Source organism: Pseudomonas sp. REB1044, from assembly GCF_038813925.1.
Classification (GTDB): domain Bacteria; phylum Pseudomonadota; class Gammaproteobacteria; order Pseudomonadales; family Pseudomonadaceae; genus Aquipseudomonas; species Aquipseudomonas boreofloridensis.
Genome location: NZ_CP046139.1, coordinates 4466832 through 4582174, shown reverse-complemented (window position 1 = coordinate 4582174; position 115343 = coordinate 4466832). Strand labels below are relative to the sequence as shown.

Sequence of the window (115343 nt, the reverse complement as noted above, 5' to 3'; positions counted from 1 at the left end):
CTGTGCGGCGAAGCCGGTCGAGCCCATGCGCAGAAAGCCCATCAGGCCGACCATGAAGGTGAACAGCGTGGCGCCGACGGCGACCGCGCCCAACTGGTGGGCGTGGGGCAGGTGGCCGACGACCGTGCTGTCGACCAGCGCCACCAGTGGCACCGAAACGTTCGACAGGATCATCGGCGCGGCCAGGGCCCAGACCTTGCGGTGGGTCAGGCGGTGCTGCCAGTCGGTGGACAACTGCGACATGGGGATTCCCGGATCTGTGGTCATGCTGTCCACTTGAAGAATGCTGGGTCCGCTTCGCGGCCCTTTCGCGGCACAAGGCCGCTCCCACAAAGTCCGCGCAAACCCTGAAACAGGGGCTGTACGGACCCTGTAGGAGCGGTCTTGCGCCGCGATGGGCTGCGCAGCAGCCCCAATGCCAGCAATACGGATCTTACGTGAACCGCATTACGGATCTGTGGGGCCTTGGCGGCGCCTGGGTGTATGGCCGGCGCATTGTAGCGGCCCGGCAACCCAATCGTGCGACCGCGGTCTCACTTGCCACTTGTCGAGAGGTCAACGCCTCGACGTTGCGCTATAGTTGCTGCCCTCATCACCCCGCTGCCGAAGAGTTCCCTTTCCATGTTCAACAAAGGATTGTTGCTGGCGTGCGCGCTGGCCTTGCTCAGTGCCTGTGATTCCTCTTCCAAGGACACCCCGGTGCCAGCCGAGAAGCCGGCAGCGACCGCTCCGGCCGAACCCCGCGCGGCCAAGCGTGAGGACCCGGCAGTGCTGGCCAAGCGCTACGCTGATCGCGAGCTGGAGGTGCTGGATGTTTCCGAAGTCCAGGTCGACGGCGCCAGCGCCTTGTCGATCAGCTTCTCGGTGCCGTTGGATGCCAACCAGGACTTCGCCGCCAAGGTGCACCTGGTCGACACCGTCAAGGGCAAGCTCGACGGCGCGTGGGAACTCTCGGACAACCAGATGGAGCTGCGCCTGCGCCACTTGGACCCGCAACGCAAGCTGGTGCTGACGGTGGATAAAGGCCTGCTGGCGGTCAACGGCAAGGCCCTGGCCAGCGAGTCGGTCAGCCGCTTGGAAACCCGCGACATGCAGCCCACCGTCGGCTTCGCCAGCCGCGGCTCGCTGTTGCCCACGCGCCTGGCCGAAGGCCTGCCGGTGATCGCGCTGAACGTCGACAAGGTCGATGTCGAGTTCTTCCGCGTCAAGCCCGAGCAACTCTCCAGCTTCCTCGCCAACTGGGGCCGCAACAGCAGCCTGTATGCCTACCAGTCCAAGGAAACCCTGCAGATGGCCGAGTTGGTCTACAGCGGCCGCTTCGACCTCAATCCCGCGCGTAACACCCGCGAAACCGTGCTGCTGCCCATCGCCGGCATCAAGCCGCTGCAAGAGCCGGGCGTGTACCTGGCGGTGATGCGTGCCTCGGGCACCTACGACTATTCGCAGCCCGCCACGCTGTTCACCCTCAGCGACATCGGCCTCTCCGCGCACCGCTACCGTGATCGCCTGGACGTCTTCACCCAGGCGCTGGAAGGGGGCAAGGCGCTGGGCGACGTAACGCTGGAGTTGCACGACGAGAAAGGCAAGCTGCTGGCCCAGGCCAAGACCGACGGCAAGGGCCACGCGCAGTTGCCGATCACCGCCAAGGCCGACACCCTGATCGCCACCCAGGGCGTGCACACCACGTTGCTGCGCCTGACCACCGCCGCGCTGGACCTGGCCGAGTTCGACATCACCGGCCCACAGGCCAACCCCCTGCAATTCTTCATCTTCGGCCCGCGCGACCTTTATCGTCCGGGTGAAACCGTGCTGCTCAATGGCCTGCTGCGCGATCAGGACGGCAAGCCGGTCAAGGCCCAGCCGATCACGGTCGAAGTGCGCCGTCCCGACGAACAGGTCAGCCGCAAGTTCGTCTGGGAGGCCGACTCGAGCGGTCTTTTCCAGTACCAACTGCAGTTGGCGACCGAGGCGCCGACCGGCCGCTGGCAACTGTTGCTGGACCTTGGCGGCGGACGCCAGCAGGTCTATGAGTTCCTCGTCGAGGACTTCCTCCCCGAGCGCCTGGCGCTGGAGCTCAAGGGCAGCAAGACACCGCTGAGCCCCGAAGAGACCGCCCGCATCCAGGTCAACGGCCGCTACCTCTACGGCGCGCCGGCTGCCGGCAACCGCCTCAGCGGCCAGGCCTACCTGCGCCCGCTGCGCGAGGCCGTGCCGGCGCTGCCCGGCTATCAGTTCGGTTCGGTGACCGAAGACGAGCTGACCCAGGACCTGGAGCTGGACGAAGTCACCCTCGATCAGGCCGGCAAGGCCACGCTGAACATCGAAAGCCGCTGGGCCGAGGCCCGTTCGCCGCTGCAATTGACCGTACAGGCCAGCTTGCAGGAGTCCGGTGGTCGCCCGATCACCCGCCGTCTGGAGCAGCCGATCTGGCCGGCCGAGCGCCTGCCGGGCCTGCGCGGTCTGTTCGACGGCGAGGAAACCGACAGTGACGCCCCGGTGCAGTTCGAAGTGCTGGTCGCCGACCGCGACGGCAAGAAACTGGCCGCCGACGACCTCAAGGTGCGGCTGATCCGCGAGCGCCGCGACTATTACTGGAACTACTCCCAGGACGACGGCTGGAGCTACAACTACAACGAGAAATTCCTCACCCAGAGCGAGGAAACCGTCAGCGTCAAGGCCGGTTCCACCGCCAAGCTGACCTTCCCGGTCGAGTGGGGCCCGTACCGCGTCGAAGTCGAAGACCCGCAGACCGGCCTGGTATCCAGCGAGCGCTTCTGGGCCGGCTACCGCGCCCAGGACAACGCCGAAGGCGGCGCGGTACGTCCCGACCAGGTCAAGCTGGCGCTGGACAAGCCGTCCTACGCCGACGGCGCCACGGCCAAGATCACCGTCACGCCGCCGGCCGCGGGCAGCGGCTACCTGATGATCGAATCCAGCGACGGACCACTGTGGTGGCAGGAAATCGACGTGCCGGCCGAGGGCAAGACCTTCGAGGTCGAGCTGGACAAAAAGTGGGCACGCCACGACCTGTACGTCAGCGCCCTGGTCATCCGCCCTGGCGAGCGCAAGGCCAACGCCACGCCCAAGCGCGCCGTCGGCGTGCTGCACCTGCCGCTTGACCGCGCCGAGCGCAAGCTGGCGGTCAGCTTGCAGGCGCCGCAGAAGATGCGTCCCAAGCAGCCGCTGAGCGTGAAGATAAAAGCCGTCAACGCCGATGGCAGCGTGCCCAAGCAGGTGCATGTGCTGCTCTCTGCGGTGGACGTGGGCATTCTCAACATCACCGACTTCAAGACCCCCGACCCCTTCGCCAGCCTGTTCGGCCGCAAGGCCTACGGCGCTGACCAACTGGACATCTATGGCCAGTTGATCGAAGCCGGTCAGGGCCGTCTGGCCAGCCTGGCGTTCGGCGGTGACGCCGCCATGGCCAAGGGCGGCAAGCGCCCGAATACCACGGTCACCATCGTCGCCCAACAGAGCCTGCCGGTGACCCTGGACGACAAAGGCGAAGGTCTGGCCACGGTCGACATCCCCGACTTCAACGGCGAGCTGCGCCTGATGGCGCAGGCCTGGACCGACGAGCACTTCGGCATGGCCGAGGGCAAGACGGTGGTGGCCGCGCCGCTGATCGCCGAGCTGTCGGCGCCGCGCTTCCTGGCCGGCGGCGACCAGACTCGCCTGGCGCTGGACCTGGCCAACCTGTCCGGACGTGCCCAGCAGCTCGACGTGCAGGTCAGCACCGACGGCCAGCTCGACCTCACCGGCCCCGCGCAACAGAGCCTGAGCCTTGCCGAAGGCCAGCGCACCACGCTGATGATCCCGGTGCAGGCCCGTGGCGGTCTGGGCCAGGGCAAGGTGCAGGTGCGCGTCAACGGTCTGCAGTTGCCGGGCGAAAACGCCCAAGGCTTCGAGCGCGAATGGACCCTGGGTGTGCGTCCGGCCTATCCGGCGATGCTCAAGCACTACCGCGTGGCCTTGAAGGACCAGCCCTGGACCCTGCCGGACAACGACCTGGCCCAGTTCGAGTCGTCGGGCCTGGAGGCGACCCTGGCGCTGTCCAGCCGTCCGCCGCTGAACCTTGCCGAGCAGATCCGTGCCCTCGAAGCCTATCCCTATGGCTGCCTAGAGCAGACCACCAGCGGTTTGTACCCCTCGCTCTACGCCGATGCCGACAGCCTCAAGCGCCTGGGCATCAAGGGTGAGCCGGCCGATGTGCGCAAGCGCAAGATCGAGATGGGCATCGAGCACCTGCTCGGCATGCAGCGCTATAACGGCAGCTTCGGTCTATGGAGTTCGGACAGCGAGGAGGAGTACTGGCTGACGGCGTACGTCACCGACTTCCTCTTGCGCGCCCGCGAGCAGGGCTACGGCGTACCCGCCGAGGCGTTGAAGAAGGCCAATGAGCGTCTGCTGCGTTACTTGCAGGAACGCAACCTAATCGAAGTCGATTACAGCCAGAACGCCGAGCACACCCGCTTCGCCGTGCAGGCCTATGCCGGTCTGGTCCTGGCGCGCAGCCAGCAGGCACCCTTGGGTGCGCTGCGCAGCCTGTTCGAGCGCCGCAGCGATGCCCGCTCCGGTCTGCCACTGGTGCAACTGGCGGTGGCGCTGGACAAGATGGGCGACAAACCGCGTGCCCAGCAAGCCTTGCAGGCGGGCCTGGCCATCGGTCGCGGCAAGGGCTGGCTGGCCGACTACGGCAGCGCCGTACGCGACCAGGCGTTGATCCTCGCCTTGTTGCAAGAGAACAACCTGGCGACCGATCAGGTCGACCAGCGCCTGTTCGCGCTGTCCGACGAACTGGCCGCCAACCGCTGGTTGTCGACCCAGGAGCGCAACGCGCTGTTCCTCGCCGGTCGCGGGCTATTGGGCAAGCCGGAAGGCAAGTGGCAAGCGCGCCTGGACAGCGCCGGAGAAGTGCGCGAGTTCGACAACGCCGACTCGGGCATGCTGCTCGACGGCCCGCTGCTGGCCTCGCCGCTGACCGTGCAGAACCAGAGCAGCGACACGCTGTACCAGCAACTGACGCTGTCCGGTTACCCGCGTCAAGCGCCTGCACCCAGCAGCAACGGTCTGCAGATCCGCCGCGAGTACCTGGGTATGAACGGCCAGAATGTCGACCTGCGTAACCTGCGCAGTGGCGACCTGGTGCTGGTGCACCTGGCGCTCAAGGCCCAGGAGTCGGTGCCGGATGCGCTGGTGGTGGACCTGCTGCCGGCGGGCCTGGAGCTGGAAAACCAGAACCTGGCGCAGAGCGCCGCCAGCCTGGACAACGCCAGCAGCGCGGTGAAGGAATGGCGCGAGTCGATGCAGAACGCCAGCGTGGTGCACCAGGAGTACCGCGACGACCGCTATGTCGCGGCGCTCAAGCTCGACGGCTACGGCACCACTCACCTGCTGTATCTGGCGCGGGCGGTGACGCCGGGCAGCTACCGCATCCCGCCACCCCAGGTGGAGTCGATGTACCGGCCTAACCTGCAGGCGGTGGGTGAGAGCCAGGGCGAGCTGGTGGTGCGCGGTCGTTGAGACCTGCGCAGTATCGTCAGGCCGCGCTGTAGGCGCTGTGGTTCATCCGCGAACATCGGCATTGCCGATGCCCTCGCGGATGAATGGCATGCCCTCTCAATGAATGATCCAGCTCAACACCCACAGCCCCAGCACCAGCCAAATGATGCCCATCACGATCGACGCCCGCAGGAATGCACGGATCGCCGAATACAGCAGCATCAGCCCGACCACCAGGGCCAGGATGCTGACCAGCGAAGTGTCCATCCCCAAGGTGCGCGAGAGACCGTCGATGAAATTGCCGCCGGCATTGGCCAGCAGGTTGAACAGGCCACTCATGAGATCGACGATGAATTTGATCACCGCGCCCAGCGCCTGGCCCAGCCACTCGAAAAACCCTTCTACATGCATAGCTGCTTCCTGATGATCGTTCCCAGCCTTTGGCCATCGCCCGAGCGCGTCGGTTCCCGATGCCAGGCGCACGCATAGTGCGCGGACACACTCGCGCGGGCAAGGTGCTGCGCGCGATGCTGATCGCCAGCCTGCTGATGGCCGCCCTGCTGTGGCTGGCCGACCGTCTGTGGCCGCTGCCCATGCCGGGCGACGACCTGGCGCGGGTGGTGCTCGCTGAGGACGGCACGCCGCTGTGGCGCTTCGCCGACAGCGACGGTGTGTGGCGTTACCCGGTCAGCCCCGAGGAGGTCTCGCCGCTTTACCTGGAGGCGCTACTGACCTATGAGGACCGCTGGTTCTACGACCATCCGGGGGTCAATCCGCTGGCCCTGGCCCGCGCCGCCTGGCTGAACCTGCGCGGCGGGCGCGTGGTGTCCGGGGGTAGCACCCTGTCGATGCAGGTGGCTCGCCTGCTCGATCCGCACGACCGCACGTTGCCCGGCAAGCTGCGCCAGCTCTGGCGTACGGCGCAGTTGGAGTGGCACCTGTCCAAGCGCGAGATCCTGCAGATCTATCTGGATCGAGCGCCGTTCGGTGGCACCTTGCAAGGCGTCGCTGCCGCCAGTTGGGCCTACCTGGGCAAGTCGCCCAAGCACCTGACCCCCGCCGAAGCCGCGCTCTTGGCGGTGCTGCCGCAAGCGCCCAGCCGCCTGCGTCCGGACCGCCATCCCGCGCGTGCCCAGCAAGCCCGCGACAAAGTGCTGCAACGCCTGGCCGACTATCAGGTGTGGCCTGCGCAGCGCATCGCCGAGGCCCGTGAGGAACCGCTGCTGCTGGCGCCGCGTCAGGAACCGGCCCTGGCGCCGTTGCTGGCGCGGCGGCTGAACACGCCAGACAGCCCGCCGCTGATCCGCACCACCCTCGACGCCACCTTGCAACGCCGCCTCGAAGACCTGCTGCTGGGCTGGCGCGCGCGTCTGCCCGAGCGCACCTCGGCGGCGATACTGGTGGTCGAGGCGCAGACCATGGCGGTGCGCGCCTACCTCGGCTCCATCGACCTGAGCGACGAGCGGCGCTTCGGTCACGTCGACATGGTCCACGCCTTGCGCTCGCCCGGCTCCACCCTCAAGCCCTTCCTCTATGGCCTGGCCATGGACGACGGCCTGATCCACTCCGAGTCGCTGTTGCAAGACGTGCCGCGACGCTACGGCGACTATCGACCCGGCAACTTCTCCATGGGCTTCAGCGGGCCGGTGTCGGCCAGCTCGGCGCTGGCGCTGTCGCTCAACCTGCCGGCCGTGCAGTTGCTCGAGGCCTACGGGCCCAAGCGCTTCGCCGCGAAGCTGCGTATTGGCGGCGTGCCGTTGGTGCTGCCGCCCTTGGCCGAGCCGAACCTGTCGCTGATTCTCGGCGGTGCGGGCAGTCGCCTGGAGGACTTGGTCGGTGGCTACGCCGCGCTGGCCCGGCAGGGCCGCAGTGCACGGATCCGCCTGCAACCGCAGGACCCGCTGTTGGAACGGCCGCTGCTGTCGCCAGGCGCGGCCTGGATCGTGCGGCGCATCCTCAGCGGTCAGGCGCGCCCAGACCGCGATCCGCATGCCGAACTGGTGCAGCGCCCGCAACTGGCCTGGAAGACTGGCACCAGCTATGGCTTTCGCGACGCCTGGTCGATTGGCGTCGGCCCGCGCTACCTGATCGGTGTGTGGATCGGCCGTCCCGATGGCACGCCGGTGCCGGGCCAGTTCGGCCTGGCGTCGGCGGCGCCGTTGATGCTGCAGGTGCACGACCTGCTGAGCAACCGCGACCGCCAGCGCGGTATCGCGATGCCGGTGGAGAACGTGCCCGCCAGTGTCGGGGTGGCCGCGATCTGCTGGCCGCTGGGGCAGCCGATGAAGCGCCAGGATCCGCAGTGCCGCCGCCAGCGCTTCGCCTGGACCCTCGACGGCACCACGCCGCCGACCTTGCAGGCGGCCGACCAGCCGTTGGGCCTGGGCCTGCGCGAAACGGTCTGGGTCAATGAGCGCGGCCTGCGCGTCGATGCCCGTTGTACAGGCGCGCAGGCGCAGGACATCGCCCTGTGGCCGGCGCCGCTGGAGCCTTGGTTGCCACGTGTGGAGCGGCGCAGCGCGCGACTGCCGGCGATCGACCCCAACTGCCCGCCGCAAGTACCGCCCAGCGCGCCGCCGTTGTCGATCGTCGGCGTACGCGGCGGCGATCACTTGCGCCGACCGTTGACCAGCCACGAGCCCTTGCAGGTGCAAGTGTCGGCCTTGGGTGGAGCAGGGCGGCGCTGGTGGTTCCTCAATGGCACGCCGCTGGGCGAGACCGAGGGTCAGGACAGCCTGGCCCTGCACCTGGAGCAGCGCGGGCGCATGGAGCTCAGTGCCCTGGACGAGAGCGGCGAGACGGCGCGGGTGGAGTTTCAGGTGGGCGAGTGAGGCCGTGCCTGGCGCCGCTCAGCGCCTGAGCGCCTGTACCGAGACCTTGGGGAACAGGTTGTCCAGCGTTTCCAGCAAGCGGGCATAGTAGATCGGCTTGCGGAACAGGTCGAGCACTTGCAGGCGCAGCAGGTCGCTGACGTCGTTGAGGTCGGCATGCCCGGACATGACGATCACCGGCAGGTGCTGGCGCGCGGTGTGATCGCGCAGACGCTGGATCAAGGCGATGCCGCTTTCTTCGGGCATGCGCAGGTCAGTGATGACCAGGCCCACGTCGGGGTAGCGGGTGAGCTGCTGCAACGCGACTTTCACCGAGGTTGCGGTGTGACAGGTGAAACCCTCGTTTTCCAGCAGCTCAGCCAGCTCCAGCAAGGCGTCTTCCTCGTCGTCCACCAAGAGAATCTGCTGGCGTGAGGAAGCGTTCGGCATGATGGACTCCTGGTTGCCGTAGAGAAGGTCGCAAGGTGTCGATCACGCTCACAGGGCTCCTGAGATGGAGGTGAACAGGGCTGTGATCTTGGTCGAGATGGTCGGTACGAACGGCACCAGCACCACCGCGACCATCGCGGCGATCAGCGCATATTCGATACCCGACGCACCGTCCTCGCGGCGGATGAAGTTTTTCAAGTGTAGAAGGGTCTGCGGCAATTGCATGGCATCGCTCCCTGCGCCCACGGCGCTGCTGTCAGGACGTGGCGGAATAACGTCCATTTGCCATCACAGGATTGCCAAGCTGACGCAGCCTGCAAATGTAAGAAGGTATTAGCACTAAAGTTTGAATCCCATTCGGGTGGGCTAACTGCCTGTTTTGCAAGCAGATGAATGTGAGTCGAAAAAAATCCGACCGCCGCTCATGGCGATTGATGAGCGCTGCGCTACCGTGCAATAGCGAAATAGTTCCTTTTTGCTAGCACGGGTCAACTCGCACGGAGGCGGATATGAGCAGTCGCACGACCCTGTTCCTTGCTCTGGCGTTTTTGCTCGCAGCCTTGCTGGCCGGATACTGGGGCCTGATGCTCAGTCGTCCCGCCGAGCTGCCCGATCCGGTCGAAATCACACCCTCAGCGCCAGCCGCTGAAATCGTCTCGGCGCTGTCCGCTTCAGCCCCCGAACCCACCGGATCGCCGATCGTGGTGCTGCGCAGAGCACTGCCTGCCAATACCCCCCTGAGCGAAGACGACGTGCTGCTCGAGCACCTCCAAGTGGTGCCCGCCGGTGCCTTCGAACGTTTCGACCAGGTGCTCGGGCGCAGCAGCGACCGGCCCCTGGCCGCTGGCAGTTGGTTGGCCGAGTCGAGCTTTCAGCGCGGTGGACCCTTGGCGCGGATGATCCGCAGCCACGAACGTGCCGTGACCCTCGGCGTGGACGAGGTGGTGGGCGCGGCTGGGCAACTGGACCCGGGCGACTACGTGGACGTGCTGTTGTACCTGCGTGAGGAAAACCGCAACCCGCAAGCGTCGGCGCAGGTGGTGTTGTCGGCACTGCGCGTGCTCAGCGTCAACGAGCAGGTGGGCCTGGCCAACGACGGTCAGCCCGCGCAGAGCGCCGAGCAGCAACAGGCCCGACGGGAACAGCAAGCGCCACGTGCGGCCAGCACGCGCACCGTGACCCTGGCCGTGCCCGAGGCCCAGGCCAGCCGACTGATGCTTGCCGCCCAGGTCGGCACGTTGCGTCTGGCCGTGCGCAGCGCCGACGAGCAGCGCCTGGCGCACTACTGGGCCGATGTCGCGCCAGCGCCCCCGCACCGTCCGCCGAGCCCCTGCGTTTCGACCAGTTGTCCCGTACCCCCGCGCCGGCCACGACAGCGCGCGCCGTGGCCCAGGGCATGCAGATCATTCGCGGGGCGAAGACCGCCCACGCCAACCAGACGCCATGACCAGGCAGGATGCAGCGATGCGATGTTCCGAACGCAGTCTCAAACAGGCCGGCACTGTGCTGCTGTTGCTGGCGGCATTGTCACCACCGGCCCAGGCCGCGCTGTCGGGCTGCGAGGCGGTCAACCGGTTACCGACGGTGATCGAGATCGCACAGGGCCAGCAGCAGGAGCTGCGTCTGCCGCTGGTCATCGGCCGGGTCGCGGTGGGCGAGCCGACGGTGGCCGATGTGCAGGCCAGCGGCGAGCGTGCGGTGCTGCTGACCGGCGTCGGCGCGGGCAACACCACCCTGATGCTCTGGACCGCGTGCGCGGCCGCACCGCACCGGGCGATGCTGTTCGTCAAAGGACGCGCCAGCAGCGACATGGACCCGGCCAGTGTGCTGCCGTCCCAGGATGCCCAGTTGCCGAGCCAGGTGCAGGCCGACATTCGGTTCGTCGAGGTGCGCCGCAACAAGTACCAGGAAGCTGGCGCGCGGCTGTTCCTGAATGGGTCCAGCAAGAGCCTGTTCGGCTCGCCCGGCACCGCGCCTGCCGGCACGGCGGTGACGCCTGGCGCGGTGCCCATCGCCCGCCCGGCGATCCCGCTCGACGATGGCGTGTTCAACATCGTCTGGGGCAGCAGCAAGATCCTCGCGGCGATCAACGCCCTGGAAAACAGCGGCTTCGCCTATACCCTGGCGCGCCCCAGCCTGACCGTGCTCAGCGGCATGACCGCCAGCTTCCTGGCCGGTGGCGAGATTCCGGTGCCGGTGCCCAGTGCCGGCAGCGACAACATATCGATCGAATACAAGGAGTTCGGCGTGCGCCTGTCGCTGACGCCGACCGTGGTCAGCCGCGAGCGCATTCTGCTCAAGGTCGCCCCCGAGGTCAGTGACCTGGACTACTCCCGCCCGGTGGTCATCGCCGGCACCCAGGTGCCAGCGCTCAGCGTGCGCCGCACCGACACCAGCATCTCACTGGCCGATGGCGAGAGCTTCATCATCAGCGGCCTGGTGAGCAACAGCACGCGCTCTTCGGTGGACAAGTTGCCGGGCCTGGGCAACTTGCCGATTCTCGGCGCGCTGTTCCGCCAGTCCAGCGTGCAACGCGACGACACCGAACTGCTGATGATCGTCACGCCGCACCTGGTCCAGCCGTTGGCCGCCAACGCACGCCTGCCAGCGTTGCCCGGTGAGACGCTGCGCCGCTACGACCCCAGTTGGGGCCATTTGTTTTTCCAGGAAAAAGGCGACTTTCAAGGACAAGGGGGGTTATCCCGATGAACGACAGCCTCAATCCCACCTACCTGGCCATCACCCGCAACGAAGACGACCTGCACTGGCTGCAGGATGCCCTGGCGCCCCAGGGTCAGGTGATCGGCGCCAGCGCCGGGAGCCTCGACGAGTTGCTGGCGCTGGTCGATGTCACGTTCAGCAACCTGGTGTTCATCGGCCTGGACCGCGAGCAGTTGGTCGCCCAGTGCGCCTTGATCGAAGGCGTGCTGGAAGCCAAGCCGATGCTGGCGATCGTGGTCCTGGGCGATGGCATGGACAATCAGTTGGTGCTGCACGCGATGCGCGCCGGGGCACGCGACTTCGTCGCCTATGGCTCGCGGGCCAGCGAAGTCGCCGGGCTGGTGCGTCGGCTCGGCAAACGCCTGCCGACGGTCACCAACAGCCCGGCCCTGGGCGGCCTGACCGTGCTCTACGGCGCCCAGCGCGGCGCCGACGGTGCGCTGCTGACCAGCCACCTGGCGCGGGTGGTGCAGGACAGCGGCCAGCAGACCCTGCTGCTCGACCTCGGCCTGCCACGCGGTGACAGCCTGGCCTTGCTCGGCCTGGAGGCCTCGTTCCATTTCGGCGATGCGTTGCGCCACCTGCGCCGGCTCGACAGCACCCTGATCGACAGTGCCTTCACCCGCGACAAAGGCGGCCTGCGCCTGCTCGATCATGCCGAGCACGACGAGCCCCTGGCGCAGACCAGCGCCGCCGAGCTGTACATGCTGCTCAGTGCGTTGCGCCAGCACTTCCAGCACATCGTCGTCAACCTCACCGGGCAGGCCGACAGCGAGGCACTGCGCACCTTGGTCAGTCACTGCGACAAGCTGATCGTCTACACCGACCAGAACATCCTCGACTGCCGTCGCAACCTGGACGTGCTCGACGCCTGGCGCGAGCGCGGCATCAAGCTGGAGCACGCCAGCCTGCTGGTCGATCGCTACCTGCGCAACGTCGCGCCCGACGCCGATGCACTGGCCCGACGCTACGCCCTGCCGCTGCTCAAGGTCATGCCCGACAGCCCCGAGGTGCGCCTGAACGTGAAGAATCAGGGCCTGAGCCTGTTCGAGCTGGCCCCACGGGAAAGCTTGACCCAAGCGCTGCGCGGCCTCGGCGAGCGCCTGGCGCGGCGCTCGGAAACCCTCGCGCCGCCGAGCCTGCTCTGGCTGCGCCGGCTGTGGGGCAGCCGATGAACGGCGACCAGCCCTTTGGCGGTCAACGCCAGGCCGGCGCCGATCCACACGCGCTCAAGCGCGCGCTGCACCGCTTCGTCATCGACGCCATCGAGGACAGCGGCCGCAACCTGCTCGAAGGCGCACGTCCCGCGCTGACCCCTTTTGTGCTCGAACAGGTGGCCGATTACGTCGGCCGTCTGCGCCTGGCGCTGTCGCGCTACGAGATGGAGCGCCTGGCCGAGGAACTGGTGGACGAACTGACCGGCTTCGGTCCCCTGGAGGTGCTGCTGCGCGACCCCAGCGTCACCGAGATTCTGGTCAACGGGCCGCACCGGGTGTTCGTCGAGCGGGCGGGACTGTTGCAGGAAACCGACCTGCGCTTCATCGACGCGCACCATGTCGAGCGGGTCATGCAGCGCATCCTGGCGCCGCTGGGCCGGCGTCTGGACGAGTCCTCGCCGATGGTCGATGCGCGCCTGCCCGATGGCAGCCGGGTCAACGCGATCATCCCGCCCGTGGCCTTGGACGGCCCGTGCCTGTCGATCCGCAAATTCCGCCAGGACATGCTCAAGAGCGCCGACCTGCTGGCCACCCGCGCCATCGACCAGGCCATCTTCGATTTCTTCGAGCGCGCCGTGGCGCGGCGCTGCAACATTCTGGTCAGTGGCGGCACCGGCACCGGCAAGACCACCTTGCTGAACATCCTCAGCCAGATGATCGCGCCGCGCGAGCGCCTGGTGACCATCGAAGACGTGGCCGAGCTGCAGTTGAATCATGGCCACGTGGTGCGTCTGGAAACCCGTCCGCCGAATGCCGAAGGCCATGGCGAGATCAAGCCCAGTGAACTGATCCGCAACGCCCTGCGCATGCGCCCGGACCGCATCATCCTCGGCGAGATTCGCGGCGCCGAGGTGCTCGATGTGCTCACGGCGATGAATACCGGGCATGACGGTTCGATGAGCACGGTGCACGCCAACAATGCCCAGGATGCGTTGTTGCGCCTGGAGACGCTGGTGGGGCTGAGTGGTCGGCAGATCGCCGAAAAGACCTTGCGCCAGATGATCTGCGCGGCCCTGGACGTGGTCATCCAACTGACCCGCCTGCCCGATGGACGACGCTGCGTCAGCGAGGTGCTGGAAGTGGTCGGGGTACGTGAAGACGTGTACGTGACCAACACCTTGTTTCGCCTGGACCGACGTGGCACCGACAGCTTCCTGCGCGAGGCCCTCAATCCGGCGGGCAGCAAGTTGCGCCAGGACGGCGCGCTGTGATCGGCCCGCTGCTGCTGACCCTGGCCCCGGCGTTGCTCGGCGCCGCCGTGCTGTTGCTGCGCCAGGTGCGCTACAAACGTGGCGAAGAACGCGCCCTGCTTCGCCTGGGACGCGCCTGGCAAGCGCAGAGCGGCACAACGCGGCGCGACTGGCTCGAGCCGATGCTGCAGCGCGCCGGGCTCGGCGCTGCCGAATGGCCCCTGCGGCGAGTCCTGCTGCTGTGGCTGGGATTGGTCCTGCTGGCCGCGCTGATGATCGGCTGGCAGGTCGCGCTGCTGCTGTTGCTGGGGCTGCCCCTGGCCGGTTATCTGTACCTGTGCTGGCGCGCGCGTCGGCGCATGCGTCAGCTCATCGAGCAACTACCCGGCCTGCTCGATGCCAGCGTCCGCAGCCTGAAGGCCGGGCGAACCCTCAGCGATGCAGTGCTCGGCGGCATCGAGGGCACCCGTGAACCGCTGCACTCGACCCTGAGCAAAGTCCGGCGCAGCGTGCAACTGGGTGTGCCGCTGGACGATGCGCTGAGCGAGCTGGCCGAGCTGTACGACCAGGACGAGTTGCGGCTGTTCGCCCTGGGCCTGCGCATCAACCAGCGCCATGGCGGCAACGCCAGCGAGCTGATGGAGAACCTGATCCGCATGATCCGCGAGCGTGAGCAGGGTATCCGCCAGCTCAAGGCGATGACCGGCGAAACCCGCGTCACGGCGTGGGTGCTCGGTGCCCTGCCGCTGTTCATGGTCGGCTATTTCCTGATGGTCAACCCGGCTTACTTGATGCAGCTCTGGCAGGACGCCAGCGGGCAAATGATGTTGTTGCTGGCGTTCGCCTTGCAGACGCTGGGTTGTGTGGTGCTGTGGCGCATGATGAGGAGCCTGTGACATGGCCTGGCTGATCTGCGCGTTGTGCCTGCTGATCGCCGCCGCGCTGCTGGGCCTGCAGGCCAGCCGTCAATTGCGGGCGCGCCATCGGGTAGGCCGCCGCCTGCAGGGGCGACTGGGGCGCGAGCAGCGCCTGGGCGATCTGCTTCACGCCCTGGGCAGCAGTGGCCTTGGTCAGCGCCTGCAACGCCTGGATGGCGAAAGCCAAGGGTTGCTCGACCGCATCGGCTGGCGCCGCAGTCGCCAGCGTGCACTGTTCGCGGCCGCGCAGTTGGGCCTGCCGTTGCTGGCACTGGGGCTGGCCTTGCTACTGCAGCACGCGCTGCTGGGTGAGCAGACCCCGCACTGGCCGGTGCTGCCGCTGTGTGCATTGGTGCTGGGCTATCTGCTGCCCAAGCGGGTGCTGGCGTGGGCCGCTGCACGGCGGCAGCGCCGCATCGCCGAGGAGGTCAGCCAGATGATTGCGCTGCTGCGCATCCTCTTCGAGACCGGCTTGGCCGTGGAGCAGGCGCTGCGTGTGCTCAGCGTAGAGGGACGCGGCCTGCTTCCGGAACTCAGCGAGGAACTGCGGCAGTTGTTGCAACGGGTGGATTCCGGCATGGCGCTGGGCGCGGAACTGGACAAAAGCGCGCGACTGCTGGCGGTGGACGAGTTCAGCGATACCTGTGTGATTCTCCAGCAACTTCTGGTGCAGGGCAGTGGCGCGATGAAGTCGTTGCAGGCGCTCAAGACCTTGCTCGACGACAGGCACCTGACGGGCTTGCAGGAGCGGGTGTCGAAGATGTCGGCAAAAATGTCGGCGGTGATGATGCTGTTCCTGTTCCCGGCCTTGCTGATCGTGCTGGCCGGGCCGGGTTTTTCCGCGTTGGCGCGGGCTTTGGGAAGCTAGCTTTGTTTGAAAAGTCTTGAGACGAAGGTCAGGCAAGGCGAAAACCGCCGAGGAACGGTCGGAGTCGCGCTCGACTTTACGAGTTGTAAATGAGCATTCCGACCGGGCTGGCGATCCAGGCGGTTTTCAACGCAGCATCACCGAGTATCAAGGCTTTTCAGACGAAGCTTAGGGAGAGGCGATGAAAGCGATGCTGGTGTGGAGTTGCCTGGTGCTGCTGGGCGGGTGCGCGGCGCAACCGTCGCCAGGACTGGGCACGTTGTTCGGCGCTGGCGCATGCGCCAAACCTGACGCTGACCAGCAACTGGCGCTGAACTTGGCCGACGAGATGCTCAACGAAGGACGGCCCCACGCCGGCCTGGCGCACCTGGAGCAGTTGCCCGAGCGCCTCGATCCGGTTCGCCTGCGCAGGGCGCAGGTCTCGCGGCTGCTCGGGCGCAGCGAGGCCGAGCCCTTGTACCGCAGTCTGCTCGGCGGCTGTCTGGCCGCCCAGGGCGAGCACGGCCTGGGGCAGTTGGCGGCGGCCCGTGGCGATGACCTGCTGGCCTTGCAGCATTTGCAGCGCGCCGTGCGCCTGGCGCCGACCGATGAGCGGGTGCGCAACGACCTGGGCGTGGTGCTGATGAACCTGGGACGCTTCGAGCCGGCGCGCTTCGAACTGCTCACCGCCCTCGAACTGCAAGACGACCAGCGCCTGCCGGCGATCAACCTGGTGACGCTGGCGCTGGTGCAGGACGACTGGCAGCAAGCCAGCGACCTGGTGAGTCGTCTGCGCCTGGGGCCGGAGCAGTTTGCCGAGGCCCAGGCCAGGGCACGGCAGGTCAAGTCGAGCGGGCGCGGTTCGCTTGCCGCGGCCAAGACCGCGGCTGACGTGGTCAACTGAGCGGTCGAGGAGGCGGGATGATCAGATACCTTGTGCTGCTCATCGGCAGTGTCGGTCTGGGCGTGGCGCTGGCACAGGAACGGCCGCCAGCACCTGCCACCGAGACCGCCGCCGAAGCCTGGCTGCGCGTCCAGGCCAGTGGTACGCAGGCTTCACCGCGCGGCCAGGCGCAGACCGCGCAGGAGCGCGAGCGCGCCCTGCAGCGTTGGTTGGACAGCTACAAGCACCCCATTCCTCAGTACCTGCGCCGGCCCAGTGCGAAGACGGCGGACAACTGATGACGCCGGCTAATGGGCGGTGAAGCGCTGGTGCAACGGTGAGGCACTGGGCGCCAGGGCCAGCGCCAGTTGCGTACGGTTGTGCAGCCGGGTCAGACGCAGCACCTGCGACACGTAGAGTTTCACCGTGTTTTCGGTGATCCCCAGCTCGCAGGCGATCTGGTAATTGGTCTTGCCCTGGCTGACCAACAGGGCCACCTCCAACTGGCGCGGTGACAGCTTCTCGAACAGCGGCGGCAACTCGCCCGGCGCGTCCTCGACATCGTCGGCACGCCGGTGGGCACCCTGGCCACGGGCCTTTTCCAGATCCTGGTACAGCGTGTCGATGGACTCGGCGAGTTCTTGCAGGCGCTGGTTGAGATTGCCCAACTGCTGGACGTTGCTGCGCCGCTCCAGCAAGGCCTGTTCCCCGCGTCGCAGGCCCTCGAGCAATTCGGCCATGTCCATGGGTTTCTGGTAGTAGTCGGAGAAGCCCTCGCGCAGGGCGCGGATCACATCCTGCTTGTCGGCGTGGCCGGTCAGCATGATCGCTTCGAATGTCCGCTGCTCGCCTGCAATGAGTTTGAGTGCTCGGACCAGCTCCACACCGTCCTGATCGGGCATGTGCAGGTCACACACCACGAGGCCAATGGCTTCATCGGCCGCGTAGCGCTCAAGGGCTTGGGCGGTGGAGTTCGCTGGCACGCATCCATAGCCTGCGCTCTCGAAGTACTCGCACAACTCCTCGACGATCATCGGTTGATCGTCGACCACCAACACTTTCACTTCACTTGCGCCTTTGTTCACGTTCAACTCCCTGTTGGTACGGATACCGCTCCGTGGCCATACCGGCCGACAACACGCGTGATGCCTTGCAGACACGCCAATTTTCGCGCCGCAGGAGTTTGGACCGCACGGTCATTTATTGGATCCATACAGATGTCAGGAGAAAGCCCGCCAGCACATAGGGCGCGAAGGGTTGCTTGTCACCCATTTGTTCGGCCAGGTGCTGCAGGCGCTTTTTCACCTTGGGATTGGCCAGCGTCCACAACCGGCGACGGCAGATCAACCACACCAGGACGCTGACCCCAGCGCCGATGAAGGTGCCGAGCACGTACTGCTGGCTGGTGGCCAGGGCCAGGGCACCGAGCAACTTGACGTCGGCGGCACCGAAGCGGCCGAGCCAGTAGCCGGGCAAGGTCAGCAGCATCACGATCGCCAACGCCCAGCCGGCATCGCTGGCTTCTGCGCCGATCCAGCTCTGCCCGGTCACGAACAGCCACACCAGTGCACACGCGGCCACACCCAGGGTCAGGCTGTTGGAGATCTGTCGTTGGCGAACATCTTGTTCGGTGCACAAGGCAAGCCACATCAGAAGAACAATGCTGTGCATTTGGCAAATGGCCATCCATCTTCGTTGAACGGGTTCTATGCTGTCATTCAGGAATCATAGTCAGGGTAGACGCGATCATGCAGGCAAGCCCGGCACGACGGCAAAAAGGCGCGGCAGCCATCGAATTTGTCGCAGTCTTCCTGCTGTTCTTCGCAGTGTTCTACGGCTTGGTCAGCTATGCGCTGCCGATGCTGATGCTGCAGTCGTTTCATCACGCCAGCAGTGAGGCGGTGCGTCGCTGCGTGGCCTTGGACCCGGCCAGCAGCAGCCATGCGGCCGACGTGCAGACCCTGGCGCGCCAGGTGGTGGCCCGGCAGTTGAGCTGGATGCCCGCAGCGCTGGATTTCCAGCCGGCCAGCGATGTGCGGGTGACCTTGAGTGCCGACAAGGTGCTGACCGTGGTCATCGACTACCCGAAGCGCAAACTGACCCGCGTGCTGCCCTTGCTGGTGCTGCCGATGATCGGCGAGGTGCCGCGCTTGCCCCAGCGTCTGCACGCCGAAGCGAGCGTGCAACTGTGAGCGGCGCTTTCGAACGTTGGCTGGGCGGCGGCCAGCCGCTGGCGGGCGCGAGCGTACCGGCGGTCGGCCTGCAATTCTGGCTGGACGAGCAGGGTGGCGTGCAGCACCTGGGCGGCCCGTTGCGCGCACAGTTGTCGCCTGTGGCGCAACGCGCGGTTCGGGTGCAGGACGCGCTGTTGCCGCACAGCGCAGTGGTGCTCGAGGGCGCGCCTCAGGACTGGCAAGGCCAGCCATTGGATCTGGATTTCCCGACCGTGCAGGGGGCGCCGTTGCGCACCCGTGGTTGGCTGCAACGCCAGGGCGCAGGCTGGTTGCTGCAGCTGTTCGATATCGGTGATCTGCTGGGTGCGCAGCAGCATCAGGCCGTGCGCGATGACGTCCAGCGGCTGGCCGTCAAGATCGGCCGTGCTGTACGCGAATGCACGGGCGAGCGTCTGCTGCCGGTGATTGCCCAGCAGTTGCAGCGCCTGGCCGAGCACTGGCAGGCCCGCGCGGTGCAGGTGTGGTGCCATGAGCAGGGCGATTGGCACAGCCACGCCGCGAGCGATCACCACTGGCCCTGGGCAGCGCAAGCGCAGGTGCGGCCTTGGCTGCATGTCTTGGCGCAACAGGGCGATCTCGATGACCGCGCGCTGGCTGAACTTCAGATGCTGTGTGGCGGCCTGCCGCTGCGAGTGCTGCCTTACCGAGAAGGCGGACAGGTCCAGGCCTGCCTGCTGTGCGTGGCGGCCGAGGCGCCGTTCGCCCAGGCGGCCAGCGAGGCGCTGGTGCAGGCACTGCTCGACCCGTTCCTGGCGCGCTGGCGCCAGCAGCAAATGCAGCGCAGCACCGACCATTTGCACGACTTGCAGCGTCAACTCGGGGCCGGTGGCTGGCGCTGGTCGCCGGACGGACTGCTAGAGCTGGAAGCGGCCTTGGCCGAACGTCTTGGCCTGCCATGCGCCGTCAGCATCGAGCACTGGCTGGAGCAACTGCATCCGGCGGACCGCGAAGCGGCGCGGCTGGCGTTGCAGCAGGTGCGCGAGGGGCAGGCGCTGAGCCTGGACCTGCGCTTGTCCCAGGCCGACGCCCAGGGCGATACCCGCTGGCTGCACTGGGTCGGCGCGCTGCATGGCGGCCAAGTGCGCGGCGTAGTGCTCGACATCAGCGCGCTGAAGGCCCAGGAGCAGCAAGCCGGTGCTGCTCGCGCGCGCCTGGAAAACCTCATCGCCAGTTCGCCCGCCGTGATCTACGTGCAACGCTACGACGAAGGTGCGCTGCACAGCGCGTTCTTCAGCGCCAGCCTGGAGCCGCTGCTTGGCTGGCGCAGCGACGGCGAGCAGGTACGCCAGCCGGGGCTGGCGGTGCATCCGCACGACCGAGAGCAGTGGCTGGAGCGCACCCGTACGCTGCTGCGCGAAGGGCAGGTGCGCTGCCGCTATCGCCTGCGCGATCAGCTTGGCGGCTATCACTGGATCCTGGACGAGGCGCGCCTGCTGCGCGACGACCTCGGGCAGCCACTGGAAGTGGTGGGCTTGTGGCTGGACGTCAGCGACGCCACCGAGGCCGCCGAGCGCGTGCGCCAGAGCGAGGAGCGCTACCGGGTGCTGGTCGATGACTCGCCGGCGATGATCTGCCGCTACCGGCCCGATCTGCAGGTGCTGTTCGGCAACCGGCCGTTGGCCGACTACCTGGAGTGCGCGCCGGACCAGCTCGCTGGGATGAACCTGGGCCGGTGGTTGTCCGACGGCGATCGCGAGGCGTTCGTGCAGCGCTTGGCCAGCCTGACCCCGGAGCAGCCGCTGAGCAGCGCTGAAATCTGCCTGCAACTGCCTGGGCGCGAGCAGGCCTGGTGGGTGTGGGCCGACCGAGGACTGTTCGATGCGCAGGGTCGCTTGCTCGAGGTGCAGGCGGTCGGACGCGACAACACCCAGGTGCGGCGCAGTCAGCGGCAGTTGTTGCAAGGCGCCAAGATGGCCACGCTGGGCGAGCTGGCTACCGGGCTGGTGCACGAGATCAACCAACCGTTGAACGTGATACGCATGGCCGTGACCAACAGCCTCAAGCGCCTGCACAGCGGCATGGTGGATGTGCCCTACCTGAGCGAAAAACTGCAGCGTATCGAGACCCAGGTCGAGCGTACGGTGCGGCTGGTGGAGCACATGCGCGTGTATGGCCGGCGCTCCGAGCTGGAGCGCCAGGCGTTCGTCGCCTGGCGGGCGGTGGACGGGGCCTTGGCGCTGCTGGGCGAAGGGTTGCGCGGCAAGGGCGTGAAGGTGCAGGTCGAGCCGCCCGCGTCGGCGTTGCAGGTGCTGGGGCACCCGGATCAGTTGGAACAGGTGCTGATCAACCTGATGGTCAATGCCCGCGATGCGTTGCTCGAACGTCGAACGCCGGCACCGTGCATTCGGCTTGCGCAGCAGCGGGTGGACGGGTGTGTGTGCCTGCTGGTCGAGGACAACGCCGGCGGCATCGACCCGCGTCTGTTGGGGCGGATCTTCGAGCCGTTCTTCACCACCAAGCCGGCGGGGGTCGGCACCGGCCTGGGGCTGTCGGTGAGCCACGGCATCATCGAAGCCATGGGCGGCACGCTGGAGGTCGCAAATGCCGAGCACGGGGCGTGCTTTCGCGTGGTGTTGCCCCTCTACAGCACCAGTTGAGCGCGGCCGCTGGAGCAACTGAGGTTGGCACCCACTTCGGCGCCCACCAGATCGACGCCGAGCACTTTGAGCAGCGCATTGACCAGTGGGTCGAGCAATGGGCCGAGCAGGCCTCTGATCAAGGGTTCGACAATGGCCTTGACGCCGCCGAGCACGCTGGCCGCCCCGGCCAGCAGCTCGCCAAGGCCGCTGTTGCCGGTGGGCTTATAGGCCTGCAGTTGGATGCCCTGCAGGGTGTCGGCCAGGCTGCTCACCACGCGGTCGTTGGCGTTTTGCAGCATCAGGTAGGCCGGCGGCTGACCGATGTTCGGCGGCAGGCTGTCCGGCGCCTGGAACACCAGCGTGCGCGCCTGCGCGCCGCTGCCGAGCACGGTGCTGTCGACCCGCAGGCCGATACCGCCACCGACGAAGGGCACCCGCGGCTCGCACTCACCCAAAGGCAGCAGCAGCAGCCGTGTACAGCGCTTGCTGCCGATGTCGATCAGCGCCAGTGCCTTGATCGCAGTGGTGCCTTGGCTGAAGAACGCATCGGCTGAGGCGAATTGGCCGACCGCGATTTTCACGGCCGAGGTCTGGCTGCGGGTGGACAGGCGCTTGGGAAAACAGCTGAAGGCGTTCACGGCAGTGGGCGCGAAGCGGGTGCTGGCCTCGGCGACCTCCAGGCCGATGTCCAGGTGCAGCGTGCCGGGCACCAGTTTGATGTCGCTGACGGTGCAGGGAATGCCAATCAGGCACAGCACCGATTGCACGGTGCTGACCAGGTTGAGGCTGAGCAGATTGTTGACCACGTTGGTCAGCGGCGCGGCCAGGTCGAGCACGGCGTTGACCAGGCCGAACACGCCGTCGAGCACGGGCAGGTTGAGCGAGATCATCGCCCTGACCTGGGCCGTGTGCACCTGCAAGGTGTCGCGGCGAGGATCGCCGACCGCCGAGATCTGCTGCGGCTCGATCACGTTCAGGCGGACCCGGCCGTTGACCAGGCCCAGCACGTCGAGTGGCAGGTCGACGTTCACCGCCCGTTCGCGCGCCGCCAGTTGGATCACCCCTTGCACCAGTTGCAGCAGTTGCACGTTGGCGTCCAGCCCGGCCTGGGTCGTGCCGTTCTGGATGTCGAGGATATCGCCCAGGCGCAGCAAGGTGCTGTCGCCGCTGGCCAGGGCGACCTTGCCCAGGTTGCTGGCCACCTCCAGCGCGGCGCCGCCGCGTTGCAGCACCTTGACGGCGGCCTGCAACAGTTGCGTGGCGCTGGCGTTGGCATTGAGCAACTGCTGGTAGTCGCCGACCTTCACGCCCAGGTCCAGCGCCAGTTGGTCGAGGTAGCCGAGCAGCTTGATGTCGGTGTTGGCCAGGCCCCGCCAGCCGGCAAGCTCTAGTTGTGTGCCGCCACCCAGGGCGCCCAGCAGGCCGTTGAGCAGTGCCGACTGCCGGGAGTCGACCGTGGCCAGGGTGGTGCGCAGGCTGAGCATGGCCTGGGGCGGGGAGGGCGCCGCCGCCACGGCCTGGGCGCGCAGGGTGGTAGTCGGCGGCAGGCGATTGCCCTGCAGCAGCGCGTGCACGCCTCCTGCGACGCTGCTGGCGACGGTGCGCGACACCTCCACGCGGATGGCGTCGTGGCGGTTGTCGTCACGGGTGAAGCGGCGCAGGTGGTCGTCAGCGCTCAGGACGTAGCCGCAGGTGGCCTGTAACGGGCCATCGGGCGCATGGCCGTTGCGGCTGGCGGCCTTGCGCGCGATGGCGCTGGCCGAGGGACCGCTGCCGGTGCACACGGCGAACTGCCCGGCGGCTTCGAGCGCCGCCATATCGGCGATGCGCTGCAACTTGCGTTGCTCCAGGTAGAGACGACCGCTGTCGACGACCAGCAACAGCATCAGCAGGGCCAGACCCAGGGTGATGACGGCCATCAGGCCGATCGCGCCGCGTTGGCGCGCAGCGGAAGTGGACAGCACGGGCACTCCTTTGCAGGCGGCGCGCCTTGCTTGGCGTGTGCGGTCCAGTGAGTGTAGTCAGGGTGATGGCGTCTTGCCGTATGAGCAGGCGAGCGGCGAGCCGGTTGGCCTTGGGGCGCGCGTGCGCCCTCGGGCCTGGAACCCCGACGCCGGGTCAGCGCGGTGGGTAGTTGCCCATGACTTGCGCCACGGTTTTCTGGATCGCCGCGTTGCGTTCCTGCGGGCTGGGCGGGTAGCTGTTCATCACCTGTTCGGCACTGCCGCGCCACACCAGCTTGCCGTCGCGCCCGTCGAGCAGGTCGACCTGGATGGTCGCCACCTTGTAGTCGACGCTGCGGGTTTCGTTGTACATCGGTCCGCCCCAATAGCCTCCCCAATAGCCGCCCCAGCCGCCGCCATAATTGGTGGTGACCTGCTGCTGGCGGTCTTCGACGATCAGGTACGCGCGCACCTTCACGTCCGCTCGCGCGTTGCCCTGCACGGGCCGCAGGCCACGCTGGTCGAGCTGGTCGGCCACGGCCTGGCGAATGCGCTGTTCGGTCAGGTCGCTCTTGATCCTGGGGTCATCCGGGCGATATTGCAGCGCCGGCTCCTGCCAGGCCCAACTGCGGTAGGCCGCGAAGTCGCGGCTGACATCGAAATCCTGGGTGACGTTGTTGCTCGTGCAGGCCGCGACCAGCAGCGCGAATGACAGCACGACGAGAAGGCGCAGCATGATGAGACTCCTGCAATCGGTTAACGGGGAGGATAGCCGCTGAGGGCCTTGCGCACGGCCTCGCGCAGGGCGTCTTCACGTTCGCGGGGCGAGCCCTGGTCGCTGCCGCTTTCAGCGCTGGCGCTCCACACCGCCTGGCCGTTGCGGGCATCGAACAGGTCGATGCGCACCACCATCACGTCCACTTGGTAAGTGCGCACGATCGGCACGCTGCCGTAGGCGCCATAGCCGTTGCGGTAGCCGCCATAGCCGACGCCGCCGTAGGGGCCGTAAGGGTAGGGGTCGTAATCATAGTCGCGGACCTGGCGCAGGCGCTTTTCCAGACGCACGTTGGCACTGACCAGCAGGTCGCCGGGGCCGCCGCGAGCCGGACGCAGGCCGTGCTGGTCGAGCACGCCGCTGATGGCGCCGGCCAGTTGCGCAGGATCGGCGTTGGCCATGCCGCTGGGCAACTGGCCGTTGCGCCAGCTCCAACTCTGGTAGCGGCCGTAGTCGCGCGGCGCCGCCGGGTAGGCGCTGGCGTCGAAGGTGTTGGCTGCCTGGGGGGGTGCCGGCGGCATGGGCAGCGAGCTGGCGACATACGGATTACTGCCCTGGCAACCGACAAGGGCCAGGGTCAGCAGGGCCAGACACAACGGACGGTACGGCATGTGTTCCTCCCGACAGGCGGGGTCAGCGTGGGCGACAGGTCAAGTGCAGGTAACGGCCAAGGCCGGCGAAGCTCGGATGACGACGGTGGGCCAGTTCCATTTCCAACAGGTCGAGCAGCTCGGCCTTGTCCTGGAACTCCTTGGGCATGTAGTCGTGGAACACCCGGATGCCACTTTCGCTTTCGACCTGCCACAACGGTTCGAGTTGCGCCCGCAACTCACGGGGATCGACGGGCATCTGCGGCGTCAGGCTCTGCTTTTCGCCGGCCAGGCGGTCGCTGCGCAGCTTGCGGAAGTGCCCCTTGAGCAGGTTGCGGTAGACCAGCGCATCGCGGTTGTAGAAGGCCAGCGACAACCAGCCGCCGGGCGCGGTCAACTGGTGCAGTACAGGCAGGATACTGTGGGGCTCTGCCAGCCATTCGAGCACCGCATGGCACAGCACCACGTCGAACGGCTCGGTGAGTTGGCCGAGCAGGTCCTGCCAGGGCGCCTGGATGAACGTGGCACGCTGGCCCGCCTCGGCGAAGCGCTCACGGGCGCCGTCGAGCATCGGCGCAGCGGGCTCGGCGAGGGTCAACTGGTGCCCGCGTTGGGCCAGCCACAATGCCATGTGCCCGAGGCCGGCGCCGACATCGAGGATGCGCAGCGGGCGGTCGGGCAAGCGCTCGGCCAGGTCGGCCTGCAACACCGCCAGGCGAATGGCGCCCTTGGCGCCGCCATAGATCTTCTCGGCGAAACGGCTGGCCAGCTCATCGAAATGACGGTCGTTCATGGGGCGAAGCGCCGTTCGCTGTCGGCGAGCTTGGCCCGCACCACCGCGTCCATGTCCAGCCCCAGTTCGCTGCACAGCAACAGCAGGTACAGCACCACGTCGCCGACCTCCTGGCCGGCATGGGCGAGCTGCTCGGGGGACAGTTGGCGCGATTGCGCTTCGCTCAGCCACTGGAAGATTTCCACCAGCTCGGCCATCTCCACGCTGGCGGCCATGGCCAGGTTCTTCGGGCTGTGGAAGCCGCGCCAGTCGTTGTCGTCGCGGATCCGGTGCAGACGCTCGGTCAGTTCTTGCAGATTCATCGGGGACTCTCCTTCTGGCGCATAGCTTCGGACGCGCCAGGAAGCAAAGCAAGTGAATTGCGAGCGCGCTACAGCGCTCGCCAGGCCCCGGTCATGTGCAGCAGTTCGCCGTGGCCGTGCAGCGCCAGCCGTCCGTCTGGCGCCGCCTGGCTGGCGCTCAGGGACACTTGCGAAGGCAAGCGCACCGGCTTGTGGAAGTCCACGGCGAGTCCGTAGCCGGCCACCGGCAGATGCCCGCGCAGGGCGGCCAGGGCCATGGCCTTGCTCCACATGCCGTGGGCGATCGCCTTGGGGAAACCGAACAGCCGGGCGCTGGCAGCGCTCAGGTGGATGGGGTTGTAGTCGCCGCAGACCTTGGCATAGCGCCGGCCGATGTCGCGGTCGGCGTACCAGCGCGTGACGTCCGTCAAGCCCGCCAGCGATGGCTCGCCCGCCGGCTCGTGCGCCACGCCGTCGAGCTTCAGGCCCTTGACCAGCATGCGGCTGGTCTCGCGCCAGAGCACGCCCAGGCCATCGTGGGCCTCGGTGATCAGGTCGAAGGTGCCGCCCTTGGCATGGGCCTGCAGGTTGTCGGCGTGTACCGCGAAACGCAGGCCTTCGAGACCGCCCAGGGGGCGCAGCACTTCGATGTCGTTGTGCAGGTGCACCAGCCCCAGCAGCGGAAACGGAAAGTCTGCGGCGGTGAGCAGTTGCAATTGCAGGGTGAAGGCCATGACATGCGGGTAAGTGGCCGGTAAACGGCGGTCATCGCTGAAATGGCACAGCCGCCGATAGGCCTGAAGGTTGGGCGGGTCGATGCGCAGAAAACAGCGCAGGCCGCGTTCGGGCAGGCGCGTGCCCGTGATCTTGCGCTTGCCCAGTGCCCTCAGATAGAGGCGGCTGCGAGCCTCGGGGCTGTGCAGGTCGAGCCAGGATCGCTTCATGTTCACGCTCCTATCAAGGCTTGGCCGCAGACCCGCAGGTACTGGCCACTGACCGCGCCGGTGTCCGGCTGCGCCAGCCAGGCGACAGCCTCGGCAACATCCTGCGGGCGGCCACCCTGGCCGAGCGAGCTCAGCCTGCGGCCAGCCTCGCGCAAGCCCATGGGCATGGCGGCGGTCATGTGCGTCTCGATGAAGCCGGGCGCCACCGCGTTGATGCTGATGCCGCGCTCGCCCAGGGGCGCGGCCCAGGCCTGGGCCAGGCCGATCAGGCCGGCCTTGCTCGCCGCATAGTTGGCCTGGCCGCGATTGCCAGCGATGCCGCTGACCGAGGCCAGCAGCACGATGCGCGCATCGTCGTGCAACTGGCCGCCGTCGAGCAGTGCCTGGGTCAATTGCTGCGGAGCCTTGAGGTTGACGGCCATGACCGCATCCCAGTAGTCGGGGTCATGTTGGCCAGGGTCTTGTCGCGGGTGATGCCGGCGTTGTGCACCAGGATGTCCAGGCCGTCGGGCAGGGCCTGCTGCAACTGCGACGCGGCGTCGCTGGCACAGATGTCCAGGGCCAGCGCCTGCGCGCCGATGCGCGCGGCCAGGGCGTCGAGGTCTTTCTGTGCCGGCGGCACGTCCAGCAGGATCACCTGCGCACCGTCGCGGGCCAGGGTCTCGGCAATGGCAGCGCCGATGCCGCGTGCCGCGCCGGTGACCAGCGCGCGCTTGCCCGCCAGCGGCCGGGTCCAGTCCTGCACCTGACGAGCGCAGGCCTCCAGGCGCAGGACCTGGCCGGAGACGAACGCGCTCTTGGGCGATAGGAAGAAGCGCAGCGCGCCTTCGAGCTGATCGTCGGCCGCAGCGCCCACGTACAGCAACTGTGCCGTGCCACCATTGCGCAGCTCCTTGGCCAGCGAGCGATTGAACCCTTCCAGGGCGCGCTGGGCCACACGGGCCAGCGGGTCGTCGAGCTGCTCCGGGGCGCGCCCGAGAATCACCACCTTGGCGCACGGGCGAGGCTGCGCAGCAGCGGTTGAAAGAACGCGCGCAACTGCCCGAGCGCATCGCTGTCGGACAGATGACTGGCATCGAAGACCACCGCCTTGATCTTCGGCCCCAGACCAGCGACCCAGGCGGGGGATTGCAGATCAACACCTTCGAAGTGGTAGCACTCGTCGGTGAGTGCCGGGGCCAGGGCCTCGACGCGCCGCGCCAAGGGGCCTCCGCCGAGTACCAGGGCGCCCTCGATGGGTCGCAGGCGTCCGGCCTGCCAGCGTTCCAGTGCAGCCGGGCGGGGCAGGCCAAGGGCATCGACCAGGCGGCGGCCGAGCGTGGAGTTGGCGAAGCCGATATAGCGATCGCTCATGAGGCGGGTCTCCCTGAAGGCAAGCATGCAAGTGTGGACCTTAATTGCGCGCAGGTCGTTCGAATCCTCGAAAAAGCGCCTAGGCTGAGGCTTTGCCCAGTGGCGCGGCAGAATGCGCGACTCGATAAATTGGCTCAAATTGTTTCAGGAGAAATCAGCATGCAGTCACCTCGTCGCGTTGCGATCCTGGGCGGCAACCGTATTCCGTTCGCCCGCTCCAATGGCGCCTACGCCACCGCCAGCAACCAGGCGATGCTCACTGCGACGCTGGAAGGTCTGGTGGAGCGCTATCGGCTGCACGGGCTGCGCCTGGGCGAAGTGGTGGCCGGCGCGGTGCTCAAGCACTCGCGCGACCTGAGCCTGACCCGCGAATGCGTGCTCGGCTCGCGGCTGTCGCCGCAGACCCCCGCCTACGACATCCAGCAGGCCTGTGGTACAGGGCTGGAGGCTGCGCTGCTGGTGGCGAACAAGATCGCCCTCGGGCAGATCGACAGCGCCATCGCCGGCGGCGTGGACACCACTTCCGATGCACCGATAGCCCTCAACGAGGGTCTGCGCCGGGTGCTGCTGGAGGCCAACCGCGGTCGGCGACTGAGCGAGCGTCTGAAGCCGTTTCTCAAGCTGCGGCCGAGCTTTCTCAAACCCGAGTTCCCGCGCAATGGCGAGCCGCGCACCGGGCTGTCGATGGGCGAGCACTGCGAGCGCATGGCGCAGACCTGGCAGATCGAGCGCGCCGAGCAGGACGCACTGGCGCTGCGCAGTCACCAGCACATGGCCGAGGCTTATGACCAGGGTTGGCACGATGACCTGCTCACGCCCTACCTGGGGCTGACCCGCGACAACAACCTGCGGCCAGACCTCACCGCCGAGCAGTTGGCCAAGCTCAAGCCAGTGTTCGACAAAGGCCCCAAGGGCACCTTGACCGCTGGCAACTCCACCCCGCTCACCGATGGCGCCTCGCTGGTGCTGCTGGGCAGCGAGACCTGGGCCGAGCAGCAGGGATTGTCGGTGCTGGCCTATCTGGTGGACGGCGAGGCGGCCGCCGTGGACTTCGTCAAAGGTCGCGAAGGTCTGCTCATGGCGCCGGTGCATGCGGTGCCACGCCTGTTGGCGCGCAATGGCCTGAGCTTGCAGGACTTCGACTACTACGAAATCCACGAAGCCTTCGCCGCCCAGGTGCTGTGCACCCTCAAGGCCTGGGAGGACGAGCGCTACTGTCGTGAGGTGCTGGGGCTCGACGCGGCGCTGGGCGCCATCGACCGCAGCCGGCTCAACGTCAAGGGCAGCTCGCTGGCTGCCGGCCATCCGTTCGCCGCCACCGGTGGGCGGATTCTGGCGAACATGGCCAAGTTGCTGGCCAAGGCCGGCAAGGGTCGCGGACTGATCTCGATCTGCGCCGCGAGCGGGCAGGGGGTGACGGCGATCGTCGAGCGCTGAGGTGGTAACCTTTGGCCAAACCACGACAACAAGCCGCGCCATGCCGACCCCAGGTCCCCTCACTGCCCCCGTGCCATCCCCACGCTGCAGCGCTTGCCGCGGCCGCTGTACGCGCGCGCCGAAAGCCTCGGCGCGGGCTCCTGGACCCCGCGCCATCAACATGACTGGGCGCAGTTCTCCTACGCCATCAGTGGCGTGCTGGGCGTCTACACCAGCGATGGCAGCTACTTTGCTCCGCCGCAGTGGGGGGTGTGGATTCCGGCGGGTCTGGAGCACGAGGTGGTGACCTCGATGCAGGCGGAAATGCGCAGCCTTTATGTGCGTCGCGATGCCTGCACCTGGGGCGCCGATGCCTGCCAGGTGGTGGAGGTGACGCCCTTGGCGCGCGAGCTGATCAAGCAATTCTGCCAACTGCCGGCGGCCTATCCGGAAGGCGACACGGCCGAGGCCCGCCTGGTGGCGGTACTGCTCGACCAGTTGCAGACGCTGCCGCGCGTCGGCTTCTCGCTGCCGCTGCCGCGCCATCCCGGCCTGTTGGCGCTGTGCAATGCGCTGATCGCCGCGCCTGATCGAGCGCAGACCCTGCAGCAGTGGGCGCTGCAACTGGAGTGCTCGGACAAGACACTCATGCGCCTGTTCCAGCGCGAGACCGGCTTGAGTTTTCGCAACTGGCGTCAGCGCATGCGTCTGCTGTCGTCGCTGGCGCTGCTCGAAGCCGGGCACAGCGTCACCGAGGCGGCGCTGGGCTGTGGCTACGACTCCACCTCGGCCTACATTGCCGCCTTCAAGCAGTTGTTCGGTGCCACGCCAGGCGAACTGCGCCTCTGATCTTCAGGTCTTGAACCGGCGCACCAACGCATCCAGTTCGCTGGACAGGCCTTCCAGGCTTTGCGAGTCCTGCCGCGCCGCCTGCGCCAGTTCGGCCACCAACTGCGCATCGCCATGGATCTGGCTGATGTGGCGGTTGATGTCTTCGGCCACCTGGTGCTGCTCTTCAGCGGCGGTGGCGATCTGCGTATTCATGTCGCGGATGACGTCCACCGCCTCACGGATCTGACCGAAGCTGTCACGTGCCTCGCCGATGCGGCTGACCGACTGCTGCGACACGTCCAGGCTGGCATGCATCTGCGCAGCCACCTGGGCCGTACGGCTGGCCAGGTTGCCCAGCAAGCCGTCGATCTCGGCGGTGGAGTCGGCGGTGCGCTTGGCCAGGGCGCGCACTTCGTCGGCGACCACGGCGAAGCCGCGGCCCTGTTCGCCGGCACGGGCCGCTTCGATGGCGGCGTTGAGCGCCAGCAGGTTGGTCTGCTCGGCGATCGAGCGGATGGTGCCCAGAATCGACTGGATCGAATTGCTGTCACGCTCCAGTTGCTGCATCGACTGGGCGGACTGTTCGATCTCATGGCTCAGGCGATCGACGCTCTGCACCGCCGCGTCGATCTGCTGCTGACCCTGACGCGCCTGCTGCTGACCGCTGTCGGCCGATTGCGCAGCCTGGCTGCACGAGCGCGCCACTTCGTTGGCGGTGGCGACCATTTCGTGGAAGGCCGTGGAGACCATGTCCACCGCTTCGCGCTGGCGCCCGGCCGCCTCGGCCATGTCGCCGGACACCCGGGTAGAACTGGCCGAGGTGGCGAGAATCTTCCCGGCGGCGCCGCCGATGTGCTGGATCAGGCTGCGGATCGCGCCGAGGAACTGGTTGAACCAACTGGCCAACTGCGCGGTTTCGTCGTTGCCGCGCACGTCGAGGTTGCGGGTCAGGTCACCTTCGCCCTGGGCGATGCCTTCCAGGCCACTGCTGACACCGGTGATCGGCCGCACGATGAGCTTGGCGAAGGTGGCGCCGGCCACCGCGAACAGCGCGGCGAGCACCAGGGCGATGACGCCGATCTGCCAGGTCAGGCGGGTGGCGGCCTGCATGACCTCGTCCTGCTGGATCAGGCCGATGAAGGTCCAGCCCAACTGCTCGTCGACGTAGACGTTGGCCATGTACGGTTGGTCGTCGATACGCACCTGCACCAGACCCTTGTCGGCCTTGGCCAACTCGGCGTAGCCGCCGCCGAAGCTCTCCAACTGCTTGAAGTTATGGTTGGGATCGCGTGGGTCGACCAGCACGTTGCCGTTCTTTTCCACCAGCATCAGGTAGCCGCTTTCACCCAGCTTGATCTTCTTGACGATTTCGCTGAGGCCCTTGAGCGACACGTCGATATTGACCACGCCGCCAGGCGCGCCGAGTTGGTTGTTGACGGCGCGTACGGTGCCGATCAGCGCCAGGTCGTCGGCAGCCCAATAATAGGCGCCGGTGCGCACGGTCTTGCCGGGGTTGGCCATCGCCAGTTGATACCAGGGGCGCTGGCGTGGGTCGTAGTTGGTGTACTTCTGCCCAGCGGGCCAGCCGACATAACCGCCGTCGCTGACGCCGTAGGACACATAGGCGTAGGCCGGATGGGTTTCAGCCAGACGGGTGAAGGCGGCGAGCACCCGTTTGTCCTGCTCACCCAGTTCGGTGGGCGGGTTGGCGCTCATGAACTTGTTCAGGTTGCTGCCTGCGGCGCCGACCTGGGGCAGGGAGGCCAGGTAGTCGACGTTCTCGTCGATGCCCTGGAAGAACATGTTCATCGCATTGGCGACCTGGCGGATTTCCCGGCTGCTGCTGTCCAGGAAATCGTCCCGCGCGTCTTCGCGCAGGTTGAGTACCACCACGGCGGCAACGATGACGATGGGCAAGCCGGCAATGACGGCGAAGGCCCAGGTGAGTTTCTGCTTGATGTTCATTCGCGCTCCCGGATTTTTTCTTGTAGACGCATGGAACTGGTATCAAGGGCATCGGCAGGGCGCTGGTGTTTCTGAAGGAGTCTGTAGGAAAACTCCCAGTTTTAGGGGATGAAAGCGGCAGATGAGGCCGCTTCAGTCTTACCTGGCTAATATGGCATACCAAGTTACGTGCTTGAGGGCGCTCATTGGCAGCAACTGCCTTCATCCGCCAGGCCCTGGAGGATCGGACAGTCAGGTCGATCATCGCCATGGCAATGGGCGACCAACTCGCTGAGGGTGTCGCGCAGGCTCACCATTTCCTCGATCCGACGGTTCAGGTCCTCGATGTGCTGGGTCGCCAGCGCCTTCACGTCGGCGCTGGCGCGCTGGCGGTCCTGCCACAGCGCCAGCAGACGCGCGACCTCGTCCAGGGAGAAGCCCAGGTCGCGCGAGCGCTTGATGAAGTTCAAGCTGTGCAGGTCCTCCTGCTGGTAGAGGCGATAGCCGCTGTCGCTGCGCAGCGCGGGCTTGAGCAGGCCAATGGACTCGTAGTAGCGGATCATCTTGGCGCTGAGTCCGGTACGCCGGGCGGCCTGGCCGATGTTCATGGGGTCTCCTTGGCGGCGATGTCGCGCGGCTTCCAGGTCTTGAGCCAGAGGGCGTTGCTGACCACGCTGACGCTGGACAAGGCCATGGCGGCGCCGGCCAGCACCGGGTTGAGGTAACCGAAGGCGGCGAGGGGGATGCCAACCAGGTTATAGATGAAGGCCCAGAACAGGTTCTGACGAATATTGGCGTAGGTCTTGTGGCTGATTTCCAGCGCCGCCGGCACCAGGCGCGGGTCGCCGCGCATCAGGGTGATACCGGCGGCCTGCATGGCCACATCGGTGCCACCGCCCATGGCGATGCCGATGTCGGCGGCGGCCAGGGCGGGCGCGTCGTTGATGCCGTCCCCGACCATGGCCACTACGCCTTGCTGCTTCAATGCGTTGACGGTGGCCGCCTTGTCGGCCGGCAGCACTTCGGCGTGTACATCGTCGATGCCCAATGCTTGGGCAACCACCCGGGCGCTGCCGCGGTTGTCGCCCGTCAACAGGTGGCTGCTGATGCCTTGGGCATGCAAGGCGGCGATCGCCTGATCGGCGCCGGGCTTGAGGCTGTCGCCGAAGGCAAACAGGCCCAGCACCTGGCGCTGCGGCGAACACGCGATCAGCCACGACAACGTGCGGCCCTCGGCTTCCCAGGTGTTTGCCGGGGTCAGCAAGGGGCCCGGCTGCAATTCGCTCTCGTCGAGCAGGCGGCGGTTGCCCAGCGCCAGCACCCGGCCTTCGACCGTGCCCTGGATACCGCGTCCGGTCAGCGACTGGCTGTCACTGACCTGGGGAATGTCCAAGCCTTCCTCGCGTCCGGCCTCCAGGACGGCCTTGGCCAGCGGGTGCTCGCTGCCGCGTTGCAGGGCACCGGCCAGGCGCAGCAGGTCATGGTCGGCACCTGCCGCCGCCTGCGAATGAACTATGCGCGGGCTGCCGGAGGTGAGGGTGCCGGTCTTGTCGAACACCACGCGGTTCACCGCATGGGCGCGCTCCAGGGCTTCAGCGTCCTTGATCAGGATGCCGTGGCGGGCGGCTACGCCGGTGCCGGCCATGATCGCCGCTGGTGTCGCCAGGCCCAGGGCGCACGGGCAGGCGATCACCAGCACGGCGACGGCGTTGATCAGCGCGCTTTCCAGCGGCGCACCGGCCAGCCACCAGCCGACCAGGGTGATCAGCGCCAGTACCAGTACCGCCGGGACGAACACCTGGCTGACCCGATCCACCAGCTTCTGGATCGGCGCCTTGGCCGCTTGGGCATCCTCGACCAGGCGGATGATGCGTGCCAGTACCGTCTCCGTGCCCAACGCCTGGGTGCGCACCAGCAAGCGGCCTTCGCCGTTGATCGCTCCACCGGTGACGCTGTCGCCAGGCGCTTTGGCCACTGGCAGGCTTTCACCGCTTATCAGCGCCTCGTCGGCATGACTGCTGCCTTCGAGCACCTCGCCATCGACCGGAAAGCGCTCGCCTGGCTTGACCAGCACCTGGTCGCCCAGGCGCAACTGACTGATCGATACCTCCTCTTCACTGCCGTCGATCACCCGCACCGCGCGTTCCGGCCGCAGGGCTTCCAGGGCGCGGATGGCGCTGGCAGTCTGACGCTTGGCGCGGCTTTCCAGGTACTTGCCCAGCAGCACCAGAGCGATCACCACCGCCGAGGCCTCGAAATACAGATGCGGCTCCATTCCGGCCGGCGCCTGCGCCCATTGATAGAGGCTCAGGCCATAGCCGGCGCTGGTGCCCAGCGCGACCAGCAGGTCCATGTTGCCGGCGCCTGCGCGCACGGCTTTCCAGGCGGCCTTGTAGAAGCGTGCGCCGAGGATGAACTGCACCGGCGTGGCCAGCGCGAACTGCGCCCAGGCCGGCAGCATCCAGTGCAGGCCGAACGGTTGCACCAGCATCGGCAGCACCAGCGGCAGGGCCAGCAGCACGGCGGCGAGCACCGCCAGGCGCTCGCGGCGCAGGCGACGTTGAGCCTGGTGTCGGTCGTCGTGGGCATCGCGCGGCAGGCTGGCGCTGTAGCCGGCCTGTTCGACGGCGGCGATCAACGCCGCCTCGGCCGTGCCCGCCAGCACTTGCAGGTGAGCGCGTTCGCTGGCCAGGTTGACGCTGACCTGTTCGACACCCGGCAGTTTGGCCAGTGCCCGTTCGACGCGGCCCGCGCAACTGGCGCAGGTCATGCCGCCGATCTGCAGTTCCAGGGTGTGGGTCGGTACGCGGTAGCCGGCTTGACGCACGGCGTCGATCAACGCCGGCATGCTGCTGGCCGGGGCCTGGATGCGGGCCTGTTCGGTGGCCAGGTTGACACTGACCTGTGCAGCGCCGTCGACCTTTTGCAGGGCGCGTTCGACGCGGCCGACGCAGCTCGCACAGGTCATGCCGGCAATCGGCAGGTCGAAGGTGGTGGTTGCGGCCATGGCTTCTCTCCTTGATCAGGCCTGCAGCATCAACCTTGCCATGCGGGGAAGGTCAATACCCCAGGTCGGCTCGCTTGAGCTGCAGTCCATTCTGGCTCAAGGTAATGCGGTACTTGTTGATCTGACCGGCTTGCAGCATCAGTCGAGTGCTGCGCTGATCTTCCACGCCCGCGCCGCAGCCGGGGGCTTGGCCGGGCAGCAGGCGCAGGCGCACGTCCACCGGTCCTGGCGGTAGGTTGAAGGAGGTCGATTGTTCCTGGAAGACGCGCCCGGACAGTTGGTCGTTGAGGTACACGCCGATTTCGCAGCTGGTGGCCACTTCCAGACGTTCCCGGGAAATGATCAGCACGCTGTACTGCGCGTTGTCCTCGGCGCTGGCCGGCGGCACCATGGCCAACGCGCCCAAAAGTCCGACAACGCCCGCTGTTGCCCTGAACATGAAGAGTCTCCTGCTGGCTGACGATCTGCAAAAGCGCAGCTTGGCCGAGGTTGGCAAGGATTGCTACCCCGACCCGTCATCGAGGCACTTGACCTTGCCACCATGGCAAGGTCGAGACTGCGGCGAAATCCTCAGGAGGTAGCACCATGCATGTGTTCAATGTTCAAGGCATGACCTGCGGCCACTGCGTCAAGGCGGTGACCCAGGCGATTCAGACGGTGGATGCGGCAGCCCAGGTGGAGGTGGATCTGCCGGGCCGTCAGGTCAAGGTGCAGAGCGAATCGCCTGCCGAACGGATCGTCGCGGCGATCATGGAAGAGGGTTATCAGGCGCAGTTGGCCTGATAGTTCAGGGTGCGGTCGTACTGACGGTTCGCCATGCAGCGGCCGTGCCGTGCGGATTCAGGCCCGAATGGTATGGCGCAGAGCGCGTGGCACGTGAGTTCAGTGTCTGGAGGTTTTTCAGGTTTTGCTGGCATGGGCAGTCGGTGAATGTAGACTAGCTGTTTGCTTAGCCTGCTATGGATTCCTGATGAACCTGCGAATGGTGATGATTCTGGGCGCACTCAGTGCGTTCGGGCCCCTGGCTATCGATTTTTACCTGCCCGCTTTTCCGGCCATGGCACACGCCTTCGCGACCGACGAGCGGCAGATCCAGACGACCTTGGCCGTCTACTTCCTCGGGCTGTCGATCGGTCAGTTGGCCTATGGTCCCGCGGCGGATCGCTTCGGACGGCGCAAGCCGCTGTTGTTCGGCGTGGGGCTATTCACGCTGGCTTCACTGGCCTGCGCTTACGCGCCCAACCTTCAGACCCTGGTGATGGCGCGGTTCGTTCAGGCGCTTGGTGGCTGTGCGGGCATGGTGCTGTCGCGGGCCATCGTCAGTGACAAGTGCGATGCCGTGGCCTCGGCCAGGGTGTTCTCGCAACTCATGCTGGTCATGGGCCTCGCGCCGATCCTGGCGCCCATGCTGGGCGGTGTGCTGGTCAACGTCGCCGGCTGGCAGTCGATCTTCCTGTCGTTGAGCCTGTTCAGCGCAGCGGCGCTGCTGGCGGTGGTGTTGGGACTGCCGGAAAGCCTGCCGGCGCATGTGCCGCGTCAGCCGCTGTCCGGTGCGCTGCGCCAATACCTGCGGCTGGCGCGCGATCCGCTGTTCATCGGTCATGCGCTGACCGGTGGGGTCGCGATCGCCGGCATGTTCGCCTACATCGCCGGTTCTCCGTTCGTGTTCATCAAGCTTTATGGCGTGCCCGCCGAGCACTATGGCTGGCTGTTCGGCACCAACGCGGCGGGCTTCATCCTGGTCGCCCAGTTCAATGCGCGCCTACTGTCCAGACGCCCGCCGGGATGGCTGCTGGTGCGTGCGGTCTGGGTGTACCTGTCGGCAGGGCTGGCTTTGCTGATGATGTCGGCGTTGCATCCGGCGGCACTCTGGCCACTGTTGCTGCCGCTGTTCGTGTGTATCGCCAGCCTGGGCTGCATCATTCCCAATGCTTCGGCCTGCGCCATGAATGGGCAGGGTGCCCGGGCAGGCAGCGCCTCGGCTTTGCTGGGCTGCCTGCAATTCAGTGTCGCGGCAATGGCTGCGGCGCTGGTGGGTGTGCTGCATGACGGCAGCGCCGTGCCGATGTCGCTAGTGATCAGTCTGTGCGGCCTGCTGGTGGTCAGCGTCGCGCTGCTGACTCGACGCCGCCAGGCAAAGGCGCCGGCATGAGATTGTGGGGTGCATTCAGACGCGCCTGCAGCGAGGCGACGAAGGCGCGCGCCTCCACCTCGCTGCGGAATCCCACCACCTGTTGATCGAGCTGAACCTGCCAGGGGCAGGTCCGATGGTGATTCGAAGCACAGACGACAATCTTCATGGCGGCGTCCTCGTGTGGGTGTGACGGCGGGACATGAGTTTAGTCCGACTGAGGTGCACCGCCAGGCGCGGCACGCGAATGCTGACCGATGGTCATGGTCTGGCAGCTCGATGAACCTTCGCATTTGTATGCACTACTTATGGAAGGCGACTGTCGGCATTGTTCCTGGTCTACGAACCGATGCACGACCGCGAAGGCGCGTGTCCTTTGACGCAGAGCGAATGCCCCGAATTCCGACCTTCTTTCTATTTTTCCTACCTTGCAGAGGGTACTGCCACCCTCGTTCGCCGGGCTTCCCTATAGCCACCGGCTCCCTCTAGTGCAGGGGTTCTGGCGGCTTATACTTGCCCGCGCAGGCAATGCAGACAGAGCGATTTCCCTCTCAGACTGCAGTGCCGAACGTTGCGTCTGAACTCACCGGTCCCATGTGCCGCCACTGCGGGCGATGCTGGGTGCCATGGATGGCCATCGGACAAGAAACATGACTTTGCAGGGAGTGGATGGAGCATGAAAGCAGTCAGCAGTATCAGCCAGATCGCCGGCCTGATGGCCGAGCCCAAACGCAGTGCGATGCTCTGGGCCCTCATCGATGGCTCGGCCCGGCATGCAGACGAGTTGGCTTCGATGATAGGCGTGACACCTTCCTCGGCTTGTGCCCACCTGTCTCTATTGTCGTCTGCCGGTCTGTTGCGGCTGGAAGCGCGCGGGCGCAAGCGCTATTTCCGCCTGGCGACGCCTGAGGTGGTAGCGGCGGTCGAGGCTTTGGCCAGCGTGCAACTGGGCAGTCGCGCAGAGAACCTGGCCTCGATCAAGCCGCTGCAGGTGCCAGTGTCACTGCGCCGGGCGCGTCGGTGCGGCGATCACCTGGGCGGCGAGCTGGCGGCTGACCTGTACCGGCGCATGGCGTGTGCGGGGTGGTTGGAAGGCAGTCAATTGCAGGCCAGCGTCAGCGCCGAGGGACGTGTGCAACTGGCGCAGATCGGCGTCTACATCGATGCGCTGGCACCGCGCCAACGCGGCAGATGCGAAATCTGCCATTGCAGCGAATGGAGCGACAGCAGCGCCCATTTGGGCGGCGCGCTCGGCCAGGCGCTGCTCAGTCTGTTCCTGCAGTCGGGGTGGATACGCGAACAGGAGGGCACCCGCACCCTGAAGCTCTCGACACTCGGTGTGCAGGAAATCAATCGCATCGCCAATGTCCCGCCTTGCAGGTGGGTTGAACTGCAAGGCGGCCAGGTTCGAATCAGACCAGACGAGCGTCCAGACTGTTCTGCGCCAGGCGCTGTGCCTGGTCCTGAGTCATGCCTAGATGCTCGTGCAGCGCCATGAAGTTTTCGGTGACGTACCCCCCGAAATAGGCAGGGTCGTCCGAGTTGACGGTGACCTTCACGCCGCGCTCGAGCATGTCGAGGATGTTGTGCTGACCCATGTGCTCGAACACGCACAGCTTGGTATTGGACAGCGGGCAGACGGTCAGTGGGATCTGCTCGTCGATGATTCGCTGCATCAGGCGCTCGTCCTCGATGGCGCGCACGCCATGGTCGATGCGCTTGATCTTGAGCAGGTCGAGGGCTTCCCAGATGTACTCAGGAGGGCCTTCTTCACCGGCGTGGGCCACGGCCACGAAGCCTTCGCTGCGGGCGCGGTCGAATACGCGCTGGAATTTACTGGGAGGATGGCCTTTTTCCGAGCTGTCCAGGCCGACGGCGATGAATGCGTCACGGAAGGGCAATGCTTGGTCGAGGGTCTTGTGCGCCTCGTCTTCGCTCAGGTGGCGCAGGAAGCTGAGGATCAGGCCGCTACTGACGCCCAACTGCTCGCGGCCGTCCTTGAGGGCCTGGCCGATACCACCGAGCACGACCTCGAAGGGAATGCCCCGGTCGGTATGGGTCTGAGGGTCGAAAAACGGTTCGGTGTGGATCACATTCTGCGCTTTGCAGCGTTGCAGGTAGGCCCAGGTCAGGTCATAGAAATCCTGCTCGGTACGCAGTACGTCCGCACCTTGGTAATAGAGGTCGAGGAACTCTTGCAGGTTGTTGAAGGCGTAGGCACTGCGTAGCGCCTCCACATCCGTCCACGGCAGCGCGATCTTGTTGCGGGCAGCCAATGCGAACAGCAACTCGGGCTCCAGCGAACCCTCCAGATGCATGTGCAGTTCGGCCTTGGGCAAGGCGTTGAGCCAGTTGTACATGGGAAAACTCTCGAATCAGTCACGGTTGGCCGACATTCTACAGGCCTGGACGCGCTGCGACAGGCCGGGGGCTGACTGGCAACCCCCGGCCAGGCTCAGCCGTTGATCAAGGCGGCGGCGGCCTGGCGGTGGTCGGCGATCAGCTTCTGTACATCCAGTCCTTCGATCTGGCCATCGATCACCCGCCATTGCCCGGCCACCATCACCCGGTCCGCTCGGTCTGCCGCGCACAGCAGCAAGGCCGAGAGTGGGTCATGGCTGCCGGAGAAACGCAGTTCGTCGAGTTTGAACAGCGCCAGGTCGGCCTGCTTGCCGACGGCCAGTTCACCGATGTCATCCCTGCCCAGCAATTGTGCCGAGCCCCGGGTGGCCCAGTTCAGCGCCCGCTGCGGCGTGATCTGTTCGGCGCCGTAGCGCAGGCGCTGCAGATACAGGGCCTGGCGCGCTTCGAGGAGCATGTTGGAGGCATCGTTGGAGGCCGAGCCGTCCACGCCCAGGCCCACGATCGCGCCAGCGGCCTCCAAGTCCACCGTCGGGCAAATGCCCGAGGCCAAGCGCATGTTCGAACTCGGGCAATGGCATACGCCGGTGCCGGCGTCTGCGAGTCGAGAGATTTCCTCCGGGTTGAAATGGATGCCGTGGGCCAGCCAGGTGCGTGGGCCAAGCCAACCGACGCTGTCCAGATAGTCCACTGTGCGCAGCCCGAAGCGTTGCAGGCAGAAGTGTTCCTCGTCGAGGGTTTCGGCCAGGTGGGTATGCAGGCGCACGTCTAGTTCTTCGGCCAGGGCCGCGCTGGCGCGCATGATCTGCGGGGTGACGGAAAACGGTGAACACGGCGCCAGGGCGATCTGGATGCGCGCACCGTCACCTCGCTCGTGGTAGCGGTGGATAAGTCGCTGGCTGTCGGCCAGGATGGTTTCGCCTTGCTGTACGGTTTGCTGCGGTGGCAGGCCGCCGTCAGCCTGACCCAGGCTCATCGAGCCGCGGGTAAGCATGGCGCGCATGCCCAGTTTGCGTACCACCTCGACCTGAATGTCGATGGCGTGCTCCAATCCGTCGGGGAACAGATAGTGGTGATCGGCAGCGGTGGTGCAGCCTGAAAGCAGCAGTTCGGCCAAGGCGACTTCGCTGGCTAATGACAGGCTGGCTGGGGCCAGGCGTGCCCAGACCGGATAGAGGGTTTGCAACCAGGGAAACAACGGCTGGTTGACCACCGGCGCCCAGGCGCGGGTGAGGGTCTGGTAGAAGTGATGGTGGGTATTGATCAGGCCTGGCAGCACCACGTGTTGGCGGGCATCGAAGACCTGCTCGCAGGGCTGTTCGGGCTGTTCGCCCAAGGCCAGCAGTTGGCTGATGCGACCGCCTTCAATGACCAGACCGCCACGGGCATCGGCGTGGTTGGCAGTAAAAATGGCGAGGGGAGATTTCAACCAGGTACGGGTGGCAGGCATGACGCCGGCTCCTCTGAAAATGGGTTCAGGGTTAGCCAGCTCAGTGTTGTCCTGTCTGCTGATCCAGGTCCGCCGCAGGGCGAGGCATCGAGTCTACTGCCTCGCCCGGCGCCGTTCAATTCACCAGGTCAGGCTGTCGCCTTTGTAGTTGATGAAATGCAGGCCGCCGTGGCCGCTCTGTGCGTTGATCTGATCAAGCATGCCGCGCGTACTGGTGAACACGTCTATTTCGGCGTTCTCGCCGCCCATGTCGGTCTTCACCCAACCTGGATGCATGGCCACCACGCTCAAGTCGGAGCGCTGCAGCTCCACCACGAAGCTGTTGATCATCGAGTTCAAGGCGGCCTTGCTCGCCTTGTACAGGCAGATTTCATTACCGTCCGGGCTGGCCACGCTGCCCAGACCTGAGCTCATGAAGGCCAGCACGCCGGTGTCTTGCCGAATGTGCCCGACCAGGCGACGGGCCACGCGGATCGGTGCGACGGCATTGGTCATGAACAAGGCGCCAATGTCTTCGTTTTGAACAGCTTCCAGATCCTGGGGCAGAGGGCCCATGACGCCGGCGTTGATGAACAGCAGGTCGAACGTGTCGCCCTGCAGCCGCTGCGTGAGGCCGTCGAGCAGGGTGGTGTCATTCATTTCCAAGGACTCAATGCGCACCCCCGCAACGTCGGCCAGAGCGCCAGGTTTGTGCGCGTCACGCACGGTGGCGGTGACATTCCAGCCGTCCTCGCGCAGACGTTGTACCAGGCCAAGACCCAGCCCGCGAGACGCACCGATGATGAGGGCATGTTTGCTGGTGGACATAGGAGCTCCAAGATCGTTTGAACGAAGGGCGCAGGATACCTCAGGCCAGCACTCGCAGGGCAGCAACGGCAAGTGATCAAAAAATGATCGAAGTCCCGCATGCCTTGTGTTCAAAGGGGTGCAGGCTATTCGCGCACCGCTTATCCACAGGCTGCTCCACAATTATTGTGTGAAAGCAGGGTGGCGTTGAATGGCTCGGTCAATGGGGCGGCATGGGGATAAATACAGAAGTTTCAGTGGTTTGTGACTGTCATCAAATCGTGATCAAAATATGTACAGTTAGCTACAGCCATTGCAGGACTAGGTCTGCAGTGAAGTACCCCAAGCTTATCCACAGGCAGGCCAACAGTATTTGTGGGCAGCTTTCAGCAGCGCTCCAGGCGGATTCGGCCCCGACTCAGGTCTGCCAGTTGCCTAGCCAGGGTGCTGAGGTGCGCCTCGCCCAACGCCACGCGCAGATCGACGCCATTGGCGGTGAATTGTTCGTCCAGCACCAGACCCTCGACCTCCCCCAGGCGCAGTTTGAGCAGGGCTAGCTCGCTGAACGTGCAACTGCAGTTGAATTCGCTGCGCTGCACCAATTCGCGTTTCGGCGCCTGCTGCAGGCACTTGTTGGCACCGCCGCCGTAGGCACGCGCCAGGCCACCGGTGCCGAGCTGAATGCCGCCGTACCAGCGGATCACCAGCACCACGACCTGATCGCAGTCCTGGGCCTCGATGGCGGCAAGGATGGGCCGGCCAGCGGTGCCGCCCGGTTCGCCATCGTCGCTGCTGCGGTACTGGGGGCCGAGTTTCCAGGCCCAGCAGTTATGCGTTGCGGTCGGGTCACTGTGGCGCTCGATGAAGGTCATGGCGTCGGCCACGCTGGTGATCGGGCCGGCGAGGGTCACGAAGCGGCTTTTGCGGATGTCTTCGCGTAATTCGCAGACGTCGAGCAGAGTTGAGGGCATAGGTGGCGATCAGGCGGCCGCGGTGGTGATGCCGCAGCCTTTGAGAATGATGTGGATAAGATTGTTGCTGGCGTCTTCCATGTCCTGCTTGGTCAGGCGGCTGCGCCCGGTGACCTGGCAGATCTGGGTGGCGAAGTCGGCATAGTGCTGGGTGCTGCTCCAGAGCAGGAAAATCAGGTGTACCGGATCGACCGGATCCATCTTGCCGGCCTCGATCCAGGCCTGGAACACGGCAGCGCGGCCGCGGAACCATTCGCGGTAGTCGGCACTGAAGTAATCGGTCAGGCATTGTCCGCCGCTGATCACTTCCATGGCGAAGATCCGCGAGGCCTGAGGATTGCGCCGCGAATACTCCATCTTGGTGCGGATGTACTGGTCCAGCGCTTGGGCCGGATCGTCCTCGACGCTCAAGGCGTTGAAGGTGCTGTCCCATAATTCGATGATATTGCTCAGCACCGCGATGTACAGGCCGAGCTTGTTAGTGAAGTAGTAGTGCAGGTTGGCTTTGGGCAGGTTGGCCTTCAGCGCGATGGTGTTCATGCTGGTGCCCTTAAAACCATGGCGGGCGAACTCGTCTTCGGCCGCCTGGATGATGGCCTGTTCGTTCTTCTGGCGAATGCGGCCGGCGGGTTTGCCCGAGGCGGAGAGGCGGTGCGCAGGGACTTCAAGTGTCATGGACGATTCCGTACAGGTTCTGTGGGCAACGGCTGTCGGACAGATTACCTGCCTGTGCAGAAGTGACAAGCGTTAGCGCGTTGTCGCCAGGCGTTCGAGAAAGCTCTCCAATACCAGGTTGGGTCGACGTCCCTTGCGGGTGACCCAACTCAAGCTCAGGTCGTAGAAGCGCTGAGTGGGCTTGAGCGCACGCAAGCGCCCCTGCTGCACCCAGAACATGGCGTAGTGATCGGGCAGGTAGCCAATGTAGCGTCCGGTCAGGATGAGAAAGGCCATGCCTTCGCGATCCGAGGCGCTGGCGGTGCAGGTCAGCGCCTGGTAGTGCGCCTGGATGTCGGCCGGCAGACGGAACGTCGGCGCGATGGCTTCCTGGGCATTGAGCCGTGGATCGTCGATCTGCTGATCGTCGGCATAGAACAGGGGGTGGCCCACTGCGCAGTAGAGCAGCGAGCGCTCGCTGTAGAGCGGCTGATATTCCAGGCCGGACAGCGGGCTGGTCTGCGGTACCACGCCGACGTGCAGGCTGCCGTCCAATACGCCTTGCTCCACCTGGCTCGGCGCGATCATGCGGATCTGGATGCGCACGTCAGGACCGCGATTCTTGAGTTCGGCCAGGGCATGAGTGATGCGCATGTGTGGGAGGGTGACCAGGTTGTCCGTAAGACCGATGTTGAGCTCGCCGCGCAGGTGCTGGTGCAGGCCGTTGACTTCGGTGCGGAATGTTTCCAGTGCGCTGAGCAGTTGCAGCGCCGAGTGGTACACCTCGCGGCCTTCCTCGGTCAGCGAAAACCCGGCGCGTCCGCGCTGGCACAGGCGCAGGCCCAGGCGCTGCTCGAGGTCGTTCATTTGCTGGCTGATTGCCGAACGACCGATGCCCAACACGTTTTCGGCGGCCGAGAAGCCACCGCACTCGACCACGCTGCGGTAAATCTTCAGCAGGCGAATGTCGAAGTCGCTGACTTGAGCGAGGGGATCGGGGCGTCGGCTCATCTGTTTAGTCCGGGTCTGACTGAAGGTTAGAAATGTTGGCTTTTTCCGACTTTATCCTCATGCCAATGTAGCGGCAACAACACCCATCGTTGCCTATTCGTTTGCCGAGGAACCGCCGATGAACATGCCTGAAGCCGCGCCCACCGGTCTGGCCAGCCAGCTCAAGCTGGACGCCCACTGGATGCCGTACACCGCCAACCGCAATTTCCATCGCGATCCGCGCCTGATCGTCGCGGCTGACGGCAATCATCTGGTCGACGACAAGGGACGGCGCATCTTCGACGCACTGTCGGGCCTGTGGACCTGTGGCGCAGGGCACACGCGCAAGGAAATCGCCGACGCCGTGTCGCGCCAGATGAGCGTGCTCGACTACTCACCGGCCTTCCAGTTCGGTCATCCGCTGTCGTTCCAGTTGGCGGAAAAGATCGCCGAGCTGACGCCAGGCGATCTGAACCACACCTTCTATACCAACTCCGGCTCCGAATGTGCCGATACGGCGCTGAAGATGGTGCGTGCCTACTGGCGCCTGAAGGGCCAGGCCAGCAAGACCAAGATCATCGGCCGTGCCCGCGGTTACCACGGCGTCAACATCGCCGGTACCAGCCTGGGCGGGGTCAACGGCAACCGCAAGATGTTCGGCCAGTTGCTGGATGTCGATCATTTGCCTCACACCGTGTTGCCGGTCAATGCCTTCTCCCGTGGTCTGCCGGAAGAGGGGGGTATTGCCCTGGCCGACGAGATGCTCAAGCTGATCGAGCTGCACGATGCCTCGAACATCGCTGCCGTGATCGTCGAGCCGCTGGCCGGCTCTGCCGGTGTGCTGCCGCCGCCGAAGGGTTATCTGAAGCGTCTGCGTGAAATCTGCACCCAGCACAACATCCTGCTGATCTTCGACGAAGTGATCACCGGCTTTGGTCGTATGGGGGCGATGACAGGCGCTGAAGCGTTTGGCGTGACCCCGGACCTGATGTGCATTGCCAAACAGGTCACCAACGGCGCGATTCCAATGGGCGCCGTGGTCGCCAGCAGTGAGATCTACCAGACCTTCATGAATCAGCCGACCCCGGAATATGCGGTGGAATTCCCCCACGGCTATACCTACTCCGCTCACCCGGTAGCTTGCGCGGCCGGTATCGCGGCGCTGGACCTGCTGCAGAAGGAAAACCTGGTGCAGGCCTCGGCCGAGCTCGCCCCGCACTTCGAGCAGTTGCTGCATGGGCTCAAAGGCAGCAAGAACGTGGTGGACATCCGCAACTATGGCCTGGCTGGCGCGATTCAGATCGCTGCCCGCGACGGCGATGCGATCGTGCGTCCCTACGAGACTGCCATGAAGCTGTGGAAGGCTGGATTCTATGTGCGCTTCGGCGGCGACACCTTGCAGTTCGGGCCGACCTTCAATACTCAGCCACACGAACTGGACCGTCTGTTCGATGCGGTAGGTGAAACGCTGAATCAGATCGACTGATCTTTCCGACTTTGAGGACACGCGCTTCGGGCGCCTGTCTTTCCCTTCTTTATCTGGAGTCTCGCATGAGCATCGTTCAGCACCTGATCAACGGTGAGCTGGTTTCCAAAGGCGGCCGCACCGCCGACGTCTTCAATCCCTCCACAGGGCAGGCCACGCGCAAGGTCGAATTGGCCAGTCGCGCGACCATCCAGGATGCCATCGACGCGGCCAAGGCCGCGTTTCCGGCCTGGCGCAACACGCCGCCGGCCAAGCGTGCCCAGGTCATGTTCCGTTTCAAGCAGTTGCTGGAGCAGAACGAAGCCCGCATCTCGCAGATGATCAGTGAAGAGCACGGCAAGACCCTGGAAGATGCGGCCGGCGAACTCAAGCGCGGTATCGAGAACGTCGAGTTCGCCTGTGCAGCGCCGGAGCTGCTCAAGGGCGAGTACAGCCGTAACGTCGGCCCGAACATCGACGCATGGTCTGACTTCCAGCCGTTGGGCATCGTGGCGGGTATCACACCGTTCAACTTCCCGGCCATGGTGCCCCTGTGGATGTATCCGCTGGCCATCGTCTGCGGCAACGCGTTCATCCTCAAACCGTCGGAGCGTGATCCCAGCTCGACGCTGTACATCGCGCAATTGCTGCAGGAAGCCGGGCTGCCCAAAGGCATCCTCAATGTGGTGCACGGTGACAAGGAAGCGGTGGACGCGCTGATCGAGGCGCCAGAGGTCAAGGCCCTGAGCTTCGTGGGCTCGACGCCGATCGCCGAGTACATCTATGCCGAAGGCACCAAGCGCGGCAAGCGTGTGCAAGCCCTGGGCGGGGCGAAGAACCATGCGGTGCTGATGCCCGATGCTGAACTGGACAACGCCGTCAGTGCCTTGATGGGCGCGGCCTATGGTTCGTGCGGCGAGCGCTGCATGGCGATTTCGGTGGCCGTGTGCGTGGGTGACCAGGTCGCCGATGCACTGATCGCCAAGCTCGAACCGCAGATCAAGGCGCTGAAGATCGGTGCCGGTACCTCCTGTGGCCTGGACATGGGGCCGTTGGTCACCGCAGCGGCTCGCGACAAAGTCGTGGGCTACATCGACGATGGCTTGGCGGCTGGCGCCAAGCTGGTGGTGGACGGTCGCGGCTTGCGGGTGTCTGGCAACGAGGATGGTTACTTCGTTGGCGGTACGTTGTTCGATCACGTCACGCCCGAGATGCGTATCTATAAGGAAGAGATCTTCGGGCCGGTGCTGTGCGTGGTGCGGGTGAGCAGCCTGGAAGAGGCCATGCAACTGATCAATGAGCATGAGTACGGTAATGGCACCTGCATCTTCACCCGGGACGGTGAGGCGGCGCGCTTGTTCTGCGACGAGATCGAGGTGGGGATGGTCGGGGTCAACGTGCCGCTGCCGGTGCCGGTGAGCTATCACAGTTTCGGCGGCTGGAAGCGCTCGCTGTTCGGTGACTTGCATGCCTATGGGCCGGATGGCGTGCGCTTCTACACCCGTCGTAAGGCCATCACCCAGCGTTGGCCACAGCGCAAGAGCCACGAGGCTTCGCAGTTCGCGTTTCCGAGCTTGTAATACTGCAGGTGAATAGCGGGGCGGCCGAGAGGCTGCCCCGCTTTGTTTCAACTATTTGAATTTATTTGAAATTAAGCCTTGACCGCTGTTCAGATCCCCTTATAATGCGCCCCACTTCCGCAGCAAACGGAACGCGAAACTCCTTGAGAATCAACGAGTTAATCGAGTTCGGTGCGGTGCGAAGGGCTTCGATCCTCGGGTTGAAAGCGGTGAAAAAGGCAGTTGACAGCATCGAATGGTGCTGTATGATTCGCCTCCCGCTACGAGAGATCGCAGCGAGTCAAGTGTTTGAAGCTAAACGAGTTTCTCGGAAAGAACTTCAAAATAAACGCTTGACACGAAGTAAGGCTGCTGTAGAATGCGCGGCCTCGGTTGAGACGAAGCGCTCTTAGCCAAACGCTCTTTAACAAATCGAATCAAGCAATTCGTGTGGGTGCTTGTGAGTATGGACTGATCGTCGCCTAGATTATCAGCATCACAAGTGGCCATGCGAGAAATCACATAGTCATTTGAGATTGCTGAGCCAAGTTTAGGGTTTCTTAAAAACCCAAGCAGTATTGAACTGAAGAGTTTGATCATGGCTCAGATTGAACGCTGGCGGCAGGCCTAACACATGCAAGTCGAGCGGATGAGAGGAGCTTGCTTCTCGATTCAGCGGCGGACGGGTGAGTAATGCCTAGGAATCTGCCTGGTAGTGGGGGACAACGTTTCGAAAGGAACGCTAATACCGCATACGTCCTACGGGAGAAAGCAGGGGACCTTCGGGCCTTGCGCTATCAGATGAGCCTAGGTCGGATTAGCTAGTTGGTGAGGTAATGGCTCACCAAGGCGACGATCCGTAACTGGTCTGAGAGGATGATCAGTCACACTGGAACTGAGACACGGTCCAGACTCCTACGGGAGGCAGCAGTGGGGAATATTGGACAATGGGCGAAAGCCTGATCCAGCCATGCCGCGTGTGTGAAGAAGGTCTTCGGATTGTAAAGCACTTTAAGTTGGGAGGAAGGGTTGTAGATTAATACTCTGCAATTTTGACGTTACCGACAGAATAAGCACCGGCTAACTCTGTGCCAGCAGCCGCGGTAATACAGAGGGTGCAAGCGTTAATCGGAATTACTGGGCGTAAAGCGCGCGTAGGTGGTTTGTTAAGTTGGATGTGAAAGCCCCGGGCTCAACCTGGGAACTGCATCCAAAACTGGCAAGCTAGAGTACGGTAGAGGGTGGTGGAATTTCCTGTGTAGCGGTGAAATGCGTAGATATAGGAAGGAACACCAGTGGCGAAGGCGACCACCTGGACTGATACTGACACTGAGGTGCGAAAGCGTGGGGAGCAAACAGGATTAGATACCCTGGTAGTCCACGCCGTAAACGATGTCAACTAGCCGTTGGAATCCTTGAGATTTTAGTGGCGCAGCTAACGCATTAAGTTGACCGCCTGGGGAGTACGGCCGCAAGGTTAAAACTCAAATGAATTGACGGGGGCCCGCACAAGCGGTGGAGCATGTGGTTTAATTCGAAGCAACGCGAAGAACCTTACCAGGCCTTGACATGCAGAGAACTTTCTAGAGATGGATTGGTGCCTTCGGGAACTCTGACACAGGTGCTGCATGGCTGTCGTCAGCTCGTGTCGTGAGATGTTGGGTTAAGTCCCGTAACGAGCGCAACCCTTGTCCTTAGTTACCAGCACGTTATGGTGGGCACTCTAAGGAGACTGCCGGTGACAAACCGGAGGAAGGTGGGGATGACGTCAAGTCATCATGGCCCTTACGGCCTGGGCTACACACGTGCTACAATGGTCGGTACAGAGGGTTGCCAAGCCGCGAGGTGGAGCTAATCTCACAAAACCGATCGTAGTCCGGATCGCAGTCTGCAACTCGACTGCGTGAAGTCGGAATCGCTAGTAATCGCGAATCAGAATGTCGCGGTGAATACGTTCCCGGGCCTTGTACACACCGCCCGTCACACCATGGGAGTGGGTTGCACCAGAAGTAGCTAGTCTAACCTTCGGGGGGACGGTTACCACGGTGTGATTCATGACTGGGGTGAAGTCGTAACAAGGTAGCCGTAGGGGAACCTGCGGCTGGATCACCTCCTTAATCGAAGACATCAGCCTGCTGATGAGCTCCCACACGAATTGCTTGATTCATTGTGAAAAGACGATGCTGTAACGCGACCCTGTTATAGGTCTGTAGCTCAGTTGGTTAGAGCGCACCCCTGATAAGGGTGAGGTCGGCAGTTCAAATCTGCCCAGACCTACCAATTACTTGGTGCGGCCTACGAGATGTAGCAGATACACGGGGCCATAGCTCAGCTGGGAGAGCGCCTGCCTTGCACGCAGGAGGTCAGCGGTTCGATCCCGCTTGGCTCCACCACCTTTGTACAGCACTGTTAGAACTCAGAAATGAGCATTCGCGCGTCGCGTTGACGCCGCGTTGGAATGTTGATTTCTGGCTTTTGCCAGATCGTTCTTTAAAAATTCGGATATGTGATAGATACAGACTGATGACCAGTTTCACTGCTGGACATCAGGCTGAGGTAAAATTTGTGAGTTCTGCTCGAAAGAGCGACGTGCGAATTTTCGGCGAATGTCGTCTTCACAGTATAACCAGATTGCTTGGGGTTATATGGTCAAGTGAAGAAGCGCATACGGTGGATGCCTTGGCAGTCAGAGGCGATGAAAGACGTGGTAGCCTGCGATAAGCTTTGGGGAGTCGGCAAACAGACTGTGATCCAGAGATCTCTGAATGGGGGAACCCACCTAGGATAACCTAGGTATCTTGTACTGAATCCATAGGTGCAAGAGGCGAACCAGGGGAACTGAAACATCTAAGTACCCTGAGGAATAGAAATCAACCGAGATTCCCTTAGTAGTGGCGAGCGAACGGGGACCAGCCCTTAAGTTGATTTGAGATTAGTGGAACGCTCTGGAAAGTGCGGCCATAGTGGGTGATAGCCCCGTACACGAAAGTCTCTTTTCAATGAAATCGAGTAGGACGGAGCACGAGAAACTTTGTCTGAACATGGGGGACCATCCTCCAAGGCTAAATACTACTGACTGACCGATAGTGAACCAGTACCGTGAGGGAAAGGCGAAAAGAACCCCGGAGAGGGGAGTGAAATAGAACCTGAAACCGTATGCGTACAAGCAGTGGGAGCCTACTTTGTTAGGTGACTGCGTACCTTTTGTATAATGGGTCAGCGACTTATATTCAGTGGCGAGCTTAACCGAATAGGGGAGGCGTAGCGAAAGCGAGTCTTAATAGGGCGCTTAGTCGCTGGGTATAGACCCGAAACCGGGCGATCTATCCATGGGCAGGTTGAAGGTTAGGTAACACTGACTGGAGGACCGAACCGACTACCGTTGAAAAGTTAGCGGATGACCTGTGGATCGGAGTGAAAGGCTAATCAAGCTCGGAGATAGCTGGTTCTCCTCGAAAGCTATTTAGGTAGCGCCTCATGTATCACTGCTGGGGGTAGAGCACTGTTTCGGCTAGGGGGTCATCCCGACTTACCAAACCGATGCAAACTCCGAATACCAGCAAGTGCCGAGCATGGGAGACACACGGCGGGTGCTAACGTCCGTCGTGAAAAGGGAAACAACCCAGACCGTCAGCTAAGGTCCCAAAGTCATGGTTAAGTGGGAAACGATGTGGGAAGGCTTAGACAGCTAGGAGGTTGGCTTAGAAGCAGCCATCCTTTAAAGAAAGCGTAATAGCTCACTAGTCGAGTCGGCCTGCGCGGAAGATGTAACGGGGCTCAAACCATGCACCGAAGCTACGGGTATCACCTTTGGTGATGCGGTAGAGGAGCGTTCTGTAAGCCTGTGAAGGTGAGTTGAGAAGCTTGCTGGAGGTATCAGAAGTGCGAATGCTGACATGAGTAACGACAATGCGAGTGAAAAACTCGCACGCCGAAAGACCAAGGTTTCCTGCGCAACGTTAATCGACGCAGGGTTAGTCGGTCCCTAAGGCGAGGCTGAAAAGCGTAGTCGATGGAAAACAGGTTAATATTCCTGTACTTGCAGTTATTGCGATGGAGGGACGGAGAAGGCTAGGCCAGCCTGGCGTTGGTTGTCCAGGTTTAAGGTGGTAGGCTGAAATCTTAGGCAAATCCGGGATTTCAAGGCCGAGAGCTGATGACGAGTTGCCTTTAGGCGACGAAGTGGTTGATGCCATGCTTCCAAGAAAAGCTCCTAAGCTTCAGATAACTGGGAACCGTACCCCAAACCGACACAGGTGGTTAGGTAGAGAATACCAAGGCGCTTGAGAGAACTCGGGTGAAGGAACTAGGCAAAATGGCACCGTAACTTCGGGAGAAGGTGCGCCGGCGAGGGTGAAGGACTTGCTCCGTAAGCCCATGCCGGTCGAAGATACCAGGCCGCTGCGACTGTTTATTAAAAACACAGCACTCTGCAAACACGAAAGTGGACGTATAGGGTGTGACGCCTGCCCGGTGCCGGAAGGTTAATTGATGGGGTTAGCGCAAGCGAAGCTCTTGATCGAAGCCCCGGTAAACGGCGGCCGTAACTATAACGGTCCTAAGGTAGCGAAATTCCTTGTCGGGTAAGTTCCGACCTGCACGAATGGCGTAACGATGGCGGCGCTGTCTCCACCCGAGACTCAGTGAAATTGAAATCGCTGTGAAGATGCAGTGTATCCGCGGCTAGACGGAAAGACCCCGTGAACCTTTACTATAGCTTTGCACTGGACTTTGAGCTTGCTTGTGTAGGATAGGTGGGAGGCTTTGAAGTGGGGACGCCAGTTCTCATGGAGCCATCCTTGAAATACCACCCTGGCAACCTTGAGGTTCTAACTCAGGTCCGTGATCCGGATCGAGGACAGTGTATGGTGGGTAGTTTGACTGGGGCGGTCTCCTCCCAAAGAGTAACGGAGGAGTACGAAGGTGCGCTCAGACCGGTCGGAAATCGGTCGTAGAGTATAAAGGCAAAAGCGCGCTTGACTGCGAGACAGACACGTCGAGCAGGTACGAAAGTAGGTCTTAGTGATCCGGTGGTTCTGTATGGAAGGGCCATCGCTCAACGGATAAAAGGTACTCCGGGGATAACAGGCTGATACCGCCCAAGAGTTCATATCGACGGCGGTGTTTGGCACCTCGATGTCGGCTCATCACATCCTGGGGCTGAAGCCGGTCCCAAGGGTATGGCTGTTCGCCATTTAAAGTGGTACGCGAGCTGGGTTTAGAACGTCGTGAGACAGTTCGGTCCCTATCTGCCGTGGACGTTTGAGATTTGAGAGGGGCTGCTCCTAGTACGAGAGGACCGGAGTGGACGAACCTCTGGTGTTCCGGTTGTCACGCCAGTGGCATTGCCGGGTAGCTATGTTCGGAAGAGATAACCGCTGAAAGCATCTAAGCGGGAAACTTGCCTCAAGATGAGATCTCACTGGGATCTAGAATCCCCTGAAGGGCCGTCGAAGACTACGACGTTGATAGGTGGGGTGTGTAAGCGCTGTGAGGCGTTGAGCTAACCCATACTAATTGCCCGTGAGGCTTGACCATATAACACCCAAGCAATTTGAGCGTGAGCGCCGAATTGTGGTGGTGAAGACGAAAGAACCGAAAGTTCGCGACGAATCACAGAATCACATATCCGAATAGGCTGGGGTGTCCGCAGGGGCGCACTGGCAACCGAATTTCTTGACGACCATAGAGCATTGGAACCACCTGATCCCATCCCGAACTCAGCAGTGAAACGATGCATCGCCGATGGTAGTGTGGGGTTTCCCCATGTGAGAGTAGGTCATCGTCAAGATTCATTTCGCAAAACCCCTATCTGCGTGAGCAGGTAGGGGTTTTGTCTTTTCACGACGCTCAAAACAAGGCCATTCCAAGAGGCGCATTGCTGCCACTCTCGCCACCCAGTATGGTTCCGTCAGCGAATCCGTTTTCCAGAGAACCCGCAATGGCCACCACCACCTCACTGCAACCCGGCTTCATGATCGTTCAGGGCAACCGCCTCGACGAGTTGCGCAGCCTGGTGGTGAGCGTCATGCGTAATTACCCGTTGGCTCCACTGGAAAACGAAATCGCTCTGGTGCAGAGCAACGGCATCGCTCAATGGCTCAAGCTCGCATTGGCCGAAGACCCTGAAGACGATGACCAGGGCGGCTGCGGTATCGCGGCCGCCATCGATGTGCAGTTGCCCGGCAGTTTCATGTGGCAACTCTACCGTCGCGTGCTGGGCCGTGATCAGATTCCAGAAGTTTCGCTGCTCGACAAAGCCCCATTGACCTGGCGCCTGATGCGCCTGCTGCCGGCCCTGATCGAGCGCCCCCATTTCGAGCCGCTCAAACGCTTCCTCACTGACGACACGGACCTGCGCAAACGCTACCAGTTGGCTGAACGTCTGGCCGACCTGTTCGACCAATACCAGGTCTATCGCGCCGATTGGCTCAAAGACTGGGCCTCAGGCCACCACGTACTCAACACCGCCCGTGGCGAGCGCAAGCCTTTGGTGGACGGCAATCGCTGGCAGGCCGAATTGTGGCGGGCGCTGCTGGACGATGTCGGGGCAGAGGGCATGGCGCAAAGCCGCGCCGGTGTGCATCAGCGCTTCATCGAGCGAGTCGATGCCTTGGAGCACGCGCCCCCGGGATTGCCTGCGCGGGTGATGGTGTTCGGTATCTCATCGCTGCCCGCCCAAACCCTCGAAGCACTGGCCGGTCTGGCCCGCTTCAGCCAAGTGCTGCTGTGCGTACACAATCCCTGCCGCCACCACTGGGGCGACATCGTCGCCGACAAGGACCTGCTCCGGCATCAGTACAAGCGTCTGCAGCGTAAACACAGCATGCCGCTGCAACTGGACGACGAGGCGCTTCATCAGCACGCCCATCCCCTGTTGGCCGCCTGGGGCAAGCAAGGCCGTGACTACATCAACCTGCTCGACAGCTACGATGACCCTGGCAGCTACCGTGGAGTCTTCAGCGACGGTCGTATCGACTTGTTCAGCGAGGCGCAGCCGCTGACGTTGCTCAATCAGTTGCAGGACGACATTCTCGAGTTGCGCCCGCTGTCGGAAACCCGCGAAACCTGGCCTGCCGTCAATGCCGCGAGCGACCGCTCGATTCGTTTTCACGTGGCGCACAGTCCGCAGCGCGAGGTCGAGATCCTGCACGATCAACTGCTCGCTCGGTTCAGCAACGACCCGACGCTGCGCCCACGCGATGTCATCGTCATGCTTCCGGCCATCGACGACTATGCCCCGCATATCCGCGCCGTGTTCGGTCAACTTGACCGCCATGACCCGCGCTACATCCCCTTCACCCTCACCGACCAGGGCCAGCGTGGCCGCGATCCGCTGCTCATCGCCTTGGAGCACCTGCTCAAGCTGCCCGACAGCCGCTTTGCCGTCAGCGAGATCCTCGACCTGCTGGATGTGCCCGCGCTGCGCGCACGCTTCGGCATCAAGCAAAGCGATCTGCCGACCTTGCACCGCTGGATCGAAGGCGCAGGCATCCGTTGGGGCCTGAGCGGCGAGCAGCGAGCCAGCCTCGGCCTGCCGGAGGGGCTGGAACAGAACAGTTGGCGATTCGGCTTGCGGCGTATGTTGCTGGGCTATGCGGTAGGTGTCGGTGAAGGCTGCGACGGCATTGAGCCGTTCGATGAGATCGGCGGCCTCGAGGCCGCCCTGATCGGTCCGCTGGTCGCCTTGCTGGATGCGTTGGAAGTGGCCTGCCAGCACCTCGCCGAACCTGCCAGCGTTCAGCAGTGGGGCGCGCGCCTGCATGCCCTGCTGCAGGTATTCTTCCTGGCCGAGGAAGAACATGACGAACTGCTGCTGGTCGAGTTGCAGGACCTGCGCGACACCTGGCTGGAAACCTGCGAAACGGTCGGCTTGGACGAGCAGCTGCCCCTCACGGTCGTGCGCGAGGCCTGGTTGTCGGGTCTCGATCAAGGCAAGTTGTCGCAACGCTTCCTGGCCGGCTCGGTGAATTTCTGCACACTGATGCCCATGCGTGCCATTCCCTTCCGTATCGTCTGCCTGCTGGGCATGAACGACGGCGATTACCCGCGCGCCCAGCCGCCGTTGGATTTCGATCTGATGGCCAGCGACTACCGCCCCGGCGATCGCTCGCGGCGCGAGGACGACCGCTACCTGCTGCTCGAAGCGCTGCTCTCGGCCCGCGATCAGCTGTATGTCAGTTGGGTCGGGCGCAGTATCCGCGACAACAGCGAGCGCCCGGCGTCGGTATTGATCGGTCAATTGCGCGATCACCTCGCCGCCGGCTGGCAGTTGGCCGGTGCCGAGCAGGGCGAACGCGACGATTCTGGTCAGCAACTGCTGCACGCGCTCACCCAGGAACATCCGTTGCAGCCGTTCAGTCAGCGCTACTTCCAGAAGGACAGCCCGCTGTTCAGCTATGCCCACGAGTGGCAGGTGTTGCATCAGCCTGATCAAACAGCGATCCCGGACACCCTGGCACTGCCAGCATACGAGAGCGATGAGCCGCTGACCCTGACCCAGTTGCAGGACTTTCTCCGTCATCCGGTGAGACATTTCTTCAGTCAGCGGCTCAAAGTGCTTTTCGAAGCCCTGCAAGCGCCCACTCCCGACGAAGAGCCCTTCGTGCTGGATGCCCTGCAGCGCTACAGCCTGAGCGAGCGCCTGCTCGATGCCGCACTGACCGCGACTGACGACCCGGAGCAGGCCTTGCAAAGCCAGGCGCGGCGCTTGCAAGCCTGTGGGTTGCTGCCGTTGGCAGGCTTTGGCGAGTCGCTGCAGGTTGAACTGATCCAGCCATTGCCTGATTTGCTGACACGGCACCGCCAACTATTGCAGCGCTGGCCCCGCGTGGTCGAAGGTGCGCTGCCGATTCGTTTCGAGCGTGGCGCCCTGCGCCTGGAAGGTTGGTTGGGCCGTGTCTATCAAGGCGATGGCGAGGACTTGCTGAGCATTACCACCGTCCCGAACAGCCTCGGCGCCGGGCGCAACAGCCTCAAGTGGCATCGCTTGATCCCCGCGTGGGTCATGCACCTTGCCGCCTGCGCCGTGGGTTATCCACTGCATACCGCGCTGGTGGCCAGCGACCAGACCCTGCTGCTCGCGCCTCTGCCCAACGCCCAGGCCAGCGATCTGCTCGCCGACCTGCTGGTCGCGCGTCAAGCGGGCATGAATGCGCCCCTGCCGGTGGCGCCGAAAACCGCTTTCGCCTGGCTCGCTCAGTCAGACCCGGACAAAGCCCAGGCCGCTGCGGCGAAGGCCTACGAAGGCGATGGCCAGAACAGTTTCGGCGAGCGCAGCGAAAGCCTTGCGCTGATCCGTCAGTTCCGCGACTTCGCCGCACTCACGGCCGACGAAACCTTCGAAGGCTGGTGCGAAGCCCTGTATCGACCTCTGTTCACCGCCGCCTGGAAAACCCAGGACTCGCCGGAGACCGTCGCATGACCCAGGCCCGGCCTCTGGCCCTGAGCTTTCCCCTGCACGGCAGCCAACTGATCGAAGCCAGTGCCGGCACCGGCAAGACCTTCACCATCTCCGCACTCTACCTGCGCCTGATTCTGGGCCACGGCGGCGAACACGGCTTTGGCCGCGAATTGCTGCCTCCACAGATCCTTGTAGTGACCTTCACCGATGCCGCCACCAAAGAGCTGCGCGAGCGCATTCGCACACGCCTGGCCGAGGCGGCGCGCTTTTTCCGGGGAGAGTTGGACGGCGCCGACCCCTTGCTGTATCAACTGCGCGACGACTATCCACACGACCACTGGCCACGGTGCGCCAGTCGCCTGGAAGTGGCGGTGCAGTGGATGGACGAAGCGGCGGTCTCGACCATCCATGGCTGGTGTCAGCGCATGCTGCGCGAGCATGCCTTCGACAGCGGCAGCCTGTTCACCCAGAGCCTGGAGACCGATCACAGTGAACTGCTCGGTCAAGTCATGCGCGATTACTGGCGGCGCTTCTGCTATGGCATGCACGGCGAGGCGCTGGCCTGGGTGCGCAGCCATTGGCTCAGCCCGGATGCATTGCTGCCGCGTATCCGCCCGTTGTTCGGGCGCTTTCCCGCTGACGCCGAAGGCCCTGAGCCGCAAGCGCTGATCGACGCCGCCCTGGCGCAACGCCAGCAGCAACTGCAGGCGCTCAAGGCGCCCTGGGCGCGATGGGCCGATGAGTTGCAGGAGATCTGTCGCGCGGCGGTGGCCGCCAAGCAGGCTGACGGGCGCAAGCTACAGGCGCGCTTCTTCGAACCCTGGTTCGACAAGCTGCGCACCTGGGCCGGCGATGATCAGCTCATGGAGCTCGACCTGGGCACGGGCTTCACCCGCTTGACCCCGGACGGGATGGCCGAAGCCTGGAAGTCCGGCCAACCGCCCGAGCACCCGGCACTGCAGGCCATGACCGAGCTGCGCGCTCAATTGCAGGCGTTACCCGGCCCCGATGCGGCAGTGCTTGGGCATGCCGCCGGCTGGGTCGCGGCGCGCTTCGAGGTGGAAAAACGCCGACGCGCGGAAATGGGCTTCGACGACATGCTCCTGCGCCTGGAACAGGCCTTGCGTGGCGAGGCCGGCGAACGTTTGGCCGGGCTGATTCGCGAGCAGTTCCCGGTGGCGCTGATCGATGAGTTCCAGGACACCGACCCGGTGCAGTACGGCATCTTCGAGCGCATCTATCGCATTGCCGAGAATCGTCGCGAGACCGGCCTGTTCATGATCGGCGACCCCAAGCAGGCGATCTACGCTTTCCGCGGCGCCGATATCTTCACCTACCTGGACGCCCGGCGAGCCACTGCCGGACGCCTGCACAGCCTGGACACCAACTACCGCTCCAGCCAGGCCATGGTCGAGGCGGTCAACAGCACCTTCCTGTTGGCCGAGCGGCGTGCGCAGGGGCGCGGTGCCTTCCTGTTCCGCGAGGCCGATGACAACCCGCTGCCCTTCGTCGAAGTGCACGCCAAGGGCCGCAGCGAACGCCTGCTGATCGACGGTCAAGCGTGCGCCGCGTTGCAGTGCTGGCACCTGCCCAGCGACGAACCTCTGTCCAGCAGCCAGTACCGTCAGCAATTGGCGGCGCGCTGCGCCAGCCATATCGTGGCGTTGCTCATGGGCGGCCAGCTCGGCGTGAGTGGCTTCGCTGATGAACAGGGTGCGTTACGTGGCTGCCGTCCGTCGGACATCGCCATTCTGGTGCGCGATGGCCGCGAAGCGCAGATGATCCGCAGCGCGCTGACTGCGCGCGGCGTGCGCAGCGTCTATCTGTCCGACAAGGATTCGGTGTTCGCCGCGCAAGAGGCTCACGACCTGCTGGCCTGGCTCAAGGCGTGCGCCGAGCCCGACGCCGAACGTCTGCTCAAGGCTGCCTTGGCCAGCCTGACGCTGGACCTGCCGTTAATGGAGCTCGAGCGTCTGAATCAAGACGAGCGGGTTTGGGAGGCCTGGGTCATGCGCTTTCGCCTGTACCGCGAAACCTGGCAGCGCCAGGGTGTGCTGCCCATGCTGCGTCGCCTGCTGCACGACTTTCAGTTGCCGCGCAGCCTGATCGGTCGTAGCGATGGCGAGCGCGTGCTGACCAACTTGCTGCACCTGGCCGAACTGCTGCAGCAGGCGGCCGGCGAGCTGGACGGCGAGCAGGCGCTGATTCGCCATTTGAGCGAGCAACTGGCCAATGCCGCGCAGGCGGGCGAGCAGCAGATCCTGCGTCTGGAAAGCGACGAGCAACTGGTCAAGGTGGTGACTATCCACAAGTCCAAAGGCCTGGAGTACCCGCTGGTCTACCTGCCGTTCATCTGCACCAGCAAGGCCGTGGACGGTCAGCGCCTGCCCTTGACCTGGCACGACCGTGACGGTCAGCCATTGCTGACCCTCAGCCCCACAGCCGAACAGATCGCCCTGGCCGATGACGAACGCCTGGCCGAAGACCTGCGCCTGCTCTATGTCGCTTTGACCCGTGCCCAGCATGCCTGCTGGCTGGGGATAGCCGACCTCAAGCGCGGCAACCAGAAAAGCTCGCAGTTGCACCGCTCGGCCCTGGGCTACCTGCTCGGTGGCGGACAGCCGCTGTCCGACTCCGCTCAGTTGGCCGACTGGTTGCAGACGCTGTGCGCGCAAAGCGCTGCGATTGCCTGCCCAGCGCTGCCCGAGGTCGATGACCAGGTCTACCAGGCCCCGCGTCACGGTACGCAATGGCGAGCTGCACTCAAGCCGCGACGGGCGGCGACGGAGCAGTGGTGGATTGCGTCCTACAGTGCGTTGCGCGTGGGTGACCAGAACGTGTTGGCCGACAGCTCCCAGGCCCAGCAACTGCTCGACGACGAAAGCATCGATCCGCAACTGCTGCGCGAGGTGCCGCCGGAAAACGGTGATATCCACCGTTTCCCACGCGGACCGAACCCCGGCACCTTCCTCCACGGCTTGTTGGAATGGGCCGGCCGCGAGGGGTTCGCCGAGATCGCCAGCCAGCCCGCGTTGATCGAGCGTACCGTGGGCCAGCGCTGCAATCGTCGCGACTGGAGTGGCTGGATTCCCACGCTCAGCCAATGGTTGCAGCACCTGCTCATTCAGGAATTACCGCTAGCTCCCGAGGGCACGCTGCTGCGCTTGGCGCACCTGCAGCAGTACCAGATCGAGATGGAGTTCTGGTTTGCCAGCCACCGGGTCGATGTGCGCCGTCTCGACCAACTCGTCGTGCGCCACACCCACAGCGGCGCCGCGCGCCCGGCGGCACTGGCCAGTCAGCTCAATGGCATGTTCAAAGGCTTCATCGACCTGGCCTTCGAACTGGACGGTCGCTACTACGTGGCCGACTACAAATCCAATTGGCTCGGCCCGGACGGCAACGCCTATAACGCACCGGCCATGGAGCAGGCGATTCTCGATCATCGCTACGACCTGCAGTACGTGCTGTACCTGCTGGCCCTGCACCGCCAACTGCGCGCGCGCCTGCCCGACTATGACTACGACCGCCATGTCGGCGGCGCGCTGTTCATTTTCCTGCGCGGCACCGGCAGTGCCGGTCGCGGCCTGTACGCGGTGCGGCCACCCCGTGAGCTGATCGAACAGCTCGATGCGCTGTTTCGCGGCGATCTCCAGCCCGAACAGCAGGACCTGTTTGCCGGAGCCACACCATGAGCCGCACCCTCGACGACCTGCTGCCCACCCCGTTGCAGGCCGAGCACCTGGCGGCCTTGGCGCCGCTTGCCGACAGCCACGATCTGCTTGCGCTGTTGGACCGGTGGGTCGAACGCGGCTGGTTGCGTGCGCTGGACCGCGCGTTCGTCAGCTTTCTCGCGGAGCGTGAGCCGGGCGGCGATCCGTTGGTGCTGCTGGCGGCGGCGTTGGCCAGTCATCAGTTGGGGCATGGGCATGTGTGCCTGGACCTGGAGCAGACGCTGGCCGAGCCTGACTTCGCGCTGTCGCTGCCGCCGGAGGGCGACGCCCTGGCCGGACCGTTGCTGCTGCCCTCACAACTGCTCGCCGCCCTCGACCCCGCCCTCTGGCGGCAGCGTATCGCAGCGAGTGGACTGGTGGCCGATGGCGATAGCGCCGGGCATGAGGCGCGGCCGCTGGTGCTCAGTGCTCAGCGCCTGTATCTACGCCGCTACTGGCGCTATGAGCGGCGTGTCGACCACTCGCTGCAGCAGCGCATCGCGACCCACGAAGCGATTCCCCACGACCTGCCGGCGCGTCTGGCGCAGTTGTTCGAAGGCGGCGCTCCGGCTGGCCAGGTGGACTGGCAGAAGCTCGCCTGCGCCCTGGCCACCCGCGCCGCCTTCAGCATCGTTACCGGCGGCCCTGGGACCGGCAAGACCACCACCGTGGTGCGCTTGCTGGCCCTGCTCCAAGGCCCGGCAGTGGAGCAGGGCAGGCCTTTGCGCATCCGCCTGGCGGCGCCCACCGGCAAGGCGGCAGCGCGCCTGACCGAGTCCATCGGTCAGCAAGTCGAGCGCTTGCAGGTGGACGCTACGCTGCGTGCGCAGATTCCCACCGAGGTGAGCACGGTGCACCGCCTGCTCGGCAGTCGCCCCGGCTCGCGGCATTTCCGCCACCACGCCGGTAACCCGCTGCCGCTGGATGTCCTGGTGGTGGATGAGGCGTCGATGATCGACCTGGAAATGATGGCCAACCTGCTCGACGCCTTGCCGAGCCGCGCGCGCCTGGTGCTGCTCGGCGACAAGGACCAGTTGGCGTCGGTGGAAGCCGGCGCGGTGCTGGGCGATCTGTGTCGCTATGCCGAGGAGGGGCGCTACACGGCGGCGACTCAGGCCTGGCTGGAGCAGGTCGGTGGCCAGTCGTTGCATGACAGCGGGCTGCTGTCCGGCGATGCGCAGCAGCATGCCCTGGCGCAGCAGGTGGTGATGCTGCGTCACTCCCGCCGCTTCGGTGAAGGCAGCGGTATTGGTCGGCTGGCACGGTGGGTCAACCTGCAGCAGGCCGAGCAGGCGCGCGCGCTGCTCAGCCTGCCGCCGGACGATGTGTTCAGCCTGTCGCTGCGCGGCGAGCACGACCGGGCCTTCGACCGTCTGTTGCTGGAGGGGCTGGGGCGTGGCGAAGAGGGGCCCCAGGGTTACCGCAGTTACCTGCGCACCCTAGGCCGCCATCGGCCGGCACCGGGTACACCGGCCGACGCCAGCGAGTGGGAGCACTGGGCGGCGCGGGTGCTGGGCAGCTTCGAGGGTTTCCAGTTGCTGTGTGCCGTGCGCCGCGGTGCCTGGGGTGTGGAGGGTCTGAACGAACGCGTAGCGCGGGTGCTGCACGGCGCCGGCCTGATCGATACACGCCTGCCGTGGTACGAGGGGCGACCCGTGCTGGTCACCCGCAACGATTACGGCCTGGGCTTGATGAACGGCGATATCGGCATTGCCCTGCGGCTGCCGGACGAGACGGGTGAAACCTCGCTGCGTGTGGCATTCGCCCGCAACGACGGTTCAGGCGGCGTACGCTTCGTGCTGCCCAGCCGGCTCAACGAGGTGGAAACCGTCTTCGCCATGACGGTACACAAGTCCCAGGGTTCGGAATTCAGTCATACTGCCCTGGTGCTGCCCGATGCGCTGAATCCGGTACTCACCAAAGAGCTGATCTATACCGGTATCACCCGTGCCAAAGCTTGCTTCAGCTTGATCGAGCCGCGAGCCGGCGTGTTCGAGGAGGCCGTCAAGCGCAAGGTGCGACGGATTTCTGGCCTTGCGCTGGAAAATATCTGACATTCGTCAATACCTTGGCATCGCGGCCTTGTGCTATCGTGCGACACATCTGAATTTAACTTGAGAAGTTTCCTAGATGTCAGTGGTTGTCTCGCCTCGGTGGCGGGTGGCGAACTGTGCGTTGTCGCTGTTGATCGTCGCCCTGTCGTCGTTCGCCGAGCCTGCGCGGGCGTATGCGCCGACCACTGCGGTGCAGGTGCAACAGCGCGCCAAGGCAGTGACCCAAGTGGTCTTGGGAATCTTCAGCTACGCCCGTTGGCCGGTGGAGCCCGCGCCCTTGCGCCTGTGCCTGATCGGTCCCACCGAGTACGCCGATGACCTGATCAAGGGCAAGTTGCAGACCGCATCGCAACCCTTGCTGGTGCGTCGTCTGCTGGCCGACGACCCCCGCACCGCCGAAGCCTGCGATGCGGTGTATATCGGTCGACTCGACGCGGGTGAGCGTGATCGGCTGTTCAACGCGCTGATCGGCCATCCGGTGCTGAGCATCAGCGAGGCGGACGACCCGTGTACGGTCGGCAGTCTGTTCTGCCTGCGCGTCGAGGACGAGCAGGTGAGTTTCGCGGTCAACCTCGACTCGGTGGCGCGCAGCGGCTTGCGTATTCATCCCAGCGTGCTGCAATTGTCGCGGCGTCGGGCTGCGCAGCCATGACCTCTCGCCTCACGCGCAGACGCCGGCCGACCTTGCGCGCCGCACTCGGCCGCGGCCATCTGGCCATCGCCCTGCTGGCGGTCGGCCTGGCCGGTATCTCCGGAACCTTGCTCGGCGTTGCCGCCCTGCGTGTGCATGCCAATCACAACCTGGAACTGATCGCTCGCTCGATCAGCTACACCGTGGAAGCCGCGGTGGTGTTCGACGACAGCCCCGCCGCCAATGAGGCCCTGGCAGTGATCGCAGGCAGCGAGGAGGTCGCCGACGCCAAGGTCTTCGCCCTCGACGGCGATCTGCTAGCGCGCTGGCAGCGCGACGACACCGGGCTGCTTGCACCGCTGGAGCGCCAGGTGGCGAAGGCCTTGCTGGACGAGCCCATCTATCGGCCCATCGTCCACCAGCAGCGCACGGTCGGGCATATCGAGCTGACCGGGCAGGGCGGCAGCCTGCTGCGCTTCCTGCTCAGTGGGTTGTTCGGCATTCTCTGCTGCATCCTGCTCAGCACGCTGGTCGCCCTGCACCTGTCGCGCCGTCTGTTCGGCGATATCGTCCGACCGCTGCGCAGCCTGGCCAGCGTCGCCCACGCCGCCCGCCGCGAGCGCAGTTTCGACCGACGCGTCCCCGAGGCACGCATTGCCGAGCTCAACGAACTGGGTACCGACTTCAATGCCCTGCTCGACGAACTGGAAGTCTGGCAAAGCCACCTGCAAAGCGAAAACGCGACCCTGGCTCACCAGGCCAGCCACGATAGCCTGACCGGTTTGCCCAACCGCGCGTTCTTCGAAGGACGTCTCAACCGCAGCCTGCGCAACGCCGCCCGCCTTCAAGACCACATGGCGGTGCTGTTTCTCGACAGCGATCACTTCAAGCAGATCAACGACAGCCTCGGCCATGCGGTGGGCGACGAGGTGCTGATCAACGTCGCCAGTCGCGTACGCGCGCAATTGCGCGAGCACGACCTGGTGGCGCGCCTGGGAGGCGATGAATTCGCCGTGCTGCTGACCCCGCTGCACTCACGTGAAGACGCCGAGCGCATCGCCGACAAGATCGTCGCCAGCATGCGCTTGCCGATCCAGCTTGACGATGGCCGCCGCGTGTCCAGTGCGTTGAGTGTCGGTATCGCCTTCTACCCGGACGATGGCCAGGACCCGGCCAGTCTGCTCAATGCCGCCGATGCGGCGATGTACCAGACCAAGCGCAGCCGTCGCGGCCACCGGCAAGCGGCGCGTGGTGACTGGGCCACGGACCCCGATGACAGGAGCTGAACCGTGACACACCCCTTTTACCGCCAGCCGCTCGCCTGGCTGGCTTTGTTGCTGGCACTGACAGCGTTGAGTGCGTGCAAGACGGCGCCGCCCGTCGGCCTGAGTCCCGAGCAAATCGCTGTGCTGCAGCGCGAGGGCTTTACCCCCAGCGAAGAGGGCTGGGCGTTCGATCTGTCTGGCAAGGTGCTGTTCGGCAGCGATCTGGACCGGCTCAACGGGCAAAGCCAGGCGATCGTCGAACGCGTTGGCCGCGCGTTGCTGTCGGTGGGCATCCAGCGGGTGCGCGTCGATGGCCATGCCGATGCCTCGGGCAAGGCGGCGTACAACCAGCAGTTGTCCGAGCGCCGTGCGCAGAGCGTGGCGCAGGCGCTGGTGGGGATCGGTATGCCGCCAGGCGATATCCAGACGCGCGGGTTGGGCAGCCGCCAGCCGGTGGCCGACAACCGCACCAGCGCCGGCCGTACCGAGAACCGGCGGGTGTCGATCGTGGTGGGCGCCAATTGAAAGACGAGTGTGCGGCTAACGCCCGTCGCCCTCAGTCCTGCGCGAACACCATCTCGCGCGTCTGGCCCATCAGCAACGGCGCATTCGCCTCAGTCACCTCGCGGATGTAGTCCCACAGCAGGGTGATGCGCTTCAACTTGCGCAGATCCTCCCGGCAATACATCCAGAACTGCCGTGTCACCTCGACCTCATCCTCCAGTACCGTCACCAGCCGCGCGTCCTGCGCTGCCAGGAAGCACGGCAGGATTGCCAGGCCACGCCCTTGCAGTGCGGCGGTGTACTGGGCGATCACGCTGGTGCTGCGCAGGTGGGCATGGGCGTTGGGGATCAGGTTCGCCAGGTACAGCAACTCGGAACTGAAGGCCAGGTCGTCGACGTAGCTGATGAAAGGGTGCCGCGCCAGGTCGGCCACCTCGCCAATCGGCGCGTGGTTGTCCAGGTATTCCCGGGTGGCATACAGCCGCAGGCGGTAGTCGCACAGCTTGCAGCAGACATACGGCCCGTGCTCCGGGCGCTCCAGGGCGATGACGATGTCCGCCTCGCGCTTGGACAGGCTGATGAAGTGAGGCAGCGGCAGGATATCCACCGAGATCGCTGGCCAGGTGTCGACGAAGCGGCTCAGTTGCGGGGTGACGAAGAAGCTGCCGAAGCCCTCGGTGCAGCCCATGCGCACATGCCCCGACAACGCCACGCCGGAGCCGGACACCTGTTCGCAGGCCATGTGCAAGGTACTTTCGATCGACTCGGCGTAGCCCAGCAGGCGCTGACCTTCGGCGGTGAGTACGAAGCCGTTGGTGCGCGATTTCTCGAACAACAGCGTGCCCATGGCACCTTCCAGTGAGCTGATGCGTCGCGACACCGTGGTGTAGTCCACCGACAGGCGTTTGGCGGCGCTGCTGGCCTTGCGTGTGCGCGCCACTTCGAGGAAGAACTTGAGGTCGTCCCAGTTCAGCGCACTAAGGGAGGTCAGGTCTTTTTGCATGTTGATCCGGTTTTTTTGTGCATTCTTGTTGGATGTTTGCACATCTATACTCGAACTCACTCCCTGCACGCCACCCCGTTCGCTGCGGCGTAGGCGTCTTCGTTCCGACAATAATTCCAAGGAGAGCGCAGATGAACGCACCCCACACCCCCACGACCCACGTGCAGCAGGCCAAGTTGTTGATCGACGGGCAATGGGTGGAGTCGACCACTCAGGAATGGCGCGACGTGGTCAATCCGGCCACCCAGCAGGTACTGGCGCGCGTGCCGTTCGCCACCGCCGCCGAAGTCGACGCCGCCATCGCTGCCGCCCAGCGTGCCTTCAAGACCTGGCGTGACACACCGATCGGTGCGCGCATGCGCATCATGCTCAAGTTGCAGGCGCTGATCCGCGAGCACAGCAAGCGCATCGCCGCGACCCTGAGCGCCGAGCAAGGCAAGACCCTGGCCGATGCCGAGGGCGACATCTTCCGCGGTCTGGAAGTGGTGGAGCACGCCGCGTCCATCGGCACCCTGCAGATGGGCGAGTTCGCCGAGAACGTCGCCGGTGGCGTCGACACCTACACCTTGCGCCAGCCGATCGGCGTGTGCGCCGGTATCACCCCGTTCAACTTCCCGGCGATGATTCCGCTGTGGATGTTCCCCATGGCCATCGTCTGCGGCAACACCTTCGTGCTCAAGCCGTCCGAGCAAGATCCGCTGTCGACGCTGATGCTGGTCGAACTGGCCCTGGAAGCCGGGGTACCGGCGGGCGTGCTGAACGTGGTGCACGGTGGCAAGCAGGTGGTCGATGCGCTGTGCACCCATCAGGACATCAAGGCGGTTTCCTTCGTCGGCTCGACCGAGGTCGGCACCCACGTGTACAACCTTGCCAGTCAGCACGGCAAGCGCGTGCAGTCGATGATGGGCGCCAAGAACCACGCCGTGGTACTGCCCGACGCCAACCGCACCCAAACCATCAATGCCCTGGTCGGCGCGGCCTTCGGTGCAGCCGGCCAGCGCTGCATGGCCACCTCGGTGGCGGTGCTGGTGGGCAAGGCCCGCGAGTGGCTGCCGGACATCAAGGCGGCGGCGAGCAGGCTCAAGGTCAACGCTGGCAGCGAGCCGGGGACCGACGTCGGTCCGGTGGTGTCCAAGCGCGCCAAGGAGCGCGTGCTGGGGCTGATCGACAGCGGCGTGAAGGAAGGCGCCACGCTCGAGCTGGACGGCCGTGACGTACAGGTGCCGGGCTTCGAGCACGGCAACTTCGTCGGCCCGACCCTGTTCTCCGGCGTGACCACCGACATGCAGATCTACACCCAGGAAATTTTCGGCCCGGTGTTGGTCACGCTGGAAGTCGACACCCTCGATGAGGCCATCGCCCTGGTCAACGCCAACCCGTTCGGCAACGGCACCGGCTTGTTCACCCAGAGCGGCGCGGCGGCACGCAAGTTCCAGAGCGAGATCGACGTCGGCCAGGTCGGCATCAACATCCCGATCCCGGTGCCGGTGCCGTTCTTCAGCTTCACCGGTTCGCGCGGCTCCAAGCTGGGCGATCTGGGCCCCTATGGCAAACAGGTGGTGCAGTTCTACACGCAGACCAAGACGGTCACGGCCCGCTGGTTCGACGACGACAGCGTCAACGACGGCGTGAACACCACCATCAGCCTGCGCTAAGGAGTTGGTCATGCGTATCGCATTCATCGGTCTGGGCAACATGGGCGCCCCCATGGCCCGCAACCTGATCAAGGCCGGGCACACACTGAACCTGTTCGACCTCAACAAAACCGTGCTGGCCGAGCTTGCCGAGCTGGGCGGCCAGGTCAGCATCTCGCCGAAGGACGCCGCTGCCCGCAGCGAGCTGGTGATCACCATGCTGCCGGCCGCTGCCCACGTGCGCTCGGTGTACCTGAACGAGGACGACGGTGTGCTCGCCGGCATCAAGCCCGGCACACCGACGTTGGACTGCAGCACCATCGATCCGCAGACCGCCCGCGACGTGTCCAAGGCCGCGGCGGCCAAGGGCATCGACATGGGCGACGCGCCGGTGTCGGGGGGCACCGGTGGTGCTGCGGCGGGGACCTTGACCTTCATGGTCGGCGCCAGCCCCGAGCTGTTCGCCACGCTCAAGCCGGTGCTCGAACAGATGGGCCGCGACATCGTGCACTGCGGTGCAGTGGGCACTGGGCAGATTGCCAAGATCTGCAACAACCTGCTGCTGGGCATCTCCATGATCGGCGTGTCCGAAGCCATGGCCCTGGGCAATGCGCTGGGCATCGACACCCAGGTGCTGGCCGGGATCATCAACAGCTCCACCGGCCGTTGCTGGAGCTCCGATACCTACAACCCTTGGCCCGGTGTGATCGACACCGCGCCGGCTGCACGCGGCTACACCGGTGGCTTTGGTGCCGAACTGATGCTCAAGGACCTGGGCCTGGCCACCGAGGCCGCGCGCCAGGCGCACCAGCCGGTGATTCTCGGTGCAGTCGCGCAGCAGTTGTACCAAGCCATGAGCTTGCGCGGCGAGGGCGGCAAGGACTTCTCGGCGATCGTCGAGGGCTATCGGAAGAAGGACGACTGAGCTGAACGCACAAAGGCCTTGCGTCGCGATGGGCCGCTTGGCGGCCCTTCAGGCGTCAGGCGAACACGAAGTACTTGCGCACGGTCTCCACCACTTCCCAGGTGCCCTTCATGCCGGGCTCGATGACGAACACGTCACCGCCCTTCAGGTGCTTGGGCTCTTCGCCCTCCGGGGTGATGATGCAATAGCCTTCGAGGAAGTGGCAGAACTCCCACTTGTCGTAGTTCACCTCGAACTTGCCGGGCGTGCAGATCCAGGTGCCCATGATCTTGCTGCCGTCGGCCGACAGGTAGGCGTTGAGGTTGACGGTGTGCGGATCGCCGCCGATGCGTTTCCACTTGGTCGCGTTGACGACCGGCGTCGGGCAGGTTTCGCGCAGGACAGTGATGAAGTCGGACATGGCAGAGCTCCTGATGACGGGCTGAATGACCCGTCACCATAGGGGCTGAACGGTGGCTGCGGTTGCCTGGGCTCGACCTTCATGTGTCTGGATGCGCTGTTCGACTCGCTTCGGTCAGGCCCACCAGTAGCGAACGAAGTGGAAGAACACTGGGGCGGCGAAGCACACCGAGTCCATGCGGTCGAGCATGCCACCGTGGCCTTCGATCATGTGGCCCCAGTCCTTCACCCCACGGTCGCGCTTGATCGCCGACATCACCAGGCCGCCGAAGAAACCCATGGCGTTGACCGTCAACGCCATCAGCGCCGCCTGCCAGAAGTTGAACGGCGTGATCCAGCACAGCAGCGCCCCCACCAAGGTGGCCAGGGCCACGCCGCCGGCCAGGCCTTCGACGGTCTTGGAGGGCGACAGGTTGGGCGCCACCTTGCGCTTGCCGAACAGCTTGCCGCACACGTACTGCAGCACGTCGCTGATCTGCACCACCAGGATCAGCCAGGCGATCAGCAACAGGTTGCGGCCCTCGTAGCCCGGAATGTCCAGGGTCATCAGCGCGGGTACCGACGACACGCAGTACACCGCGATCATCAGCCCCCACTGCACTTTCGAGGCGCGTTCCAGGAAGCGCGTGGTGTCGCCGCCGAAGCTGGCCAGGATCGGCAGCAGCAGGAACAGGTAGACCGGAATGAAGATGCTGAACAGCCCGTACCAGTCCATGCCGATCAGCAGGTATTGCACCGGCAAGGCCACATAGAAGGCTGCCGCCAGCGCCGGGTAATCGCTGCGCCGGGTCGGAGTGAGGGTCATGAATTCGCGCAGCGCGTAGAACGACACGCAGTAGAACAGCACGATCACGCCGTACTTGCCGAACACGAAGGCCAGGCCGATCACCAGCACCATCACCCACCAGGCGTTGATGCGGGCGTTGAGGTTGTCGATCACCGCATGCGGGCCGGGGCCGGCGCGCCATTTCAGCAGGCGACCGATCAGGCTGGCGAGCAGCAGCAGGGCGCCGATGCCGATGAACAGGGACAGGGTGTTGTCTTCCATTTCAGGCTTCCTTCGGGGCCAGGTGCAGCAGGGCCTGCCGGGCCCGCTCGAGAAACGCCTGCTTGTCTTCATCAGGCTGTACGTGCAACGGCTCGCCGAAGCTCAGGGTGCACAGCAACGGCAGCGGCAGGGCGCGGCCTTTGGGCATCACGCGGTTGAGGTTGGCGATCCACACCGGCACCACTTCGATCTGCGGCTGGGCCGAGGCCAGGTGGAACAACCCGCTCTTGAACGGCAGCAGCGGCTCGTCACCCAGATTGCGCGTGCCTTCGGGGAAGAAGATCAGCGAGTCGCCCTGGGCCAGGGCGTCGAGCACCGGTTGCAGCGGATTACTCTGGGCATCGCTGCGCTGGCGGTCGATGAGCACACCGTTGAACACTTTGCGGATGATGAAATCGCGCAGGCCGGGCTGGCACCAGTAATCGGCGCCGGCTACCGGCCGCGTGCGCCGCCGTAGCGGCTCGGGCAACGAGGCCCAGAGCAGGACGAAGTCGCCATGGCTGCTGTGGTTGGCGAAATACAGGCGTTGTATCGGCTGTGGCGTGCAGCCGAGCCAGAGGGCGCGCGCCCCGGTGATCAGGCGCGCGGCGCAGGTGATGGCAAAAGCGGTGAGGGCTGGAAGCATGGTGCGGTTCATCCCGTGAAAGGCAGCGTCAGCAGGGTCGTCAAGGCCAGCAGCAGTTGCAGTGCCAGGCACAGCGCCTGGCGCCGCAGCAGCGCCAGGGCGCCTTGGCTGCGGGCTGGCCAGTGGCGCGGGTCGTCGGCACTGGCCTTGAGTTTGAGGTCGAACAGCGCCCGGTCCAGCGCGCCGGTGTCTTCGTCGAGCTGGGGGCTGCTGGCCAGGCGAGTGAACAGCTCGGCGTCCAGGGCCACGCGCAGCGCCCAGCATTTGTGGGCAAGGCCGAGGATCAGCAGCAGTGCGCACAGTGCACTGGCCAGCGCAGGCAGGTGCAGGCCGAGCAGGGGCGTGAGGCCGTAGCCGATGGCCAACAACGTGAGGCCATCGGACAGGCGCTCCAGTTGTCGGCCGCGGCCAAGCAGGGCGGCAACCAGGTGCAGGTCCATCAACGCACCTCCTTGTGCCGCAGGGCTTGGCGATGGCCTGGGTGCAGCACCACGCCGGGGCGCGCCTTACGGATCAGGGCTTGGGCCGCCTCGATATCGGCGCAGCGGCCGGTGTGGATCAGCCAGGCAGCCACGGCACTGGCGCTGCGTGAGTAGCCCAAGGCGCAGCAGACCAGGACGCTGCCGTGCTGGCGCAGGCGTTCGATGGCCTCGGCGGCTTGATTCAGCAGCGCGGGGCTGGGGGCAATGAGGTCAAGGGTGGGCAGGTTGAGGTAGGCCGGCTGTTCCTGCTGCATCGCGGGTAAATCGCAGCGGCAGGGCAACTCGGCGCTCAGGTCCAGCACGCCGGCAAATGAAGTCGCCTGACCCCGACCAGGTATCCGCCCCAGGTAGACCCCGTCACACACTTCATCGGCGTGAGGGTGTCGCCAGGTCCACAGGCGCGAGTTGATCCAGGCGCCGATCAGGTACGGTGCCAGCAGCCAGGTTGCCGCCGTCGACAGGCGTCCGGTGGCATCCTTCTGGAAGCCACCGGCACCGAACAGCACGTAGTTCAGCGCCACCATCAGCAACGCCAGCGCCGGCCACAGCAGGCCTAGCCACAGCCCGCCGAGCGACACGCCCAGCCAGGCACACAGCCCGGCGCCGAGGCCGTAGCGCAGGCCCAGTCGCCAGCGTTTCGGCTCGCGCGCAAGCCTCGCCGCGTGCAGGGGCGGCGGCCCTCGATGGGGCCACAACCAGACGCACAACAGGCCGACCAACGCGCCGCTGGGCAGGTCGATGAAATGATGCTGCCAGGTGGTCAGCACCGACACCCCGATCAGCGCCATCCAGCCGTGCACCAGCCCACGCAGCAGTGGGCGCCGGGTGTGGCGGGCGAACATCGTCCAGATGATCACCAGCAGCGCGATATGCAGCGACGGCGCCTGGTTGAACGGTTTGTCGAAGCCCATCAGCACGTCGAACAGCCAGCCGAACAGGCCGCCCAGCTCCGGTCGCTCGAAGGTGAAGCGCAGCGGCCACAGCAGGAAACAACTGACGTTGAGCAGTTGCGCCGTCAGCAGCGCCAGGGCATGCCGATCCATTTCCCGGCGATTGCGCGGCAGCAGGAAGGACAGCCCGTACAGCAGGTCGATCGACCAATAGGGAATGATGGTCCAGGGCCACAGCGGCATATGCCGTTCCCAGTCGAACACCAGGCTGCCGACGTCGTCGCGCGTTGCCGTGTAGTTGTTGGCCAGGCCATAGCTGAGGAAGAACAGCGGCCCCAGCAGCAACAGCCACAGCACCCCGCGCCGGATCAAACCGGCCTCGCGGGCCATCAACGTACCCGCTGGGCCAGGCTGACGCTGAAGATGCCCCAGGGGTCGATGCGCTGGGTGATCTTGCGAAAGCCTGCCGCCTCCACCAGTTGGTCCATTTCCGCCTGGCTACGCCGGCGCATCACCCAGGCTTCGCCACCCCGGTGGCTGGTCAGGGCGCGGGCGATCATCTCCAGTTGCGGGTGCCAGGGTTGGCCGGTGTAGACCAGGTAACCGCCGTCTTCCACGGCGTCGGCCAGACCGGCCAGGGAGTTGCCCACCCACTGATTGCTGGCGAACAGTTCGTAGAGGCCGGAGACCACGGCCAGCGTTGGGCGCGGGTCGAGGCTGGCCAGGCTCTGGCGGTCGAAGGCGTCGCCTTGGACGAAGCGCGCAATCTCGCCGAGGCCTTTTTCCTGGATCAGGGCAGTGCCCTGTTGCACGTTCAGCTCGCTGTAGTCGCGCAGCAGGATCGAGTCCGGCCGGTGTGTCTGCAAGGCGTCGAGAATGTAGCGGCCGTGACCGGCGGCGATATCGACGATGTGCACCGCGCGGCCTTGTTCGCGCAGCCGCTCGATGGCCAGGCGCAGCAGTTCCTCGACGTGCAGCTTGCGCTGGCGAATGCCGCGCCAGCCGATGGCGTCGAGGTAGTTGCGGTCGATCAGGCGACCCAGCCGACCCTTGCCGCTGGCCTGGTCGCGGTAGACGTAGTCCAGCGTGCTGCCCGAGTCGAAGCCGGTGTCGAAACCCAGCTTGACGCCATCGGACAAGCCTTTGACCAGGCGCAGCCCAGCGCGGTAGCTGCGCCAGTACAGCGCGCGCGGCGAGTGGCGTGGCAGCGGGGCAGCCAGTGCCTCGGCTTCGGCGCAACTGGCGCCGGTCCTGTCGGCGTCGAGCAGCGAGGGCGGCGCCAGCGGCGCGTCGAAGCAATGGGCGATGAAGCGCTCGATGCGCGCCAGGGCGTGGGCGCGATCACGCTCGCCGAGGGTGTCATGGAAGAAACCGGGCAACACGTGCAGCTCCTTGCGCGCGCTGCCGAGGCGCTCGAAGAAGCGCTCCTGCGGCGCGCGTTCGACCACGAAGTCCGCACCGGACACCAGCAGTTGAGTCGGCACCTGGATCGCCTGGGCATCGGCCACCACACGTTCGGCGGCTTCGTACAGGCCCAGCAGCACGGTCACCGAAATCGGTCGGCTGATCAGTGGGTCGGCGGCATAGGAGGCGACCCGGTCGGGATCGTGGGTCAGCAGTTGCGGTTTGACGTAGCTGTTGACGAAGAAATTGCCACGCACGGCCTTGAGCAGCTTCAGGCCGGGGCGAGCGAAGGGCACGTAGAGCTTGACCTTGAACGCCGGCGAGGCGAGCACCAGGCAGCGCACCTTGGGGGCGTAGTCGTGGGCCCAGGTGGCGACCAGCACCGCGCCGACGCTTTGCGCCAGTACCACCATGTCGGCCTCGGCGATGCCATGCCGGGACTGGATATGCTCGATGAAAGTCTGCACGTCGCGCACGCTGGTGGCGAAGCTCGGACTGTCGCCTCGCGCGCCGGGTGACAGACCATGGCCGCGGGCGTCCCAGGCGAAGAGGTCGTAGCCCGGCAGGTTCAGTTCGTCGGCCAGGTGCGCCAGGCGCGCACCGTGCTCGTGGCCGCGGTGGAACATCACCAGCGCCCGGCGTGGCTGGTACGCGTTGCGGGTGGCCGGCCAGTGCCGGTAGTGCAGTTCGACGCCATCGTGGGTCGGGAAGTGCAGCGATTGCGCTTGGCGCATGGCGAAAGTCCTTGTCCTGCGGCAGTGGAATCAGCGGGTTTCGGCCAGCCCGTGGCGCACCCGGTTGTAGAGGGTATAGAGCGACAGCGCGAGGATGACCAGCAGCAGGCCGTTGATCCAGCTCGCCGGCAGCAGGCCGAAGGCGACGCCGGTGCCCAGCACGCCGAACGCGAAGGCCCGATCGCTCTTGCCCATCGGTCCGTCGTAGCGCCGCGAAGCCCCGACCAGAGGACCCATCACGCCGGCGTATTCACTGACGATGGCCAGGATCACCACCAGCACCACGAGCACCGGCCAGACGCCGGTCAGCAGCGCGAAGGGCAGGTACAGCGCGGCGTCGGCGATCACGTCGCAGAGTTCGTTGAGGTAGCCGCCGAGGGTCGACTGCTGGCCGAATTCCCGGGCCAGCATGCCGTCTACGGCATTGAGCGCCATGCGCAGCAGCATCCACACCGGCAGCAGAATGAACAACCCGGTGACGTCGGGCAGGGCGGCCAGCAACAGCCCGAGCAGCACCGACACCAGTGCCGCGAAGACGGTCACTTGGTTGGCGGTCACCCCGCGATCATGCAGACGCTGCACCGTAGGGCGCAGCAGGGCCTGGAAGCGAGGTTTGAGCTGGTAGATGGATGGCACGGGGGACTCCCTATCCGGGTGCAGATAGGAGCCGATTGTGGGTAAAGAGTTCGCGGGGCGGCAAGCGCTAAGTAGCGGTCCTGTGAACCAGGCAGTGTCTGGAGTCTGCATACCCGTGCCTGGCGCTGATCAGCGCCGCGCTAAGTCAGGGCTGAGCACGTCGACGTGCTGGATATCGAAGTCGCGCTCCAGGAAGTCCATGCGTCGTTCGAAGAAGCTCGTCATGTGCGCCAATGCGCAGTGGGCGTCGAACGCGGCCTGGTCGGCCCACACTTCGTAGAACACGAAGAGGCTGGGATCTTCCTTGTCTCGCAGCATGTGGTATTCGATGCAGCCCGGTTCCTGGCGACTGGGCTCGACATAGGCGCGGAACAACGCCTCGAAGGCCGCTGCCTGTTCCGGGCGGGTCTTGGCTTTGAGAATGAAGGCGACCGGTTCGTTCATGGGTGGGATCCTCAGGAAAGATGAAGTGCGATGGTATGGCAGTAATCGGTGCGTGATTCGTGACTGTCAGGCAAAAGCCTTTTGCCGCTGACCGACTTTTTACAGCTTGCGTGACGGCCTAACCTGCCGCCATCCCAAATCTTGCGACGAGATCCTCCCATGAAAAATATCCTCTTGCTCAATGGCGGCAAGCACTTCGCCCATTCCGACGGCCGCCTGAACACCACCTTGCACGAAGCCGCCATGGCCTACCTGGACCACGCGGGCTTCGACGTGCAGCAGACCTTCATCGACGGCGGCTACGCTATCGAGGCAGAGGTGCGCAAATTCCTCTGGGCCGACGTGGTGATCTACCAGATGCCGGGTTGGTGGATGGGCGCGCCCTGGACGGTGAAGCAATACATCGATGAGGTGTTCACCGCAGGCCATGGTCGTCTGTACGCCAACGATGGCCGGACCCGCACCGACGCTTCGCAGAAGTACGGCAGCGGCGGATTGCTCATGGGCAAGCGCTACATGATCTCGGCCACCTGGAACGCGCCGCAGCAGGCCTTCGACGACCCGACCGATTTCTTCGAAGGCAAAGGTGTGGACGCGGTGTATTTCGCGTTCCACAAGGCCAACCAGTTCCTCGGCATGACGGGCCTGCCCAGCTTCGTGGCCACCGACGTGATGAAACGTCCGGATGTGCCAGCGGCGGTGGCCGCATACGAGGCGCACTTGGGCGCGCTGTTCGACAAGGCCGAGTGATGGCTGCGCTGTTTTCGTCCGCTGCCGGGGAGTGATGGCCTGGGCGCGTGCTTGCACGGTGAGCGATCAACCGCTATCAATCACTCCTTCCTCCCGCCAAGGCGCACGCGTGAAAACTCGATCCGAAGAACTTCAGGCATTCGTGGCCGTCATCGATTGCGGATCGATATCCGCTGCTGCCGAGCAGATGGGCCAGACGCCCTCGGCCATGAGTCGGACCTTGTCGCGTCTGGAGGCCAAGCTGGGCACCACCTTGGTCAACCGCACTACCCGGCGCATGGACCTCACCGAGGAAGGCCGCTTCTTCCTCGAACGCGCGCGGCAGATTCTCGCGCAGATGGACGATCTGGAAGAGCGCCTGTCGATCAACCGTCAGACACCGACCGGCCGCCTGCGCATCAATGCCGCTGCACCGTTCATGCTCCACGCGATCTTGCCGTGGATCGGCGAGTTCCGCCGCCAGTACCCCGGCATCGAGCTCGAACTCAACAGCGACGACTTGATCATCGACCTGCTCGAGCACAGCACCGATGTCGCCATCCGCATCGGCGAGCTGGCCGACTCCAGCCTGCACGCCCGTTCGCTGGGGTGCAGCCCGCTGCTGATCCTGGCCAGCCCGCAGTACCTGGAGCGCCATGGCACGCCACGCGCGGTCGAGGACCTGAGCCAGCATGGGCTGCTCGGATTCAGCGCGCCGGAAAGTCTCAACCACTGGCCCCTGCGTCACGCCCAGGGCGACCGCTGGGCGATCCGTCCGGCGCTGCTGGCCTCCAGCGGCGAAACCCTGCGTCAGTTGGCGTTGGCGGGTGAGGGGATCGTGTGCCTGTCGCACTTCATGACCCATGACGACATCCGCACGGGCCGTCTGCAGGTGCTGCTGGCCGAGGCCAGCAGTGGCTATCGCCAGCCGATTCATGCGGTCTATTACCGCAACACGCAACTGGCGCTGCGTATTCAATGCTTCCTGGATTTCATCCAGGCCAAGCTGTCGACGTACGCCTGCTGAGTTGTCTGAACGCGACACGGTTGCCCAAAGACGTCCACCTCAGCGTTTGCCGTTTGCCTGAACCCGATGCCTGCGCCTTAAATGGAGGTTCGACAAGAACGACTAAGGAAGCGTCATGCGTATCGTCATGTTCCAGTCCCTGGCCCTCGGGGCCGCGATCCTGAGCTGTTCCTCGGCCTATGCCGTGACCCTCGAAGGCGGCGCGGTCGCCGCGCCCGATCAGTACGGCGCCCAGGTCGCCGCCGATATTCTCAAGAAGGGCGGCAACGCGGTGGACGCCGCCGTCGCCACCGCGTTCACCCTGGCGGTCACCTACCCGGAAGCCGGGAACATCGGTGGCGGCGGTTTCATGACCCTGTTCGTCGACGGCAAGCCGTATTTCCTCGACTACCGCGAAGTGGCGCCGAAGGCCGCGACCAAGACCATGTACCTGAACGACAAAGGCGAGGTGATCGAAAACCTCAGCCTGGTCGGTGCTCGCGCCGCTGGTGTGCCAGGCACGGTCATGGGCCTGTGGGAGGCGCACCAGAAGTTCGGCAAGCTGCCGTGGAGCGAGCTGCTCACGCCGGCCATCGGCTATGCGCAGAACGGCTTCAAGATCGCCCAGAAGCAGTACCAGTACCGCGATGACGCCCAAGGCTTGTTCAAGACCGCGACCAACTTCAACGACTACTTCGGCAGCATGAAAGTGGGCGAGCTGTTCAAGCAGCCGGAACTGGCCCAGACCCTCGAGCGCATCGCCGACAAGGGCGTGAGCGAGTTCTATCAGGGCAAGACCGCCGACCTGCTGGTGGCGCAGATGCAGGCCGACAAGGGCCTGATCACCAAGGACGATCTGAAGGACTACAAGGCGCTGTGGCGCGATCCGATCGCCATCGAGTGGCGCGGCAACGTGGTCTACACGGCGCCGCCACCGAGCTCCGGTGGTGTCGCGCTAGGCCAACTGCTGGGCATCAAGGAGGACCGTGCGGCGGACTTCAAAGGCGTGGCGCACAACTCGGCGAAGTACATTCACCTGCTGTCCGAGATCGAGAAACGGGTATTCGCCGACCGCGCCGATTACCTGGGCGATCCGGCCTTCACCCAGGTGCCGGTCAAGCAACTGATGGCCGAGGACTACCTGGCCAAGCGCGCCGCGCAGGTCAATCCGACGGCCATCTCCGCCACCGACCAGGTCAAGCCGGGCCTGGAGCCGCACCAGACCACGCACTTCTCCATCGTCGACCGCCAGGGCAATGCGGTGAGCAACACCTATACCCTCAACCTCGACTATGGCAGTGGCGTGGTGGTCAAAGGCGCGGGTTTTCTGCTCAACGACGAAATGGACGACTTCAGCGCCAAGCCGGGGGCGGCCAATGTGTTCGGCGTGGTCGGCGGTGACGCCAACGCCATCGCACCGGGCAAGCGCATGCTTTCATCCATGAGCCCGAGCCTGATCACGCGTGACGGCAAGGTCACCCTGGTGCTGGGGACGCCGGGTGGTTCACGGATCTTCACCTCGATCTTCCAGGTGATGAACAACCTGTACGACTACGGCATGCCATTGGAAAAAGCCGTCGCCGCGCAGCGTGTGCACCACCAGTTGCTGCCCAAGGACACGATTTACTTCGACAGCTATGCACCGCTCACCGGCCCGGTGGCCGACGAACTGAAGAAGATGGGCTATGTTCTGGAGGACCAGGGCTGGGAGATGGGCGACGTGCAGGCGATCCGCGTGACCGGGCAGACGTTGGAGACTGCGTCCGATCCGCGTGGGCGTGGGGTGGGCATGGTCGTCAAGTGATCGGCTGAGCGCCGCCCCTCAAGGGGCGGCGTCAGTCCTGTACAGCGTCAGACGCGGAAATGGCTGACCAGCGTCTGCAACTGCCCGCCCAAGCGCGCCAGTTCCACGGTGGACGCCGCGGTCTCGTCGCTGGCGGCGGCGGTTTGTTCCGACACGTCGCGCACGTTGAGGATGCTGCGGCTGATCTCCTCAGCCACTGCACTTTGCTGTTCGGCCGCTGCGGCGATCTGCTGGTTCATCGACTGGATGCCCGACACCGTGCTGGTGATGCTCGCCAGTGAATCGCCCGCTTTGCGCGCCAGGTCCACGCTGCTGTCGGTCAAGGTCTGGCTGCCGAGCATGGCGTTGGCCACCTGCTGGGTGCCGTTCTGCAAGCTGGCGATGAGTTCTTCGATTTCCTCGGTGGACTTCTGCGTGCGCTGGGCCAGGCCGCGCACCTCATCGGCGACCACCGCGAAACCGCGTCCGGCTTCGCCGGCTCGGGCCGCTTCGATGGCGGCGTTGAGGGCCAGCAGGTTGGTCTGCTCGGCCACCGACTTGATCACGTCCATGACGCTGCCGATCTTCTGGCTTTCCTGTTGCAGCAGGTTCATCGCGTCAGTGGAGCGGTGCACTTCGCTGGCCAGGCGTTCGATCTGGCTGATCGCCTCGCCCACCACCTTGTCGCCAGCACGGGCCTGGTCGTCGGCCTGGGTCGCGGCATGCGAGGCCTGCTCGGCGTTGCGCGCCACCTCCTGCACCGTGGCCGCCATTTCATGCATGGCAGTGGCCACCTGGTCGGTTTCGACCTTCTGGCTATTGGCGCCGGCGCTGGTCTGTTCGGTCACGGCCGACAGTTCTTCGGCCGCGCTGGCGATCTGGGTCACGCCGTCGCGAATGCCGCCGATCAGCTCGCGCAAGGTCGTGCCCATGCGTGCGATGCCTTGCTGCAGCACGCCGAGTTCGTCGCGGCGGGTGACCTGCAGGTTCTGCGTCAAGTCGCCGCCGGCAATGCGCTCCACCACCTCGAGGGTTTCGCGTAGAGGACGGGTGATCTGACGGGTGATGATCACGGCAGCCAGCACGCCGAACAGCAGGGCCAGCAAGGTGGCGCCGATCTGCAGGGTACGGGCATCGCCGCTTTCGATGTCGCGGCGCTCGAGCTGGATCTTGTACAGCTCGTCGCTGACCTTGACGATGTCGGCGCCTTGCACGGTCATTTCCTGGCGGGCCACGGCGATCTGCGCGGTGGCATCGCGCAGTTGGCGAACGGCTTCGCCATAACCGCGCACGGCGGTCTCGAACGGCTGGATGCCTGCGGCATCGCCTGTCAGTTGGCGCTTGAGGCCGTCGATTTCGCCGAGGGTCTGCTCGAGTTGAGTCAGCATCGCTTGCTCGGTGGCTGCGCTGGAAGCGGCGATGTAATCGCGCATGGTCAGTCGCAACTGCGTGAGTTGCTGACGCGCCTTGCTGATCGCCAGGTACTGCTGCAAACGGCCGGCGTCGCTTTCGTCGCGATTGAGCACGGTCTGGCTCAGGGCCTCGATCGCCTGCACGGCGCTGGCCGCGTTCTGGTCGAGAGTCTGCCGGGCCGCGGCGGTGACCTTGTAGCCGGCGCGCATCTTGTCGAGCGAGACGCGATAGTCGGCGATGGTCTTGCCCAGCTCGCGCAGCAGCTTGACGTTCTCAGGGCTCTTGAAGGTGTTTTCCAGGCGCTGCTGCTGGGCGGTGAAGGTGTCGAGCTTGGCCAGGGTGGTGGCGGCAGCGGCGTCGTCGCCATTGGCGATCATGTACTGCAGGCGCGCCACGCGCAGGTTGGTGAGGTCGATGTTGAGCCGGGTGATGTCGCTCATCCAGTTGCTGCGGTTGATCATGCTGCCCAGGCTGCTCCAACTGGCCAGGGCCAGCAGGCCGGTCAACAACAGGACAAGGCCGAAGCCCAGTCCGAGTTTGAGATTCACGCTCTTATCGGCAAACCATCTGTTCATGCACGCTCTCCAGAAAATGTGTGTTGCAAGGATTCACGTCGCTGGGCGTTGTTGTTTTAGAGGGCCAGCTTTGGATCCAGGGGTTATCGGCAGCAAGCGCTGTCGCTGAAACGTTTTTCAGCGGAAAAATGCCCCATTGGTCGTATTGCGATCTGGAGAAGCGAAGAAACGCCCCGAAGGGCGTTACAGATTACGGGTATTGAAGGTGTCGCAGCGGGTCAGGTCGCCGCTGCCGAAGCCGGTCTTGAACCAGCGCACGCGTTGCGCCGAGGTGCCGTGGGTGAAGGAGTCCGGGACCACGCGGCCTTGGCCCTGCTGCTGCAGGCGGTCGTCGCCGATGGCGTTGGCGGCGTTCAGGGCTTCTTCCACGTCACCGGGTTCCAGCCAGTTCAGGCGCTTCTGTGCCTGGTAGGCCCAGACACCGGCCAGGCAGTCGGCCTGCAGCTCCTGGCGTACCAGCAGACCGTTGTCGCCCTCCATGCGTTGGCCGCTGCGACGGGCGGCATCGACCTTGGCCGAGACGCCGAGCAAGGTCTGCACATGGTGGCCGATCTCGTGGGCGATCACGTAGGCCTGGGCGAAGTCGCCAGCGGCGGCGAAGCGGGTTTCCATTTCGCGGAAGAACGACATGTCCAGGTACACGCGCTGGTCGGCTGGGCAGTAGAACGGTCCGACCGCCGAAGACGCGAAGCCGCACGCCGAATTGACCTGACCGCTGAACAGCACCAGCTTGGGATCGCGGTACTGCTTGCCGGCCTGGGCGAACAGGGCCTTCCAGGTGTCTTCGGTGTCACCGAGGATCGAGGCGACGAACTGCGCCTGTTCGTCATTGGCCGGCGGCGCTTTGCTGGCCGTGGTGCCTGGTGCAGCCTGCTGTTGCTGCTGCATCTGGCCGGAGAGCTGGCCGAGCAACTGCAACGGGTCCTGGCCGGTCAGCCAGCCGATGCCGACGATCAACAGCACCGCGCCAAGGCCCAGGCCTTTACCTCCTCCGAAGCGCATACCGCCGCCCCCGCCTGAGCCGCGTGCGTCGACCACGTTGTCGCTGCGTCGGCCTTTTCGCCAGTCCATAGAGTGTCTCCGCTGTAAGGGGCAGTGCATGCAGGATAGTCCTGCGCTTGAGAGCCGGTCATCTACCGGAAAGTTGCATAACCGTATGGTTATGTCTGCCCAGCAAGTTTTCAATAGGCCGGGCGCGGTGCCTACCGGACACTGTGCGTCCGCCTGCCACGCACAGGCGGCCCGCACAATTCCAAGAGAGGACACCGGCATGCCTGCCCAGGATAACCGCCGCTTCGCGATCCGTGATCGCAACTGGCACCCCAAGGCCTTGACCCCAGACTACAAGACCTCCATTGCCCGCTCGCCACGCCAGGCGCTGGTGAGCATTCCCCAGTCGATCAGCGAAACCACAGGCCCGGACTTTTCCCACCTGCGGTTCGGCGAGCATGACCATGACCTGCTGCTGAACTTCAACAACGGCGGCTTGCCCATCGGCGAGCGGATCATCGTTGCCGGCCGTGTGGTCGACCAGTACGGCAAGCCGGTGGCCAACACCCTGGTGGAAATGTGGCAGGCCAACGCCGGTGGCCGCTACCGACACAAGAATGACCGCTACCTGGCGCCGCTGGACCCGAACTTCGGCGGCGTCGGTCGGTGCCTGACCGACCGCGATGGCTACTACAGCTTCCGCACCATCAAGCCGGGTCCGTACCCTTGGCGTAACGGGCCGAACGACTGGCGTCCGGCGCACATTCACTTTTCCATCAGCGGCCCGGCGATCGCCACCAAGCTGATCACCCAGCTGTACTTCGAAGGCGACCCGTTGATCCCGATGTGCCCAATCGTCAAGTCGATCGCCAATCCACAAGCGGTGCAGAGCCTGATCGCGCGCCTGGACATGAGCCAGGCCAATCCAATGGATTGCCTGGCCTACCGCTTCGACATCGTGCTGCGTGGCCAGCGCCAGACCCACTTCGAGAACCGCTGAGGAGCGCCGTCATGCCTATCGAACTGCTGCCGGAAACCCCTTCGCAGACCGCCGGCCCTTATGTGCACATCGGCCTGGCCCTGGAAGCGGCGGGCAACCCCACCCGTGATCAGGAGATCTGGAGCCGACTCGCCCGCCCCGAGGCGCCTGGCGAGCATATTCTGCTGCTCGGCCACGTCTACGACGGCAATGGTCACCTGGTGCGCGACTCCTTCCTCGAGGTGTGGCAGGCCGATGCCAACGGCCAATATCAGGATCAGTTCAACCTGGAAAATGCCTTCAACAGTTTCGGTCGTACCGCCACCACCTTCGATGCGGGCGAGTGGACGCTGCACACGGTGAAGCCGGGGGTTGTGAACAACGCTGCCGGGGTGCCCATGGCGCCGCACATCAACATCAGCCTGTTCGCCCGGGGCATCAACATCCACTTACACACGCGGCTGTATTTCGATGACGAAGCCGAGGCCAACGCGCAGTGCCCGGTGCTCAACCTGATCGAGCAGCCGCAGCGCCGGGAAACCCTGATCGCCAAGCGCTGCGAAGTGGACGGCAAGACCGCCTACCGGTTCGACATACGTATTCAGGGGGAAGGGGAGACGGTGTTCTTCGACTTCTGACGGGATGGGGCGGCAGAGTAAGGCCGCCCCGGCGGTTTGATCAGCCTTTGACCGGCTTCAGGTCGAAGGCATCGGCCTGGTACTGGAACAGCAGGCAGTCAGCCTCGGCGGTGCAGCCACTTTCGTGAACCAGGTCGGCTGGCAGTTTGTAGTAAGCACCTGCCGGGTACTCGACGCGCTTGCCGTCGATCACCGCGTAGAAGGTGCCGGCCAGTACCACTGTCGGCAGCACCTGAGTGTGCTGGTGCAGGCCGTTGTCCACGCCTTTCTTGAACTTCACGTAGGCCGAATAAGGCCCTTTGCCGAAGATGTCGCCCTCGACGTTGGCGTAGCTGACGGCGCCTTGGGTGTTCGGTACGTCCTGCCATTTCAGCGCAGCGCTGTTCGGCACCGAAATCAAGGTGCCATCGCCGGCGTGGGCGGTGAGTGCCATAGCGCCCACGGTCAGACCTGCCAAGAGTTTAGTCAGGGTATTCATGCAGAGGCTCCTTCGCCTGTTCAGTGAGGAGGCGAAGGTTAGTCAGGGTGTCGATGTCCAGATACGGGCAAAACGTGCCAGCGCCTGTGCAGTTTCTGCACTAATCGCAACCCCAGCGCGTTGTCGCGTAGTACCGCTGCGCGTAATCGATCAGCGCGCGGACCTTCGGCGCCAGATAACGACTGTGCGGATACACCGCATACAGGTTTCGCCCCGGCAGATGCCAGCCGCTCAGCACTGGCACCAGTCGCCCGTCGCGCAACGCGTCGTCGACGATGAAACGGTCGAAGCTGGCGATACCCAGTCCGCCGATGGCTGCCGCGCGCAGGGCCATCGGTGAATTGGCGCTCAGGCGCCTGGGCATCAGCACGTCGCGGCGGCTGCCATCGGCAGCGCTGAGCGTCAGGCGTTGGGGTTGCTGCAGGCGGCTGTAACCGAGCAGCGGATGGGTGCTCAAGCCTTCTGGCGTGCTGGGAGAGCCCTGCCGTTCGAGGTAGCCCGGTGCCGCCACCAGCAGTACCGGGCTAGGGGTCAGCAGCCGGGCGACCAAGCTCGAATCGGGCAGATGATCGGTGATGCGCAGGCAGACATCGACCTCCTCTTCCAGCAGATCGACGAAGCGATCGGTGCAGTTCAGCTCCACGTGCAGGTGCGGGTACTGCTCGACGAAGTCAGGCAACCAGCGGCCCAGCTCCAGATCGCCGAACGCCGAGCCCACGCTCAGGCGCAAGGTGCCGGTGGGTTGCAGTTGGTGCTCGGACAGCTCCAGCGTCATGGCCTGCACCTGGTCGAGGATCAGTACGCAGTGACGGTAGAACAGCAGGCCTGCTTCGGTCGGATGCAGCCGGCGCGTGGTGCGCGTGAGCAGTTGCGTGCCGAGGGCGCGTTCCAGGTTCTTCACCTGGCGCGACAGCACGGTGTGGGAGACGCCGGCCTGGCTGGCGGCGGCGCTGAAACTGCCGAGGTCGACGACCCGGCGGAAGGTGTGCATGGCGCTCAACTGGTCCATGGACCGCTCCTGATGATGAGCGCAGGCAGGGCGCGCTGGCCCTGCCTGCGGACAACTCAGCGCCTGACCAGCAGCACTCCACTTTCCATGTGATGGGTATAGGGGAACTGGTCGAACAGCGCGCAACGTTCGATACGGTGGGTATCCTGCAACTGGGCGATGTTCTGCGCCAGGGTCTCGGGGTTGCAGGAAATGTACAGGATACGCTCGAAGCGTCGGGTCAGCTCGCAGGTGTCCGGGTCCATACCGGCGCGCGGCGGATCGACGAAGACGGTGCCGAAGGCATAGCTTTTCAGGTCGATGCCTTCCAGACGTCGGAACGGGCGAACTTCGTTCAGGGCCTGGGTCAGTTCCTCGGCCGACAGGCGCACCAGGCGTACGTTGTCGATGCCGTTCTCGTCGAGGTTGTGCAGGGCGGCATTGACCGAGGTCTTGCTGATTTCGGTGGCCAGCACCTGGCGTGCGCGGGTGGCCAGCGGCAGGGTGAAGTTGCCGTTGCCGCAGTACAGTTCCAGCAGGTCGTCGTCGCGTCGGCCCATGGCTTCGCAGGCCCAGGCCAGCATCTTCTGGTTCACCGCGCCGTTGGGTTGGGTGAAGGCGCCTTCGGGTTGGCGATAACTGAAGGTTCGCCCACCGATGTCGAGTTGCTCCAGCGCATAGTCGCGGCCGATCACCACGCGCTTGCCCTTGGAGCGGCCGATCACGCTGACCTCAAGGTCGGCGGCCAACTGTTGCGCGGCGGCTTCCCAGGCGGCGTCCAACGGGCGGTGGTAGCACAGCGTGACCATCGCGTCGCCCGCCAGGGTGGTGAGGAACTCCACTTGGAACAGGCGGTTGCTCAGGTCTTCGTTGCCCTGCCAGGCGGCTTTTAACTGCGGCATCAGCACATTGATGCGCTGGCTGGCGATGGGGAAGTCGTCGATGAGGATCGCCTTGTGCTTCTCGCCCGGCGCGAACATGGCGTAGTGGCGCTGGCCCTCCTCGCGCCACAGGCGGAACTCGGCGCGCAGGCGATAGTGCTCGCGCGGCGACTCGAACACCGATGGAGCCGGCGCATCGAACGGTGCCAGCAACTCGTTCAGGCGCTCGACCTTGGCTTGCAGTTGCGTGGCGTATTGCGAAGGGTCGAAGGCAGCACTCATGCGTTGAACCAGCCCAGCTTGATGACGAACAGGATGGACAGGATCACCAATGCCGGGTTCAGGTCGTGGCGACGACCGGAAATCAGCTTGATGGCGGTCCAGGCGATGAAGCCGAAGGCGATGCCGTTGGCGATCGAGTAGGTCAGTGGCATGGCCAGGGCCGTGACCACCACCGGTGCCGCTTCAGTGACGTCGTCCCAGTTGATTTCGGCCAGGCCCGAAGCCATCAACACGGCAACGAACAGCAATGCCGGTGCGGTGGCGAAGGCCGGCACGCTGCCGGCCAGCGGTGCGAAGAACAGCGCCAGCAGGAACAGCACGGCGACCACGATGGCGGTCAGGCCGGTACGCCCGCCGGCACTGACGCCGGCCGCCGACTCGATGTAGCTGGTGGTGGTCGAGGTGCCCAGCAAGGAACCGGCCATGGCGGCGGTGCTGTCGGCGATCAGTGCCCGGCCCATCTTCGGCATGTGGCCGTCCTTGCCCATCAACCCGGCGCGCTTGGCCACGCCGATGAGGGTGCCGGAGTTGTCGAACAGGTCGACGAACAGGAACGCGAAGATCACGCTGATCAGGCCAACGTCCAGCGCGCCCTTGATGTCCAGTTGCAGGAAGGTCGGTGCGAGTGAGGGCGGCAGCGAGACGATGCCGGCGAACGGGCTGGCGCCGATCAGGATCGACACTACGGTCACTGCGAGAATGCCGATCAGCACCGCCCCGCGGACCTTCAACGCCTCCAGGGCGACGATCAGGAAGAAACCGAGGGTGGCAAGGATGGGGGCGGGATTGCGCAAGTCGCCCAGGCCCACCAAGGTCGCCGGGTTATCGACGACGATGCCAGCGTTGTGCAAGGCGATCAGCGCCAGGAACAGACCGATGCCCGCCGCGATGGCCGACCGCAGAGGCAGCGGGATGCTGTTCACGATCCATTCGCGAATGCGGAAGATCGACAGCAGGAAGAACAGCACCGCCGAGAGGAACACTGCGCCCAGTGCCACCTGCCAGGTGTGGCCCATGTGCAGGACCACCGTGTAGGTGAAGAAAGCGTTCAGGCCCATGCCTGGCGCCAGGGCGATCGGGTAGTTGGCGATCAGGCCCATGGTCACCGAGCCGATGGCTGCGGCCAGGCAGGTGGCGACGAAGATCGCGCCCTTGTCCATGCCGGTCTCGCCCAGGATGCTCGGGTTGACGAACAGGATGTAGGCCATGGCCAGGAAGGTGGTGACGCCCGCAAGGATCTCGGTGCGCACGTTGGTATTGTGTGCTTTGAGTTGAAACAGCCTTTCCAGCATGCCTGCTCCCATGACGCCGCAGCGCCGTGAATGTGTTGGACCTCAACAGCAAAGCACAGACCGTACCGGGTGCCGTGGATTTGTGCGGGGTGCAAAAAAGCCGCGCATCATACCAGCATGGTGGGCGGGGCCTATGGCTGTCGCGGGTGGTCGCTGCGCGGTGCGAAGCGGCTTGGCCAGGGCTACTCGGGATTGTGCATCCGGTCGCGGTGCGCCAGGGTCGGGAACAGCTTTATCCACACCCCGGTGACCAGCAGCGTGCCCACGCCACCGAGCACTACGGCCGGCACTGTGCCAAACCAGTGCGCAGTGACGCCGGATTCGAATTCTCCGAGCTGATTCGAGGCACCGATGAACAGCCCGTTCACCGCACTGACCCGGCCGCGCATATCGTCCGGCGTTTCCAACTGCACGAAGGCACTGCGGATGACCATGCTGATCATGTCCGCCGCGCCGAGCACCACCAGCACCGCCAGGGAGAACCAGAACGAGGTCGACAGGCCGAAGGCGATGGTCGCCACGCCGAACACGCCCACGGCGGTGAACATGGTTCGACCGACTTTGCGCTCGACCGGGAAGCGCGCCAGCCACAACGACATCAACAGCGCCCCCACTGCCGGCGCCGAGCGCAGCAGGCCCAGGCCCCACGGGCCGGTGAGCAGAATGTCGCGGGCGAACACCGGCAGCAATGCCGTGGCGCCGCCCAGCAACACGGCGAACAGGTCCAGCGAGATGGCGCCGAGGATGTCGGGGCGGCTGCGGATGAAATGGATGCCGGCCAGCAGCGACTGCACGGTGGCTCGGCCGCGCTGCGGCGTCTGCTGGCGGGCCTGGAGGCTGAGCGTGAGTGCGCAGGCGATGGCGTACAGCGCAACGGTCGGGCCATACACCCAGACGCTGCCCAAGGCGTAGAGCAGCCCGCCGAGCGCCGGGGCGACGATGGTCGCTGCCTGGGTGGCGGAGGCCGAAGCGGCGACGGCACGCGGGAACAGCCCTGCGGGCACTACGTTCGGCAGCAGGGCTTGGGTGGCGGGCATCTCGAAGGCGCGGGTGGCGCCGAGCAGGAACGCCAGCAGGAAGATCAGTTCGCGGCTGACGTTGTCGGTGGCACTGCCCAGCGCCAGCGCGAGGGCGATCAACCCCTGCAGGCTTTGGCACAGCGCCGCCACCTTGCGCCGGTCGTAGCGGTCGGCCACATGCCCGGTGTGCAGCATGAACAGCACGCGCGGGGCGAACTCCACCAGGCCGACCAGGCCCAGGTCCAGCACATTGCCGGTGAGCTGATAGAGGTGCCAGCCGATGGCCACGGTGAGCATCTGGAAGCCGCTGGCGGTGAACACCCGGGCGAGCCAGAAGGCGATGAAAGGACGGTGGTGACGCAGCAGCAGCGGTGCGGACTCTGACATCGGAGGTCAACGGCGGCCAAGGGGAGGGCTGCAGAGTAGCATCTAGTTGTAACAAATGGTTGCGAGCAGGCCGGTCTGTGGCGACCGCCCGCATCAGAAGGCGGCGCCGCGTTCAGGCTCAGAGGCTGCGCGCCCGCGTCACCCGGTCCACCAGATACACCAGTCCGTGATAGTCGATACCACTGTGGGTCGATAACCCGATCTCACAGGTCCGACTGGTGGAGATCCCTTCGCTGCACTGCTGCACCGCACCCTTGAGCGTGCGCAGTGCATGGGCATTGAGCTGCGGTGTGGTGAAGCCTTTGTCGCCGGCGAAACCACAGCAGTGAATGCCCTCGGGTATCACGACCTGTTTGCTGCAGCGACGCGCCAGGTCGATGAGCGCCTGGCTCTCGCCCAGGTGCTGGGTGCTGCAGGTGACATGCACGGCCACCGGTTCATCCTGTGGGGTGAACTCCAGCTTGTCGAGCAGGTGGGTACGGATGAAGCGCACGGGGTCGTACAGGTCGAGGCGGCAGTTGCCCAGATCCTGCACCAGGCGAAGTGTACAGGGGCTGGTGTCGCAGTAGATCGGGTCGAGCCCGCCGCGACTGGCCTGCAGCAGCGCAGCGATCAGTTCCTGGCGCTTGTGCTCGGCTTGTTCGGCATAGCCCTTGGAGGCGAACGGCTGCCCGCAGCACAGGCTGTCGGCCTGCTCGGGGAAGATCACCTGATAACCGGCTTTTTCCAGCAGTGCACGGGTCTTGTCCAGCAACGAGCGCTGCTCGCCGTCGGTGTACGCCGGGCCCATCACCCGCGACACGCAAGCGGCCAGGTAGACGACCCGGGGACGTGCGTCCTGGCTGACCGGGATCACGCTGATCGGCGCGATGGGTTGCGGCATGGCCGCTGTCCACTGCGGCAGGCGACCCCGGCTGGCCCTGCGCAAGCCGCTGCTCAAACTCTCCAGGCGCGGCGCGCCCAGCAGCTTGCGTGCACCGTTGGCCACGGCCAGGGTCAGGCGCGCACCGCGCAGCACGGTGTGGAAATGTTCGGCGAGCCAATCGGCCCGTTGAAGGTGGCTCGCCGCCTGGCCGCGCAGCTTCTTCACCAACTCGCCGGTATTGATGCCCACCGGGCAACGCTGGGCGCACAGCCCGGTGGCGGCGCAGGTGTCGAGGCCCTGGTACTGGTAGGTCTGCAGCAGCTCACGGGTGTCGATGCCGGCGCGGCGCTTGGCCTGGATGTCGCGCCACATGACGATGCGCTGGCGCGGGCTCAGGGTCAGTCCGCGTGACGGACACACCGGCTCGCAGAAACCGCACTCGATGCACTTGTCGACGATCTCGTCGGCCGCCGGTAGCGGCTTGAGGTGTTTCAGGTGAATGTCCGGGTCGTCGCTGAGCACCACGTCCGGGTTGAGGATGCCATTGGGATCGAGCAGCCGTTTGAGCTGCCACATCAATTGGTAGGCGTCCTGGCCCCACTCCAGTTCGACGAAGGGTGCCATGTTGCGTCCGGTGCCATGTTCGGCCTTTAGCGAACCACCGAATTCCACGGCCACCAACTGCGCCACATCGTCCATGAACGCCTGGTAGCGCGCCACTTCCTCGGCGCTGTTGAAGCCCTGGGTGAAGACGAAATGCAGGTTGCCTTCCAGGGCGTGGCCGAAAATGATCGCCTCGTCGTAGTGGTGCTTGTCGAACAACTGCAGCAGTCGGTTGACGCCTTCGGCGAGCAGTTCCACCGGGAAGGTCACGTCCTCGATGATCACCGTGGTGCCGGTCTGGCGCACGGCACCGACCGCCGGGAAGGTGTCTTTGCGGATCTTCCACAACAGGTTGTAGACGGCAGGGTCTTCGCTGAAGTCGACCTGCTGTTCCAGGGCGAAATCGGCGATGGAGGCCATCACTTGGTTCAGTTGTTCGTGCAACAGGCTTTGGCTGGCCGCGCGCGACTCGATCAGCAGGGCACAGGCGTGGGCCGAAAGTCCCCGGACCCAGTCCGGCATACCTGGCATTTGCTGCACCGAGCGCAGGCTGCGGCGGTCGAGCAGTTCCACGGCGGACACCGGCTGCTGCTTGAGCACGGTGACCGCGCGGCAGCAGCTCTCGACGCTGGGAAACACCAGCAGCGCACTGGCCTTGTGCGGGTGATCGGGCACGGTGTGGTAGGTGACGGCGCTGATGAAACCCAACGTGCCTTCGGAGCCGACCAGCAGGTGCTGCAGGATGTCCAGCGGCGCGTCGTAGTCCACCAGTGCATTGAGCGACAGGCCGGTGGTGTTCTTCAGCCGGTACTTGTGCCGGATGCGCTCGGCCAGGGGCAGGTTGGCGCGGGTCTCGCGGCCCAGGCGCGCCAACGCGTCCAGGAGATCGGCGTGGCTGCGTTCGAAGGCGGCCACACTGGCCGGGTCCTCGCTGTCCAGGCAGGTGCCGTCGGCCAGCACCAGGCGCAGGCCGGCCAGGGTGTGATAGGTGTTCTGCGCGGTGCCGCAGCACATGCCGCTGGCGTTGTTGGCGACGATACCGCCGATTTTGCAGGCGTTGATCGACGCCGGATCCGGGCCGATCTTGCGCCCATAGGGCGCCAACCAGGTATTGGCCTGGGCGCCGATCACTCCCGGTTGCAGACGAATCTGTTCGCCCTGATTACGGATCTCGCGGCCATTCCAGCGCTCGCCCAGCACGATCAGCACCGAATCGCTCAGGGCCTGGCCGGACAAACTGGTGCCGGCGGCGCGGAAGGTGACCGGCACGCGCTCGCGCTGGGCCAGGCGCAGCAGGCCGATCACCTCGTCCTCGGATTCCACGCGCACCACCAGCTTGGGAATCAAGCGGTAGAAGCTGGCGTCGGTACCGAAGGCCAGGGTCGAGGTCGGGTCGTCGAACCGGCGTTCGGCGGGGATCAGGCGCTCGGTATCGCGCAGGAACGCAGCGGGCAGACTCATGCAATCTCCTCACGGGGCCGGCGCGTCTGGTGCGCGGCGTGCCCCGGGCTATCAGGCTTGGTTACGCAGGGCTCAGGCGCCCAGTTCGCGGACCAGCGAGTCGCGGGTGATCTCGCCGATCGTCTTGGTGCCGGTCAACACCATGGCCACGCGCATTTCCTTCTCGAACAATTCCAGCAGGTTCTTCACTCCGGCCTGGCCATGCACGGCCAAGGCCCAGAGGAACGCGCGACCGATCAGCACGGTGTCGGCGCCCAGGGCGATCATGCGCACCACGTCCAGGCCGCTGCGAATGCCAGAGTCGGCGAGGATCTTCAGATCGCCTTTTACCGCGTCGGCAATCGCCGGCAGGGCGCGGGCGCTGGAGAGCACGCCGTCGAGTTGGCGACCGCCGTGGTTGGAAACGACGATGCCGTCGGCACCGAAACGCACGGCATCGCGGGCATCGTCGGCGTCGAGGATGCCTTTGATGATCATCGGGCCGTCCCAGAATTCGCGGATCCACTCCAGGTCCTTCCAGGAGATCGACGGGTCGAAGTTGGCGGCCAGCCAGCCGATGTAGTCGGCCAGGCCCGTCGGGTTGCCGCGGTAGGCGGAGATGTTGCCCAAGTCGTGCGGACGGCCCATGACGCCGACATCCCACGCCCATTGCGGATGGGTCATGGCCTGCAGCATGCGGCGCAGCGGGCCGTTCCTGCCGCTCATGCCGGAGTGGGCGTCGCGGTAGCGGGCGCCCGGGGTGGGCATGTCGACGGTGAACACCAGGGTGCGCACGCCAGCGGCCTTGGCCCGCTCCAGCGCATTGCGCATGAAGCCACGGTCCTTGAGCACGTAGAGCTGGAACCACATCGGTCGGTCGATGGCCGGGGCCACTTCCTCGATCGGGCAGACCGACACGGTGGACATCGTGAACGGGATGCCGTGCTCGGCCGCCGCGCGCGCCGCCTGTACCTCGCCCCGGCGGGCGTACATGCCGGTGAGACCGACCGGCGCCAGGGCCACCGGCATACTCAAGGTCTCGCCGAACAGCTCGGTCTTGAGGCTCAGTTCGGACATGTTCTTCAGTACGCGTTGGCGCAGGGCGATGCTGGCCAGGTCCGAGACATTGTGGCGCAGGGTGTGCTCGGCGTAGGCGCCACCGTCGGCGTAGTGGAACAGGAAGGGGGGCAGCTTGCGCTGGGCTGCGGCGCGGTAGTCGGTGGAGGCGGAAATGATCATGGAATCTCGCAGCGTGGGTTGAAGGAGATGCCGGACGCCTGGGCGCCCGGCCCCTTTCACTTTAGTGAGTAACCAGCATGCCGGTCAGCCAATAGGCCTGAATCAAGGTGATCAGGCCGACGATCGTGGCGAAGAACAGGCTGTGCTTTAAGGTGAAGCGGAACAGATCCGACTCTTTGCCCACCAGCCCGGTGGCGGCGCAAGCCACGGCGATCGACTGCGGCGAGATCATCTTGCCGGTCACGCCGCCGCTGGTGTTGGCGGCGACCAGCAGGGTGTCGCTGACGCCGATCTGGTGCGCCGTAGTGGCTTGCAAGGAGCTGAACAGGGCGTTGGAGGAGGTGTCGGAGCCGGTCAGGAACACGCCCAGCCAGCCGAGGAACGGCGAGAAGAACGGGAATGCCGCCCCGGTGCCGGCCAGTACCAGGGCCATGGTCGAGGACATGCCCGAATAATTGGTGACAAAGGCAAAGGCCAGCACCATGCCGATCGACAGAATCGGCCAGCGCAGTTCCCAGACGGTTTCCTTGAAAGTGGTCAGACCAGTTTTGACGTTGATCTTCAGCACGGCCATGGCGATCAGTGCCGAGAGAAAGATCGCCGTCCCGGTGGCCGAGATCGGGTCGAACTTGAACACGGCCGGCATGGCCAGGGGCGCGGTCACGATCGGCGCGGTCTTGATCACCAGTTGATCCAGGTGCGGGATCGCAAAATTGAACACGACGTTGTACATCGCTCCGCCCGGCGCGAAAGCGGCCTTAAAGGGCTTGAGGGTCCAGATGGTCACCAGCACGGTCAGGATCAGGAAAGGCGACCAGGCTTTGAAGATCTCGCCGAAGCTATAGGGCGATGGCTGGCCGCCGACGCCTGCGACCACCGCTGCGCCTGTGCTGTCCTGGCTCTGGGTGAGCGCGCGCTTGGGCTGCCAGACCTTCAGGAACAGGGTCAGGGCGATCAGGCTGGCCAGGGCCGAAGTGATGTCAGGCAGTTCCGGGCCGATGAAGTTGGAGGTGAAGTACTGGGTGACGGCAAAGCTCAGGCCGGCAACCAACGCCGCTGGCCAGGTTTCTTTCACGCCGCGCAGGCCGTCCATCATGAACACCAGCCAGAACGGCACGAACAGCGACAGCAGCGGCAGTTGGCGGCCGGTCATGGCGCCAATGTGGAAGGCGTCGATGCCAGTCACCTGGCCGGCGACGATGATCGGGATGCCCAGCGCACCGAAGGCCACTGGCGCGGTATTGGCGATCAGGCACAGGCCAGCGGCGTACAGTGGATTGAAGCCCAGGCCCACCAGCAGTGCGGCAGTGATGGCCACCGGGGCACCGAAGCCTGCGGCACCTTCGAGGAATGCGCCGAAGCAGAAGCCGATCAGCAGCACTTGCAGGCGCTGGTCGTCGGTGATCGACAGCACCGAGCTGCGGATCACTTCGAACTGGCCGCTCTTGACCGTCAGTTTGTACAGGAACACGGCTGCGACAATGATCCAGGCGATGGGCCACAGGCCGTAGAGGAAGCCGTAGCCGGCCGCGGCGAGGGCCATGTCGGCGGGCATGTGGAAGGCGAAGATCGCCACCAGAATCGACAAGCCAAGGGTGATGCTGCCCGCCACATGCCCCTTGAGTCGGAACACGGCCAAGGCCAGGAAGAAGAATACGATGGGGATGACTGCCGCCAGTGCGGACAGGCCGAGACTCCCGAGTGGGGCGTAGAGTTGTTGCCAGGTTTGCATATGGGGTAACCCCTAATTGTTGTTGGTCAGCGCTGGCATTGGATAATTGGTAAGACCAATTTACAATGACTGGTGGCTAGGTTAAAAGCCCGATCAGGGGTGTGTCAATTTGTCCCAGGCAGAACTTTGGTCGCAGGCCGATGAGCGGAGCGTCCATTGGGCGCGGCCGGTGGTGTGGCTGAACGCCCGGCAGAGGCGCACAATGGGCGCCCCGCGATCGATAGCGGGGTCAGTGGAGAGGCAGGTGATGGTGTTTGATCAGGTGCGCCAGCGGCGCTTGTCCGACGATATCGTCGATCGGTTGGAAGCGATGATTCTCGAGGGCACCCTGAGCGCTGGGCAGCGCCTGCCCGCTGAGCGCGCATTGGCCGAGCAGTTCGGCGTCTCGCGACCGTCGCTTCGCGAGGCGATCCAGAAGCTGGTGGCCAAGGGATTGCTGATAAGCCGTCAGGGCGGCGGCAACTATGTCGCCGAGTCGCTGGGCTCGACCTTCAGCGATCCGCTGCTGCTGTTGCTCGAAGACAATCCCGAGGCCCAGCGCGACCTGCTGGAGTTTCGTCACACCTTGGAAGCGTCATGCGCCTACTACGCTGCCCAGCGTGCCACCGAACCTGATCGGGCGCGGCTCAAGGCCGCGTTCGATACGCTTCAGGACTGCTACGCCCGCGCCGATGAGGTCAGCCGCGCAGAAGAGGGGGCAGCCGATGCGCGCTTTCACCTGGCGATCGCCGAGGCCAGCCATAACGCGGTGCTGCTGCACACCATCCGTGGGCTGTTCGATTTACTCAAGCGCAATGTGGTGACCAATATCGGCGGCATGTACCAGCAGCGGCCGGAAACGCGCGACATGCTGATCGCGCAGCATCGCGAGCTGTACCAGGCGATCGTCGAGGGGCGCGCGCAAGAGGCGCGTGAGGTGTCGAGTCGACACATCATCTATGTACAGGAAGTGCTCGAGGAGGCACGTCAGGAAGCCCAGCGTGTGGCACGGGCGCAGCGGCGCAGCGGGCGGTGAGTTGTGCTGGCGAGCCCACTGCCACGGATGACGTGGTAGCGGGGTCGCCCGACACGGGGCGTTATTCTTCCTTGCCCTTGTTGCGCACCGCGCGCTGCAGCTCGCGATTGGAGTCGCGTTCGCGCAGGGTGTCGCGCTTGTCGAACTCCTTCTTGCCCTTGCCGAGTGCGATCTCGCACTTGATCAGGTGCTTGCTCCAGTACAGCGCCAAGGCCACGCAGGTGTAACCCTTTTGCGCCACGGCCGCTTCCACGCGCTCAAGCTCGCGCTTGTTCAGCAGGAGCTTGCGCGTACGGATGGGGTCGGCGACGACGTGGGTGCTGGCGGCGGTCAGCGGGGCAATGTGGCTGCCGAACAGCCAGGCTTCGCCATCCTTGAGCAGCACGTAGCTGTCGGTCAGGTGCGCTTTGCCGGCCCGCAGGCTTTTTACTTCCCAACCGGACAGGACCAGTCCGGCCTCGAACTTGTGTTCGATGAAGTAATCGTGTCGCGCTTTCTTGTTCTGCGCGATGGTCCCGGTCGGATGTTTCTTTTGCTTAGCCATAGGGGCGGCATTATAGGCAGTCGCCATGGCCTCTGGCTATGGGGTTCGGTGTGCTTGAGCCGACAGGATGAATCCCGGACAATGCCGGAATAGTTCCCTTGAACGGAAACGTCCCGAAGCGCCGCGAGGTGCTGCCGCCCAGCTTGGAAGTGATGCCTGGATGACTACCCATATTCAACGCTCCGCCCTGCTGCCATACCCTGCCCAGGCGCTCTATGACCTGGTCAACGACGTGGCCAGTTACCCTGAGTTTCTCCCCTGGTGCTCGGATTCGACGGTGATCGAGTCGAGCGACACGCACATGCGTGCCAGGCTCGAGGTGGCCAAAGGTGGCATGAGTCAGCAATTCGTCACGCGCAATGTGCTGGTGCCTGGGCAGTCCATCGAGATGACGCTGGAGGAAGGGCCGTTCACGCAGTTGCACGGGGTATGGGTCTTCAAGGCGCTGGGTGAGAAGGCGTGCAAGATCAGTCTGGACTTGTCGTTCGATTATGCCGGGCCGTTGGTTCGCGCCACACTTGGGCCATTGTTCAATCAGGCGGCCAATACCCTGGTCGATGCCTTCTGCCAGCGCGCCAAGGAGTTGCATGGCTGAGCGGTCATGGACGCTCATCGCTGCAACGGCCAACAAAAAGCCCGGACATGTCCGGGCTTTTTCATGAGCGCTGCCTTTACTGGGGCGAGGTCTCGAGCGGCGCGGGTGTCGGCACCGGCGTGGTTTCGATGGTATCGATTTCGCGCTGGATCGACTCTTCGGTCGAACCGGGTTTGGCAGGCGTCTCAGGCTGGCCGGACGGCTGCTTGGCCGGGCTGACCGTGGTATCGCCGCTTCCACCCAGGATTTCCTGGTCGCGGCTGACGCCTGGCATGAAGTCGCCGGACAGGCTCACGAGTTGGTCGCCTTCATTGAAGAACACGCTCATGCGTTCCTGCTGACGCTTACCGCCGCCTGGCTGAATGCTATAGAGGTAATCCCAGCGATTGGTATTGAAGGGGTCCTGCAGGAGCGGGTTGCCCATGATAAACCTTACCTGCCGTCGGGTCATTCCCGGACGCAATTGGTCTATCATGTCCTGCGTGACGACATTGCCCTGCTGGATGTCGATTTTGTAAACCCCGGGAAACGAGCAACCGGCGAGTGCGAGCAGTCCCACGAGGGTGAGGCTGGTTAGCAAGAGCTTGGTGTTGTTTTGCATCGGTGGGCGACTTCCACTATCTTGGCTGGACAACGTAAACCCCGATCATACCCGTATTAAGAGAAGCTGCGAAGCAGCATCGGCGAGAAAGCTGACCATGGTTGAAAATAGCGAATTGCGCAAAGCCGGTCTCAAGGTGACACTGCCTCGAGTAAAGATCCTTCAAATGCTCGATTCTGCCGAGCAGCGTCACATGAGTGCCGAGGACGTCTACAAGGCGCTGATGGAAGCAGGTGAGGACGTCGGTCTGGCGACCGTCTACCGTGTACTGACCCAATTCGAAGCAGCGGGTCTGGTGGTTCGCCATAACTTCGATGGCGGCCACGCGGTGTTCGAGCTGGCCGACGGAGGTCACCACGACCATATGGTCAATGTGGAAACCAGCGAAGTGATCGAATTCATGGATGCTGAAATCGAGCGTCGCCAAAGGGAGATCGTGGCCGAGCACGGTTACGAGTTGGTGGACCACAACCTGGTCCTCTATGTGCGCAAGAAGAAGTAACGATTTCTGATCGTGACTGACGACAAAGGCGACCCTTGGGTCGCCTTTGTGTTTTCTGAGGGGCTTGTGGAAGCGTGAGGCGTCAGGCTTTGCCGCTGACCACCATCTTGCGGGCGTGGGCCAGTGACTCCTTGGTCAGGTCGATGCCGCCGAGCATGCGCGCCACTTCCTCGACGCGCTCGCGTTTGCCCAGGTTGGCCACTGCCGTGTGAGTGGTCTCGCTGTTGCGCACCTTGTGCACGAACAGATGGTGATGACCTTGAGCAGCCACCTGGGGCAGATGGGTCACGGTCAGTACCTGGCCACGCTCGCCCAGCCGGCGCAACAACTGGCCGACGATCTCGGCGGTCGGTCCGCCAATACCCACGTCCACCTCGTCGAACACCAGCGTCGGAATGCGCGAGGTCTGCGCGGTGATGACTTGGATCGCCAGGCTGATGCGCGACAGTTCGCCCCCCGACGCCACCTTGGCCAAGGCCTTGAGTGGTTGGCCAGGGTTGGCGCTGACCAGCAGTTCGACCTGCTCCGATCCATGCGGTGACAGCTCGCTGCCTTCCAGTGGTTTCAATTCGATGCAGAAGCGCCCGCCAGGCATGCCCAGGCGCTGGATTTCCTGTTCCACCGCCACGGCCAACTGCGCCGCTGCCTGTCGGCGCAACCCGCTGAGCTCGCTGGCCTTCTCTTTATAGTGCTGGGCATAGGCCGCCAGCTCGTCGCCCAGGCGTTCGACGGATTCGTCGCTGGCGTTGAGACCTTCGAGTTCGTCCATCAAGCGCTGCTGCAACTGTGGCAGCTCGGACGGATGAACACGGTGCTTGCGTGCCAGGGTGTAGAGCGTGTCGAGGCGTTCCTCCAGGGCTTGCAGGCGCATCGGGTCGGCGTCGAAGTGGTCGAGGAAACGATTGAGTTCGCCGACCGCTTCCTCGACCTGGATCTGTGCGCTGGCGATCAGGTTCACCGCTTCGCCCAGCGCCTTGGGCGCATCGCTGACGGCGGAAAGGCGATTGAGGCTGCTGGTCAGGGCGCTGAGCACATTGCCGGAGTCGCTCTCGCTGCACTGGTCGATCACCTGGCGGCAGATGCCGAACAGCGCCTCGGCATTGGTCAGGTTCTTGTGTTCCTGCTCCAGTTGTTCGAGTTCGTTTTCGCCCAAGCCCAGGTTTTCCAGCTCTTCGAGCTGGTAACTCAGCAGTTGATGTCGCGCACGTTGCTCATCGCTGGAGTTGGACAGGCGCTCCAGTTCCAGTCGGGTCTGACGCCAGCGCTGGGCGGCCAATTGCACTTGGCGCGCCAGGTCGACGGCGCCAGCGTACTCGTCGACCAGCCGCCGATGGGTGTCGGTCTTGAGCAGCGATTGGTGCTCGTGCTGGCTGTGGATATCGATGAGCAGCTCGCCGAGCGCCTTGAGGTCGCCGAGCGGGCAGGGTGTGCCATTGATATAGCCGCGGCTGCGGCCCTCGGCAGTGATGACTCGGCGCAGGATGCACGGCCCGTCGTGGTCGAGGTCGCGCTCGGTGAGCCAGGTCCGCGCTTCGGGAATGTCCGCCAGATCGAAGGTGGCGAGCAGGTCGGCCTTGTCGGCGCCCGGGCGGACCACGCCGCTGTCGGCGCGGTCGCCCAGGGCCAGGCCCAGCGCATCGAGCATGATCGACTTGCCGGCGCCGGTCTCGCCGGTGATGACCGACATGCCGCGGGCAAGCTCGAGATCCAGGTGTTCGACGATGGCGTAGTTGTGTATGGACAGATGCACCAGCATGAGGGCCGCTCCCGAGGGTCATGTCTGGTTATTTATACAGTAGTTTTTTCCAGCCTGCCAAGCGCCGTTCGGCGACAGGGATTATCACCCAGCCCTTGAAGCTGATTTTTCCGACCCCATATAAACGCCACACACGGCAGGCATGGCCTGTACACCGGAAAATGCGGAGGAGAGCCCCGATGGCTGACGAACAGCTGGATGAACAAAACCTTAATGCCGAAGAAGTCGGCTCCGAGGACCTCGGTGCCCGCGTTCAGGTGCTCGAGGAGCAGCTGGCCGCCGCCAAGGATCAATCGCTGCGCGTTGCCGCAGACCTGCAGAACATTCGTCGGCGTGCCGAGCAGGATGTCGAGAAGGCCCACAAGTTCGCCCTGGAGAAATTCGCCGGCGACCTGCTGCCGGTGATCGACAGCCTGGAGCGCGGCCTCGAGCTGTCCAGCGCCGAGGACGAAGCCATCAAGCCGATGCGCGAAGGGATCGAGCTGACCCTGAAGATGTTCCAGGACACTCTCAAGCGCTACAACCTGGAATCGGTCGATCCGCACGGCGAGCCGTTCAATGCCGAGCACCACCAGGCCATGGCCATGCAGGAAAGCGCCGAGGTCGAGCCGAACAGCGTGCTCAAGGTGTTCCAGAAAGGCTATCTGCTCAACGGTCGCCTGCTGCGCCCCGCCATGGTGGTGGTCAGCAAGGCGCCAGCAGCGCCTCAACCGTCGATCGATGAGAAGGCTTGAAATCCGTCGGGGCATCCCCATCTAGGTGTCAAGCCTTCAAGTATTTCCGCAGTTGGCCAATAGCAGTCGCTGCTACCTCATTCAAGTTTCGGGAGAGTTAACATGGGCAAGATCATCGGTATCGACCTGGGGACCACCAACTCGTGCGTCTCCATTCTGGAAAACGGTAACGTCAAGGTCATCGAGAACGTCGAAGGTGCGCGTACCACCCCTTCGATCGTGGCCTACGCCAACGATGGCGAAATCCTGGTCGGTCAGTCGGCCAAGCGTCAGGCCGTCACCAACCCGCACAACACCCTGTTCGCCGTTAAGCGTCTGATCGGTCGTCGTTTCGAAGAAGACGTCGTGCAGAAAGACATCAAGCTGGTGCCTTACAAGATCGTCAAGGCCGGCAACGGTGACGCGTGGGTCGAGGCTGCTGGCAAGGAAATGGCTCCGCCGCAGATCAGCGCCGAAGTCCTGAAAAAGATGAAGAAGACCGCCGAAGACTACCTCGGCGAGCCGGTCACCGAAGCGGTCATCACCGTTCCGGCCTACTTCAACGACAGCCAGCGTCAGGCCACCAAGGACGCCGGTCGCATCGCCGGCCTGGACGTCAAGCGCATCATCAACGAGCCGACCGCCGCTGCACTGGCCTACGGCATGGACAAGGCCAAGGGCGACCACACCGTGATCGTCTATGACCTGGGTGGTGGTACGTTCGACGTGTCGGTCATCGAAATCGCCGAAGTCGATGGCGAGCACCAGTTCGAAGTACTGGCCACCAACGGTGACACCTTCCTCGGTGGCGAAGACTTCGACATGCGCCTGATCGACTACCTCGTCGATGAGTTCAAGAAAGAGTCCGGCATGGACTTGAAGAACGATCCGCTGGCGTTGCAGCGTCTGAAGGAAGCCGCTGAGAAAGCCAAGATCGAGCTGTCCTCGGCCCAGTCCACCGACGTCAACCTGCCGTACATCACTGCCGATGCGACCGGTCCGAAGCACTTGAACGTGAAGATCTCCCGCGCCAAGCTGGAATCGCTGGTCGAAGACCTGGTCAAGCGCACCATCGAGCCTTGCCGTATCGCGCTGAAAGATGCCGGTATCGACGCCAGCAAGATCGACGACGTGATCCTGGTCGGTGGCCAGACCCGTATGCCGATGGTGCAGAAAGCCGTTGCCGACTTCTTCGGCAAGGAAGCGCGCAAGGACGTCAACCCGGACGAAGCTGTCGCCATGGGCGCCGCCATTCAGGGCGCGGTTCTGGCCGGTGACGTCAAGGACGTGCTGCTGCTGGACGTCAGCCCGCTGACCCTAGGTATCGAAACCATGGGCGGCGTGATGACGCCGCTGATCGAGAAGAACACCACCATCCCGACCAAGAAGTCGCAGGTGTTCTCGACTGCCGACGACAACCAGGCTGCGGTGACCATCCATGTGCTGCAGGGCGAGCGCAAGCAAGCCACGCAGAACAAGTCGCTGGGCAAGTTCGACCTCGCCGACATCCCGCCGGCGCCGCGTGGCATGCCACAGATCGAAGTGACCTTCGACATCGACGCCAACGGCATCCTGCACGTCAGCGCGAAGGACAAGGCTACTGGCAAGTCGCAGTCGATCGTGATCAAGGCCAACTCCGGTTTGTCGGACGAGGAAATCGAGCGCATGGTGCGTGATGCCGAGGCAAATGCCGAGGAAGACCGTAAGTTCGAAGAGCTGGCCGCTGCCCGTAACCAGGGCGACGCACTGGTTCACTCGACCCGCAAGATGGTGGCCGACGCAGGCGACAAGGTCACTGCCGACGAGAAGGCGGCGATCGAAGCAGCCGTTGTCGCGCTCGAAGCTGCGGTGAAGGGTGATGACAAGGCGGCCATCGACGCCAAGGTCGAGGAGCTGTCCAAGGTGTCCGCGCCAGTCGCTCAGAAGATGTATGCCGAGCAGCAGGGCGAACAGCCTCAGGGCGGCGCCCAGCAGGCGGAACCTGAAGCCAAGCACGACGACGTGGTCGACGCCGAGTTCGAAGAGGTGAAAGACCACAACAAGCAGTAATTTCTGCATGTTGTCGGCCGGTTCAGCGGCATTGGTCGCTGAGCTGGTAGGATGTCGCCGCGCGGGGGCTTGCTCCCGCGTTGGCGTGTCTGGAACACGGGAAATATTTCCAGCATCTGTCAGGGCGCATCAGGCGTGTTGCGGCAGGTGCTGACGGCACGGTGCACAGATGCCGAAAGCCCTCAAGAGTGCGAATGACCTATGGCAAAGCGTGATTTTTATGAGGTCCTGGGTGTCGAGCGTGGCGCCAGCGAAAACGATCTCAAGAAGGCCTATCGCCGCCTGGCGATGAAATACCATCCGGACCGCAACCCGGGCGATAAAGAGTCGGAAGACAAGTTCAAGGAGGCCAACGAGGCCTACGAAGTATTGTCCGACGCCAGCAAGCGCGCAGCCTACGATCAGTACGGCCATGCCGGCGTCGATCCAAGCATGGGCGGCGGCGGTGCCGGTTTTGGCGGCGCCAACTTCTCCGATATCTTCGGCGATGTCTTCAGTGATTTCTTCGGCGGTGGCCGTGGCGGTGGTCGCGGTGGTGCCCAGCGCGGCAGCGATTTGCGCTACACCCTGGAGTTGAACCTGGAAGAGGCGGTGCGTGGGACGACGGTCAGCATTCGTGTGCCGACCCTGGTCAACTGTCAGCTTTGTGACGGCACGGGTGCGAAGAAGGGCTCGACCCCGTCTACCTGCCCGACCTGCGGCGGCATCGGCCAAGTCCGTATGCAGCAGGGCTTCTTCTCTGTTCAGCAGACCTGCCCGCGCTGTCATGGTCAGGGCAAGATCATCACCGATCCGTGCTCGGCGTGCCATGGCGAAGGCCGTGTCGAAGAGTACAAGACCCTGTCGGTGAAAGTGCCGGCCGGCGTCGACACCGGCGATCGCATTCGCCTGTCCGGCGAAGGCGAGGCGGGCGCCCATGGCGGTCCGACCGGCGATCTCTATGTCGTCATCAGCGTGCGCGAGCATGCGATCTTCCAGCGTGATGGCAAGCACCTGTACTGCGAAGTGCCGATCAGCTACACCGATGCCGCACTGGGTGGCGAGCTCGAAGTACCGACTCTCGATGGGCGTGTAAAGTTGCGAATCCCCGAGGGTACTCAGACGGGCAAGCAATTCCGTCTGCGCGGCAAGGGTGTGGCACCCGTGCGCGGTGGTGGTGCGGGCGATCTGCTGTGCCGGGTCGCGGTGGAAACGCCGGTCAATCTCAGTCGTCGCCAGCGTGAGCTGCTTGAAGAGCTGCGCGATTCGCTCGAGGGTGACAGCTCCCACTCGCCCAAGGCCAGTGGCTGGTTCGAGGGTGTGAAGCGCTTCTTCGGCGATCTCTGACAAGGAACAAGCTATGCGACGTATTGCGGTAATGGGCGCAGCAGGGCGAATGGGCAAGACCCTCGTCGAAGCGGTGCAGCAAACCTCCGGAGCCGGGCTGACGGCGGCGATCGATCGCCCCGACAGCTCTCTGGTCGGGGCGGACGCGGGTGAGTTGGCGGCCCTCGGTCGGATCGGTGTGCTGCTGTCCGATGACTTGGTCAAGGTCGCCGACGACTTCGATGTATTGATCGACTTCACTCATCCCTCGGTGACGCTGAAGAACCTGGCGTTCTGCCGCAAGCATGGCAAGGCGATGGTGATCGGTACCACCGGCTTCAGTGTCGACGAGAAGCGTCTGCTGGCCGAAGCCGGGAAAGACATTCCGATCGTCTTCGCCGCCAACTTCAGCGTCGGTGTCAACTTGAGCCTGAAGTTGCTCGACATGGCGGCGCGTGTGTTGGGCGACGATGTCGATATCGAGATCATCGAGGCGCATCACCGGCACAAGGTCGATGCACCCTCGGGTACCGCCCTGCGCATGGGCGAGGTGGTCGCTCAGGCGTTGAGTCGCGATTTGCAGGAGGTGGCGGTGTATGGTCGCGAGGGGCAGACTGGCGCCCGTGACCGCAAGACCATTGGCTTTGCGACCGTGCGGGCGGGCGATGTCGTCGGTGACCACACGGTGCTGTTCGCGGCCGAAGGCGAACGCCTGGAGATCACCCACAAAGCGTCCAGCCGCATGACCTTTGCCAAAGGGGCTGTGCGCGCGGCGCTGTGGCTGCAAGGGCGCGAGCCCGGGCTGTACGACATGCAGGATGTGCTGGAACTGCATTGAACGCATCGGTCTGTCGCATACGTGTGTCTAAACGGCACATCTGCGGTAGACCGAGAGCTCACTTTTCTGTAAACTACAGCTTTAGTGTATCCACTAAAAGCGCGCAGAGAATTGAATTCAGCACATAAAAGCGGGGTGACGTATCCATACGGCACTCCGCTTTTTTGCAACCTGCGATCGCCCCTTCATGCGTCATTTACGGGAGGTCTTCTTGACAAAGCCAGCCATACTCGCCCTTGCTGATGGCAGCATTTTTCGCGGTGAGGCCATTGGGGCCGACGGGCAAACCGTTGGTGAGGTGGTGTTCAACACCGCTATGACCGGCTACCAGGAAATCCTTACAGACCCTTCCTACGCCCAGCAGATCGTCACTCTGACCTATCCGCACATCGGCAACACCGGCACTACCGCCGAAGATGCCGAGTCCGACCGCGTCTGGTCGGCAGGTCTGGTGATCCGCGACCTGCCGCTGCTGGCCAGCAACTGGCGCAATACCCAGTCGCTGCCCGAGTACCTCAAGGCCAACAACGTGGTGGCCATCGCCGGTATCGATACCCGTCGTCTGACCCGCATCCTGCGTGAGAAGGGCGCCCAGAACGGTTGCATCCTGGCCGGCGACGACATCAGCGAAGAAGCCGCCATCGCCGCCGCCCGTGGCTTCCCGGGCCTCAAGGGCATGGACCTGGCCAAGGAAGTCAGCACCAAGGAGCGTTATGAGTGGCGCTCCAGCGTCTGGGAGCTGAAAACTGACAGCCACCCGACCCGCGAAGCGTCCGAGCTGCCTTACCACGTGGTCGCCTACGACTACGGCGTCAAGTTGAACATCCTGCGCATGCTGGTCGCCCGTGGTTGCCGCCTGACCGTCGTGCCAGCACAAACCCCGGCCAGCGAAGTGCTCGCGCTCAACCCCGACGGCGTATTCCTGTCCAACGGCCCGGGCGATCCCGAGCCGTGCGACTACGCCATCGCGGCGATCAAGGCCATTCTCGAAACCGACATCCCGGTCTTCGGTATCTGCCTCGGTCACCAACTGCTGGCCTTGGCCTCCGGTGCCAAGACCATGAAGATGGGCCACGGTCACCACGGCGCCAACCACCCGGTCCAGGATCTGGACACCGGCGTGGTGATGATCACCAGTCAGAACCACGGTTTCGCCGTCGATGAAGCCACCTTGCCAGGCAATGTGCGCGCCATCCACAAGTCGCTGTTCGACGGTACCCTGCAGGGCATCGAGCGCACTGACAAGAGCGCGTTCAGCTTCCAGGGCCACCCTGAAGCGAGCCCCGGCCCGACCGACGTCGCGCCACTGTTCGATCGTTTCATCGATGCCATGGCCAAGCGCCGCTGAGCATCCTGCATCGAGGCCCCGGACCGGCCTGTGCCGTGTCCGGAAGCGCCTGACCCAGATTGTTCAAGACGGCTTGCCGACTGACCCGCGGATTTGAGTGACAACCATGCCAAAACGTACAGACATCAAAAGCATCCTGATTCTCGGCGCTGGCCCGATCGTGATCGGCCAGGCCTGTGAATTCGACTATTCCGGCGCCCAGGCTTGCAAAGCCCTGCGCGAGGAAGGTTTCCGCGTCATCCTGGTGAACTCCAACCCGGCCACCATCATGACCGACCCGGCCATGGCCGACGCCACCTACATCGAGCCGATCAAGTGGCAGTCGGTGGCCAAGATCATCGAGAAAGAACGTCCAGACGCGGTGCTTCCGACCATGGGCGGCCAGACCGCGCTCAACTGCGCCCTGGATCTGGAGCGCCATGGCGTTCTGGAGAAGTTCGGCGTAGAGATGATCGGCGCCAACGCCGACACCATCGACAAGGCTGAGGACCGTTCGCGCTTCGACAAGGCAATGAAGGACATCGGCCTCGAATGCCCGCGTTCGGGCATCGCCCACAGCATGGAAGAGGCCAATGCGGTCCTGGAAAAGCTGGGCTTCCCATGCATCATCCGCCCATCCTTCACCATGGGTGGTACCGGTGGCGGCATCGCCTACAACCGTGAAGAGTTCGAAGAAATCTGCGCCCGTGGTCTGGACCTGTCGCCGACCAAGGAACTGCTGATCGACGAGTCGCTGATCGGCTGGAAGGAATACGAGATGGAGGTGGTCCGCGACAAGAAGGACAACTGCATCATCGTCTGCTCCATCGAAAACTTCGACCCGATGGGCGTACACACCGGCGACTCGATCACCGTCGCGCCGGCGCAGACGCTTACCGACAAGGAATACCAGATCATGCGCAACGCCTCGCTGGCGGTGCTGCGTGAGATCGGCGTCGAAACCGGCGGTTCCAACGTGCAGTTCGGCATCTGCCCGAACACCGGCCGTATGGTCGTGATCGAGATGAACCCACGGGTTTCTCGTTCCTCGGCCCTGGCCTCCAAGGCCACCGGCTTCCCGATCGCCAAGATCGCGGCCAAGTTGGCAGTCGGCTACACCCTCGATGAGCTGCAGAACGATATCACCGGCGGTCGCACCCCGGCGTCCTTCGAGCCTTCGATCGACTATGTCGTCACCAAGCTGCCCCGCTTCGCCTTCGAGAAATTCCCCAAGGCCGACGCGCGCCTGACCACCCAGATGAAGTCCGTGGGTGAAGTCATGGCCATCGGTCGCACCTTCCAGGAGTCCCTGCAGAAAGCCCTGCGCGGCCTGGAAGTCGGTGCCTGCGGTCTGGACCCGAAAGTGGATCTGGCCAGTTCCGAAGCGTCGAGCATTCTCAAGCGTGAGCTGACCGTGCCCGGTGCCGAGCGCATCTGGTATGTGGCCGATGCCCTGCGCGCCGGCATGAGCCGCGACGAAATCTTCGCCCTGACCGGCATCGACCACTGGTTCCTGGTGCAGCTCGAAGACCTGATCAAGGAAGAGGAGAAGGTCAAGACCCTCGGCCTGGCCGACATCGACAAGGCCCTGATGCTGCGCCTCAAGCGCAAGGGCTTCTCCGACCAGCGCCTGGCCAAGCTGCTGGGCGTGACCGACAAGAATCTGCGTCGTCACCGCCACAAGCTTGACGTGCTGCCGGTCTACAAGCGCGTCGACACGTGCGCCGCCGAATTCGCCACCGACACCGCCTACCTGTACTCCACGTACGAAGAAGAGTGCGAGGCCAATCCGTCGACCCGCGACAAGATCATGATCCTCGGGGGTGGCCCGAACCGTATCGGCCAAGGTATCGAGTTCGACTACTGCTGCGTGCACGCCGCTTTGGCGCTGCGTGAAGACGGGTACGAGACCATCATGGTCAACTGCAACCCTGAAACCGTCTCCACCGACTACGACACCTCGGATCGTCTGTACTTCGAACCGCTGACCCTGGAAGACGTACTGGAAGTCTGCCGCGTCGAGAAGCCTAAAGGCGTCATCGTCCACTACGGTGGTCAGACTCCGCTGAAACTGGCCCGTGCCCTTGAAGAGGCTGGCGTACCGATCATCGGCACCAGCCCGGACGCCATCGACCGCGCCGAAGACCGTGAGCGCTTCCAGCAGATGGTCCAGCGCCTGAACCTGCTGCAGCCGCCGAATGCGACTGTGCGCAGCGAAGAGGAAGCCATCCGTGCCGCCGGTGATATCGGCTACCCGCTGGTGGTGCGTCCGTCCTATGTGCTGGGCGGCCGTGCGATGGAGATCGTCTACGAGCTGGACGAGCTCAAGCGCTACCTGCGCGAAGCGGTGCAAGTGTCCAACGACAGCCCGGTGCTGCTCGACCACTTCCTCAACTGTGCCATCGAGATGGACGTGGACGCCGTCTGCGACGGTACCGACGTGGTCATCGGCGCGATCATGCAGCATATCGAGCAGGCCGGCGTCCACTCCGGCGACTCCGCATGCTCGCTGCCGCCCTACTCGCTGAGCAAAGGCGTGCAGGACGAAGTGCGCGAGCAAGTGCGCAAGATGGCACTGGAGTTGGGCGTGGTCGGTCTGATGAACGTGCAGTTGGCGCTGCAGGGCGACAAGATCTACGTGATCGAGGTCAACCCGCGCGCCTCGCGTACCGTACCGTTCGTATCGAAGTGCATCGGCACTTCGCTGGCGATGATCGCTGCACGCGTGATGGCTGGTAAGTCGCTCAAGGAGCTGGGCTTCACCGAGGAAATCATCCCGAACTTCTACAGCGTCAAGGAAGCCGTCTTCCCGTTCGCCAAGTTCCCTGGGGTTGACCCGATCCTCGGCCCTGAGATGAAATCCACCGGTGAGGTCATGGGTGTGGGCGACAGCTTCGGCGAAGCCTTCGCCAAAGCCCAGATGGGGGCTAGCGAAGTGTTGCCAAGCAGCGGCACCGCATTCATCAGTGTGCGCGACGACGACAAGCCGCAAGTGGCTGCTGTTGCCCGCGATTTGATCACCCTGGGCTTCGAGGTGGTCGCTACTGCCGGGACTGCCAAGGTAATCGAGGCTGCCGGTCTGAAAGTGCGTCGTGTCAACAAGGTGACCGAGGGTCGCCCGCATGTGGTCGATATGATCAAGAACGACGAAGTGTCGTTGATCATCAATACCACCGAAGGCCGCCAGTCGATCGCCGATTCCTACTCGATTCGCCGTAACGCGCTGCAGCACAAGATCTACTGCACCACTACGATCGCGGCGGGTGAAGCCATCTGCGAGGCGCTGAAATTCGGTCCTGAGAAGACCGTTCGTCGCCTGCAGGATCTGCATGCAGGACTCAAAGCATGAGCATTACCAAATATCCGATGACCGTCCAGGGCGCCCGCGCCCTGGAAGAAGAGCTGCTTTTCCTCAGCAAGACCGAGCGCCCGCGCCTGAGCCAGGCGATCGGTGAAGCGCGTGAGCTGGGCGATCTCAAGGAGAATGCCGAGTACCATGCCGCCCGCGAGGAACAGGGCATGGTCGAAGCACGTATCCGCGATATCGAAGGTCGGTTGCAGAACTCGGTGGTGATCGATGTCACCACCATCGCTCACACCGGCAAGGTCATCTTCGGTACCACCGTCGTGTTGGCCAACACCGAGAACGATGACGAGGTGACCTACCAGATCGTCGGCGAGGACGAAGCTGACGTGAGGCAAGGCAAACTGTCGAGCAGTGCACCCATCGCCCGCGCCATCATTGGCAAGGAAGAGGGTGATACCGTCGAGGTCAAGACCCCGAGCGGAACCGTCGAGTACGAGATTGTCGAAGTCAAGCACATCTGACCGGCGTCAGCGCGCGCCCTCCCTGGAGGGGATCCTCTGGCAACTGGCCCAGGTGTTCTGGGTCGGCGGCCTGTGGGTATTTCATGTGGGGCTGGTACCGGCGCTCAAGGTCAGTGGCCTGGCGCCTTTGCTGGTGCAGGACATCGCCGGGCAGATCGACCGCTGGTTGATTGGCGTGGCGCTGCTTGGGTTGTTGACTCAGCTGGTCGTGCTGGCGCGAGTCGAGGGTCTATCGGCGTGGTGGCGGCAGTTCCGTGGCCAAATGCTACTGCTTGGCCTGGGCGCCTGTGTGGGGTACTACACACTGCGCTACGGGATATCGGTTGGTGAGCGCTGGCAGATGTTCTGTTTCCTGGTGCTGGGTTTTTCCGGCATCGTGCTGGTGGCCCAGCCGGTTCCTGTCAGGGCGCGCAAGGCGCGCCACTGACGGGCGTCACCGTCACTTGTAGCGGTGGATGTTGGACAGTTGCTTGTTCGGCTGCGGGTTCTTGCGGTAGATCAGCGCCTTCTTGCCGATGGTCTGCACCAGCTCGGCACGGCCAGCCTTGCACAGTTCGGCGATGGCAGCGGCGCGCTCCTCGCGATCTTCCGAGCGAATCTCGATCTTGATCAGCTCATGATCGACGAGCGCACGCTCCAGCTCGGCGATCACACCTTCATTGAGCCCATTGCCGGCAACGATCAGGACCGGCTTCAGGTCATGGCCAATGGACTTGTACTGTTTCTTCTGCTCGTTATTGAGCGGCATAATCTGACCCTTTTCGTCTGATTCTGTAAAATTGGTGGCCATTTTACCCGAGGGCCCGTGGCTCCGCCCAGTCAATCACGACGCTAATCATCGAGGTGCCCCGTGGCGCAGCGTTCCAAAAGTAGCCATAACTGGCTGAGAGAGCATTTCAACGATCCATTCGTCAAGCAGGCGCAGAAGGATGGCTACCGTTCGCGCGCAAGCTACAAACTGTTGGAGATACAGGAAAAGGATCGACTCATTCGTCCCGGAATGAGCGTGATCGACCTGGGCGCCGCGCCGGGTGGCTGGTCACAGGTGACCAGTCGTCTGATCGGCGGGCAAGGGCGGTTGATCGCCTCCGATATTCTGGAAATGGATTCGATTCCCGATGTCACCTTCATCCAAGGCGACTTCACCCAGGATTCTGTGCTCGAGCAGATCCTGCAGGCCGTCGGCGATTCGCACGTCGACCTTGTGATTTCCGATATGGCCCCCAATATGAGTGGTACGCCTGCCGTGGACATGCCGCGCGCCATGTTCCTCTGCGAGCTGGCACTGGACCTGGCCGCTCGCGTGCTCAAGCCGGGTGGCGACTTCCTGATCAAGATTTTCCAGGGAGAGGGTTTCGACGTGTACCTCAAGGAGGTGCGCAGCAAGTTCGAAAAGGTGCAGATGCGCAAGCCTTCGTCGTCTCGGGATCGCTCACGTGAGCAGTATCTGCTGGCCAGGGGGTACAAAGGCGTATGAGCAGGAATTGCCACAATGGCCGATAGTTAATTCCAATCGGCCATGAAATCAGCAACGTCCGAACTTCGTGTAGTCTAGGTTTCACAAAGGGTTACAGACGGTGCCTGCGGATGCGCAGGTAATGTAGTAAGTTAGGGCGGTGATTATCATGCGAGGCACGGCTGCGTCGTGCGCCGACCTCAGAGGGTAGCTAATTGAACGACATGGCAAAGAATCTGATCCTGTGGTTGATCATCGCCGCCGTCCTTGTGACGGTGATGAACAACTTCTCCAGCCCTAACGAGCCGCAGACCCTCAACTATTCCGACTTCATTCAGCAAGTCAAGGACGGCAAGGTCGAGCGCGTCACCGTCGACGGTGCCGTCATCACCGGTAAGCGTACTGATGGCGACAACTTCAAGACCGTGCGTCCGGCCATCGCCGACAACGGTTTGATCGGCGATCTGGTCGACAACCACGTCGTGGTCGAAGGCAAGCAGCCCGAGCAACAGAGCATCTGGACTCAGTTGCTGGTGGCGAGCTTCCCCATCCTGGTCATCATTGCCGTGTTCATGTTCTTCATGCGCCAGATGCAAGGTGGTGCTGGCGGCAAGGGCGGGCCGATGAGCTTCGGCAAGAGCAAGGCGCGCCTGCTTTCCGAAGACCAGGTCAAGACTACGCTGGCTGACGTTGCCGGTTGCGACGAGGCCAAAGAGGAAGTCGGCGAACTGGTCGAGTTCCTCCGTGACCCAGGCAAGTTCCAGCGCCTGGGCGGCCGAATTCCTCGCGGTGTATTGATGGTCGGCCCACCCGGTACCGGTAAGACCTTGCTGGCCAAAGCCATCGCCGGTGAAGCGAAGGTACCGTTTTTCACCATTTCCGGTTCCGACTTCGTCGAAATGTTCGTCGGTGTGGGCGCCAGCCGTGTTCGTGACATGTTCGAACAGGCCAAAAAGCATGCGCCTTGCATCATCTTCATCGACGAAATCGACGCCGTTGGTCGCCACCGTGGCGCAGGTATGGGCGGCGGTCATGACGAGCGTGAACAGACGCTGAACCAGTTGCTGGTAGAAATGGACGGCTTCGAGATGAACGATGGCATCATCGTCATTGCCGCCACCAACCGCCCTGACGTGCTGGATCCCGCACTGCTGCGCCCGGGCCGATTCGACCGTCAGGTGGTGGTCGGTCTGCCGGACATCCGCGGTCGCGAGCAGATCCTCAAGGTGCACATGCGCAAAGTGCCAATCGGCGAGAACGTCAACGCTGCCGTCATCGCCCGTGGCACCCCCGGCTTCTCCGGTGCCGACCTGGCCAATCTGGTCAACGAGGCGTCGTTGTTCGCCGCCCGCGCAGGCAAGCGTCTGGTCGAGATGAAAGAGTTCGAGCTGGCCAAAGACAAGATCATGATGGGCGCTGAACGCAAGACCATGGTCATGTCGGAAAAGGAAAAGCAGAATACTGCCTACCATGAAGCCGGCCACGCCATCGTCGGTCGTATCGTTCCCGAGCATGATCCGGTGTACAAGGTTTCGATCATCCCGCGCGGTCGTGCTTTGGGTGTGACAATGTTCCTCCCCGAAGAGGACCGCTACAGTCTCTCCAAGCGTGCGCTGATCAGCCAGATCTGCTCGCTTTACGGTGGACGTATCGCCGAGGAGATGACGCTGGGCTTCGACGGTGTCACCACCGGTGCGTCGAACGACATCATGCGCGCCAGCCAGATCGCTCGGAACATGGTCACCAAGTGGGGGTTGTCCGAGAAACTCGGCCCGCTGATGTATGCCGAAGAGGAGGGCGAAGTTTTCCTCGGTCGCAGTGCCGGCAGCCAGCAGGCCAGTGTGTCGGGTGAAACCGCCAAGCTTATCGATTCTGAAGTGCGTAGCATCATCGATCACTGCTATGCCACCGCCAAGCAGATCCTTACCGAAAACCGCGACAAGCTCGACGCGATGGCCGAGGCATTGATGAAGTACGAAACCATCGATGCCGACCAAATCGACGACATCATGTCCGGGCGTGCTCCGCGCGAACCGCGTGATTGGGACAACGATGCCGGCACCTCTGGCACGCCAGCGTCCCAGGGCGATCGTCCCGAGTCGCCGATCGGTGGTCCAGCGGCCCAACTCTAAGGGTTTCTATGACCTTGCAGCAGTACCCAACCCGGTTGCCTTGCGGCAACCGGGTTCTTGATTTATCCCGCACCCATGTCATGGGTATCCTCAATGTCACGCCGGACTCCTTCTCTGATGGCGGCCGGTTCAGCCGCCACGACGAGGCGCTTCGGCATGCCGAGGCGATGGTTGAGGCCGGCGCGTCGCTCATCGATGTGGGCGGTGAGTCCACTCGGCCTGGAGCTCGCGCGGTATCGCCTGACGAAGAGCTGGGTCGAGTCGCACCCATCGTCGAAGCGATCAGCGCGCGTCTGGATGTCATCATCTCGGTCGACACTTCGACGCCCACAGTGATGCGCGAAGTGGCTCGACTCGGCGCAGGGCTGATCAACGACGTTCGTGCTCTGGAGCGCGAGGGTGCCCTGGAGGCGGCCGCCAGTACCGGCCTTCCCGTGTGCTTAATGCACATGCGTGGCGAGCCGGGTAACATGCAGGACAATCCGCGCTACGACGATGTCACCGCCGAGGTGGCGCGTTATCTGGAGCAGCGCATCGCTGCCTGCGCGGCGGCGGGCATTGCTCCCGAGCGCGTCATCCTCGACCCAGGCTTTGGTTTTGCCAAGAACCTGGCGCACAACCTGAGCCTGTTCAAGCACCTGGAAGCTTTGTATTGCCTGGGTCGCCCCTTGCTGGTGGGCGTCTCGCGCAAAAGCATGATAGGCCTGGCGCTGGACCGTCCGGTTGGTGAGCGTCTCTACGGCAGTCTGGCGCTGGCGGCGTTGGCCATGACCATGGGCACAAGCATCCTGCGTGTTCATGATGTGGCCGAGACCGTCGATGTGGTGCGCATGATCGCTGCGGTGCAGAACGCCGAATAAGAACGTTTGGAGACACTATGAGCAGGAAATACTTTGGTACCGATGGTATTCGTGGCCGCGTCGGCGAATACCCCATCACTCCCGACTTCATGCTGAAGCTCGGTTGGGCAGCAGGCATGGCTTTCCGCAAGCACGGCCACTGCCGTGTTCTGGTGGGCAAGGACACCCGGATCTCCGGCTACATGTTCGAGTCCGCCCTGGAGGCCGGTTTGTCGGCGGCCGGTGCTGACGTCATGCTGCTTGGCCCGATGCCGACCCCCGCGATCGCTTATCTGACGCGCACCTTCCATGCCGAGGCGGGCATCGTCATCAGCGCCTCGCACAACCCGCATGACGACAACGGCATCAAGTTCTTCTCCGGTTCCGGCACGAAGTTACCAGACGAAGTGGAGCTCATGATCGAGGAGTTGCTTGACCAGCCAATGAACGTGGTGGAGTCGAGCAAGTTGGGCAAGGTGTCGCGGATCAACGATGCGGCTGGACGCTATATCGAGTTCTGCAAGAGCAGCGTCCCCAGCAGCACTGATTTCGCAGGGCTCAAGTTGGTCGTCGACTGCGCCCATGGCGCTACTTACAAAGTGGCGCCCAACGTGTTCCGTGAGTTGGGTGCCGATGTCACGGTGCTCAGCGCGCAGCCGGATGGCTTGAACATCAATGAAAACTGCGGTTCCACGCACATCGAGTCCCTGCAGGCTGCCGTGCTGGTGGGGCATGCGGACTTGGGTATCGCCTTCGACGGTGATGGAGATCGGGTGCTGATGGTCGATCACACCGGCGCCATCGTCGACGGCGACGAGTTGTTGTTCATCATTGCCCGCGATCTGCATGAGCGCGGTAAGTTGCAAGGCGGTGTGGTAGGGACGCTGATGAGCAACCTCGGCCTGGAGTTGGCGCTCAAGGACCTGGATATTCCGTTTGCCCGTGCCAAGGTCGGCGATCGTTACGTCATGGCCGAACTGATCGAGCGTGAGTGGCAACTGGGCGGCGAGAACTCGGGGCACGTGGTGTGCTGCAACCATACCACCACGGGCGATGCGATCATCGCTGCGCTGCAGGTGTTGATGGCACTCAGGCGTCGTGGTGAAAACCTGGCCCAGGCACGCCAGGCCATCCGC

At 64.2% G+C, this 115343-nt stretch carries 91 protein-coding genes, 2 tRNA genes, 3 rRNA genes and 3 pseudogenes (2 of these 99 cut by a window edge); 52 read left to right on the top strand and 47 right to left on the bottom strand.

Going from position 1 to position 115343, the window contains the following annotated elements:
• On the bottom strand, nucleotides 1-243 hold the start of the coding sequence (locus GKC70_RS20850) for an MATE family efflux transporter (RefSeq protein WP_342649789.1). Its footprint begins 1095 nt before the window's first position; the window shows 243 of its 1338 coding nt (coding positions 1-243); the start codon lies at nucleotides 241-243; the stop codon falls past the left edge of the window.
• 378 nt (nucleotides 244-621) lie between these two features.
• Here GKC70_RS20850 and GKC70_RS20845 point away from each other — a divergent pair, with 378 nt between their 5' ends.
• Complete coding sequence (locus GKC70_RS20845) at nucleotides 622-5523, top strand: alpha-2-macroglobulin (protein WP_342649788.1); 4902 nt, start codon at nucleotides 622-624, stop codon at nucleotides 5521-5523.
• Nucleotides 5524-5619: 96 nt separating this feature from the next.
• On the opposite strand, the gene GKC70_RS20840 is transcribed toward GKC70_RS20845, so the two are convergent.
• Nucleotides 5620-5913 (bottom strand): hypothetical protein, encoded by a 294-nt coding sequence (locus tag GKC70_RS20840; RefSeq protein WP_039582982.1) that lies wholly within the window; start codon nucleotides 5911-5913, stop codon nucleotides 5620-5622.
• A gap of 59 nt (nucleotides 5914-5972) precedes the next feature.
• Between GKC70_RS20840 and pbpC the strand changes: the two genes are divergently transcribed.
• Nucleotides 5973-8333, top strand: a complete 2361-nt coding sequence (pbpC, locus tag GKC70_RS20835; RefSeq protein ID WP_039582984.1) for a peptidoglycan glycosyltransferase PbpC — start codon at nucleotides 5973-5975, stop codon at nucleotides 8331-8333.
• An 18-nt stretch (nucleotides 8334-8351) separates the two neighbouring features.
• Here pbpC and GKC70_RS20830 read toward each other — a convergent pair whose 3' ends face one another.
• Both GKC70_RS20830 and GKC70_RS20825 read right to left on the bottom strand, forming a co-directional pair.
• Nucleotides 8352-8762 carry a response regulator gene (locus GKC70_RS20830; protein ID WP_029613639.1) on the bottom strand — a complete coding sequence of 137 codons (411 nt, stop codon included), beginning with the start codon at nucleotides 8760-8762 and terminating at the stop codon, nucleotides 8352-8354.
• Nucleotides 8763-8810: 48 nt separating this feature from the next.
• Nucleotides 8811-8987, bottom strand: coding sequence for a Flp family type IVb pilin (locus GKC70_RS20825; RefSeq protein WP_342649787.1), 177 nt, complete (start codon nucleotides 8985-8987; stop codon nucleotides 8811-8813).
• Between the two features lie 284 nt (nucleotides 8988-9271).
• Here GKC70_RS20825 and cpaB point away from each other — a divergent pair.
• From cpaB to GKC70_RS20785, 8 genes and pseudogenes are all read left to right on the top strand, one after another.
• A pseudogene (cpaB, locus tag GKC70_RS20820) lies at nucleotides 9272-9997 on the top strand (Flp pilus assembly protein CpaB); the annotation flags it as partial.
• Nucleotides 9998-10226: 229 nt separating this feature from the next.
• Nucleotides 10227-11471: a type II and III secretion system protein family protein gene (locus GKC70_RS20815; RefSeq protein WP_342649786.1), complete on the top strand. Its 1245-nt coding sequence runs from the start codon at nucleotides 10227-10229 to the stop codon at nucleotides 11469-11471.
• Nucleotides 11468-12658, top strand: coding sequence for a pilus assembly protein (locus GKC70_RS20810; RefSeq protein WP_342649785.1), 1191 nt, complete (start codon nucleotides 11468-11470; stop codon nucleotides 12656-12658). Before GKC70_RS20815 ends, GKC70_RS20810 begins: the two co-directional genes overlap by 4 nt.
• On the top strand, nucleotides 12655-13911 hold the full coding sequence (locus GKC70_RS20805; RefSeq protein ID WP_342649784.1) for a CpaF family protein: 1257 nt from the start codon (nucleotides 12655-12657) through the stop codon (nucleotides 13909-13911). The genes GKC70_RS20810 and GKC70_RS20805 overlap by 4 nt, the downstream gene beginning before the upstream one ends.
• Entirely contained in the window at nucleotides 13908-14786 is an 879-nt protein-coding gene (locus GKC70_RS20800; protein ID WP_342649783.1) for a type II secretion system F family protein, read from the top strand. The genes GKC70_RS20805 and GKC70_RS20800 overlap by 4 nt, the downstream gene beginning before the upstream one ends.
• Before the next feature lies 1 nt (nucleotide 14787).
• Complete coding sequence (locus GKC70_RS20795) at nucleotides 14788-15675, top strand: type II secretion system F family protein (protein ID WP_342649782.1); 888 nt, start codon at nucleotides 14788-14790, stop codon at nucleotides 15673-15675.
• Between the two features lie 181 nt (nucleotides 15676-15856).
• Nucleotides 15857-16558 carry a tetratricopeptide repeat protein gene (locus tag GKC70_RS20790; protein WP_342649781.1) on the top strand — a complete coding sequence of 234 codons (702 nt, stop codon included), beginning with the start codon at nucleotides 15857-15859 and terminating at the stop codon, nucleotides 16556-16558.
• Nucleotides 16559-16575: 17 nt separating this feature from the next.
• Nucleotides 16576-16836 carry a DUF3613 domain-containing protein gene (locus tag GKC70_RS20785; protein WP_342649780.1) on the top strand — a complete coding sequence of 87 codons (261 nt, stop codon included), beginning with the start codon at nucleotides 16576-16578 and terminating at the stop codon, nucleotides 16834-16836.
• A gap of 9 nt (nucleotides 16837-16845) precedes the next feature.
• On the opposite strand, the gene GKC70_RS20780 is transcribed toward GKC70_RS20785, so the two are convergent.
• Together GKC70_RS20780 and GKC70_RS20775 are read right to left on the bottom strand one after the other, a co-directional pair.
• Entirely contained in the window at nucleotides 16846-17622 is a 777-nt protein-coding gene (locus GKC70_RS20780) for a response regulator transcription factor (RefSeq protein ID WP_029613645.1), read from the bottom strand.
• A gap of 115 nt (nucleotides 17623-17737) precedes the next feature.
• On the bottom strand, nucleotides 17738-18208 hold the full coding sequence (locus GKC70_RS20775) for an A24 family peptidase (protein WP_342649779.1): 471 nt from the start codon (nucleotides 18206-18208) through the stop codon (nucleotides 17738-17740).
• Nucleotides 18209-18285: 77 nt separating this feature from the next.
• Between GKC70_RS20775 and GKC70_RS20770 the strand changes: the two genes are divergently transcribed.
• Both GKC70_RS20770 and GKC70_RS20765 read left to right on the top strand, forming a co-directional pair.
• Entirely contained in the window at nucleotides 18286-18729 is a 444-nt protein-coding gene (locus tag GKC70_RS20770; protein WP_295481639.1) for a TadE/TadG family type IV pilus assembly protein, read from the top strand.
• Complete coding sequence (locus tag GKC70_RS20765) at nucleotides 18726-21368, top strand: ATP-binding protein (RefSeq protein ID WP_342649778.1); 2643 nt, start codon at nucleotides 18726-18728, stop codon at nucleotides 21366-21368. The genes GKC70_RS20770 and GKC70_RS20765 overlap by 4 nt, the downstream gene beginning before the upstream one ends.
• Here the strand turns inward: GKC70_RS20765 and GKC70_RS20760 are convergent.
• From GKC70_RS20760 to GKC70_RS20730, 7 genes and pseudogenes are all read right to left on the bottom strand, one after another.
• Nucleotides 21353-23314: a pilus assembly protein TadG-related protein gene (locus GKC70_RS20760; protein WP_342649777.1), complete on the bottom strand. Its 1962-nt coding sequence runs from the start codon at nucleotides 23312-23314 to the stop codon at nucleotides 21353-21355. The two genes, GKC70_RS20765 and GKC70_RS20760, sit on opposite strands and share 16 nt — an antisense overlap.
• 154 nt (nucleotides 23315-23468) lie before the next feature.
• Nucleotides 23469-24029 carry a DUF4136 domain-containing protein gene (locus tag GKC70_RS20755; RefSeq protein WP_342649776.1) on the bottom strand — a complete coding sequence of 187 codons (561 nt, stop codon included), beginning with the start codon at nucleotides 24027-24029 and terminating at the stop codon, nucleotides 23469-23471.
• 20 nt (nucleotides 24030-24049) lie between these two features.
• Nucleotides 24050-24679, bottom strand: a complete 630-nt coding sequence (locus GKC70_RS20750) for a DUF4136 domain-containing protein (RefSeq protein ID WP_342649775.1) — start codon at nucleotides 24677-24679, stop codon at nucleotides 24050-24052.
• A 22-nt stretch (nucleotides 24680-24701) separates the two neighbouring features.
• A complete protein-coding gene (locus GKC70_RS20745; RefSeq protein WP_342649774.1) occupies nucleotides 24702-25451 on the bottom strand; it encodes a methyltransferase domain-containing protein in 750 nt (249 codons plus the stop codon).
• Entirely contained in the window at nucleotides 25448-25753 is a 306-nt protein-coding gene (locus GKC70_RS20740) for a MazG-like family protein (protein WP_029615135.1), read from the bottom strand. Before GKC70_RS20740 ends, GKC70_RS20745 begins: the two co-directional genes overlap by 4 nt.
• Nucleotides 25754-25821: 68 nt before the next feature.
• Nucleotides 25822-26676 (bottom strand): MaoC/PaaZ C-terminal domain-containing protein, encoded by an 855-nt coding sequence (locus GKC70_RS20735; protein ID WP_342649773.1) that lies wholly within the window; start codon nucleotides 26674-26676, stop codon nucleotides 25822-25824.
• 2 nt (nucleotides 26677-26678) lie between these two features.
• Nucleotides 26679-28029: pseudogene (locus tag GKC70_RS20730) on the bottom strand (3-oxoacyl-ACP reductase).
• A gap of 159 nt (nucleotides 28030-28188) precedes the next feature.
• Between GKC70_RS20730 and GKC70_RS20725 the strand changes: the two are divergent.
• Nucleotides 28189-29466: an acetyl-CoA C-acetyltransferase gene (locus GKC70_RS20725; RefSeq protein ID WP_342649772.1), complete on the top strand. Its 1278-nt coding sequence runs from the start codon at nucleotides 28189-28191 to the stop codon at nucleotides 29464-29466.
• An 84-nt stretch (nucleotides 29467-29550) separates the two neighbouring features.
• Nucleotides 29551-30294, top strand: coding sequence for a helix-turn-helix transcriptional regulator (locus tag GKC70_RS20720; protein WP_342651558.1), 744 nt, complete (start codon nucleotides 29551-29553; stop codon nucleotides 30292-30294).
• A 3-nt stretch (nucleotides 30295-30297) separates the two neighbouring features.
• On the opposite strand, the gene GKC70_RS20715 is transcribed toward GKC70_RS20720, so the two are convergent.
• The 4 genes from GKC70_RS20715 to GKC70_RS20700 form a co-directional block, all read right to left on the bottom strand.
• Complete coding sequence (locus tag GKC70_RS20715; protein ID WP_342649771.1) at nucleotides 30298-32241, bottom strand: methyl-accepting chemotaxis protein; 1944 nt, start codon at nucleotides 32239-32241, stop codon at nucleotides 30298-30300.
• A 182-nt stretch (nucleotides 32242-32423) separates the two neighbouring features.
• Nucleotides 32424-32828, bottom strand: coding sequence for a Cu(I)-responsive transcriptional regulator (gene cueR, locus GKC70_RS20710; protein ID WP_304485181.1), 405 nt, complete (start codon nucleotides 32826-32828; stop codon nucleotides 32424-32426).
• Nucleotides 32825-35227 carry a heavy metal translocating P-type ATPase gene (locus GKC70_RS20705; RefSeq protein WP_342649770.1) on the bottom strand — a complete coding sequence of 801 codons (2403 nt, stop codon included), beginning with the start codon at nucleotides 35225-35227 and terminating at the stop codon, nucleotides 32825-32827. The genes cueR and GKC70_RS20705 overlap by 4 nt, the downstream gene beginning before the upstream one ends.
• A gap of 52 nt (nucleotides 35228-35279) precedes the next feature.
• Nucleotides 35280-35666: a hypothetical protein gene (locus GKC70_RS20700; RefSeq protein ID WP_342649769.1), complete on the bottom strand. Its 387-nt coding sequence runs from the start codon at nucleotides 35664-35666 to the stop codon at nucleotides 35280-35282.
• Nucleotides 35667-35812: 146 nt separating this feature from the next.
• Between GKC70_RS20700 and GKC70_RS20695 the strand changes: the two genes are divergently transcribed.
• Both GKC70_RS20695 and GKC70_RS20690 read left to right on the top strand, forming a co-directional pair.
• Complete coding sequence (locus tag GKC70_RS20695; protein WP_342649768.1) at nucleotides 35813-36010, top strand: heavy-metal-associated domain-containing protein; 198 nt, start codon at nucleotides 35813-35815, stop codon at nucleotides 36008-36010.
• 187 nt (nucleotides 36011-36197) lie between these two features.
• Complete coding sequence (locus GKC70_RS20690; RefSeq protein WP_342649767.1) at nucleotides 36198-37379, top strand: multidrug effflux MFS transporter; 1182 nt, start codon at nucleotides 36198-36200, stop codon at nucleotides 37377-37379.
• On the opposite strand, the gene GKC70_RS20685 is transcribed toward GKC70_RS20690, so the two are convergent.
• On the bottom strand, nucleotides 37330-37527 hold the full coding sequence (locus GKC70_RS20685) for a hypothetical protein (protein WP_342649766.1): 198 nt from the start codon (nucleotides 37525-37527) through the stop codon (nucleotides 37330-37332). The two genes, GKC70_RS20690 and GKC70_RS20685, sit on opposite strands and share 50 nt — an antisense overlap.
• A gap of 507 nt (nucleotides 37528-38034) precedes the next feature.
• On the opposite strand from GKC70_RS20685, the pseudogene GKC70_RS20680 reads away from it, so the two are divergent.
• Nucleotides 38035-38727 (top strand): annotated as a pseudogene (locus GKC70_RS20680) (helix-turn-helix transcriptional regulator); the annotation flags it as partial.
• 43 nt (nucleotides 38728-38770) lie between these two features.
• Here the strand turns inward: GKC70_RS20680 and GKC70_RS20675 are convergent.
• The 6 genes from GKC70_RS20675 to GKC70_RS20650 form a co-directional block, all read right to left on the bottom strand.
• A complete protein-coding gene (locus GKC70_RS20675; protein ID WP_029615217.1) occupies nucleotides 38771-39718 on the bottom strand; it encodes an adenosine deaminase in 948 nt (315 codons plus the stop codon).
• A gap of 95 nt (nucleotides 39719-39813) precedes the next feature.
• The gene (locus GKC70_RS20670; protein WP_342649765.1) at nucleotides 39814-41169 is read right to left on the bottom strand and encodes an 8-oxoguanine deaminase; all 1356 of its coding nucleotides are present in this window, start codon (nucleotides 41167-41169) and stop codon (nucleotides 39814-39816) included.
• Between the two features lie 120 nt (nucleotides 41170-41289).
• Nucleotides 41290-41976 (bottom strand): SDR family oxidoreductase, encoded by a 687-nt coding sequence (locus GKC70_RS20665; protein ID WP_342649764.1) that lies wholly within the window; start codon nucleotides 41974-41976, stop codon nucleotides 41290-41292.
• Nucleotides 41977-42341: 365 nt separating this feature from the next.
• The gene (locus GKC70_RS20660; RefSeq protein WP_342649763.1) at nucleotides 42342-42926 is read right to left on the bottom strand and encodes a YigZ family protein; all 585 of its coding nucleotides are present in this window, start codon (nucleotides 42924-42926) and stop codon (nucleotides 42342-42344) included.
• A gap of 9 nt (nucleotides 42927-42935) precedes the next feature.
• Nucleotides 42936-43601: a TetR/AcrR family transcriptional regulator gene (locus GKC70_RS20655; RefSeq protein WP_039583032.1), complete on the bottom strand. Its 666-nt coding sequence runs from the start codon at nucleotides 43599-43601 to the stop codon at nucleotides 42936-42938.
• Between the two features lie 72 nt (nucleotides 43602-43673).
• Nucleotides 43674-44591, bottom strand: a complete 918-nt coding sequence (locus tag GKC70_RS20650) for a LysR family transcriptional regulator (RefSeq protein WP_342649762.1) — start codon at nucleotides 44589-44591, stop codon at nucleotides 43674-43676.
• Nucleotides 44592-44709: 118 nt separating this feature from the next.
• On the opposite strand from GKC70_RS20650, the gene GKC70_RS20645 reads away from it, so the two are divergent.
• The 13 genes from GKC70_RS20645 to GKC70_RS20585 all read left to right on the top strand — a co-directional run bounded on the left by GKC70_RS20645 (nucleotide 44710) and on the right by GKC70_RS20585 (nucleotide 65185).
• Nucleotides 44710-46056 (top strand): aspartate aminotransferase family protein, encoded by a 1347-nt coding sequence (locus tag GKC70_RS20645; protein WP_029612533.1) that lies wholly within the window; start codon nucleotides 44710-44712, stop codon nucleotides 46054-46056.
• Nucleotides 46057-46121: 65 nt separating this feature from the next.
• Entirely contained in the window at nucleotides 46122-47615 is a 1494-nt protein-coding gene (locus tag GKC70_RS20640; RefSeq protein ID WP_116887527.1) for a CoA-acylating methylmalonate-semialdehyde dehydrogenase, read from the top strand.
• A 559-nt stretch (nucleotides 47616-48174) separates the two neighbouring features.
• Nucleotides 48175-49711, top strand: a 16S ribosomal RNA gene (locus GKC70_RS20635).
• A gap of 86 nt (nucleotides 49712-49797) precedes the next feature.
• Nucleotides 49798-49874, top strand: a tRNA-Ile gene (locus GKC70_RS20630).
• 37 nt (nucleotides 49875-49911) lie between these two features.
• Nucleotides 49912-49987: transfer RNA gene (locus GKC70_RS20625), tRNA-Ala, on the top strand.
• 254 nt (nucleotides 49988-50241) lie between these two features.
• Nucleotides 50242-53132, top strand: a 23S ribosomal RNA gene (locus GKC70_RS20620).
• A 137-nt stretch (nucleotides 53133-53269) separates the two neighbouring features.
• A 5S ribosomal RNA gene (rrf, locus tag GKC70_RS20615) occupies nucleotides 53270-53385 on the top strand.
• Together the 16S, 23S and 5S rRNA genes with 2 tRNA genes alongside form the textbook arrangement of a ribosomal RNA operon.
• A gap of 150 nt (nucleotides 53386-53535) precedes the next feature.
• The gene (recC, locus tag GKC70_RS20610; RefSeq protein WP_342649761.1) at nucleotides 53536-57018 is read left to right on the top strand and encodes an exodeoxyribonuclease V subunit gamma; all 3483 of its coding nucleotides are present in this window, start codon (nucleotides 53536-53538) and stop codon (nucleotides 57016-57018) included.
• Nucleotides 57015-60692 carry an exodeoxyribonuclease V subunit beta gene (recB, locus tag GKC70_RS20605; protein ID WP_342649760.1) on the top strand — a complete coding sequence of 1226 codons (3678 nt, stop codon included), beginning with the start codon at nucleotides 57015-57017 and terminating at the stop codon, nucleotides 60690-60692. The genes recC and recB overlap by 4 nt, the downstream gene beginning before the upstream one ends.
• Nucleotides 60689-62764, top strand: coding sequence for an exodeoxyribonuclease V subunit alpha (gene recD, locus GKC70_RS20600; RefSeq protein WP_342649759.1), 2076 nt, complete (start codon nucleotides 60689-60691; stop codon nucleotides 62762-62764). Before recB ends, recD begins: the two co-directional genes overlap by 4 nt.
• Before the next feature lie 82 nt (nucleotides 62765-62846).
• Nucleotides 62847-63416 carry a YfiR family protein gene (locus GKC70_RS20595; protein ID WP_342651557.1) on the top strand — a complete coding sequence of 190 codons (570 nt, stop codon included), beginning with the start codon at nucleotides 62847-62849 and terminating at the stop codon, nucleotides 63414-63416.
• The gene (locus tag GKC70_RS20590; protein WP_342649758.1) at nucleotides 63413-64681 is read left to right on the top strand and encodes a diguanylate cyclase; all 1269 of its coding nucleotides are present in this window, start codon (nucleotides 63413-63415) and stop codon (nucleotides 64679-64681) included. The genes GKC70_RS20595 and GKC70_RS20590 overlap by 4 nt, the downstream gene beginning before the upstream one ends.
• Nucleotides 64682-64684: 3 nt before the next feature.
• Nucleotides 64685-65185 (top strand): OmpA family protein, encoded by a 501-nt coding sequence (locus GKC70_RS20585; RefSeq protein ID WP_052191951.1) that lies wholly within the window; start codon nucleotides 64685-64687, stop codon nucleotides 65183-65185.
• Nucleotides 65186-65216: 31 nt separating this feature from the next.
• On the opposite strand, the gene GKC70_RS20580 is transcribed toward GKC70_RS20585, so the two are convergent.
• The gene (locus tag GKC70_RS20580) at nucleotides 65217-66167 is read right to left on the bottom strand and encodes a LysR family transcriptional regulator (protein WP_342649757.1); all 951 of its coding nucleotides are present in this window, start codon (nucleotides 66165-66167) and stop codon (nucleotides 65217-65219) included.
• 131 nt (nucleotides 66168-66298) lie between these two features.
• On the opposite strand from GKC70_RS20580, the gene GKC70_RS20575 reads away from it, so the two are divergent.
• The gene (locus GKC70_RS20575) at nucleotides 66299-67822 is read left to right on the top strand and encodes a CoA-acylating methylmalonate-semialdehyde dehydrogenase (protein ID WP_295486004.1); all 1524 of its coding nucleotides are present in this window, start codon (nucleotides 66299-66301) and stop codon (nucleotides 67820-67822) included.
• 10 nt (nucleotides 67823-67832) lie between these two features.
• Entirely contained in the window at nucleotides 67833-68726 is an 894-nt protein-coding gene (gene mmsB / locus GKC70_RS20570; protein ID WP_342649756.1) for a 3-hydroxyisobutyrate dehydrogenase, read from the top strand.
• Between the two features lie 55 nt (nucleotides 68727-68781).
• On the opposite strand, the gene GKC70_RS20565 is transcribed toward mmsB, so the two are convergent.
• The 8 genes from GKC70_RS20565 to GKC70_RS20530 form a co-directional block, all read right to left on the bottom strand.
• Nucleotides 68782-69126 (bottom strand): cupin domain-containing protein, encoded by a 345-nt coding sequence (locus GKC70_RS20565; protein ID WP_029613387.1) that lies wholly within the window; start codon nucleotides 69124-69126, stop codon nucleotides 68782-68784.
• A 114-nt stretch (nucleotides 69127-69240) separates the two neighbouring features.
• The gene (locus GKC70_RS20560; RefSeq protein ID WP_039575048.1) at nucleotides 69241-70173 is read right to left on the bottom strand and encodes a phosphatidate cytidylyltransferase; all 933 of its coding nucleotides are present in this window, start codon (nucleotides 70171-70173) and stop codon (nucleotides 69241-69243) included.
• A gap of 1 nt (nucleotide 70174) precedes the next feature.
• A complete protein-coding gene (locus tag GKC70_RS20555) occupies nucleotides 70175-70798 on the bottom strand; it encodes a lysophospholipid acyltransferase family protein (protein ID WP_342649755.1) in 624 nt (207 codons plus the stop codon).
• 8 nt (nucleotides 70799-70806) lie between these two features.
• Nucleotides 70807-71238, bottom strand: a complete 432-nt coding sequence (locus tag GKC70_RS20550; RefSeq protein ID WP_342649754.1) for a hypothetical protein — start codon at nucleotides 71236-71238, stop codon at nucleotides 70807-70809.
• Nucleotides 71238-72560 carry a phosphatase PAP2/dual specificity phosphatase family protein gene (locus GKC70_RS20545; RefSeq protein WP_342649753.1) on the bottom strand — a complete coding sequence of 441 codons (1323 nt, stop codon included), beginning with the start codon at nucleotides 72558-72560 and terminating at the stop codon, nucleotides 71238-71240. The genes GKC70_RS20550 and GKC70_RS20545 overlap by 1 nt, the downstream gene beginning before the upstream one ends.
• Nucleotides 72560-74308 carry a bifunctional alpha/beta hydrolase/class I SAM-dependent methyltransferase gene (locus tag GKC70_RS20540; RefSeq protein ID WP_342649752.1) on the bottom strand — a complete coding sequence of 583 codons (1749 nt, stop codon included), beginning with the start codon at nucleotides 74306-74308 and terminating at the stop codon, nucleotides 72560-72562. Before GKC70_RS20540 ends, GKC70_RS20545 begins: the two co-directional genes overlap by 1 nt.
• A 30-nt stretch (nucleotides 74309-74338) precedes the next feature.
• Complete coding sequence (locus GKC70_RS20535) at nucleotides 74339-74944, bottom strand: CDP-alcohol phosphatidyltransferase family protein (protein ID WP_116887539.1); 606 nt, start codon at nucleotides 74942-74944, stop codon at nucleotides 74339-74341.
• A 129-nt stretch (nucleotides 74945-75073) separates the two neighbouring features.
• Nucleotides 75074-75388, bottom strand: coding sequence for a putative quinol monooxygenase (locus tag GKC70_RS20530; protein WP_029613384.1), 315 nt, complete (start codon nucleotides 75386-75388; stop codon nucleotides 75074-75076).
• A gap of 159 nt (nucleotides 75389-75547) precedes the next feature.
• Between GKC70_RS20530 and GKC70_RS20525 the strand changes: the two genes are divergently transcribed.
• The 3 genes from GKC70_RS20525 (at nucleotide 75548) to ggt (ending at nucleotide 78927) form a co-directional block, all read left to right on the top strand.
• Entirely contained in the window at nucleotides 75548-76138 is a 591-nt protein-coding gene (locus GKC70_RS20525; RefSeq protein WP_342649751.1) for an NAD(P)H-dependent oxidoreductase, read from the top strand.
• Nucleotides 76139-76247: 109 nt separating this feature from the next.
• Nucleotides 76248-77144, top strand: a complete 897-nt coding sequence (locus GKC70_RS20520) for a LysR family transcriptional regulator (RefSeq protein ID WP_342649750.1) — start codon at nucleotides 76248-76250, stop codon at nucleotides 77142-77144.
• Nucleotides 77145-77259: 115 nt separating this feature from the next.
• Nucleotides 77260-78927 (top strand): gamma-glutamyltransferase, encoded by a 1668-nt coding sequence (gene ggt / locus GKC70_RS20515; RefSeq protein ID WP_342649749.1) that lies wholly within the window; start codon nucleotides 77260-77262, stop codon nucleotides 78925-78927.
• Nucleotides 78928-78974: 47 nt separating this feature from the next.
• On the opposite strand, the gene GKC70_RS20510 is transcribed toward ggt, so the two are convergent.
• Complete coding sequence (locus tag GKC70_RS20510; RefSeq protein WP_342649748.1) at nucleotides 78975-80894, bottom strand: methyl-accepting chemotaxis protein; 1920 nt, start codon at nucleotides 80892-80894, stop codon at nucleotides 78975-78977.
• Between the two features lie 183 nt (nucleotides 80895-81077).
• A complete protein-coding gene (locus GKC70_RS20505) occupies nucleotides 81078-81965 on the bottom strand; it encodes a neutral zinc metallopeptidase (RefSeq protein WP_342649747.1) in 888 nt (295 codons plus the stop codon).
• 199 nt (nucleotides 81966-82164) lie between these two features.
• Between GKC70_RS20505 and pcaH the strand changes: the two genes are divergently transcribed.
• Together pcaH and pcaG are read left to right on the top strand one after the other, a co-directional pair.
• Nucleotides 82165-82884, top strand: coding sequence for a protocatechuate 3,4-dioxygenase subunit beta (gene pcaH, locus GKC70_RS20500; protein WP_029613106.1), 720 nt, complete (start codon nucleotides 82165-82167; stop codon nucleotides 82882-82884).
• An 11-nt stretch (nucleotides 82885-82895) separates the two neighbouring features.
• Entirely contained in the window at nucleotides 82896-83501 is a 606-nt protein-coding gene (gene pcaG / locus GKC70_RS20495; protein ID WP_342649746.1) for a protocatechuate 3,4-dioxygenase subunit alpha, read from the top strand.
• Nucleotides 83502-83541: 40 nt separating this feature from the next.
• Here the strand turns inward: pcaG and GKC70_RS20490 are convergent, their stop codons facing one another.
• The 8 genes from GKC70_RS20490 to GKC70_RS20455 form a co-directional block, all read right to left on the bottom strand.
• Nucleotides 83542-83979: a cupin gene (locus GKC70_RS20490; RefSeq protein ID WP_342649745.1), complete on the bottom strand. Its 438-nt coding sequence runs from the start codon at nucleotides 83977-83979 to the stop codon at nucleotides 83542-83544.
• Between the two features lie 100 nt (nucleotides 83980-84079).
• The gene (locus GKC70_RS20485) at nucleotides 84080-84988 is read right to left on the bottom strand and encodes a LysR family transcriptional regulator (RefSeq protein ID WP_342649744.1); all 909 of its coding nucleotides are present in this window, start codon (nucleotides 84986-84988) and stop codon (nucleotides 84080-84082) included.
• Nucleotides 84989-85044: 56 nt separating this feature from the next.
• Nucleotides 85045-86130 (bottom strand): tRNA (uridine(54)-C5)-methyltransferase TrmA, encoded by a 1086-nt coding sequence (gene trmA, locus GKC70_RS20480; RefSeq protein ID WP_116887545.1) that lies wholly within the window; start codon nucleotides 86128-86130, stop codon nucleotides 85045-85047.
• Nucleotides 86127-87422, bottom strand: a complete 1296-nt coding sequence (locus tag GKC70_RS20475) for an NCS2 family permease (protein WP_039575089.1) — start codon at nucleotides 87420-87422, stop codon at nucleotides 86127-86129. The genes trmA and GKC70_RS20475 overlap by 4 nt, the downstream gene beginning before the upstream one ends.
• A gap of 182 nt (nucleotides 87423-87604) precedes the next feature.
• Nucleotides 87605-88828, bottom strand: coding sequence for an MFS transporter (locus tag GKC70_RS20470; RefSeq protein WP_342649743.1), 1224 nt, complete (start codon nucleotides 88826-88828; stop codon nucleotides 87605-87607).
• A gap of 118 nt (nucleotides 88829-88946) precedes the next feature.
• The gene (locus GKC70_RS20465; RefSeq protein ID WP_342649742.1) at nucleotides 88947-91757 is read right to left on the bottom strand and encodes an FAD-binding and (Fe-S)-binding domain-containing protein; all 2811 of its coding nucleotides are present in this window, start codon (nucleotides 91755-91757) and stop codon (nucleotides 88947-88949) included.
• Between the two features lie 72 nt (nucleotides 91758-91829).
• Nucleotides 91830-92975 carry an FMN-dependent L-lactate dehydrogenase LldD gene (lldD, locus tag GKC70_RS20460; RefSeq protein WP_295486059.1) on the bottom strand — a complete coding sequence of 382 codons (1146 nt, stop codon included), beginning with the start codon at nucleotides 92973-92975 and terminating at the stop codon, nucleotides 91830-91832.
• A 61-nt stretch (nucleotides 92976-93036) separates the two neighbouring features.
• On the bottom strand, nucleotides 93037-94707 hold the full coding sequence (locus tag GKC70_RS20455; protein WP_342649741.1) for a lactate permease LctP family transporter: 1671 nt from the start codon (nucleotides 94705-94707) through the stop codon (nucleotides 93037-93039).
• Nucleotides 94708-94954: 247 nt separating this feature from the next.
• Here GKC70_RS20455 and GKC70_RS20450 point away from each other — a divergent pair, with 247 nt between their 5' ends.
• Complete coding sequence (locus GKC70_RS20450; protein WP_029613100.1) at nucleotides 94955-95722, top strand: FCD domain-containing protein; 768 nt, start codon at nucleotides 94955-94957, stop codon at nucleotides 95720-95722.
• A 61-nt stretch (nucleotides 95723-95783) separates the two neighbouring features.
• Here the strand turns inward: GKC70_RS20450 and smpB are convergent, their stop codons facing one another.
• Complete coding sequence (gene smpB / locus GKC70_RS20445; protein WP_029613099.1) at nucleotides 95784-96266, bottom strand: SsrA-binding protein SmpB; 483 nt, start codon at nucleotides 96264-96266, stop codon at nucleotides 95784-95786.
• 160 nt (nucleotides 96267-96426) lie between these two features.
• Here smpB and GKC70_RS20440 point away from each other — a divergent pair, with 160 nt between their 5' ends.
• Nucleotides 96427-96861, top strand: a complete 435-nt coding sequence (locus tag GKC70_RS20440; RefSeq protein WP_029613098.1) for a type II toxin-antitoxin system RatA family toxin — start codon at nucleotides 96427-96429, stop codon at nucleotides 96859-96861.
• A 76-nt stretch (nucleotides 96862-96937) separates the two neighbouring features.
• Here the strand turns inward: GKC70_RS20440 and GKC70_RS20435 are convergent, their stop codons facing one another.
• The gene (locus GKC70_RS20435) at nucleotides 96938-97462 is read right to left on the bottom strand and encodes an outer membrane protein assembly factor BamE (RefSeq protein WP_317871432.1); all 525 of its coding nucleotides are present in this window, start codon (nucleotides 97460-97462) and stop codon (nucleotides 96938-96940) included.
• A gap of 97 nt (nucleotides 97463-97559) precedes the next feature.
• Between GKC70_RS20435 and fur the strand changes: the two genes are divergently transcribed.
• Nucleotides 97560-97964: a ferric iron uptake transcriptional regulator gene (fur, locus tag GKC70_RS20430; protein ID WP_028695114.1), complete on the top strand. Its 405-nt coding sequence runs from the start codon at nucleotides 97560-97562 to the stop codon at nucleotides 97962-97964.
• 82 nt (nucleotides 97965-98046) lie between these two features.
• Here the strand turns inward: fur and recN are convergent, their stop codons facing one another.
• Nucleotides 98047-99720 (bottom strand): DNA repair protein RecN, encoded by a 1674-nt coding sequence (recN, locus tag GKC70_RS20425; RefSeq protein ID WP_342649740.1) that lies wholly within the window; start codon nucleotides 99718-99720, stop codon nucleotides 98047-98049.
• A gap of 179 nt (nucleotides 99721-99899) precedes the next feature.
• On the opposite strand from recN, the gene grpE reads away from it, so the two are divergent.
• The 8 genes from grpE to GKC70_RS20385 all read left to right on the top strand — a co-directional run bounded on the left by grpE (nucleotide 99900) and on the right by GKC70_RS20385 (nucleotide 110207).
• Nucleotides 99900-100454, top strand: a complete 555-nt coding sequence (grpE, locus tag GKC70_RS20420) for a nucleotide exchange factor GrpE (RefSeq protein ID WP_342649739.1) — start codon at nucleotides 99900-99902, stop codon at nucleotides 100452-100454.
• Nucleotides 100455-100556: 102 nt separating this feature from the next.
• Nucleotides 100557-102482: a molecular chaperone DnaK gene (dnaK, locus tag GKC70_RS20415; RefSeq protein WP_039575114.1), complete on the top strand. Its 1926-nt coding sequence runs from the start codon at nucleotides 100557-100559 to the stop codon at nucleotides 102480-102482.
• Between the two features lie 201 nt (nucleotides 102483-102683).
• Nucleotides 102684-103808, top strand: a complete 1125-nt coding sequence (gene dnaJ, locus GKC70_RS20410) for a molecular chaperone DnaJ (protein WP_342649738.1) — start codon at nucleotides 102684-102686, stop codon at nucleotides 103806-103808.
• 13 nt (nucleotides 103809-103821) lie between these two features.
• Nucleotides 103822-104625 (top strand): 4-hydroxy-tetrahydrodipicolinate reductase, encoded by an 804-nt coding sequence (gene dapB, locus GKC70_RS20405; protein WP_342649737.1) that lies wholly within the window; start codon nucleotides 103822-103824, stop codon nucleotides 104623-104625.
• Between the two features lie 211 nt (nucleotides 104626-104836).
• On the top strand, nucleotides 104837-105973 hold the full coding sequence (gene carA, locus GKC70_RS20400) for a glutamine-hydrolyzing carbamoyl-phosphate synthase small subunit (protein WP_342649736.1): 1137 nt from the start codon (nucleotides 104837-104839) through the stop codon (nucleotides 105971-105973).
• Between the two features lie 106 nt (nucleotides 105974-106079).
• Nucleotides 106080-109301 carry a carbamoyl-phosphate synthase large subunit gene (gene carB / locus GKC70_RS20395; protein WP_342649735.1) on the top strand — a complete coding sequence of 1074 codons (3222 nt, stop codon included), beginning with the start codon at nucleotides 106080-106082 and terminating at the stop codon, nucleotides 109299-109301.
• Nucleotides 109298-109780 carry a transcription elongation factor GreA gene (gene greA, locus GKC70_RS20390; protein ID WP_342649734.1) on the top strand — a complete coding sequence of 161 codons (483 nt, stop codon included), beginning with the start codon at nucleotides 109298-109300 and terminating at the stop codon, nucleotides 109778-109780. Before carB ends, greA begins: the two co-directional genes overlap by 4 nt.
• Complete coding sequence (locus GKC70_RS20385; RefSeq protein WP_342649733.1) at nucleotides 109758-110207, top strand: MFS transporter; 450 nt, start codon at nucleotides 109758-109760, stop codon at nucleotides 110205-110207. Before greA ends, GKC70_RS20385 begins: the two co-directional genes overlap by 23 nt.
• Nucleotides 110208-110219: 12 nt before the next feature.
• On the opposite strand, the gene GKC70_RS20380 is transcribed toward GKC70_RS20385, so the two are convergent.
• On the bottom strand, nucleotides 110220-110528 hold the full coding sequence (locus GKC70_RS20380) for a YhbY family RNA-binding protein (RefSeq protein WP_029613920.1): 309 nt from the start codon (nucleotides 110526-110528) through the stop codon (nucleotides 110220-110222).
• Nucleotides 110529-110630: 102 nt separating this feature from the next.
• Between GKC70_RS20380 and rlmE the strand changes: the two genes are divergently transcribed.
• The 4 genes from rlmE to glmM form a co-directional block, all read left to right on the top strand.
• The gene (gene rlmE / locus GKC70_RS20375; RefSeq protein ID WP_342649732.1) at nucleotides 110631-111257 is read left to right on the top strand and encodes a 23S rRNA (uridine(2552)-2'-O)-methyltransferase RlmE; all 627 of its coding nucleotides are present in this window, start codon (nucleotides 110631-110633) and stop codon (nucleotides 111255-111257) included.
• 203 nt (nucleotides 111258-111460) lie between these two features.
• Nucleotides 111461-113368: an ATP-dependent zinc metalloprotease FtsH gene (gene ftsH, locus GKC70_RS20370; RefSeq protein WP_342649731.1), complete on the top strand. Its 1908-nt coding sequence runs from the start codon at nucleotides 111461-111463 to the stop codon at nucleotides 113366-113368.
• Nucleotides 113369-113376: 8 nt separating this feature from the next.
• Nucleotides 113377-114228, top strand: coding sequence for a dihydropteroate synthase (gene folP / locus GKC70_RS20365; RefSeq protein WP_029613923.1), 852 nt, complete (start codon nucleotides 113377-113379; stop codon nucleotides 114226-114228).
• Between the two features lie 17 nt (nucleotides 114229-114245).
• On the top strand, nucleotides 114246-115343 hold the 5' portion of the coding sequence (glmM, locus tag GKC70_RS20360; protein ID WP_342649730.1) for a phosphoglucosamine mutase. It continues 243 nt past the right edge of the window; only the first 1098 of its 1341 coding nucleotides appear in the window; the start codon lies at nucleotides 114246-114248; its stop codon lies off the right edge, out of view.

What these genes read in the sequence shown, in the direction of transcription:
- GKC70_RS20670 (WP_342649765.1), bottom strand. Translation starts at nt 41,169, where the DNA reads ATGCCTGCCACCCGTACCTGGTTGAAATCTCCCCTCGCCATTTTTACT.
- GKC70_RS20590 (WP_342649758.1), top strand. Translation starts at nt 63,413, where the DNA reads ATGACCTCTCGCCTCACGCGCAGACGCCGGCCGACCTTGCGCGCCGCA.
- GKC70_RS20435 (WP_317871432.1), bottom strand. Translation starts at nt 97,462, where the DNA reads ATGCAAAACAACACCAAGCTCTTGCTAACCAGCCTCACCCTCGTGGGA.
- GKC70_RS20665 (WP_342649764.1), bottom strand. Translation starts at nt 41,976, where the DNA reads ATGTCCACCAGCAAACATGCCCTCATCATCGGTGCGTCTCGCGGGCTG.
- cueR (WP_304485181.1), bottom strand. Translation starts at nt 32,828, where the DNA reads ATGAACATCGGCCAGGCCGCCCGGCGTACCGGACTCAGCGCCAAGATG.
- GKC70_RS20645 (WP_029612533.1), top strand. Translation starts at nt 44,710, where the DNA reads ATGAACATGCCTGAAGCCGCGCCCACCGGTCTGGCCAGCCAGCTCAAG.
- ggt (WP_342649749.1), top strand. Translation starts at nt 77,260, where the DNA reads ATGCGTATCGTCATGTTCCAGTCCCTGGCCCTCGGGGCCGCGATCCTG.
- dnaK (WP_039575114.1), top strand. Translation starts at nt 100,557, where the DNA reads ATGGGCAAGATCATCGGTATCGACCTGGGGACCACCAACTCGTGCGTC.
- GKC70_RS20700 (WP_342649769.1), bottom strand. Translation starts at nt 35,666, where the DNA reads ATGTTCAGGGCAACAGCGGGCGTTGTCGGACTTTTGGGCGCGTTGGCC.
- pcaG (WP_342649746.1), top strand. Translation starts at nt 82,896, where the DNA reads ATGCCTATCGAACTGCTGCCGGAAACCCCTTCGCAGACCGCCGGCCCT.
- GKC70_RS20545 (WP_342649753.1), bottom strand. Translation starts at nt 72,560, where the DNA reads ATGGCCCGCGAGGCCGGTTTGATCCGGCGCGGGGTGCTGTGGCTGTTG.
- GKC70_RS20775 (WP_342649779.1), bottom strand. Translation starts at nt 18,208, where the DNA reads ATGCACAGCATTGTTCTTCTGATGTGGCTTGCCTTGTGCACCGAACAA.
- GKC70_RS20675 (WP_029615217.1), bottom strand. Translation starts at nt 39,718, where the DNA reads ATGTACAACTGGCTCAACGCCTTGCCCAAGGCCGAACTGCACATGCAT.
- GKC70_RS20470 (WP_342649743.1), bottom strand. Translation starts at nt 88,828, where the DNA reads ATGTCAGAGTCCGCACCGCTGCTGCTGCGTCACCACCGTCCTTTCATC.
- ftsH (WP_342649731.1), top strand. Translation starts at nt 111,461, where the DNA reads ATGGCAAAGAATCTGATCCTGTGGTTGATCATCGCCGCCGTCCTTGTG.
- fur (WP_028695114.1), top strand. Translation starts at nt 97,560, where the DNA reads ATGGTTGAAAATAGCGAATTGCGCAAAGCCGGTCTCAAGGTGACACTG.
- recB (WP_342649760.1), top strand. Translation starts at nt 57,015, where the DNA reads ATGACCCAGGCCCGGCCTCTGGCCCTGAGCTTTCCCCTGCACGGCAGC.
- GKC70_RS20750 (WP_342649775.1), bottom strand. Translation starts at nt 24,679, where the DNA reads ATGCCGTACCGTCCGTTGTGTCTGGCCCTGCTGACCCTGGCCCTTGTC.
- GKC70_RS20655 (WP_039583032.1), bottom strand. Translation starts at nt 43,601, where the DNA reads ATGACACTTGAAGTCCCTGCGCACCGCCTCTCCGCCTCGGGCAAACCC.
- GKC70_RS20485 (WP_342649744.1), bottom strand. Translation starts at nt 84,988, where the DNA reads ATGGACCAGTTGAGCGCCATGCACACCTTCCGCCGGGTCGTCGACCTC.
- recD (WP_342649759.1), top strand. Translation starts at nt 60,689, where the DNA reads ATGAGCCGCACCCTCGACGACCTGCTGCCCACCCCGTTGCAGGCCGAG.
- folP (WP_029613923.1), top strand. Translation starts at nt 113,377, where the DNA reads ATGACCTTGCAGCAGTACCCAACCCGGTTGCCTTGCGGCAACCGGGTT.
- GKC70_RS20715 (WP_342649771.1), bottom strand. Translation starts at nt 32,241, where the DNA reads ATGAACATCAAGCAGAAACTCACCTGGGCCTTCGCCGTCATTGCCGGC.
- GKC70_RS20560 (WP_039575048.1), bottom strand. Translation starts at nt 70,173, where the DNA reads ATGGAAGACAACACCCTGTCCCTGTTCATCGGCATCGGCGCCCTGCTG.
- GKC70_RS20735 (WP_342649773.1), bottom strand. Translation starts at nt 26,676, where the DNA reads ATGAAGCGATCCTGGCTCGACCTGCACAGCCCCGAGGCTCGCAGCCGC.
- GKC70_RS20550 (WP_342649754.1), bottom strand. Translation starts at nt 71,238, where the DNA reads ATGGACCTGCACCTGGTTGCCGCCCTGCTTGGCCGCGGCCGACAACTG.
- GKC70_RS20690 (WP_342649767.1), top strand. Translation starts at nt 36,198, where the DNA reads ATGAACCTGCGAATGGTGATGATTCTGGGCGCACTCAGTGCGTTCGGG.
- GKC70_RS20660 (WP_342649763.1), bottom strand. Translation starts at nt 42,926, where the DNA reads ATGCCCTCAACTCTGCTCGACGTCTGCGAATTACGCGAAGACATCCGC.
- GKC70_RS20650 (WP_342649762.1), bottom strand. Translation starts at nt 44,591, where the DNA reads ATGAGCCGACGCCCCGATCCCCTCGCTCAAGTCAGCGACTTCGACATT.
- GKC70_RS20815 (WP_342649786.1), top strand. Translation starts at nt 10,227, where the DNA reads ATGCGATGTTCCGAACGCAGTCTCAAACAGGCCGGCACTGTGCTGCTG.
- GKC70_RS20450 (WP_029613100.1), top strand. Translation starts at nt 94,955, where the DNA reads ATGGTGTTTGATCAGGTGCGCCAGCGGCGCTTGTCCGACGATATCGTC.
- trmA (WP_116887545.1), bottom strand. Translation starts at nt 86,130, where the DNA reads ATGAGTGCTGCCTTCGACCCTTCGCAATACGCCACGCAACTGCAAGCC.
- dnaJ (WP_342649738.1), top strand. Translation starts at nt 102,684, where the DNA reads ATGGCAAAGCGTGATTTTTATGAGGTCCTGGGTGTCGAGCGTGGCGCC.
- pcaH (WP_029613106.1), top strand. Translation starts at nt 82,165, where the DNA reads ATGCCTGCCCAGGATAACCGCCGCTTCGCGATCCGTGATCGCAACTGG.
- GKC70_RS20580 (WP_342649757.1), bottom strand. Translation starts at nt 66,167, where the DNA reads ATGCAAAAAGACCTGACCTCCCTTAGTGCGCTGAACTGGGACGACCTC.
- GKC70_RS20440 (WP_029613098.1), top strand. Translation starts at nt 96,427, where the DNA reads ATGACTACCCATATTCAACGCTCCGCCCTGCTGCCATACCCTGCCCAG.
- GKC70_RS20455 (WP_342649741.1), bottom strand. Translation starts at nt 94,707, where the DNA reads ATGCAAACCTGGCAACAACTCTACGCCCCACTCGGGAGTCTCGGCCTG.
- GKC70_RS20795 (WP_342649782.1), top strand. Translation starts at nt 14,788, where the DNA reads ATGGCCTGGCTGATCTGCGCGTTGTGCCTGCTGATCGCCGCCGCGCTG.
- GKC70_RS20490 (WP_342649745.1), bottom strand. Translation starts at nt 83,979, where the DNA reads ATGAATACCCTGACTAAACTCTTGGCAGGTCTGACCGTGGGCGCTATG.
- GKC70_RS20755 (WP_342649776.1), bottom strand. Translation starts at nt 24,029, where the DNA reads ATGCTGCGCCTTCTCGTCGTGCTGTCATTCGCGCTGCTGGTCGCGGCC.
- GKC70_RS20810 (WP_342649785.1), top strand. Translation starts at nt 11,468, where the DNA reads ATGAACGACAGCCTCAATCCCACCTACCTGGCCATCACCCGCAACGAA.
- GKC70_RS20770 (WP_295481639.1), top strand. Translation starts at nt 18,286, where the DNA reads ATGCAGGCAAGCCCGGCACGACGGCAAAAAGGCGCGGCAGCCATCGAA.
- GKC70_RS20845 (WP_342649788.1), top strand. Translation starts at nt 622, where the DNA reads ATGTTCAACAAAGGATTGTTGCTGGCGTGCGCGCTGGCCTTGCTCAGT.
- GKC70_RS20695 (WP_342649768.1), top strand. Translation starts at nt 35,813, where the DNA reads ATGCATGTGTTCAATGTTCAAGGCATGACCTGCGGCCACTGCGTCAAG.
- GKC70_RS20685 (WP_342649766.1), bottom strand. Translation starts at nt 37,527, where the DNA reads ATGAAGATTGTCGTCTGTGCTTCGAATCACCATCGGACCTGCCCCTGG.
- pbpC (WP_039582984.1), top strand. Translation starts at nt 5,973, where the DNA reads ATGCCAGGCGCACGCATAGTGCGCGGACACACTCGCGCGGGCAAGGTG.
- GKC70_RS20510 (WP_342649748.1), bottom strand. Translation starts at nt 80,894, where the DNA reads ATGAACAGATGGTTTGCCGATAAGAGCGTGAATCTCAAACTCGGACTG.
- GKC70_RS20825 (WP_342649787.1), bottom strand. Translation starts at nt 8,987, where the DNA reads ATGCAATTGCCGCAGACCCTTCTACACTTGAAAAACTTCATCCGCCGC.
- GKC70_RS20380 (WP_029613920.1), bottom strand. Translation starts at nt 110,528, where the DNA reads ATGCCGCTCAATAACGAGCAGAAGAAACAGTACAAGTCCATTGGCCAT.
- GKC70_RS20840 (WP_039582982.1), bottom strand. Translation starts at nt 5,913, where the DNA reads ATGCATGTAGAAGGGTTTTTCGAGTGGCTGGGCCAGGCGCTGGGCGCG.
- GKC70_RS20790 (WP_342649781.1), top strand. Translation starts at nt 15,857, where the DNA reads ATGAAAGCGATGCTGGTGTGGAGTTGCCTGGTGCTGCTGGGCGGGTGC.
- GKC70_RS20475 (WP_039575089.1), bottom strand. Translation starts at nt 87,422, where the DNA reads ATGCTGGAAAGGCTGTTTCAACTCAAAGCACACAATACCAACGTGCGC.
- mmsB (WP_342649756.1), top strand. Translation starts at nt 67,833, where the DNA reads ATGCGTATCGCATTCATCGGTCTGGGCAACATGGGCGCCCCCATGGCC.
- recC (WP_342649761.1), top strand. Translation starts at nt 53,536, where the DNA reads ATGGCCACCACCACCTCACTGCAACCCGGCTTCATGATCGTTCAGGGC.
- lldD (WP_295486059.1), bottom strand. Translation starts at nt 92,975, where the DNA reads ATGATCATTTCCGCCTCCACCGACTACCGCGCCGCAGCCCAGCGCAAG.
- GKC70_RS20785 (WP_342649780.1), top strand. Translation starts at nt 16,576, where the DNA reads ATGATCAGATACCTTGTGCTGCTCATCGGCAGTGTCGGTCTGGGCGTG.
- GKC70_RS20725 (WP_342649772.1), top strand. Translation starts at nt 28,189, where the DNA reads ATGCAGTCACCTCGTCGCGTTGCGATCCTGGGCGGCAACCGTATTCCG.
- GKC70_RS20540 (WP_342649752.1), bottom strand. Translation starts at nt 74,308, where the DNA reads ATGCGCCAAGCGCAATCGCTGCACTTCCCGACCCACGATGGCGTCGAA.
- recN (WP_342649740.1), bottom strand. Translation starts at nt 99,720, where the DNA reads ATGCTGGTGCATCTGTCCATACACAACTACGCCATCGTCGAACACCTG.
- GKC70_RS20555 (WP_342649755.1), bottom strand. Translation starts at nt 70,798, where the DNA reads ATGCTTCCAGCCCTCACCGCTTTTGCCATCACCTGCGCCGCGCGCCTG.
- dapB (WP_342649737.1), top strand. Translation starts at nt 103,822, where the DNA reads ATGCGACGTATTGCGGTAATGGGCGCAGCAGGGCGAATGGGCAAGACC.
- GKC70_RS20640 (WP_116887527.1), top strand. Translation starts at nt 46,122, where the DNA reads ATGAGCATCGTTCAGCACCTGATCAACGGTGAGCTGGTTTCCAAAGGC.
- greA (WP_342649734.1), top strand. Translation starts at nt 109,298, where the DNA reads ATGAGCATTACCAAATATCCGATGACCGTCCAGGGCGCCCGCGCCCTG.
- GKC70_RS20465 (WP_342649742.1), bottom strand. Translation starts at nt 91,757, where the DNA reads ATGAGTCTGCCCGCTGCGTTCCTGCGCGATACCGAGCGCCTGATCCCC.
- GKC70_RS20745 (WP_342649774.1), bottom strand. Translation starts at nt 25,451, where the DNA reads ATGAACGACCGTCATTTCGATGAGCTGGCCAGCCGTTTCGCCGAGAAG.
- GKC70_RS20740 (WP_029615135.1), bottom strand. Translation starts at nt 25,753, where the DNA reads ATGAATCTGCAAGAACTGACCGAGCGTCTGCACCGGATCCGCGACGAC.
- GKC70_RS20530 (WP_029613384.1), bottom strand. Translation starts at nt 75,388, where the DNA reads ATGAACGAACCGGTCGCCTTCATTCTCAAAGCCAAGACCCGCCCGGAA.
- GKC70_RS20565 (WP_029613387.1), bottom strand. Translation starts at nt 69,126, where the DNA reads ATGTCCGACTTCATCACTGTCCTGCGCGAAACCTGCCCGACGCCGGTC.
- grpE (WP_342649739.1), top strand. Translation starts at nt 99,900, where the DNA reads ATGGCTGACGAACAGCTGGATGAACAAAACCTTAATGCCGAAGAAGTC.
- smpB (WP_029613099.1), bottom strand. Translation starts at nt 96,266, where the DNA reads ATGGCTAAGCAAAAGAAACATCCGACCGGGACCATCGCGCAGAACAAG.
- carB (WP_342649735.1), top strand. Translation starts at nt 106,080, where the DNA reads ATGCCAAAACGTACAGACATCAAAAGCATCCTGATTCTCGGCGCTGGC.
- GKC70_RS20525 (WP_342649751.1), top strand. Translation starts at nt 75,548, where the DNA reads ATGAAAAATATCCTCTTGCTCAATGGCGGCAAGCACTTCGCCCATTCC.
- GKC70_RS20805 (WP_342649784.1), top strand. Translation starts at nt 12,655, where the DNA reads ATGAACGGCGACCAGCCCTTTGGCGGTCAACGCCAGGCCGGCGCCGAT.
- GKC70_RS20705 (WP_342649770.1), bottom strand. Translation starts at nt 35,227, where the DNA reads ATGGCCGCAACCACCACCTTCGACCTGCCGATTGCCGGCATGACCTGT.
- GKC70_RS20505 (WP_342649747.1), bottom strand. Translation starts at nt 81,965, where the DNA reads ATGGACTGGCGAAAAGGCCGACGCAGCGACAACGTGGTCGACGCACGC.
- GKC70_RS20830 (WP_029613639.1), bottom strand. Translation starts at nt 8,762, where the DNA reads ATGCCGAACGCTTCCTCACGCCAGCAGATTCTCTTGGTGGACGACGAG.
- GKC70_RS20575 (WP_295486004.1), top strand. Translation starts at nt 66,299, where the DNA reads ATGAACGCACCCCACACCCCCACGACCCACGTGCAGCAGGCCAAGTTG.